Raw genomic sequence first — 114,564 nt, 5'->3', positions numbered from 1 at the left:
AAGTCCGAACCGGAGCCGAGCGCGTGCACCAGGTAGTACGCCACGTCGACGTCCCGCATCGCCTCCGTCAGCGAGTCGGCGTCGGTGACATCGCCGCGCACCACCTCGACCCGGTCCGCCCACGGATAGTCGCGCAGCTTCCGTGGCGTCCGGGCCAGCGCGCGGACCTGGTGGCCGGCGTCGAGCAGCGCGGGCACCAGTCTGCCGCCGATGTAGCCGGTGGCGCCGGTGACCAGGCAGCGCAGCCGGGCCTCGTCGGGGACATCACGTACGTCGGGTTCCTCTGGAAGATCCGTCACCTGTCCGAGTCTCGCACCCGATGGCGTACGACGTCGGGACGAGGACTCCGTACGGCGGAGCGCGCGCTCCCGAAGGCTCAGCGCACCGCTGCCAGCGTCCCGCCCTCGCGCAGCCTGGCCGTCAGCTCCACGGAGGCGTCGCGCGGCGCCCGTACCGCCAGCGTCGGGCCGCCCGCCGTGCCCCGCACCTGGCCGGTGGCCTCGATCCGGTCCACCGCGCGGCTGCCCGCGGCCAGGACGTACCACCGGCCGGATGCGGCCTTCCAGTGCGTGCCGGCCAGGATGTGCTGACCGAACCGGCTGCACAAGGCCGTGTCGTTCCGGTCGGCGACCACCGCGGCCGGTTCGGTGGGGGAGGCGGCGGGCTGGAGGAACTGCACCAGGACCCGGCCGGGGCCGCGCCAGGTGTCGGCGCGGGTGCAGAGCCAGTCGGCCGACGCCCCGTCCTCGGGCAGCCGCTGCTCGGCGAACGCCCAGTTGTTCACCGCCCGGACCCCCGAGCCCGACAGCGTCCGCAGCGAACACGCCGTACGCGCCCAGGCGAGCAGCGCCTCCGGGCCCGTCGCCTCGCGCGGCTGCCGGGCGGGTGCGCCGTCGCCGGGCTTCGGCGTGTACGTCAGATGCGCCGGGGCCAGATCGCCCAGGTCGGTCACCAGGAACGCGTGCTTCTCCACGATGCGTTCGGAGGAGCGCAGCTGGAGCACCGGCCAGGCGTCGCAGCCGCCGCCCGCCGCCGGGCGCTCCACCGCCGCGGTGATCCCGTCCGGGCCCACCTCCAGCGGCCGGCCGGGCGTGTCCGGCGCGAGCAGGTCGCGGGTGGTGGTCTCGGAGATCCAGGGCGCGAGCAGGAACCGCGCCTTCTCGCCCGTACGGCTCATGACCACCGCCGCGCTCGTCGTCACGTCCGCGTCATCGGTCCGGGCGAAGTCGAGCGCCGCCGTGCCGCCGCCCGACAGCGGCTCCGCGTACCGCACGACCCGTACGCCACCGTCGTGGAACAGCACCACGGCCGTCCCGTCGACCTCGCCGGCGAACAGCAGCCGGGGCGGCTGCGCGGGCGGCACGTCGGCCGTGCCCGGAGTGGTCGACACCTTGACGTCCCCCGGCGGCTCGGCCCAGGCCCGCAGCGCCCGCCCGAGCAGCTCGTCGTCGCCCTGCCGGTCACCGCGTACCGGCCAGGCGGTGAAGTCGATGCGCGAGGTGTCCGCCCACTGCTCCGCCGCCGTACGCAGCAGGGCCGCCGGGTCGAGCGCCGGGACCGTCACACCGGCTCCCGGGGCCTCGTCCCGTACGCCCTTCTCGGCGGCCACCGCGAGCGTGCCCGCCACCACGCAGAGCACCGCGGCCAGGCCCACCGCCCGCGTCCGGTGCCTGCGCCGCAGCAGATCGCTCGGCCGGGTCTGCACGGTGCACGGGTCGAACTCCCCGGACCGCAGCAGCACTTGGGCCCCAGCCCGGTCCGGCCTCCCGATCCGGCCCGCCCCGCGCACCGCCCCCGCCGGATCGGCCACCCCCGCTTCGGCGAGCAGCGCCCGTACGCCGGACTCCGGCAGCCCGTCCAGCAACTGGAGCGCGAACGCGGCCCGTACGGCACCCGGCACCGCCGACAGCGCCCGGTCCAGGGCCAGTTCGTCGACGCCCCCCGCCCGGGGGAAGAGCCGCAGCCCCCACACCACCGGCAGCGTCGGCCGCAGCGCGGCGGGCGCCGGGAGCCGCCCGGGCCACCAGCGGGGCCTGCGCTCGTACGCCAGGGCCGTCCGCAGCACCCGCAGCCGCATCGAGGCGTACGGGGCGTTCGCCGGAGCCTTGGCCTGCCCCGCCTCCGGGGAGCGCCGGGACTGCGCGGGCACCTGGGCCGTGCGGGCCGGAGCGGTCCTGGTCATGGGCAGCGCCCGTTGCACGACAGCGTGCGCGGCTACGACCCTGCGGTGCCGGCCCAGTGAGGGCGGCAGCACGACATAGGCGAGCCGGACCAGGCGCGGATAGTGCTCCACGAGCGCGGCCTCGGCCTGCTTCACGGCCAGGGGCTCGCCCGGTGCGGTGGCGGAGCGTTGCGTCGGTTGATGGATCGGCATGAGTGGGGTGCCTTCCGGGGCCGGGGCCAGGAGTGTCATACCGACAAACGAGTCAATCGTGTGACGGTCACATCACCCCTGCCGCTCGCCGCCCCGGACAGCCGCTACGCCAGGCCCAGCAGCTCGTCCAGCACCCCGCCGAACAGCCGCCGCCCGGCCGAGGCCAGCAGCGGATCACCCCAGCGGGGCACCAGCCGCACCCGCAGCTCCTCCACCCACACCACATGGGAACCGGAATGCGTCGGCAGCACGTCGATCGAGGCCCGGCCCAGCACCACCGAGCCGCGCTTCTCCAGCAGGCAGATCCCGGCCCGGCCACCGGCGGGCGGCGTCCAGCGGACGACCTCCATCGGGTCGTCGAAGGCCAGCGGACCTACCCCCGTACGGGCCGTGAACACCGTGCCGACCCTGGTCGGCGGCCCGCCCGCCACCGTGATGGCGGTCAACGGGACACGCTCGGCGTGCCGTTCCCAGTCGGTCACCCGGCGCCAGGCCTCGGCTGCGGGGAGAGGGGAGAAGCGCTCGATCCGGAAGACGGCCATCCCCCGATCGTAGGCGGTGTGCGGCCACCCGAGCGGAATCCGCCCGGCCGCGTCCCAGGGGTCAGCCGGGAGAGACGGTCTCCTCGGGCGACTCGTGCGACCCGCCCGCCACCACCAGGCCCGGCAGGTGCTCGCCGATCTCCTCACGCAGCCCCGGCGCCAGCCCCGCGTCCGTCACGAAGGTGTCCACCTCGTCCAGCGTGGCGAAGGAACTCAGCCCCACCGTGCCCCACTTGGTGTGGTCGGCCACCACCACGACCCGGCGCGCCGACCGGACGAAACGGCGATTGGTCTCCGCCTCGGCCAGGTTCGGCGTCGACAGACCCGCCTCGGCCGAGATGCCGTGCACGCCGAGGAAGAGCAGGTCGAAGTGGAGCGAGTCGATGGCCCGGTCCGCGACCGGCCCCACCAGCGAGTCCGACGGCGTCCGCACCCCGCCCGTCAGCACCACCGTCGCCGTCCCGGGACGCGCCGCCCGGCCGGACGCGGGCCGCTGCGCGTCGTGGAACACATCGGCCACCCGCACCGAGTTGGTCACCACCGTCAGATCCGGTACGTCCAGCAGATGCCGGGCCAGCGCATACGTCGTCGTACCGCCGGAGAGGGCGATCGCGCTGCCGGGCTGGGCCATCGCCGCCGCCGTCCGCGCGATGTCCTCCTTGGCGCTCAGCTCTAGCGCCGACTTCGCCTCGAAACCGGGCTCATGGGTGCTCGCCTCGACCACCGGGACCGCGCCGCCGTGGACCTTCTCGATGACCCCCTGCCGGGCCAGCGCGTCCAGATCCCGACGGATCGTCATGTCGGAGACGTTCAGCCTGCGGGTCAGCTCGTTGACCCTGACTCCGCCGCGCCTGCGCACCTCGTCGAGGATCAGGGCACGTCGCTGCTCCGCGAGCAGGTTCTGATTCTCGCTCAACGCGGTCGCCGGTCCTTCCCTCTGCCGTACGGTCCGCAGCGGTCTGCGAGACACGCTCATCCTGCCACGCAGGCATGTCCGGCGTACCACCTGGGGAGATTCCGTGAGACCGCTCACGCACCCGCCCCGCCTCCGGAATTCTGGGGCCGGGCCGGAGCCCCAGGGGGTGTCCGACAATCCCTGGGCTCCCCGCACACCTTCCGCCCGACCCCTGTCATGTCTTCGCCGGCCCGTGCGGCCGGCGCGCCCGAGAGAGAGTTCCGCCTTGGCTCCTGCCGTCCCGCCCCCGCCGCGACCGCCGCAGAACACCGGGGCAGCACTGGAACTGCTGGTCCACGGGGTCGGAGGCGCCACCCCGCAGGAGATGCTCGGCGATCCCCGCACCGTCCGGGTCACCGGCGACGCGACCGCCGCCGTCTACCGGCGCACCGAGGACGCCGACGGCGAGCAGCACCCCGAGCGCTACCGGGACGAGCCGGTCGCCGAGGCGTACTGCTGGTCCGGGCTCACCTCCGGCAACGGGTCCCGCGCCCTGTGGCTGCTGCTCCTGCCGTTCATGGTCGTCAACCTCGCCCACTGGATGCGCCCCACCGCCACCGGCCGCCGCCGCGCGGTCCGGCTGTACGGCGTGGTGGTGCGGCTCGTCGCGCTCAGCCTCACCGTGCTGCTCACCGCGGCCGCCTGCGAGGTCGCGCTGGACCTGGTGGCCTGGCAGTGCGCGGGCACCTCCGCCTGCTCCGAACGCCGCTCCTGGCTCGGCTTCCTGTCGAGCCATCAGGGCGGCTGGTGGTCCCAGCCCGGACGGCGCCTCGCGCTGGCGGCCGTCGTGCCCGCCGCTCTGGTGGGGCTCCTGTGGTACCTCTCCAACCGGACCTGGAGCGCCTACGAGTCCCAGAGCCCGCTGGACGCCACGGACGCCGACGGGTGCGACCCGGACGGGACCGAGGAGGTCCACGGGCCCGGCGCGCCGGACATCGCCGACGATCCGGAGTCCGCGCGGCCGGTTCCGCCGGCGCTCAGCAGGCCCGGCTTCTGGTACGGCCGCCGGCTCGTGTCCCGGCTCCGCGCCGCGCACACCGCCGCCGGCTTCCTCACCGTCGCGGCCTTCGTCATGAGGGCCGCGGCCCGCCACGACCGGACCGTCGGCAGCTCGGTGCCGCCGGTGTTCGGCCTGGTCATCGAAGCGGCGCTGGTCCTGTGCGCCGTGGTCGTCGTATGGGTCGTCTGCCGCCGGGGCCGCAGCGAGAGCGTCCGGGACACCCGGGTCGACGGCGCCCTCATCACATACCTGCCGGGCTCCGCGCTCGCCCTGCTCGGCCTCGCCGTCGTGCACGCCGGCTGGTCACGCCCGGAGTGGGCCTCCTCCGGCAGCCTGTCCGGCGAGACCGCCTTCCGGCTCCTCGCGCTCGGCCAGGGCCTCCTCGTGGTGATCATGGCCCTGGTCGCCCGCAGCCTCTACCGCCGCGCCCCCGAACCCCGCACCACGCTGTACGGGCTCGGCGGCCCGTCCGTCGCCATGCTCGCCTGCGCGCTCGGCGGCGTGATGACCGGCGGCGTGGCCCAGCGCGTCGCCGACTGGCTGGACGGCCCCGGCACCCCGGGCACGGGACGCGGCTCCATCATCGAGGGCCCGCCCGTCCTGCTCAGCTGGCAGGCCTCCGTCATCCCGGTGCTGCTGCTCCTGCTGCTCGTCCCGGTCGTCTTCCTCGTCGTCCGCACCGCCCGCCGGGCCCGCCGCATGGGCCCGGACATCGAGGCCGAGTACGCCCCCGAGCCGCCCGACCGCGCCCGCACCCGGCGCATCGCCCGTATCCGCGCTACCGCCGGCCTCACCGACTCGGCCCCCTGGATCGTCGGCGTGGTCTCCGCCGCCACGCTGCTCCTCGGTGCGGCGGCCGTCGTCGGCTCCTGGACCAGCGGCGAGGTGCCGGGCCTCGCGACGGACGGCGCCTCGGCGCCCGTCGAATCGCTCGCCGAGGCCGCCCAGTCGACCGGCTCCTGGCTGATCGGCTTCGGCTTCATCCTTTTCGTCGCGAGCGGCCGCCGCGCCTACCGGGACGCCTCCGCCCGGCGCACCATCGGCATCCTCTGGGACGTCGGCACCTTCTGGCCGCGCGCCGCCCACCCCTTCGCGCCACCGTGCTACGCCGAGCGCGCCGTCCCCGACCTGGCCTCCCGGATGAGCGCCTGGACGGCGACCACCCAGGGCCGGCTCATCATCTCGGGCCACTCGCAGGGCAGCGTCCTCGCGGCCGCCGCGGTCTGGCAGCTCCCGGACCCCGCCCGCCGCCGGGTCGGGCTGCTCACCTACGGCTCGCCGATCGAGCGGCTGTACGGTCGCTGGTTCCCGTCCTACTTCGGGCCCGTGCCCCTGCTCGGCCTGAACCGCTCGGTGCACTGCTGGCGCAACCTCTGGCGGGCCACCGACCCGATCGGCGGACCCGTCCGGCTGAGCGCCGACCCCGACCCCGGCGTCGACCGGGGCCCGCTGAAGGACCCGCTGGCGTACGGACGTACGACCGCGCTCCCGCTGCCCGAACCGATCCTCGGCCACTCCGACTACCAGGCCGACCCGGTCTTCGCCACGGCACGCGGAGCCCTCCTCGAAGAGCTCGGCCCGCGACTGCCCCGGCAGGGCGGGGACACGCTGGAGAAGGGTCAGAAGAGCTCGGGGAGGTCCTCCGGGTAGAGCAGGGTCAGGTCGTCCGTGCTCGTCTCGGCGAGCTGGGCGACCCGGCCCGCGTGCCGCTCCACCATCGACTCGAAGGTCTGCCGGGCGGTGCGGCCGTTGCCGAAGGCGGGGCCCTTGGGGAGCGCGGTGAAGTACTTCAGCAGCGCCTCCCCGGTCCCGTCCGCCAGGCTGTACTCGTGCTCCTCGGCCTGCTGTTCGACGATCCGCAGCAGTTCCTCGGGCAGGTAGTCGTGGAAGGTGATGGTCCGCGAGAAGCGGGAGGCCACCCCGGGGTTGACGGTGAGGAACCGCTCCATCTCGTGGGTGTATCCGGCGACGATCACCACCACCGCGTCCCGGTGGTCCTCCATCAGCTTCACCAGCGTGTCGATGGCCTCCCGGCCGAAGTCACGCCCGGAGTCCTCGGGGGAGAGCGCGTACGCCTCGTCCACGAAGAGCACTCCGCCGCGCGCCCGGTCGAACGCCTCCTGGGTCCGGATCGCCGTCGAGCCGATGTGCTCACCGACCAGGTCGACCCGGGACACCTCGACCAGGTGGCCGCGTTCCAGCACGCCGAGCGAGGCCAGGATCTCGCCGTAGAGCCGGGCGACCGTGGTCTTGCCGGTGCCGGGGGAGCCGGTGAAGACGAGGTGGCGGCGGACGGAGGCGGCCTTGAGCCCGGCCTCCGCGCGGCGGCGGCCCACCTCGATCATGTCGGTGAGCGCCCGCACCTCGCGCTTGACGCTCTCCAGCCCCACCAGCGCGTCCAGTTCACCGAGGACCGCCGCCGAGTCCCGGGCGGGCTCGGCGGCCGGGACCACCGGTTCGGGCTCCACGGTCCGCTGTCCGGGCATCGTGTTCAGCAGGCCGGGCGTGGACCGGGTGGCCGTCAGTACGGCGGGGGCCGGAGCCGGTGCCGTACGCAGACCGCTCTCGTCGCTCGTGCAGTCCGTGACCACCGGGCCCGACGTGCCGGAGCCGTCGACGCCTTCGGGGAACTCGTAACCGCCGCGCGCGCACCGCTCGGTGCGGCAGCGGGTCAGCGTGGTGCGGCAGCCGTCCATAACGTGGAAGCCGTACCCCTCGCTGCCCGTCACCCGGCAGCTGTCGAAGGTGCCGCGGCCCTCGGCGGAGACGTAGAACCCGGCCTCGGCGGGGTTGGTGACGGTGCACCGCTCGATCACCGGGTCGGCGCCCTTGGTGACGATCACGCCGGTCTGGGCCGTGTCGATGGTGCAGTTGTTCAGCGTGCCGCCGCTGCCGTGGTCGCGGAACCAGGCGCCGGTGGAGGTCTCCCGGATCCGGCAGTCGTCCAGCTGCGCGGTGGCGCCGTCGCTCACCGAGACGGCGGTGTTGCGGATCTGCGAGAGGTCGCTGTCCACCACGTCGGCGCGCGAGCCCCGGTCCAGGACGAAGAGGGCGTCCGGCACGTCGTGGACCCGGCAGGCGTCCAGTATCACCGTGGCGCCGTCGCTGACCCAGACCGCCGGATAGTCGCCCGTACTGTCATGGATCTCGCACTGGTTGGCGTCCACGCGCGTGCCCGGGTCCCAGACCGAGAGGCCGTTGCGGCCGAAGCGGCGGACCGTGGAACGCGTCAGCGTCAGCACCGAACGCGACCGCAGGTCGATCGCGTTCTCCGGAATGTCGTGGATGTCGCAGTCGGCGAGCGTCAGCACCGCGTCGGTGTCCAGCGTGACGCCGTCGCCCGAGGTGCGGTGCACGGTGCAGTCGGTGAGGTGCGCGGTGGCGCGGGCGGTCACCTGGACGCCGCTGCCCTTGACCTCGTACACCTCGCAGCCGATCGCCTCCAGACCGCTGCCCTCGCCGGTGACGCCGATGCCCGCGCCGGAGGAGTGGTGGATCCGGCAGCGGTCCAGGCGCGGGTGGCCGCCGTCGCGGACCGAGACGCCGGACTGCCCGGCCGAGACGACCTCGCACTCCTCGAAGACCCCGCCGGCGCCGTCCAGGACGGCGATGCCGACCCCGGCCGGATTGTCGACGGTGCAGCGCCGCACGGTGGGCCGGGCCGCTCCCCGTACCTCGATGCCGGCGGCCGAGCGCGTCACGATCCGCAGGTCCGAGAACTCGGGGGTGCCGTCCTCCACCAGCACGGCCGGGGCGGCGGAGTCCTGCCCCTCGATGTGGAGATCCTGGACGATCGCGGAGGCGCGCACCGTGAGCGGTACGCCGTCGACCGGCGCGATCCGCACGGAGCCGACCGACCCATCGGGGCCGCGCAGGGTCACCGCGCGGTGGACGACGAGGTTCTCCCGGTAGGTCCCGGGCGCGACGGTGAGGACGTCACCGTCGGCCGCCGCTTCCAGGGCCGCGGAGAGGGAGGCGTACTCGCCCGTGCGGCGGCGCCATCGCGATGTGCCGGTGTGCGTCACCTGGACCGTGCCCTGTGCCATGGAGTTGCTCTGCCCCCACCTCGTGCTGTGCTGCCTCGGGTCGTGCTGTGAAGCCCTGGGGCCGTGATGGCCCGGGTCCGTCCGTCCGCCCGCCCGCCTGCCGAGGAGGCGGACGCGGTCGGACCACCGTAGCGCGCGGGAGGGGCGGGAGTTGACGACTCGGGCCGCCGGGGTGCTGTCGCCGCCCGCCGTACGTCGTCGAGGTGGCCGCCCTCCGTCAGCTGCCCGTTCCGGCACGGCCCCAGTCCGGGCCCGCGTCGGCCCACTCCCGGTCCAGGAGTGCGTACCGCTGCCGCACCAGGCGCCCTACGATCAGCCGCCTGCCCGCCTCGACGCACCCGGCGGCGAGCAGGAAGACGCCGATCCCGCCGAGCACCGCGTGCGTACGGGCCGCGTCCGCGTCCATCGGCGGTGGTACGGGGAGGCCCGCCGCGTCCGTCCAGACCCGCACCCGGGCCCCCGGCTCCCGGGACTCCGACGTGGTGACCTCGCCCGTGCGCGAAGTGCCGTCCGGCGCCCGCCAGGCCGCCATCACCGAGGTCCGCCCCGACTCGGCACCCGGGTCACCGGCGAACCGACGCGCCTGAGGCACCGGTCCGACCACGGTCGCGGTGACGGGCCGCCGCTCCTCGTGCTGGGCCCGTATCTCCTGCTGGAGCGAGGCGTCGGCGAGCGCACCGCCGGCCCATCCGGCCGCCGGCGCCCCCAGGGCCAGGAGCACCAGCGCGCCGAGCGTCACCCACGCCTCGCGGCGGTCGGTGGCGCGCCACAGCGGACTGTGCCGCCACTTGAGGACTCCCATTCCCATGCTTTCCCCCCGGTCATTCCCATGCTCCCCCGGGCCCCGGTCCCGGTCCCCGTGTCCTCAGTCGAGGATCTTGACGGGGTCCCCGACCCGGATCACCCCGGTCCCGTCCGGAATCAGATTCTGGCCGAAGAGCAGTTGATTGCCGACCCGGCGGTGGCGGGCCAGCGTGAGCAGCGGCTCCTTGCCGCGCTCGGCGGTCCGCTGGTCGGTGGTGGTGATCACGCAGCGGCCGCAGGGCTTCACCACGGAGAAGGGCACATCGCCGATCGCGATCCGCCGCCAGCCGTCCTCGGCCCATGCCTCGGTGGAGCCGACCACGACGTTCGGCCGGAAGCGGTCCATCGGCAACGGCCCCTCGTGCGGCCGGTCGCCCGCCGCGATCAGCGCGTTGAGGGCGTCGAGCGAAGCGGTGGTGGTCAGCAGCAGCGGATAGCCGTCGGCGAAGGAGACCATGTCCCCGGGGCGCGCGTACGCGGGGTCGACGGCTCTGCGGCGCGCCGGATCGTCGAGATGCACGAGCCGGGTCTCCGAGCCGAGGATCTCGCTGAACCAGGCGTGCGCCTCGTCCGAGGCCTCGGCGACCGTGACGGTGTCCCGGTGCAGCTCCACATCGATAAGGCGCTCCGGCACCGGCACCTCCACCCGCAGGAGCGGAGCGCCCGGGGCGGAGAGGGCGATCCCCCCACCGGACAGCGGCACCGCGGAGATCCGCGCCAGAAACGGCTGCTGTCGTTGGGTGATCACCCGCGGCGCCTTGTCGACCAGCATCCAACGGCGGTCGCCGTCGAGTCCCCATGGCTCGACGGCGATCTCGTCGGATGTCTGGGCGCCCAGCGATTTGACCGGATACAGGTGGACGGACCGGAGCACGGGAGAGGCCATAAGCCCCATCCTGCCAGTCACCTATCCATACCTACGCACGGTTTGTTCGCGGAGCCCGCGGCGGTCCGGAGGGTCAGTATCCCCGGCTCTGGTACGGCCGGTTGTACGGGTCCTCGTACGGCGACGGGGCCGGCGCGGGCCGCGGCGAGGCCGGGCGCATCGACTCGTACCCGATGCCGGGCGCGGGGCGCTGCGGCTGGGGCTGCTGCGGGTAGCCCCGGACCGCCGAGGGCTGCTGCGGGATGTACGGCGCCGGGGCGCTCTGCAGCCCGCCGCCGTACATCGGGGCGCTCTGCGCGGGGGCCTGCTGGTACTGCGGCATCGGCTGGTGCTGCTGCGGATAGCCGTAGGAGCCGACGGGCTGCGAGGGGGCAGCGGGCAGGGCCGGCAGCGCCGACGGCAGGGCCGGCAGATAGCTGCTGGACGTGTCGTACGCGGCAGGGACGCGGATCGGAGCGATCTGCGGGGTGCCCCGCTCCGCGACCAGGGAGTCGTAGATCGGAGTGTCGGGGAACGACGCGGCGTAGTAGCCGCCGCCGAAGGCGGAGCGAGGGGAGGTCATGGCACCTAAGTTAAGCCCACGATGTGCCGGTTGGGGAGCCCCCAATCCTGGGGTTATCCGATTTACGCGGGTTCTGTCGACCCGGCCGGACAAAACGTCGCCAAAGCTATCGTGGGGAGCGGGAGCGCTCCTTTCCGAGAGCCGTGGCTCCGCCCTTGCGCGCACGTCCTGTGACGATCGGGATGACCGCGAGGGCGACCACCCCGCCCGCGAGCGCCAGCACGGGGTACCCACTCCGCCCGACGACCAGCCCCGACACCAGGCTCCCCGCCGCACCGGCAATCGCGATGCCCACGTCCACGAGTCCCTCTGTCGTGGCACGCCGGTCCGGATGCAGGGCGTCGGTGACGATTGCCGTGCCGCTGATCAGCCCGAAGTTCCAGCCCAGCCCGAGGAGCACGAGAGCGGTGCTCAGAGCGGGCAGTGAGTCCGCCGGTGCCGTTGCGGAGAGGGTCCCGGCGAGCCGCGGAACACCCCAGGTGGCCGCGACTTCGCCCACCGGCGTCACCAGCATGGGTCCGGCCACGGCGCCCAGGGTGGTGGCGAAGAGGACCGTGCTGACCGCCCGCCCGCGCCGAGCGGGGGAGGCCAGGTCCGCACCGGCGTACCGCGCCATCAGGCCGGTCGCCGTTCCGACCCCGTAGACGAGAAGAGCTGGGAAGAGCAACGCGACGCTGCCCGTCGACGCCGCCGCCACCACACCGATGCTTCCGAGTGCGCCCGTCGCGTATCCGAGCGTCAGCCCGGGGCGGCGGCCCCGGGCCGCACACCAACGGCCGATGCTGACCGCACCGAGTGCGGCGCCGGCGGTGAAGAGTGCGCTCGGCACACCCGCGAACTCCGTCGAACCGAGCATGTGATCGGCGAGCAGCGCCCCGACGGTGACGCCTGCCGTGAGACCGGCGCCGCTCAGTATCTGTGCGAGCACGAGAACGGCCAGAACACGTCTTTGCTCCGGAACCTCGCCCGTGACCGGATGCCTGCCGCGAGTCGGCGAAGTGGCTTTTGGAGGTCTCCCTTTCGAAGGGCCCCGCTCAGACAACGGGGGCGGGTTTCAGATCCGCGATCTCCGTGAGAGAAAGGCCCATCTGCTCGTGGAGGAATCGCACGATGGTCCAGTGGGGCAGCGCTCCCTCGTCGAACGGCCCGAATTCCTGACAGTACAGGGGGATCCATCGTAGTGCCTCCTCCACGGCCTGCTCGCGCCCGGGCTTCTGCTGGTATTCCTCGTACGCGATACTGCGGTGCTCGATGAAACAACGCCCGGGCAGCCGCTCTTCACACAGGATGCGGTACTCGCGGGTCTGCAGGATGAGGTAGTGCCATATTTCGTCGATTTCCTGCTCGACGGGCAGGAAAAGCCCGCCGAGCCGGTCCCGGTGTCGGGAGACGAGGTGGAGATACCGCAGGCACTCGGTGACCTGGCGTTCCACGAAAGTCCGTGGTGCGTCCGGTTTCAGGTCGTGGAAATGCCGTACCACCTCGGTGTGCAGGGTACGGCCGAGAAGGCTCTTCAGGGCGTCGACGGAGACTGTCCGTTCGCTGGCCATGGCACTCCGGTTTCTCTGGGAGGGTGCAGGGCTCGTCAGGCGCGGTGGCCTACGAGCCAGGCGTACTTGCCGGAGCGTCCGACGGGGATGTGGGAGCGGTGCTCGATACGGCAGCGGCGCGCGGTCAGTTCGCCGATGCGTTGCCGCAGTGATGCCGCCTCGGAGTCGTCGACCGGCTCGTCGTTGAACGTCGTGTAGAGCAGCGTTGCGCCCGTGTTGCCGCGGAGCTGGAGTTGGTGGAGGAAGATCTGGGCGGAGCTCTCGCCGACGCACCGGTCGAGGTCTCCCTGGGCCACGGGCCCGTACGGTGTGCTCAGCAACTCCTTCAGCCGACCGCAGAACTGGGTGATCGCTCCGGGGTCCGGTGCGCCGTCCAGGGTGCGTACGCAGTCGCCGGAACGGTAGCGGACGAGCGGCATGTAAGGGTTTCGCACGCTGGTGACGACGAGCTGGTGGATCGAGCTCCCCGGGGCCACCGGCAGGAGCTCGACGCTCATCCTGTCCAGATGCGGCCGGTACCTGCCCTCCCGATCGCTGAAGAAGAGGTAGCCGAGTTCCGTGCTGCCGAACAGGTCGATGACCGGGCAGGCGAAGTGCCGGCCGAGGAAGCGCCGTACGTTCACCGGGGTGTACTCGTAGGCGTGGATGATGCTGGCAGGTGCCGCGAGGGAGCCGAGCAGGCCCCAGCCCTCGGCCTTCCGTACCAGATGCGCCAAGTGGTAGCCGGAGCAGTCGAGGTGGTACTGGTCTTGCGGGTGCGCGCTCCGGGCCCGGTCGATCTCGCCCAGCATCCGTACGACGTCCTCCCGGTCCCACTGCCCGGGATCCAGCCGGAGATTGAGGTAGCAGGTGCGCTCGTCCAGCCAACGGTCGTCCAGTGTGGGGACGGGGCCGGGTTCCACGCCGCGGCGGGCGGCGTTGACCCGCGCGACGTGCTCGGTCGCGAGGACCGTGGTCAGTGAGACACGGCGACACCCCGACTCCCACGTGCCGGCGATGTCCGGATGGGTCCGCCACAACTCGTAGTACGAGTGGAGCAGGAAGTACGGAGGGCGGATGATCTGCATCCGGGCGTGGTTGGTGCCTGTGGACAGGACGAACTCCGCCTCGCCGGATTCCAATGCCGCAGCCAGGCGGGGCGTCATCCAGTTCTGGGGAAAGCCGCGGGCGATCTCCGGCTTGTCCAGCACGGGGAAGTAATGCTGGGCCAATGACTTCTGATAGATGGGTATGTCGCGAATGTGTTCGATGATGTCGGGGGTGGGTTGGCCCATCATTAGTTCCTTCTCATGATGCGCATCACTGGCACGGAAGGTGATATGGGGGAGGTCGGATCCAGGAGGCCCGGTAATTCTCCGAGGTGGGGGAGCAGGCTCACGGAGTCACTTCCGGGCCTCCGGTCACGGTCGGTCAGGAGATGCAGCCGACCTTCGGCGTCGTGCTGATGCAACCGCTCTTGGGTGCGGCGCTGATGCAGCCGGTCTTCGCCGCCGACTGGGCCGAGTTGGCGGCGAGCCAGTTCTCCCAGACGCCGTCCTGTGCCATCTTCTGGATCAGCTCTTCCATGGTGTCCTCCGGTAATCGTACGGAAGGTTCGCCTGTGATGTGCCGACGGGTAATGGGTCCGTCGTGGCGTGCCCGGTGAATGTAAAAGCGCGATTGAGTGACTGTCAATGAATGGCAATGCGGACCCCGCGGAAAGTGGCCCCGACGGCGCGTGGTTGGCGCGATCGCGCCCCTGGACGCCTCGGCGCCGCTCGCGTGCGACGGTGCAGGTGAAAGCCGCGATCGTCGGCTGTGGTCGGGGGTCCGTGCAGTGACGGCCCCTGATTCATGAGAATGCTCTCCTCATGTCCATTCCCTGGTCCGTACCAAGGCAGACTGGTTCGATGCTGTGGCGCAAGGTGGTGCCGGTAGTGGCGAGCTGGGGAATGGGGACGGTGGTGGTGCTGGTCGTATGGTTCTGGCCCGAGCGGAACGTGCCACCCTCCATGGGGCCCGCTGTGGTCGTGCCGGCCCTGCACGGCCCGACGCCCTCGATCGCCGGCTCATCCGGTCCCCGCCGTCTCCCGGTGGCACCACCCCTCGCCACGCCCAGCCCGGTGTGCACCTGCGGCGGCCTGGCCGTGCAGCCTTCTTCCGCACCAGAGGCTGACGACGATGAGGGCGACGTCCGCGACGGGGCCGGAATCAGCGGCGGAGGAGGGGCGTCACGGGCAGTCGACAGCGATGAGGAAGAGGACGACGACGAAGACGACGACGAAGACGACGACGAAGGCGAGGGAGCGTTGCAGGCTCCCGTGGAAGAAGCGAGCCGTGAGGAGGCATCAGGCAGTCCTCGGGAGCAAGCGGAGAACGAGTGGGACGACTGATGCTCAAGCCTTCGGCCAGTGCGCGGTCGCGGATCGTGGGCTGGATGCTCCTGTTGCTCACCGCTGCCCTCGCGGTACCCACCTTCGGGATCACCATCGTCTGGCAATCGGAGTTGAACCGTCAGCTGGACGCACAACTCGTCTCCGAAGCCGATAAACTACGCGCTTTCGCCCGTACGTCACGCGATCCGTACACCGGTGAGCGCTTCACCTCAGGCGCCGCGCTGCTGACGTCCTTCATGACGGTGCACCGCCCTGAGCACGACTCCGTCTTCCTCAGTGTCGTCGACGGGCGCGCAGACCGGCGCAGCCCCGGCCCGGTCCCCGCCCGCCTGGACCGTGACCCGGAGTTCGTGGCCCTGTGGGCACGCACGGGCGACACCCGTATCCGATGGCTGGACTCCCCGGCCGGCAGAGTCCGCTACGGCGTCGTCCCCGTACAGGTGGTGGGTGACCGAGCCGACACGCGACTGGTCCTGTTGTCCTTCCGGGACCGGCAGCTGCGGCAGGAACGCCAGATGGCGCGGATGCTGCTGACATCGGGGCTCTGCGCCCTTGTCGTCGCGGGACTGGCGAGCTGGCTGGTGGCCGGCCGGGTACTGGCTCCGATCCGGCTTGTCCGGAAGACGGCCGAGCGTATCAGCGAGACGGACCTGACCCAGCGGCTGCCGGTCCGAGGCAGCGACGACGTGGCTGCGCTGGCCGAAACGTTCAACCACATGCTCGACCGGCTGTCCCACGCCTTCACCGCGCAACGCCGTTTCCTGGACGAGGTCGCGCACGAATTGCGCACCCCCATCACGGTTCTGCGCGGGCATCTGGAACTGATGGACGGAGACCCCGACAGCGGGCGGCGGCAGACCCGGTCGCTGCTCCTGGACGAACTGCTGCGGATGAACCGGATCGTGGAGGATCTCCTGCTCCTGGCCCGGGCCGAGCGCCCTGACTTCCTCACCCCCGGGCCGACCAGTCTGACCGACCTGGTGGTCGACGTGGCAGCCAAGGCGCAGGCGCTGGGACGCAGGCGATGGACGGTCGCCAGTGTCGCCGATGCCAGTGTGCTGCTGGACGAGCAGCGGATGACCCAGGCTTTGATGCAGCTTGTGTCCAACGCGGTCAGCCACACCGAAGACGGGGACACCATCGAGATCGGGTCGCGCCTGTGGCTCGGCCGGGTGCGGGTGTGGGTGGCGGACACCGGGCCCGGCGTGGCAGTGCAGGACCGCGAGCGGATCTTCGAGTGCTTCTACCAGGCCGGCCCCGCACACACCGGCCGGACCGGAACGGGCATCGGTATCGGGCTCGCCCTCGTCCGTGAGATCGCCCAGGCCCACAACGGCGTCGCCCACGTCGAGGAGGCCCCTGGAGGCGGGGCGCGATTCGTCATCGACCTTCCGGCACTCCACCCCCCAAGGGAAGGAACCCATCGTGAGCAGGATCCTGATAGCCGAGGACGAGGCAAGAATTGCGTCCTTCGTCGAAGCGGGGCTACGTCGTAGCGGGTACGTCACGCGGGTCGTGTCCGACGGAGTCTCCGCCTACGAGTACGGTCGCGGCCGGGACTTCGATCTCCTGATCCTCGACCTCGGACTACCCGGCCACGACGGGCTGACTGTGCTGCGCAAGTTGCGGGAGGCGCGTATCACCCTGCCCGTCGTCATCCTCTCCGCACGCGACAGTGTGCGCGACATCGTGTCCGGCCTGGAGAATGGTGCTGACGACTACATAGTCAAGCCTTTCGCCTTCGACGAGCTCTTAGCACGTGTTCGGCTGCGCCTGCGCCGAGAGGAGCCGGCGGAGAACTTCCTGCTGCGTGTGGGTGATCTCCTCCTTGACCTCCGCACCCGTCGGGCCCAGGCCGGCGAGCGTGTCACCGACCTGTCCGCCCGGGAGTTCGCTCTTGCGGAGATCCTGATGCGCAACCCCGACCGAGTCCTCTCCCGGGAGCAACTGCTCAGTCACGTGTGGGGGTTCGACTACGATCCTGGTTCGAACATCGTCGATGTGTACATCCGCTATCTGCGGCGCAAGATCGGAGCCGACCGAGTCCAGACCGTGCGCGGTGTGGGCTATCGGCTCCGGGTCTGAAAACCCGGCAGGAGACCGATCGCGCGTTTCGGTCCGCTCGACGTGCACGAGGCGTGGCCCCGGCCCGAGCGCGCGGCCGCGCGCTCGGGCCGGGGCCACTCGGCGGCCCTGTGCCGGTGGCGCCGTCAGCGGGCGAACTCCGCGTGCCCGATGAGAACTGTCTCACCACTGTCTCACCGTCAATTCATCGACGGGCACAAGACTTCACCTGACGGGTTATCAGTCGCGTGATGCCCGTGAACGGGGTACGGCTGCCACCGCGCCGACAGCAGGGAAGGGAGCGATCGCTCCGGCTGCCCTGCGGTGCGTCTGTCCACGCCCGTACCGGTGGACCTTCGAGGGACCGGGGCGAGCGAGGCGAGGGCCGGCCCCGTGCGACGAACCACACGCCACCCCTGTACGGAGGTATTCCTGTGCGACGAATGATCGACCACGCCCGCACCTTTCCGTCCCGCTGCGGTGGAGCGGGACGCGATCTCCAGGGCTTTGCGGACGGCCAGCGACCCTCTGTCATGTTCATCACCTGCTCCGACTCCCGGGTGGTGCCCAGTCTGCTGACCGGCTCGGGACCCGGCGAGCTGTTCGAACTGCGCACGGCGGGGAACATCGTCCCGCCCTACGATCCGGAGAACCCCACGAGCGAGATGGCGACGATCGAGTACGCGGTCTGCGTGCTGGAGGTGTCCGACATCGTGCTCTGTGGACACTCCCACTGCGGTGCCGTCGGAGCCATGGCCCGTGGGGAGGACCTGCGAACCCTGCCTGCGGTCCGCGGCTGGCTCCACCGGTCCGACCCCACGGGCAGCGGCCGGGACCGCGGCGACCTCGGCCCCGACGTCGCCGAGCCCGTCCAGCGCCATGCGGTCGCGCAGCTGGGGAAGTTGCGCGACTACCCGTGTGTGCGCCGGGCCGTCGGTGAGGGGCGCCTCGGTCTGCACGCCTGGTACTACGAGGTTCACACCGGCGTCGTGCGGGCCCACCACTCCTCAACCGGAACCTTCGCCTCCCTGTGACATCGGCATGCCGCAAGCGTGCGGGGCGTCCCGTTGCGAACCGGCTGTCACCCCCCCCCCCCAGGAGCTGAAGTCGCCATGTCCTCTCCACAACTCCGATTACGTCCGGATGCCGTGTCCCGCGACATCCTGGCCTCGATCGTCGTGTTCCTCGTCGCCGTGCCCCTGTGTGTCGGTATAGCGGTCGCCTCAGGTGTCCCCGCAGAACTGGGACTGGTCACGGGGATCGTCGGCGGCCTGGTGGTCGGTGCGATGCCCGGCAGCTCGCTGCAGGTCAGCGGCCCGGCCGCAGGACTCACCGTCCTGGTCTACGAGGCAGTGACCACTCATGGCGTCGCTGCGCTCGGCGTTCTCGTCCTCGCTACGGGACTGCTCCAGGTCGGGCTCGGTCTCGTCGGCTTCGGCCGGTGGTTCCGCGCCATCTCGACCGCGGTCGTCCACGGCATGCTCGCCGGTATCGGCCTCGTCCTGATCTGCAGTCAGCTCTACGCCCTGGCCGGGGCCAGCGCGCCCGGGAACGGTCTCGACAACGTGGCAGGGCTACCGGATCTGTTCACTCGCTTATCCGGCGCCACGGCCGTTTCCTCCTGTGTCATCGGCGTCGCCACCATCGCCATCCTGGTCCTGTGGAAACGGCTCCCAGGACGGCTGCCCCGACTGATCCCCGGGCCGCTGGCCGCCGTGGGGCTGGCCACGGTCGCGGTGGCAGTGTTGAACCTGCCCGTCGCCACGATCGAGGTCCGCGGCCTGGTGGACTCGCTGCGGCTGACAGGCCTGGACGACTTCGGTCTCCTGACGAATCCCGCCCTGCTGGGCGCCGTCCTCGCCTTCACGCTCATCGCCTCGGCCGAGTCACTGTTCAGCGCGGCCGCCGTGGACCGGATGCACGACGGCCCGCGCACCCACTACAACAAGGAACTCATCGCACAGGGAGCCGGAAACACCGTGTGTGGCCTCCTGGGCGCATTGCCCATGACCGCCGTCATCGTGCGCAGCGCCGCCAACGTCCAGGCCGGCGCGCGCACCAAGGCGTCACGGATCCTGCACGGGGTGTGGCTGCTGCTGTTCGCGGCGCTCTTCCCCGCCGCACTCGGGCTGATACCGGTGGCCGCTCTCGCGGGTGTGCTCATCCACGCCGGTGCCAAACTCATCCCCGTCACGATGTTCCGCCCGCTCTGGCGCGATCACCGGGGTGAGGCGGTGGTCCTGGTGGTGACCGCGCTGGCGATCATTCTGACGGACTTGTTCATGGGAGTCCTGCTCGGTATCGGGATGGCTGTCGTCAAGACGGCTTGGGAGACCTCCGCCGTACGCCTGGACATCGAGGAGCTCGACGACCGCACCACGGTCGCCCTCACCGGCAGCGCCACCTTCCTGCGTCTGCCCCTGATCCTCGACACCCTGGAGGCGTTGCCCAAAGACCGACCGGTGGAGCTCGACCTTTCACGGCTGCGTCACGTGGATCACGCCTGCCGCACCGCTCTGGAGGCCTGGAGCGCTCACAACAGAGCCGCCGCCCCGTCGATGGACGGTACGCCACGCGAAGCCGCCCTCGCTGCCGCGGCTCCGGACGGTGAGGGACCTCCCCGCCCGACGGCGGGCTAGACAACCTCCGGTATGCCGCGGTCAGAGCGAACCGGTCCTCCACATGACCGACCTCGCAGCAGCCCGCGAACCGGACCGGACGCACCGGCCGAGTCCGCGGGCTGTCGACTGCGGATGGCCGAGCAGTCTTCGTGCCGGTGTGGCGCACCCCGCCGCGGCGGGGGATTAGGTTGTGCGGAAAGGCCTGCGGGCAGCCGGAACCGTGATGGGGGCGAGCATGACCATGCAAAAGGGAACCAACGTTCCGGTGCCTGCGGGCACCGTGCGCGTCGAACTGGGGTGGCGGGCCGCCGCGGGCACCCCTGATGTCGACGGTTCCGCACTCCTGTTGGTGTCGGGCAAGGTACGTGACGACGCCGACTTCGTCTTCTACAATCAGCCGGCCCACGCCTCCGGTGCCGTCCGCCACGAGGGCAAGCGGACCGCCGGTGACGGAGTCACCGACACCCTCCTCGTCGACTTCGGCAGGGTCGAGCCCGCGATCGACCGCATCATCGTCGCGGCCTCGGCGGACGGCGGCACCTTCGGCCGCGTGAGCGGTCTGTACGTACGGGTCGTCGACGCGGCCGGCGGCGCCGAGCTCGCCCGCTTCGACTCCACGGACGCCACGATCGAGACCGCGTTCATTCTCGGTGAGCTGTACCGGCGCCAGGGCGCCTGGAAGTTCCGCGCGGTCGGGCAGGGGTACAGCAGCGGGCTGGAGGGCCTGGCGACGGACTTCGGTATCTCCGTCGACGAACCGCAGCGGGCCGCAGCGCCCGCACCGGCCAGGCCCGCCGCCCCCGCCCCCGTACCGCCCACGCTTCCGGCCCCCGCTCCCGTACAGCCCACGCCTCCGTCCCCCACCCCGACGCTCCACGTCGCCCCACCCGCCCCGCCGGCCCCTCCCGCCCCTGCGCCGCAGCCCGTGCGGCTGTCCAAGGTCACACTGACCAAGGAGGCCCCGTCCGTCTCGCTCGCGAAGCAGGGCGGCACCTCCGGCGCGCTCCGCGTCAACCTCAACTGGGAGGTGCGCAAGCAGTTCAAGGGCTGGGGGGCCAAGCTCGGCCGGGCCGTCGCGATGCACGGCGATCTCGACCTCGACCTCTGCGCGCTGTACGAACTCACCGACGGCCGCAAGGGAGTGGTGCAGGCCCTCGGCAACGCCTTCGGCTCGCTGGCCCAGCCGCCCTTCATCCACCTCGACGGCGACGACCGCACCGGTGCGCTCTCCACCGGCGAGAACATGACCGTCAACCTCGACCGCAAGGACCTGCTCCGCCGCGTCCTGATCTTCGTCACCATCTACGAGGGCGCCCGGAGCTTCGCCGACCTGCACGCCACGGTCACCCTCCAGCCGCAGAACGGCGCGGCGATCGACTTCTCCCTCGACGAGTGCACCGTTCCCTCCACGGTCTGCGCGCTCGCGCTGATCACCAACAACGGCGGCGACCTCACCGTGCAGCGCGAGGCCCGCTACCTCGTGCCCGACCGCGGCGTCAGCCCGCAGCGCACCATCGACGCCGCCTACGGCTGGGGCATGAACTGGACGCCCGGCCGCAAGTGACCGGCGCGCCCGCCCGGCCGGACCTCACGGAGTCACCGGCCGGGCGCGGCGCCCGCCGTCCCGTCCGGATCGGGCCGGGCATAGGTGCGGCCCTTCCACGCGGCCCCGCGACCCCGGTAGTGCCGCACCGCCGAGTCCACCGTCATCAGCAGGTACAGCACCGCCGTCAACGGCAGCAGCGGCCCGAGCCACGGCGACTGCCGGTAGTACGCCAGCATCGGCAGGTACGTCGCCGTCATCACCGCCCACGCCGCGCCACCCGCCCAGGCCGCCACCTCGTCACCCGTCGCCAGACCCGCCACCAGGGTCGCGGGCGGTGCCACGTACACGAGGAGCAGCCCCGGCACGGTCCCGGCCAGCAGCAGCGGACTGTGCCGCAGTTGCGCGTACGCACTCCGCGCCACCATCCGCCACAGGTCCCCCAGCCCCGGATACGGCCGCACGCTGTCCACCCGGTCCGCCAGCCCCAGCCAGATCCGGCCGCCGCCGCGCCGCACCTCCCGCGCCAGCGACACATCGTCGATCACCGCCTGCCGGATCGACTCCGGGATCCGCGCCCGCTCGGCCGCCTCCGTCCGCAGCAGCACACAGCCGCCCGCCGCCGCAGCCGTACGCGACCGGGCCCGGTTCACCCGGCGGAACGGATAGAGCTGCCCGAAGAAGTAGACGAACGCGGGCACCACCAGCCGCTCCCAGAAGCTCTCCACCCGCAGCCGCGCCATCTGCGACACCAGGTCGTAGCCGTCCGGCCCCCCGGTCCCGGCCGCCGCCACCAGGTCCCGCAGGCTGTCCGGCTCGTGCGCGATGTCCGCGTCCGTCAGCAGCAGGAAGTCCGGCTTCTGCAGCCTGGCCAGCGCGATGCCGTGCCGCAGCGCCCAGAGCTTGCCCGTCCACCCGGCCTCCGGCTCCCCGGGCTCCACCACGGTCAGCGGCAGCCCGCCGAAACGTGCCGCGAGCTCGCGTGCCAGCTGCCCGGTGCCGTCGCCGGAGCAGTCGTCGACCAGGATGATCCGCGCCTCGCCCGGATAGTCCTGGACCAGCAGCGACGGCAGGCTCACCGGTAGCATCTCCGCCTCGTCGCGGGCCGGTACGACCACCGCCACCGACGGCCAGCGCACCGGTTCGGTACGCCGGGGCAGCCGCTGGTCGGTCCGCCAGTAGAAGCCCTGCCCGAGCAGCAGCCACACCCACGCGATCAGGGAACCCACGGCGATCCAGGCAACGGCGCTCATTGGCCGCAGTCTGCCCCACGGAGCCCGGTCCGCAAGGGCTGTCGGCTAGGGTGACCGGGTGAAGATCGCGCTCATGGACTCCGGAATCGGCCTGCTGGCGGCAGCGGCCGCCGTTCGCCGGCTGCGGCCCGACGCCGAGCTGGTCGTCTCCTCGGACCCCGGCTCCATGCCCTGGGGCCCGCGCACGCCCGAGGACGTCACCGCCCGCGCGCTGGCGGTGGCCCGCGCCGCCGCCGCCCACCGGCCGGACGCGCTGATCGTCGCCTGCAACACCGCCTCCGTCCACGCCCTGCCCGCGCTCCGCGCCGCGCTGGAGCCCGCGCTGCCGGTCATCGGCACGGTCCCGGCCATCAAGCCTGCCGCGGCGGGCGGCGGCCCGGTCGCCATCTGGGCCACCCCGGCCACCACCGGCAGCCCCTACCAGCGCGGGCTGATCGCCGAGTTCGCCGGAACCGTCGACGTCACCGAGGTCCCGTGCCCGGGACTGGCCGACGCCGTCGAGCACGGCGACGAAGCCGGCATCGACCGCGCGGTCGCCGCGGCTGCCGCCCTCACCCCACCGGGCGTACGGGCCGTGGTCCTCGGCTGCACCCACTACGAGCTGGTCGCCGACCGCATCCGGACCGCCGTCCAGCAGCCCGGCCACCCGCCGCTCGTCCTGCACGGCTCCGCCGGGGCCGTGGCCGCGCAGGCGCTGCGCCGGATCGGCGCCGGACCCGCCCCGTCGGCCGCACCCACCGGCACGCTCACCGTCCTGCTCGCCGGCCGCCCCGGCACCCTGCCGGAGCCCGCCCTGGCCTATGCGGAGGGCCGCGCCCTGAAATCGGTCGCTCCAACCCGCTGACCTGCGGCTTTCCGGCGATTACCGCCGTACGGAACCCCCGTACACCCGGCGTCCGCCCCCGGGCCGGGCGGCTTGATCGTGGGTACGCTGCGGATATGACGGACCACTCCGGGAGCGCGCACCACGGCTCGACGCAGGCACCGTCCACCGTCTGGACCGGCCGCGCGACCAACCGCATCCAGTGGCTCCTGGCCCTGGCGGGCGCGGGCTGCATGGCTCTGGGCATCGAGCTCGCCGTGGTCTCGCCCTGGTCCTCCGGGATCGCCCCGCTGCTGATGTCCGTCGTCGGCTGCCTCGCCGTCGGCCTGCTCATCCTCTTCGGGACGCTCGCCTTCGTCCATGTGGCCGTGAAGGTCGACGGCGACGCCCTGGAGGTCCGCTGCGGCCACGCCGGGCTGCCGCGCCGCCGGATCCTGCTCGACCATGTGGTCGGCGCGGAGTACGTCCCCAAGATCAACCCGCGCCAGTGGGGCGGCTGGGGCTACCGCTGGCGGCCCGAACAGGGCACCGCCGTCGTCGTGCGCAAGGGCGAGGGCATGGCGCTGCGGCTCGGCGACGGCCGCACCTTCACCGTCACGGTGGACGACGCGGAGACCGCCGTACGGTTCATCCGCGCACGCCTCCACCTGGCCGCGGGCGCGGAGCGTGACCGCGGCTGACCCCGGGGGACCCCCACAGGCCGACGCCCCGGGCACACAGCCGCCCACCGTAGACTCCGCCAGGTGAGCGCCACTATGACCCCCGTCGACGACCCGCCGCCCGCGCCGACGCCCCGTACCGCCGGAATCCTCCAGCGGCTCCTGCGCCCGGCCGCCGCCGCCCTCTCCGGGGCGCTGCTCTACGCGAGCTTCCCGCCCCGGCCGCTGTGGTGGCTCGTCCTGCCCGGCTTCGCGCTGCTCGGCTGGGTCCTGCACGGGCGCCGGCTGCGCGCCGCCTTCGGCCTCGGGCTGCTCGCCGGGCTCGGCTTCATGCTCCCGCTGCTGCACTGGACCGGTGAGGACGTCGGCCCGGTGCCGTGGCTCGCCCTCGCCACCGCCGAGGCGCTCTTCATCGCGGTCGGCTGCCTCGGGATCGCCGCCGTGAGCAGGCTCGCGTACTGGCCGGTCTGGGCCGCCGCCGTCTGGACCCTGGACGAGGCGGTCCGCGCCCGGATCCCGTTCGGCGGCTTCCCGTGGGGCAAGATCGCCTTCGGCCAGGCGGAGAGCGCGTTCCTGCCGCTCGCCGCGCTCGGCGGCACGCCGCTGCTCACCTTCGCCGTCGTGCTGTGCGGCTTCGGCCTGTACGAGGCCGTGCGCCACCTCCGTACGTACCGCTCCTCCGGCTCGGTGCGCCGCGCTGCCGCCGCCGGAGCCGCCGCCTGCGTCCTCGTGCCCGTCGTGGCGGCGCTCGCCGCGCTCCCGCTGGTCGACGACTCCGCCGAGGACGGCACCGCCACCGTCGCCGCGATCCAGGGCAACGTGCCGCGCCTCGGCCTGGACTTCAACGCCCAGCGCCGCGCCGTCCTGGACAACCACGCGAGGCGCACCACCCAGCTCGCCGACGAGGTGAAGGCGGGCAAGGCGAAGCAGCCCGACTTCGTCCTCTGGCCGGAGAACTCCTCCGACCTCGACCCGTACCTCAACGCCGACGCGTACGAGGTCATCGACGATGCGGTGAAGGCGATCGGCGTTCCGACCGTCATCGGCTCGGTGGTCGAGAAGGGCTCGGACAGCCTGCGCAACACGCTGATCGAGTGGGACCCGGAGAAGGGCCCCGTCGACACCTACGACAAGCGGTTCATCCAGCCGTTCGGCGAGTACATGCCGATGCGGACCGTAGCCCGCTTCTTCAGCGAGGACGTCGACCGGGTGCAGCGCGAGTTCGTCCCCGGCACGAAGGTCGGCGTCTTCGACCTCGCCGGTACGAAGGTGGGGCTGGTGACCTGTTACGAGGCCGCCTTCGACGACGCCGCCCGCGACACCGTCCTCCACGGCGGCCAGATGATCGCCGTGCCGAGCAACAACGCGACCTTCGGCCGCAGCGAGATGACCTACCAGCAGCTCGCCATGTCCCAGGTCCGGGCCGTCGAACACGGCCGGTCCGTGGTCGTCCCCGTCACCAGCGGGGTCAGCGCGGTCATCCGGCCCGACGGCACGATCGCCGACCGCAGCGGCATGTTCACGCCCGACGCCCTGGTCGCCGAGGTCCCGCTGCGCTCCTCGCTCACCCCGGCCACCCGGATGGGCGCGCTGCCGGAGGGCGTCATCGCGCTGCTGGCCGTGGTCGGCCTGGGCTGGGCCGGTGTGTCGGCGGTACGGGCACGGCGGGGCACCGCGAAGTAGTCCGGAAGCGGCCACGTAGGCTCGGATCCATGGCGACTCCCGACTTCATCCGCACCATCCGCGCCACCGCCGGACACCAGCTCCTGCTGCTGCCCGGGGTGACCGCCATCGTCTTCGACGACGAGGGCCGGGTCCTGCTCGGGCGGCGCGCGGACACCGGTGCGTGGTCGGTGGTCGGCGGCATCTCGGAGCCCGGCGAGGAGCCCGCGCAGACGGCGGAGCGCGAGGTGCTGGAGGAGACCGGCGTGCACTGCGTGGCCGAGCGCCTGGTCCTCACCCAGGCGCTCCAGCCGGTGGAGTACGCCAACGGCGACCGCTGCCAGTACCTCGACATCACCTTCCGCTGCCGGGCGACCGGCGGCGAGGCCCGGGTGAACGACGACGAGTCGCTGGAGGTGGGCTGGTTCCCGCTGGACGGGCTGCCGCCGCTCGCCGAGTTCGCGCTCTTCCGCATCAAGCAGGCGCTCACGCAGGGGCCGGCCTGGTTCCAGCCGACCCCGGTCGACGCCTGACCCCCTACTCGCTACTTGTCCGGCGGCCGCCACAGATGCCGGACCCGCAGCCAGACGTCCCGCGCCTGGCGCCCCGCCGTCGTACGGCTCCGCGCCACGAGCTGCCGGGCCTGCTCGGGCGTCTCCACCATCGGGCCCGAGCCGCGCAGCGGCCGCCCGGCCGTCTCGTGGAGGAAGAACGTGGCCACCAGGCCGATCACCCCGGCCACCATCAGGTAGTACGCGGGCACCATCTCGTCGCCCGTCGCCTCCACCAGAGCCGAGGCGAACAGCGGTGTGGTGCCGCCGAAGAGCGAGACGGAGATGTTGAAGGCGATCGACAGCGCGCCGTACCGCAGCCGGGTCGGGAACAGCGCGGGCAGCGTCGAGGCCGCCGTCCCCGCGAAGCAGACCAGGAGCAGCCCCAGCACCGCGCAGCCGATGGCCGGCAGCAGGATCCCGCCCTGCCGGATCAGCAGGAACGCGGGCGCGGCCAGCACGATCAGTGCCACGCTGCCCGCCATGAACACCGGTCTGCGGCCCCACCGGTCCGAGGTGCGGCCGACCGTCGTGATCATCAGCACCACCAGCAGCATCGTCCCCAGGACCAGCAACTGTGACGTGGTCTCCGGTTCGCCGAGCGTCTGGGACATGTAGGTCGGCAGATACGACGTGACCATGTAGTTGGTGACGTTGTAGAGCAGCACCAGGCCCATGCAGATGAGGACCGCCTGCCAGTGCCGGGTGAAGATCTCCTTGAGCCGGCCCTTCCCGGACTGCCGCGCCTCCTCCACCGGATCGTTCTCCTTGCGCGCCTGCGCCTGCGCCTCCTCCTCGCGCTGGAACGCCGGGGTCTCCTCCAGCTTGAGCCGCATGTAGAGGCCGATCAGGCCCATCGGGCCCGCGACGAAGAACGGGATGCGCCAGCCCCAGTCGGTCATCCCGTCGGTGCCGAGGACGGCGGTGAGCACGGTGACCAGACCGGAGCCGAGCGAGTAGCCGACGAAGGTGCCGAAGTCGAGCCAGCTGCCGAGGAAGCCGCGCCGCTTGTCGGGCGCGTACTCGGCGATGTACGTGGTGGCGCCCGCGTACTCCCCGCCGGTCGAGAACCCCTGCACCAGACGGCAGACCAGCAGCAGGAGCGGGGCGGCGAAGCCGATCGCGGCGTACGTGGGGAGGAAGCCGACGGCGAACGTGCTGGCCGCCATCATGATCATGGTGAGCGCCAGCACCTTCTGCCGGCCCACGCGGTCGCCCAGCGGCCCGAAGACCAGTCCGCCGAGCGGGCGCACCAGGAAGGCGGCGGCGAAGGTCGCGAAGGTGGAGACCACCTGGGCGCCGGGGGAGCTGGAGGGGAAGAACACCTTGCCGAGCGTTCCGGCCAGATAGGCGTAGACGCCGAAGTCGAACCACTCCATGGTGTTGCCGAGGGCGGCGGCCGTGACGGCCCGGCGCACCTTCGGCGGGTCGGTGACGGTCACGTCCTGCTCGCGCAGGGACCTCTTCCGTCGGCGGATGACCGTACGGACCATCCGTTCCACTGCGGCGTTGTCGTTCCCTCGGCGCGGCACCTCCCGATTCTTGGCCCGCCGCCCGCGACCGGCCTCCCGGGCGGCCCGCACGGGTGACCCGGCACCGCCCGTAGGAACGTCCGGTGTGTGACCCGGCGTCTGCCGGGGAGGTGTGCGGCATGCACTCCTGGAACCTCCACGACATGCCCGACCTCTCCGGCAGGACCGCCGTGGTCACCGGCGCCAACAGCGGCATCGGCGCCGTCACCGCGCTCGCCCTCGCCCGCTCCGGCGCCCGCACCCTGCTCGCCTGCCGCGACCCCGAGCGCGGCCGGCGCGCGCTGGAGGCCGTCCGCCGCGCCGCCCCGCGCTCCGACACCCGGCTCGTCCGCCTGGACCTGGCCGATCTGGCCTCCGTCGCCGAGGCGGCCGACACCATCGCCGAGGAGTCCGACGGCCGCCTCGACCTGCTGGTGAACAACGCCGGAGTGATGGCCCTGCCGCCGCTGCGCACGGCGGACGGCTTCGAGATGCAGTTCGGCACCAACCACCTCGGCCACTTCGCCCTGACCCTCCGGCTGCTGCCGGTGCTCGGCGCGGCGGGACCGGCCCGCGTGGTGACGCTCTCCTCGCTCGGCCACCGCATCGGCCGCATCGACCTCGACAACCTCAACGCCGAGTACGGGTACAGCAAATGGGGCGCCTACGCGCAGTCCAAGCTCGCCAACCTGCTCTTCACCGCCGAACTCGACCGGCGCGCCCGCGCCTCGGGCCGCGACCTGCTCGCCCTGGCCGCCCACCCGGGCCTCTCCGCGACGGAGCTGGGACAGGCGGGGCCCAAGCTGGCCGGCCGGAACTGGGCGGCGAAGCTGGAGCGGGCCTCGCGTCTCTACACCCAGCCCGCCTCCGCCGGCGCGCTGCCCGCGCTGTACGCCGCGACGCTGCCGGACGCGCCCGGCGGCTCGTACTACGGCCCCGGGCGCCTGGGGGAGACCCGGGGAGCCCCGGGGCCGGCCCGCAGGTCCGACCGGGCACGGGACATGGACATGGCGCGGGCGCTGTGGGACGCGTCGGCGCGGCTGACCGGACTGGATCCGGACCTCGTCTGAGCGGGAGGCGGTCCAGCGGGAACGGAGATGGCGATGTACGGTCAGCTCAAGGCTCTCACCGGCGGTTATGCGGTCAACGGCCTTGCACGGACAGTGAGTAGAGGAGAGACATGAGCGTCGACGACGTTGAGTTCCGCCGCAGGATCCGCTCCGATGTCCCGCACTCGGCGAGGGTGTGGAACGCCTGGCTGGGTGGCAAGGACAACTACCCCGTGGACCGCGAACTGGCCGACGCGGTGAGCGCCGCCTACCCGCAGATGGTCGACATCGCCCGCGCCTCCCGCGCGTTCCAGGCCCGCGCGATCCGGCACCTCGCCTCGCTGGGCGTCCGCCAGTTCCTGGACGTGGGCACCGGCCTGCCGGTGGCGAACAGCACCCACGAGGTGGCGCAGAGCATCGCGCCCGACGCGCGCATCGTCTACGTCGACAACGACCCCATCGTCCTCGCCCACGCCCACGCGCTGCTGACCAGCGCTCCCGAGGGCCGTACGGAGTACGTGGAGGCCGACCTCTCCGACACGGACACGGTGGTGGACGAGGCCGCGAAGACGCTCGACCTCACCGAGCCCGTGGCCGTCCTCCTGCTCTCGACGCTGGGTCACCTGACCCCGGCCGACGGCATCGAGGTCGTCCAGCGGTACATGGCCCGGATGCCGTCGGGCAGCTACCTGGTGCTCTGCGACACGGTGAAGACGCCGCAGACGCTGGCCGCGCAGGAGGCGTACGACTCCGGTGAGAACCCGCCGTACCTGGTCCGGGAGCCGGAGGAGATCACCGGCTGCGCCGAGGGGCTGGAGATCATCGAGCCGGGCTTCCTGTCGATCGCGCTGTGGCGCCCGGAGGAGGACGACCCGGTCCTGGTCGACCAGTGGGGGCTGGTGGCCCGTAAGCCGTAGGCGGCCGGCGGGACGGTGCGGTGAGCTGAGCGGCGGAGGGCCCGGGGAGGCCTCCGCCGCTCCGTCGTGTTCCGGTGTGACTGAGTGAATACCCCCCAGGGGGTGTACGGCGCCGTTTTCGGAGTAGAAGCCAGAGGCAACCGACACCGCACCACGACGAGAAGGGCCGCCGCCGCCATGATTCCTGAGCCTCGGACCATCGCCGCCCCGAAGGCCATGACGTTCGACCGGCTGCTGGAGAAGATCAGATACGAGGGCGCCTACCCCACCCGGGAACGCGCCGAGGAAGCTCTCCGTAGCGTCCTGGGCGGGCTCGGGGCGCAGATCACCGGCGAGGAGCGGGTCGCGTTCGCCGCCGCGCTCCCCAGGGAGGCCGCCCTGGTCTTCACCACCGAGGCCCCCGGCATCGTCCCGGCCCCCGCCGCCCGCTTCGTCGACGACCTGGCCGTGCGCACCGGCGGCACGGCGGCGACCGCCCGCTGGGACGCGGGCACCGTGCTGGCCGCGGTCGGCACGCTGATGGACCCGGCCCTCGTCACCCGGATCATCGACGACCTGCCGACCGGCTACGCCCTGCTCTTCGGCCGCGCCCAGCTCACCACGGCGGCCTGAGCGCGCCGGCCCGGTCCCAGCCCTCCGCCGGGCGCTCCGGCCGAGGGCGGGGCGACGGCCGCATCGGTGGGCGCCGGGACGGTGTCCTCGGCGCTCACCGCGCGGCCGCCTGAACCGCCGCGCTACCGGCGGATCGTCACCGGATCGGTCTCCGCGTCGTTGTGCCGGCGCGCCCAGTTCTCCAGCGCCACCCGGCAGGCGTGGTCGAGGTGGCGCAGGCCGCTCAGGTCCAGCTCTATGGGCTGGTCCTGCGGCAGTTTCTCCAACTGCTCCAGGATGCGCGGCAGCCGGAGGAAGGTCGCGTTGCCGGTGAGCGTCACCACGACCCGGCCGCCGGTGAGTTCGCGGGTGGAGAGCTGTACGTGGGAGGTCTCCCAGGCCGACTTGACCACGGCCAGCAGCAGACCCAGCACCACACCCTCGAAGAGGTTGGTCACCACGATGGCCAGCGCCGTGACCGCCAACAGCACGGCCTCACCGCGGTGTTCGCGCCAGAGCGGGCCGAACTCCTTCCAGGGCACCAGCTTGCACCCGGCGTGCACCAGGATCCCGGCGAGCGAGGCGAGCGGGATGATGCCGATGGCGGCGGGCAGCAGCGCGGCGAAGAGCAGCAGCCACAGCCCGTGCGCGACCCGGGAGAGCGCGGTCGTGGCCCCGGCCTGGACGTTGGCCACGCTGCGCACGATGACCGCCGTCATCGGCAGTGCCCCGAGCGCCCCGCAGATCGTGTTGCCGACGCCCTGCGCGACGAGCTCCTTGTCGTAGTTCGTACGGGGCCCGTCGTGCATCCGGTCGATGGCCGCCGCGCTGAAGAGGCTCTCGGCCGAGGCGATGAGGGCGAAGGCGAGGACGGTCCCGATGACCGCCACGTTCGTCAGGTTGCCGAACTCCGCCGCACCCGGCAGTTCGATGGCGTGGAGCAGGCCGTTCACATCGGCCACCAGCGGCCGCAGGCCGGCCAGCGCGGCGACGGCGGTGGCCAGGCCGACCGCGGCGAGGGGCGCGGGCACGAGCCGTACGCGTACGGGGAGCTTGGGCCAGATGAGCAGGACGGCCACGGTCCCGGCGCCGAGCCCGAAGGCGGTCAGCGCCTCGTTGTCCGTGGCGATCTCGGCGGCGAGCCCGGGCAGCCCGGCGAGTTTGGCGAGCGCGGTGCCCGGCTGTTCGGTGTCGGCCATGGCGTACAGCTGGCCCAGCACGATGACCAGGCCGATGCCGGCGAGCATGCCCTGCACCACGGAGACGGAGATGGCGCGGAACCAGCGGCCGAAGCGCGCGAAGCCCATCACCACCTGGAGCAGGCCGGCGGCCAGGACGATCGGCCCGAGCGTGCCGAGGCCGAACTCGGTGACCGCCTCGTAGACGAGCACGGTGAGGCCGGCGGCGGGCCCGCTGACCTGGAGCCTGCTGCCCGGCAGCATGCCGACGACGAGGCCGCCGACGATGCCGGTGACCAGGCCGAGTTCGGCCGGTACGCCGGAGGCGACGGCGACGCCGAGGCAGAGCGGGAGGGCGACGAGGAAGACGACGAGTGACGCCAGCAGGTCACGACGTACGACGTGGGGGTTCCTGAGTTCCTTCACGGAGATCACGGGTGACGATTCCCTTGAGGGTCAGATCCGCGCCCGGCCGGTGGCCGGGCGCGGATGGGTGGGGGCGGGAAGCCGTCAGAGGCGGCCGCACGACGGGCCGCTCTCCGGCCGGTGAACGCTGATCGAGCCGGGGTGCACTACGCCGCGGCTCGTACGGAAAGGTCTCGGGGGCCGGGCGTACGTGGGGAGCCCGGCCTCCTTTGCGTTCGCGGCGCCGTGTCCGGGGAAAGTCCGGACGGGTACGGCAAGGGACTTCATGGGTGGCCTGCCTCCTGCATCCGGCGGTGCCGGGGAGCGGTGTGGTCGGGTCGTATTGACGAATGCGCTGATTAAATCCGTATGAATGTTCGGAGAAGGAGGCGTGTTCCACCTCGGGTTTTCGTCGAACATCCGGCCCGTCCGTACGCGCGGCCGACGCCCGGACGTATACGACTACAGCTCAGCATATAGACCAGAACTTTGCTATCGCATTACCTTCTTGTGAAGGAACGCGAATGCGCCATTCTTGTCATTCATTCGGCTTGTTCTTTGTGATTGCGAAAGGCTTGGGGCGGGGGCGTCAGATGCGACGGCCGTGCAGGAAGAGATGCGGCTCCGGTGCGCCTGCCGGGTGATCCGGCGTGAACAGCACGCTGTGCCGCTCCTCCACCGCGAACCCCGCCCCGGCCACCACGGAGGCGAACTCCTCCTCGCCGAAGCTCGACACCACCACCGGCTGCCCCATGAAGACGGCGCGCACGTCCGCCACGTCCACCGGAACGGTGGCCACGGCCAGCCGGCCGCCCGGCTTCACCGCACGCGCCAGTCGGCCCAGCAGCTCCGTCTGCTCACCGCGGGACATCTGCAGCAGCGAGAAGTAGACGCAGACGGCGTCGAACTCCCCGTCCGCCCACGGCAGCTCCCGGACGTCGCCGCACCGGAACTCGGCCTCCGGCACCTGCCGGGCCGCCAGCGCGGTCATCACCGGGGAGACGTCGACGCCCACCACCCGGTGCCCCGCCGCCGCCAGCCGCCGGGCGGTCGGCACCCCCGTACCGCTGCCCACGTCCAGGACCCGGCTGCCCGGCGCGAGGTGCTCCAGCAGCCGGTCCAGCGAGGCGCGGTGGGCGGCCGAACCGGCGAACGCCCGCTCGTACTCGGCCCCCAGCGCGTCGAACACCGCCGCGGCGGGCAGGCCGTGGGCCACGCCCGGGTCGTCATCCGGGCGCTCCGCCGGCTGTCCCTGGCGCTCACTCATCGGCGTGGTCCTTCCGTGGTCCGGCGGCCGACCGGGGCCGCGTCCCCAGCGTCCCCGTACGCGCGTCTGAGTATGCGCGGCCCGCACCGCTGAGTACCTGCCCCGATGTTCCGCCGTCCGCCCGCTGTTCGAATGAGGCCATGGACTCCGCACCGCAGCCCCGCCCCCGCATCCAGCACGTCACCACCGCGGGCACCGCCCTCGCGGTCACGCTGCTCCCGCTGGTGGTCGGTGTGCTGCTGGCCAAGTCCATGGCGGCCGACCCGATGACCTCGGTGAACGCGCTCGTCACCAACGGCGCCCACCGCCCGCGGGTCTCGCCGAAGCAGTGGCGCAGCTGCGGCGGGGACGCCCTGCGGCGCCTGCGCGCCACGGGACGTCCCCGCCTCGTCCGCCGCTGAGCGGGACCCTTCTCAGCCGACCGGCTGCGCCTCGTCCGCCGACGGCCGGTCGAACTGGGTGCGGTACAGCTCCTCGTACCGGCCGCGTGCCGCGAGCAGTTCGCCGTGCGTGCCGCGCTCGACGACCCGGCCCGCCTCGACGACGAGGATTTGGTCGGCCGCCCGCACGGTGGAGAGCCGGTGGGCGATCACCACGGCGGTCCGCCCCTCCAGCGCCTCGCCGAGCGCCTCCTGGACGGCGGCCTCGGAGGTGGAGTCGAGGTGCGCGGTCGCCTCGTCCAGGATGACGACGCGCTGACGGGCCAGCAGCAGCCGCGCGATGGTGAGCCGCTGACGCTCGCCGCCGGAGAGCCGGTAGCCGCGCTCGCCCACCACCGTGTCCAGCCCCTGCGGCAGCGAGGCGATCAGCCCCTCCAGCCGGGAGCGGCGCAGCGCGTCCCAGATGTCGTCCTCGGAGGCGTCGGGCCGGGCGAGCAGCAGATTGGCGCGTACGGACTCGTGGAAGAGGTGCCCGTCCTGGGTCACCATGCCCAGCGTGTCGCGGAGCGAGTCGGCGCTCAGATCGCGTACGTCGACGCCGTTCAGCCGTACGGAACCGGCGTCCACGTCGTACAGCCGCGGCAGCAGCTGCGCGATGGTCGACTTGCCCGCGCCCGACGAGCCCACCAGGGCGATCATCTGGCCCGGTTCGGCCCGGAAGGACACCTCGTGCAGGACCGTGGTGCCGCCCCGGTTGTCCAGCGTCGCGACCTCCTCCAGCGAGGCGAGCGAGACCTTGTCCGCCGACGGGTAGCCGAAGGAGACCTTCTCGAACTCGACCGACACCTGGCCCTCCGGCACCTCGCGGGCGTCCGGCTTCTCGGCGATCAGCGGTTTCAGGTCCAGCACCTCGAAGACCCGCTCGAAGCTGACGAGCGCGCTCATCACCTCGACCCGGGCCCCGGCCAGCGAGGTCAGCGGGGCGTAGAGGCGGGTCAGCAGCAGGGCCAGGGAGACGACGGCACCGGCCTCCAGCGTGCCGCGCAGCGCGTAGTAGCCGCCGAGCCCGTAGACGAGGGCCAGCGCGAGGGCCGAGACCAGGGTGAGGGCGGTGATGAACGCGGACTGGATCATGGCGGAGCGGACGCCGATGTCGCGGACCCGGCGGGCCCGCACGGCGAACTCGGCCGACTCGCGTGACGGACGGCCGAAGAGCTTGACGAGGGTGGCGCCGGGCGCGGAGAAGCGCTCGGTCATCTGCGTACCCATCGAGGCGTTGTGGTTGGCGGCCTCGCGCTCCATTCCGGCCATCCTGGCTCCCATACGGCGGGCCGGGATGACGAAGACGGGCAGCAGGACCAGCGAGAGCACGGTGATCTGCCAGGAGATCGTGAGCATCACGGCGAACGTCAGCAGCAGGGTGACCAGGTTGGACACGACACCGGAGAGCGTGTTGCTGAACGCGCGCTGGGCGCCGATCACGTCGTTGTTGAGCCGGCTGACCAGCGCGCCGGTCCGGGTGCGGGTGAAGAAGGCGACCGGCATCCGCTGCACATGGTCGAAGACCGCGGTCCGCAGATCGAGGATCAGCCCCTCACCGAGGTTGGCCGAAAGCCACCGGGTGAGGAGACCGAGACCGGCCTCGGCGACCGCGATCAGCGCGATCAACAGGGCGAGCCGGGTGACCGTACCCGAGTCCGCTCCCCGCACGATGGCGTCGACGACCCGGCCGGCGAGGATCGGGGTGGCCACCGCCAGCAGCGCGGTGACGACGCTGAGCAGGAGGAACCGGTAGATACGGCTCCGATGGGGCCGGGCGAAGACCAGGATGCGCCGTAACGTCGCTCTGGAGAAGGGCCGCCGGTCGTGCTCGGCGTTCATCGCGCTGTGCAGCGATGTCCAAGCGGTGACTTCCATGTCCATGGGAGAGCTCCGAACTCTGCTGATGTGCCTGTGCGGACTGCTCAGAACGCTAAGCCCTCAAGTTTGGTTGAGGTCAACAGTGCGGTCCGTGCTCCGCCAGGCGCCGGTCATCGGCCGGTGCGAGCCCGCGAGCGAACCGGCGGCCGGTCGGGACGGTCATGCGGGGCTGGCATGATCGAGGGATGAACGAGAGCATCATCGCCGCGTGTGACGGCGCGTCCAAGGGAAATCCCGGACCGGCCGCCTGGGCCTGGGTCGTCGCCGACGCGCAGGGCACCCCTCAGCGCTGGGAGGCGGGCCCGCTGGGCACCGCGACGAACAACGTCGCCGAGCTCACCGCGCTGGCCGAACTGCTGGAGTCCACCGACCCGGCGGCGCGCGTCGAGGTGCGGATGGACTCGCAGTACGCCATGAACGCCGTCACCAAGTGGCTGCCGGGCTGGAAGCGCAACGGCTGGAAGACCTCGGCGGGCAAGCCCGTCGCCAACCGCGAGCTGGTCACCCGCATCGACGCCCTGCTCGCCGCGCGTACGGTGACGTTCCGCTATGTGCCCGCCCACCAGGTGGACGGCGACCCGCTCAACGCGCTCGCCGACCAGGCCGCCAGCGAGGCGGCGGTGGCGCAGCGGCCGGCGGGTACGGCGCACGGAGCGGCGGCCCTGCCCGTACCCGCGCAGGCGCGCTCCACGAAGGGGCGTACGGAGGCGGGGGAGGCGAAGGCGAAGGGCGCGGCCCGGGGCGGGCGGTCCTCCGGCTCCACGATCAAGGCGCGGTTCGCGGGGCGGTGCCACTGCGGAAGGCCGTACGCGGCCAAGGAGCCGATCGCGAAGAACCCGAACGGCTGGGGCCACCCGGAGTGCCGTACCGCCCCTGCCTGATCACACGCGAACCCTCGCCTGATGACGCGCGAGCCCCCGCCTGGTGATCACCTGGGGGAGTCCCGGCCCCTGCTCATGCGGGGAGCATCAGACGTCGGCCCAGACGAGCCGGCCGGCCAGCGCCGCGCGCGTGCCCCAGCGGGCCGCCAGGGCGTCCACCAGCAGGAGGCCCCGGCCGTCCTCGGCCAGGCAGTCGAGCGAATCGTCGCCGTCGGGTCCGTCCGCCGCCGGAGCCGCCGCGACGGGCAGCCCCGACGCGTCGGGCGAGGACGCCGGCCCCGGGATACGGGCCCGGCCGCGGTTCCACACGCAGATCCGCACCCCTTCCGCCGAGCGGAGAAGCCGGCAACGGATCCGGCGGGTGCTGGTGTGCTGCACGGCGTTGGTGACCAGTTCGGTCACTATCAGCGCCGCCGCCTCGATGCGTTCCGCGGGTTCTCCCCACGCGCGCATCGCCTCCTGCACCCGGTGACGGGCCTCGGGAACGCCCCCTGGCAACCGGGGGACCCACCAACTGTGCGCACCTCTGACTCCCCCGCTTTCCGGAGCGCGTTCAGCACTCATGGCTATTTCCGACATGTATGCACTCTCGGTGCAAAACGCGTACTTTGCAAGCGACAGAATGTTCAAGGCTCCGCTCCGGGGCTCGACGAACGAGGTACGAGCATGCGACCCCGCTCCGGCCCCACGGTGCAGCACCGCGTCCTGGCCGCCCGGCTGCGGATCCTGCGGGAGCAGGCGGGCGTCACGCTCCGGGCCGCCGCCGACGCGCTGGACGCGCACCCCGCGACCGTACGGCGGATCGAGCGGGCCGAGACCGGCCTCGACGCCCGGCAGGTCGCCGAGCTGCTGCGCTGCTACGGGGCCCCGCCGCGCGTCGCCGAGCCGATCCTGGCCGGGCTCGGGGCCGCGAACCTGCCCGGCTGGTGGCACCGGTGGCGGGACACGATGGAGAGCTGGCAGCAGGACGTCATCGGCGTCGAGTCCTCGGCCGCCCTGGTCCGCACCTGGCACCCGGCCCTCGTGCCCGAGCTGCTGCGCACCTCCGCCTACGCCGCCGGGCTCTACCGGATCCGCTACCCCGACGACAGCCCCGCCCGGCGCGAGCGCCGCCTGGAGCTGCTGCGGGAGCGGCAGCGCCGGCTGACCGAGCGCGGTACGGCCCTGTGGGCCCTGCTCCCGGCCGCCGCCCTGCACACCCGGGTCGGCGATCCGGCGACGATGGCCGGGCAGCGGCAGGCGCTGGCCGAGGCGATGGAGCGGCAGCACGTCACCGTCCAGGTGGTGCCGCTGGACCACCCGCCGCACCCCATGACCGCCATGCCGCCGCTGCACCTGCTCCGGGTGCCGGCCCCGGAGATCGGTGACCAGGCCGTCCTGGAGATGCCCGGCGTCCGGGTCGACCTCATCGACGACCCGGACGCCGTGATGGCCCACCGCATCCGCCTCGACGCCGCGTGCGCCGCCGCCCCGCCGCCGGGGACCCCGCTGCCGCTCTGAGCGCCCGGGATGCGGTCCGGGCCGGGGCCGTCCAGGGTGGGGGAGTGGTGCGGCAGCGGTGGGCCCAGGGGATTCCGGTCGGGGTCATCGTCCTGGCCGTCGTGATCGACCTGATGACCCCGACCGACACGACGTCCGCGCCCCTGCTGGCGACCGCGCCCGTCGCCGCCGCCGCGCTCCTGCGCCCGCCGGGCATCATCGCGGTCGGCGCCCTCTCGATGGTCGTCCAGGTGATCCTCGGCCGGGTCGACCACACCTTCGGCTGGCACGGAGGCGTCGCCAACCAGCTCACCCTTCTGGCCGTGACCGTGCTCGCCGTCCTCATCAACCGCACCCTTGAGAGCCAGAGCGCACGGACCCGGCGCGCCCGCCAGGTCGCCGCCGTCGCCCAGGCCGCCGTACTGCCCCGGCCTCCGTCACGCCTCGGTGACCTCCGGATCGCCGCCCGGTACGTCCCCGCCGAGGACGAGGCCATGATCGGCGGCGACCTCTACGTCGTGCAGGACACCCCGCACGGGGTGCGCGTCATGGTCGGGGACGTGCGGGGCAAGGGGCTGGGCGCCGTCAGGGCGGTCTGCGCCGACCTGGGGGCCTTCCGGTACGCCGCCGACGAGGCGGAGGACCTGCCGCGCCTGGTGACCGCGCTGGAGGGGGCCCTGCTGCGCGAGGGCGGGCGGCGCGGCGGCCAGGAGCAGGACGAGGGGTTCACCACCGCGCTGATCGTGGAGTTCGCCGCCGGACTCGACGCCGTACGCATCGTCAACCGCGGCCATCCGCCCCCGCTGCTGCTGGACGCCCGCGGCACGGCCACCGTCCTCGAACCGTCCCAGGAGGCGCCCCCGCTCGGCATGGCGGCCCTCGGCACCTGGTGGGCGCCGGTCGACACCTTCCCGTTCCCGCCCGGCTCCACGCTCCTGTGCTACACGGACGGCGTCACCGAGGCCCGCGACGAGGCCGGCGTCTTCTACGACGCGTCCGTGCGGCTGCCCCGCCTCCTGCGCCACCGCTCCCTCGTCGGCGATCCGCCGGCCCCCGCGCAGGTCCTCCAGCTGCTGATCGAGGACGTCGGCCGCCACACCGGTGGCCGCATCCAGGACGACCAGGCTCTCCTGGCCCTGCACCGCCCCGGCCCCGAAGCCGTCCGGTTTCCCCGGCGGCCACGTGTTTGAGGCGCGGATCATCGGTCATCCGGACGTTACGGCCGTACGGCAGGTGCCTACGGCACGCATCCGACACCGGGAGTGAGCAGCATGGAGAACTGGCGCACGCACGCGGCCTGCCGCGAAGAGGACCCGGACCTGTTCTTCCCCATCGGGACGTCCGGCCCCGCCGTCGTCCAGGCCGCGGAGGCCAAGGCGGTCTGCCGGACCTGCCCGGTCCAGGCCCAGTGCCTGGAATGGGCCCTGGAGAACGGCCAGGACTCCGGCGTCTGGGGAGGCCTCGCCGAGGACGAACGACGCGCGCTCAAGCGCAGGAACCGCCGGCGTACCGGGAACACCGCCCGCTGACTTACCCGTAAACGCCGTCAGCGGCGGCCGATCGGGTAGACGATGAGCCATGGACACCACCGTTTGGCTCGTTGTCGCCGCCGTCGCCGCGCTGACCACGCTGGCTCTGGCCGCCGTACTGCTGGTGCGGGTCTTCAAGGCCAGGAAGCTCCTGGTCGACGCCGGGATCCCGCTGCGCAGCAAGGCGCTCGTCTGGGCGGCCGTCGTCTACACCGTCTCCCCGGTCGACCTGCTGCCGGACCCCGTCTACCTCGACGACATCGGCTTCCTGCTGCTCGCCCTGCGCTCCCTCCACCAGGCCGCCGCCTCCGCCGGACTGGGCCGGGCCAAGGGCGCGGGCGCCCCGGTGGAGATCCCGAACCCCGAGAAGACGGCCAGGCCGCGACCGGACGCGGTGCGTTAGGCGTTGCGCGGCTCCGGCTTTCCGTCCTGAGGCTGCGGCGCCGACTGGTTGCCGGGCTGCTGCTCCTGCGGCTGTTCCTGCGGCGGCGGAGCCGGCTGGCTGTCCGGCTGCGGCTCGGGCGGGGTCTCCGGAGGCGCGGGCTCGGTGTCCACCTCGGGCTCCGGCTCGGTCGTCGTCGGCGGCGTGGTCCCACCGTCGTTCGGAGGTGTGGTCCCGCCGTCCCGCGGGGGCGGGTCGTCGCGCGGGGGCGTCACTTCGCCCGGAGGGCAGGAGGCGTCGTCGGACCCCGGCGGACAGGGCGACTCCGACTCGTCCTTCCTCTTGTCCTCGGGCGGATCGGTCTTCCTGTCCCCGCTGCCGGTGTCTCCGGCCGGACGGGTGAACCAGTCACCGTTCTCGGGATCGACCATGACGAACTCGTCCACCGGCTTCGACGCCGGATCCACCACGACCACGTCCTGTGCCCGGTACCCCGGCCAGGCCTTCCCGGTCTGCTTCGGAGTGCTCTCCTGGGCCACCGGCGGCAGCAGCGGGTTGCCGCAGGCGCAGCGGACCCGGGGCACCCCCCGGTCGTCGACGAGCACCGCCGTACCGCCCTGGAGCACCGCCTGATAGGCCGTCGCCTCGCCGTCACGGAAGCCGTGGTTGGTCACCCGGGTGTCCATACGCAGCTGTACGGGGGTGAGGGAGCGCAGATAGTCCGGAACGGCCGACGGCTCGATGTCCTGGACCGAGGCGAACGCCCGGTTCTTGTCCGGAGCCGCCCGCAACGTGCTGATCTGCTTCTCCACATCGCAGCTCGCGACCTTGCGGGTGCCGCCGTAGAGGCCGGGCGCCGCGCCGTCCACCCCGCGTGTCACCTGCGACCCGGTGGCCGAGGAGCTCGGGGCGGCGGACGGGGAGGCGGTCCCCGGCTCGGGGTCGCTCTCGCGCGCCGTGGACTCCGTGAACGGGTCCGGGCCGGAGGAGCCCGCCGCCTGGAGGAACACCTCGCCGCCCGCCTTCGACCCGCCGCCGTCGTCGGGCCGGGTCAGGAACACCACCAGCGCCACGGCCACGACGACGGCCGCCGTGATCGCCGCGATCCTGGGCACGGACCGCCACCAGGGGCGTCCGGGACCGGAGCCGGGAGCGGCACCGGAGCCGCTGCCGTCTCCCGGGCCGCTCCCCGAACCGCCGGAGTCACCCGGACCGCCATGGCCGCCACCTGAGTCCCCGGAGCCGCCATGGCCGCCACCTGAGTCCCCGGAGCCGCCATGGTCCCCGCCGCTCGGCGGACCGGGCGGCGTGCCGGACACCGTGGTGGGCGGCGGAGGCGTGGGGCCGGAGGGGGAGGGGCCCGACAGCGGACCGGAGGGCGGTCCCGTGGGGCGGTCGGAGGACGGCGGCTGGACACTCACGGGCTCTACTCCCCGAGGTTGGGAACCGCTCCGGACTCCTGCTCCCATCTCGGGGGCGTTGCTCATGAATCCGGGCCTTATCGACCTCATTGTGTGTGCGGTTCGCGGGCTCCCCGCAAGCGGAGGGAACGACCGTTTCCTCGGAGAGCGGAGTGCCGGACCACTGCTTAGCGTGGCAGCGTGAACGTCCGGGCGAGCGACGACAGGAACAGCGCGAAGCGCGCACCGCACGGCTGGCGCGACGCCCTCGTGGCGGTGCTGGCCGGAACCCTGGCCATGCTGGTGACGGCCGCCCTCGGCCTGTGGGCCGCCGGTGGGGCCGGGCTGCCCGGTGGTGCCTTCCCCCGTGTGGTCGCCGCCGTCGTCGTGATGGCGGCGGGCGGTTCCGTCGGCCTCGCGGGAGACGCCGGATCCCTCGTGGGAGCGCAGGCCGGACTCGCGGTGCTCCCGCTCTCGGTGACCCTGGCGGGCGTGCTCCCCATCGCGTACGGATTCCTCCGCCCGCTGCGCCACCGGGCCGTCGCCGGAGGCCGGGAGCTGGCGGGCTGGGCGGGCCGCGTCGCCGTCCTCTGGGCCGTGGTGCTGGTCGTCCTCTCGCTCCTGGCCCGGCACACGTTCACCCTCCCGGCCGAGAACCTCACGGGCGAGGGGACGGGCGACGGGACCGGGGACGTCCTCGGAGACGTACTGGGTGACTCGGCGCGCGTCGGGTTCCGGGCCGACATCCCGGTGACCGTGGTCATCGGCCTGCTGTGGCTGGCCGGTGTCCTGGTGCTGGCGCTCCTCGTCTCGCGCGGGGCGCCGCTGCCGGCCCGGCTGGTGCGTTTCCAGGAGTCCGTGCGCCCGGCCGCGTCCGCCATGGTGGCGCTGCTCCTCGGCTCCGTCGCTCTGGGCGTCGTCGCCGGACTCGTCGTGATGGTGGTGCGCGGACACCCGGCCCAGACCTTCGCGGTGATCCTCCTCGGTCTGCCCAACCTGGTCTGGCTCGCGTTCACCGTGGGGCTCGGCGCCTCCTGGGAGGGCAAGGTGCAGGGGCCCTTCGGCCTGCCGATGCCCCAGGTGCTCGACTCCGTACTCCGTACGCCGGACCTCTCCACCGTCAACCTGCGCACCCTCGCCGCCCAGGACGGCCGTGTCTGGTGGCTGCTCGTCGTCTCCGCACTGCTGGTCCTCGGTGCCGCCTTCCTCATGGCGGTCCGGTCGCCGGCCCGGGTGCGGCCCTGGCAGCACGCCCTGCACCTGGCGGTCGCGCTCACCCTGACCGTCCTGCTCATCGGCCTGACCGCGGCGGTCTCCGCCCGGTACGGCCTCTCGCTGCTCGGCATCGGTGACCTCGGCGGCGGCCTCGGCGGCGAGGTCTCGCTGCAGCCGAAGCTGTGGACCGCGCTCGGCATCGCCTTCCTGTGGGGTCTGGCCGCCGGATTCCTCGGCGCACTCGCCGCCTCCCGGGTGCACCGGCACGGCGAGGTCCCTTAGGGGGTTTCCGGGAACATCGGACGGGCCCAGCGCGGGGGCCGGGGCACCGGCTCGGGCGTGGCCGACCAGGAACCGGCCCGCGCGTCCACCCGGGTCGGCGCGTGGTGCCCGGCCGGGACGCCCGACGCCGCCGCACGCAGCGCCGCGATGAACCGCAGGCACGTCTCGTAACGGTCGTCCGGCGACTTGGCCAGCGCCTTCGCCAGTACGCCGTCCACCGCGCCCGGCAGATCGGGCCGCTGCCCGGACGGCGGAGGCGGCGGATCGTACTGGTGGGCCCAGAGCAGGGCCATGTCGTCGTCCCGCTGGAACGGCGGCGCCCCGGTCAGGGTCTCCTGGACGACACACGCCAGGCTGTACACATCGCACCGGCCGTCCGTGGGCTTCCCCGAGATCTGCTCCGGCGCCACGTAGTCGAGCGTCCCGACGAACTGGCCGACCGTGGTGAACCCCGTCAGCGACAGCGACTTCTTCGTCAGCCCGAAGTCCGTCAGGTACACGTGCTCCGGATGGTCGCTGTCGGTCCCCGCCGCCACCAGGATGTTGCCCGGCTTCACATCGCGGTGGACCAGATCGTGGTCGTGCGCCGCGTCCAGCGCGGAGGCGACCTGGCCGCCGATCCGGACGGCGGCGGTGAGGTCGAGCGGCCCGCGCCGGTCGATGAGCACCCGCAGATCGGCGCCCGCCACATAGCGCATGGCGATGTAGAGGAGCCCGTCCGTCTCACCGGCCTCGAACACCGGCACGATGTGCGGGTGGTCGATCGCGGCCGCCACCCGCGACTCATGGGTGAACCGCTGCCGGAAGGTGTCGTTACGGGCCAGCTCCGGAGCGAGCAGCTTGAGCGCGACGACCCGGTCCAGCCGCAGATCCTTGGCCCGGTACACGACCGCCATGCCGCCACGGCCGATCTCGGCCTCGACGAGGTAGCCCGCGATGCGCTTCCCGATCAGCTCGTCGTCGCGGCCGGTCGGAAGTCCGGCATCGTGGGACGGGGGAGGCATGTCCCCTCACCGCCTGCCGTCCGGCGAATCGCCGGGAGTGACGACCTGGGTGGGTTCGGGTCCGTTGGTGGTGACGACCTGGGTGGGCTCGGGCTCGTCGGTGGTGACGACCTGGGTGGGCTCCGGGCCGTCCGCGGCAACCACCCGCGTGGGCTCCGGGCCCGTGGCCCCCGCCCCGCTGAACGTCGTCCCCGACCCCGGCCCCGACTCCGCCGCGTACGTACTGAGCTGTGTCCCGTCGCAGAACACCCACCGCTCGTGCTCGGCGTCATAGAGCCACACCGACTCCCCGTCCACGACCATGCCGACCCGCATCCCGCGCGTCCGCTGCTGGAACCTCTCCGCGTCGCTGCGGCCCTCGGCCAGATCCTGCGCGGCGCGCCGGTACTGGTTCAGGGCCTCCTCCGCCCGGGCCAGCAGCGGGCGCGGGTCCGCCGTGCGGGCGAGCGGCTGGCCAGGGGCCGGAGGAGTGCGGGGTACGGAGACGAGGAGCCGGCCGTCGACCCAGGCGGCCCAGCCGTTGGAGCAGACGACGTACGCCCAGTCGCCGCGCCGCTCCGCCAGCTCCACCGGCAGCAGGGCGTCCAGCGGGTCGGTGGGCCGGGCGGGGTCCGGCGCCTCCCAGGCGGGCAGCCCGTCCGGGGGGACGACATGGGTGGGGCGGAAATTCGGGGCCGGGGCCGGGGCCGGGGCCGGCGCCGGGTCCGGGGTCGCCATGGCACCGCCTCACTTCCGCATGACCGCGGGCTCATGGCGCCGCAACAGCTTCGCGACCAGGTAGCCGAAGAGGGCGGAGAGGACGACCAGCATGCCCATGTTGAGCAGCCAGACCCCCGCCGAGTGCCCGAAGAGCGGGTCGGACGTCAGATCGCCCGGCACGATCCGGGCCAGCTCGACCGTGCCGGCCATCGCGCCCAGCGCCCACCGCGACGGGACGAGCCACGACAGCTGCTCAAGGCCCGGCACGCCGTTCAGCTTCAGCAGGGCCCCGCAGAACACCACTTGGACGATGGCGAGGAGGACGAGCAGCGGCATCGTGACCTCCTCCTTGCGCACCAGGGCGGAGACCAGCAGGCCGAGCATCATCGCGGTGAAGGACAACAGAGCGACGGCCAGCGTGATTTCCACCAGGGGCGGCAGGAACACCCCTTCGCCGCCTGGTGCGTTGAGGTCGACGCCGACCAGTCCCACCAGCGTCAGCACGATGGCCTGGAGGACCGTGATGGTGCCGAGCACCACGATCTTCGACATCAGGTACGCGGATCTGGAGAGGCCGACGGCTCTCTCCCGCTGGTAGATCACCCGCTCCTTGACCAACTCCCGTACGGCATTGGCGGCTCCGGTCAGCACACCGCCCACACACAGGATGAGCAGCGCGTTCATCGCCGTCTCCTGGGTGAGCCTGCTGCCGGCCAGGGCGCGGGCCATCGCGCCCATGACGAACGGCAGCGCGATCATGATGATGAGGAACGTGCGGTCGGCGGCGAGCGCGGAGGCGTACCGGCGGACCAGAGTGCCCAGCTGCGCACCCCAGTTACGGGTCTTCGGCGGCGGGGCGACGGACGGCCCCGGTGAGGCCGGCGGCAGTTGGGGCTGCGCGGAGGCGTTGACGATGTACTGCCGGTGGAAGGGGGAGTCGGCGTAGGTGGCCGCCCAGTCCCGGTCCCGGTCGTTCTCGAAGGCTTCGAACGCCTCGGGCCACTCGGTGAAGCCGAAGAAGGCCAGAGCGTCCTCGGGCGGTCCGTAGTAGGCGATGCGGCCGCCGGGCGCGAGGACAAGAAGGCGGTCGCAGACCTCCAGGCTCAGCACGCTGTGCGTGACGACGATGACCGTACGGCCGTCGTCGGCGAGGCCGCGCAGCATGTGCATGACGGACCGGTCCATGCCCGGGTCGAGCCCCGAGGTCGGCTCGTCCAGGAAGAGCAGCGAGGGCTTCGTCAGGAGCTCCAAGGCCACGCTCACGCGCTTGCGCTGGCCGCCGGAGAGGCTGTGGATGGGCTGGTCGGCCCGTTGTTCCAGGCCGAGTTCACGGATGACCTCGGTGACCCGCGCCTGCCGCTCCGCCTTTGCCGTGTCCTGCGGGAAGCGGAGCTCGGCGGCGTACCCGAGGGCCTTCCGTACGGTCAGCTGCGAGTGGAGGATGTCGTCCTGCGGGACGAGGCCGATGCGCTGGCGCAGCTCGGCGAAGTCGCGGTAGAGGTCGCGGCCGTCGTAGAGGACGGTGCCGGAGTCGGCCGGGCGCAGTCCGGTCAGCGCGTTGAGCAGCGTCGACTTGCCCGCGCCGCTGGGGCCGACGACGCCGAGCAGGCACTTCTCGCCGACCGGGAAGGAGACGCCGTCCAGCAGGGCTTTTCCGCCCTTGCCCGCCTTGCCGACGGTGACCTCCAGATCCTGGACGTCCAGCGAGACCTCACCGGTGTCCACGAACTCCTGGAGCACATCGCCGACCAGGCTGAACGCCGAGTGGCCGATGCCGACGATGTCCCCGGCGCCGACGGCCGCCCGGGCGACCGGCTGGCCGTTGAGGAATGTGCCGTTGTGGCTGCCGAGGTCGACGATCTCGTGCCGGCCGTCGGGGAGCGACCGCAGCTCGGCGTGGTGGCGGGAGACGACGAGATCGTCGATGACGAGGTCGTTGCCGCTGTCGCGCCCGATGCGCACGGTCTTCGCGGGCAGCGGCCGTACGGTGGTGGGCTGCCGGAAGGTGCCGGTGGCGGCGGGTATCGAGACGGCGGAGGGGCGGTCCGCGGTGGCCGGGCGGGCGGGAGGTTCGCGGCCGAGCAGGACGGCGCGGGGGCCGTCGCCCGGGTTGCCGAAGTGGATGATGCTGCCGACGCCGACGTCCGACTCGTGGATGCGGTGACCACCGGTGTACGTGCCGTTGGTGCTGTCCTCGTCCTGGAGCGTCCAGTGACCGGCCTCGGGATGGAGCACCGCGTGGTGCCAGGAGACCCGGGCGTCGTCGATGACGATGTCGCTCTCGGGGTCGCGCCCGACATGGTAGTCCCGGCTCGGACTCATCACCGTGGAGCCGATGTCGGTCTCCAGGACGAGCTCGGGCGCTGTCGGCGCTGCGGGCCGCTCTCCCATGTCCGAATTCTATCGATACGTCACGATCGGCGCCCGTCGCGGCCGGGGTTGACCGCGGAGCAGGGTGCCGGGGTGCCGGCGTGCTGGGATGCCGGCGTCTGGCGGAGGGGTCTCGTCGTCAGCGGAGCACGGTGGCGAGGATGACCTTGCCGCCGTCCGGCGACTCGCGGACCGTGACCTCCTGGGACAGCCGCTGGACCATCGGCCAGCCGAAGCCGCCGGTGCGGCCCGTCAGGTCGGGCGTCCGGTCCTGCGGGTGCGCCGGGCTGGGGTCGGTGACCCGGACGTGGACGCCGGTGCGGTCCGCGGTCAGCCAGAGCGCGGTGACGGATCCGGCGTGCCGGACGGCGTTGGTGACCAGCTCCGTCACGAGGAGCAGCAGGTTCTGCACCACGTGCGAGGCCGGCGCGGGATGCAGCCGGGAGAGGAAGCTGGTGACCGCGTCCCGGGCGTCGGCGGCCTTCTCCGGCCGGCAGACGTAATCGGTGCGGGTCTCCCCGTCCGGCGAAAGTGTCATCAGCATGCGGTCGTTCATGGCGGTCACCCCGTCGCGTGAGCTTTCTGGCTGAAGTCCGGATACCCCCGTATCGGCGTTTCATGGAAATCGGCCGCGAGAACGGGTGATCCCGGTCCTCTCGCGGCCTTCTCACGGCACCCTCACGGCCCCCTCGCGCCTCAGCTTCGTGCCTCAGCTCTCGCCGCTGAGCCGGTCGCGCTGGATGCGGTGGGCAAGGGTGCGGCGTACGGACGCGGACCCGGTGCCTGCCACGTTCGCCGGGACGTCGAGGCCGCGGCTGATGGCGTCGTATGCCGTCCGGTAGCCGCCGGGAAGCTCGGTCCGGTGCAGGCGCAGATCCTCCTCGACCAGGCGCCGCAGGGCGTCCACGTTGGCGGGCGTGAGGCGCTTGCGGCCCCGGCCGACGGCATCGACGAACCGCGAGCAGCGGGCGTCGTGGTGGAGGGCCTCGGAGATCTCCTCGGCCAGGCCCCACAGGCGCCCTTCGAGCCAGGGCGTGTCGTCCTGGTCGAGCGCGAGCTCCGGCGGCGGAGGAGGACTGCCCGGCCCGTGCCGGGTCACCTGCTTGGAGACGGCCGGCTGGCTCATCCCGGAGAGCCGGGCGATCCGCTCCTGGGGCCAGCCCGCTCCGGCGAACAGCGCGATCATCTCGCTCCGCAGCTGCCGCATCTCCTCGCCCGCGCGGATGACCTCGTTCATGTCGGCGAACATCCTCCCGGCCTGTTCCTCGCTCAGGAATCCGGAGGGCGGGCGGCGGTCGTCCTCGTCTGTCATAGCTCGGTTATACCGCAACGGATACGCGGTTCATAACCTGGTTGTACAACCAGGTTATGAACTCCATGATGGTGGCCATGACCTCCTTCGTGGCACCAGACGGAACCCTCCTTGCCTATCGCGAGCTCGAGGGCGATCGCGACGAGGGCGACGGCGACGGCGGGGGTGGCGGTGGCCACGGCGATCCGGTGATCTGTCTCCCGGGCGGCCCGGCCGACTCCCGCTACCTCGGCGATCTCGGCGGTCTCTCCGCGTACCGCCGGCTCATCCTGCTCGACCTGCGCGGCACCGGCCTCTCCGCGCTGCCCGAAGACCCCACCTCCTACCGCTGCGACCGCCAGGTGGCGGACGTCGAAGCCCTGCGGGAGCACCTCGGGCTCGCCAGGGCCGATGTGCTGGCGCACTCCGGCGGTGCGAACCTCGCGATGCGGTACGCCGCCCGCCATCCGTCGCGCGTCGGCAGGCTCGCGCTGATCGCGCCGGGCGTCCGGGCGGTGGGCGTGGACATCGACGGGCCGATGCGCCGCGCACTCGCGCTGCGCCGGAAGGACGAGCCGTGGTTCCCGGCCGCCTTTGCCGGGCTGCAGGCGATCACCGGGGGAACCGGCACCGACAGCGACTGGGAGGCCATCGCGCCCTTCCTCCGGGGCCGTTGGGACGCCCAGGCCCGGCTCCACCACGCGGCCGGCCGGCCGGTGAACGGCGAGGCCGTCGCGCACTTCGCGGCCGAAGGGGCTTTCGATCCCGAGGCCACCCGTGCGGCACTCGCCGTCTTCGGGAGCTCCGTACTGCTGCTGGCCGGCGAGTTCGATCTGAACAGCCCGCCCGGCGCGGTGGCGGAATGTGCGGGGCTGTTCCCCCGGGCCACGTTCGTCGAGCAGCCGGGGGCCGGGCACTACCCGTGGATGGATGACCCCGGCCGGTTCGCGGCGACCGTGTCGGCCTTTCTGGAGTAGGGCCGCGCCGAGCGTCGGGGTGCGTGCGGTCACGCCGTACCGCACGTTTCTATCGTTGAAAATTCTCGGTGCACGACCGTTGTGCCGTGTTTGGTGTTGTGGCTCAATGTTCGACTATGTGCAGTGCCTCGCCGGTTCGAGGTACTCCCGGCTCTTCGACGAGGATGACGCCTTGACACGACAACACCCGCGCCCCCGTGCCCTGTTCAGGGCCCTCACCTGCGCCGCGGCGCTCCTGATACCGGTCGGCGCCACCCTGGTGCCGACGGCCGCCGCCGCACCCGCCACCTCCGCAGCGGCCACCTCCGCACCGGCCTCCGCGCCCGCCTTCACCGCCGACGACCCGGTCACCGATGTACGCGGGCTGAAGGGCGAGTACTTCAGCATGTCCGCGCCCGGCGCCCGGGACTTCGCGGAGCTCGGCGCCACCTCCCTGGACCCCGAGATCAACTTCCCCGGTCTCACCGGTACGTTCGAGTCGGCGACCGGCAAGACCGAGCACACCACCGCCCGGTGGACCGGACAGCTCGAAGCGCCCGAGACCGGCTCGTACACCTTTTCCGCCATCGGTGACAACGGCTTCCGGCTCTTCCTCGACGGCAACGTTGTCATCGACCACTGGCAGCCGGACTGGGACAACGAGCAGCACAGCGCGCCGATCACGTTGAAGGCGGGCGAGAAGCACGACTTCAAGCTGGAGATGTTCCAGGACATCGGCGGCGCCAGCATGTTCCTGCGCTGGCAGAGCGACACGCTGAAGAAGCAGATCGTGCCCGAGTCCGCCTTCACTCCGCCCGCCGACTTCGAGGTCTACCCGGTCGCCCTGACCGTCGCCGAGAACGGCAAGCGCCTCCAGGCCACCTTCAAGGACCGGGTCGCGAACCACGGCAAGGTGAAGGACCACCTCAAGATCGAGGTCGACACCTCGCCGATGCCGGTGAAGAAGGTGAGCCGCGCCTCCGGCAACCCCCGGGCGCTGATCATCGACCTCGCCGCTCCCGTTCTGAAGGACCAGCGGGTCAAGGTCGTCTACGACGGCAAGGGCGGGCTGACGTCCGGGACCGAGACCGTCCCGGAGATCGGCCGGACGGCGAAGAACCTCTCCACGCACCGCCTCACCACCACCTGGGGCGACAAGCTGGACAAGAACAACCCGCTCCCCGAGTACCCGCGCCCGCAGCAGGTCCGCGACCGGTGGAAGAACCTCAACGGTCCGTGGGAGTTCGCCGGAGCCACCGAAGGTGAGAAGCCGGTGTTCGGCAAGAAGCTCGGTGAGCGGATCATCGTGCCGTTCCCGGTGGAGTCCCAGCTCTCCGGCCTGGAGCGCGACGAGGACCACATGTTCTACCGCAAGCTCGTGACCGTGCCGAAGAACTGGTCGGTCGGCAAGGGCGGTTCCGGCAAGGGCCAGCGGCTGAAGCTCAACTTCGACGCCGTCGACTACCGGTCCACGGTCTGGGTCAACGGGACCAAGGTCGCCGAACACACCGGTGGATACACCGGGTTCAGCGCCGACATCACGGACGCGCTCAAGGGCAGCGGCCCGCAGGAGATCGTCGTCGCCGTCACCGACAAGACCGGCCCGAACCAGCCCAAGGGCAAGCAGTCCACCCGTCCCGGCGGCATCGTCTACACGCCGACCTCCGGCATCTGGCAGACCGTGTGGATGGAGCCGGTCGCGCCCGCCGCCATCGACTCCCTGACCACGACCCCGGACATCGACACCGGCCGTCTCGCGGTCACCGTCAACTCGGCGGAGGCGTCGGCCGGTTCCCGTATCACCGCCGTCGCCCGCGACCACAAGGGCAAGGTCGTCGGTACGGTCTCCGGACCCGCCAACCGCAAGCTCAGCCTCCAGCTCAAGAACCCGCGCCTCTGGTCGCCGGACGACCCCTACCTGTACGACTTCGACGTGTCGCTCACCGACGGCCGGTCCAAGGACAGCGTCGAAAGCTACTTCGGTATGCGCCAGTTGAAGGTCGACAAGGTCGGCGGCTACCAGAAGCTCGTCCTCAACGGCAAGCCGTTCTTCTCCCTCGCCATGCTCGACCAGGGCTTCTGGCCGGACGGGCTGTACACCCAGCCCAGCGACGCGGCGCTCACCTTCGACCTGAAGGCGCAGAAGGACCTCGGCTTCAACGCCGTACGCAAGCACATCAAGGTGGAGTCGCCGCGCTGGTACTACCACGCGGACCGGCTCGGGCTGCTGGTGTGGCAGGACTTCGTCAACGCCGACATCGACAACGACGCCGGAAAGAACGCCTTCCTCACGCAAGGCAAGGAGTTGATGAAGCAGTTCCACAACTACCCCTCGATCAGCGGCTGGATCGTCTTCAACGAGGGCTGGGGCGAGTGGGACCGGACGGTGACCGGTGAGATCGCCGAAGAGGTCAAGGCGCTGGACCCGTCGCGTGTGGTCAACGCGCACAGCGGCGTCAACTGCTGTGCCTCCAAGGGTGATTCCGGCAAGGGCGAGATCATCGACCACCACGACTACGTGAACGACGACCCGGCCTTCCCGGACGACCGCCGCGCGGCGATGGACGGCGAGCACGGCGGCTTCACGCTCCGGACGCCGGGTCACATGTGGCCGGGTGCGCCGGCCAACATCTACTCCGGCGTGGCGGACAAGGCCGCCCTCACCGCGAAGTACGTCGACAACACCCGTACGTACTACCTCGCGGCCGCCGGCGCCGAGCTGTCCGGCTCCGTCTACACGCAGGTCAGCGACCTGGAGAACGAGCTCAACGGGCTCTGGACGTACGACCGTCGGGAGATCAAGGTCGACCCGAAGAAGGTCCGCGAGATCAACCGCCAGGTCATCGCGGCCGGTGCCAACGCCGGTCAGCGCGACGAGCTGAAGGGCGGCGGCTCCTGGTCGCTCGACGAGAACCAGGGCGCCACGGCCCGCGACAGCGGCCCCAACAAGGCCCATCTCGCCCTGGAGGGCGGCACGTCCTGGGCTCCGGGCGTCACGGGCTCGGCGCTGAAGTTCAACGGCGAGGGCCAGTACGCGCAGAGCACCGGCCCCGTCGTGGACACCACGAAGGACTACACGGTCTCCGCGTGGGCCTCACTGGACGCCCTGCCCGGCAACTACGCCACCGTCGTCAGCCAGGACGGCCGGCGCACCGAGAACCCCTTCTATCTCCAGTACGGGCAGGGCGCGTTCGCCTTCTCCACCCCGGGCGGCAAACGCGCCCGCCTGGAGATCACACCGGAGACCGGGAAGTGGTACCACCTGGTCGGCGTCCGGCAGGGCGGCGAGGTGAAGCTGTACGTCGACGGGAAGCTCGCCGCCACCACCGAGGCCGGACCCGTCGATGTGAGCACCGGTCCGCTCTCCGTCGGCCGGGCCCAGTACGGCGGCGCGAAGACCGACTACTGGCACGGGTCGGTCGACGAGGTCGGGGTGTACGACAAGGCCCTGACCGCCGATGAGGTGACCGCCCTGTACGGCAGCCGCAAGCCGTAGCAGGCAGCCGGCCCGGCAGCGGACGGGACGTTCTCCGCCGCTGCCGGGCCGGCCAGCCGGTCACCGCTCCTGAGGGATCACGGAGCCCAGGGAGCATCCACCGCCCACGTCGTGTCCTCCGTGAACAGGGCCGGGCTGTCGAAGGGCCGCCCGCCGCCCGGTGTGGCCAGCCAGACCTCGGAGCCGATGTGGCGGAGATAGCTGCCCGGCAGGTTGGCGCTGGTGAACCGCACTCCGCCGGTGCCCGCGACCGCGCACCAGGTCGCATCCGCCTTGAACAGCGCGGAGTTGTCGTCGGCATCGCGGTGGACTCGGAAGTCCCGGCGGCGGAGGAACTGGCCCGGGTAGTTGCGGGACTCGAAGGAGTAGCAGTTGCTGTTGGCGAGGCCGGTGACGATCTTCCAGGTGGCGTCGGCCTTGAGCACCGCCGAACTCCCGCTGTTCACCACCTCGGTGAAGGCCTGCGCGTTGTAGTGACGCAGGTGCTTGGTGGTGTGTCCCGGCGTCGTGACCCGGAGGGACCTGTACTGCCCGGTGGGCAGCGTCACCGGCGGAGCGGGGGTGCGGGACGCCTGGATGAGGGCCTGGTTGGCGGCCTTCACCCGGGCGGTGTCGACCTTGACGACCTGGCGGTCGTAGGTCAGCAGCCCGTTCACCTCGTTCTCGACGTCCGTGATCTCCGTGTAGACCGACGCGGAGAGCCCGGCGGGGAGCTGGCCGATCCGGATGGCGTCGAGCAGGCCGACGAACCGGTTGTTGAGCGCCGCGACGCTCGGCTGGTCCTCGTAGCTGAACCCGCCACCCGGGTACCACTCGTGGCCGGGAACCTTGTAGCCGAGCCCGCCGAACTCGCCGAGCACGGCGGCCCTGGTGGCGGTCGGAGCCGTGTTGCCGGGGCCGACGTAGATGTGGTTGTCGACCACGTCACCGTTGCCGCCGTCGACCGAGCCGCAGCAGTTGACCCCGCTCATGTTGTTGACGAGGCGCGACGGGTCCTGCGCCTTGACCTCGTCGGCGATCCGGGCCTGATCGTACTGGCCCCAGCCCTCGTTCTGGTTCACCCACATCACCACCGACGGCGAACTGCGGTGCTGGTCGATGATCGCCCGGTACTCCGCCTCCCACTGCGTGCGCGCCGGCCCGTCCGGAACCTTGCCGGTGTCCATCGACGGCATGTCCTGCCAGACCAGCAGCCCCAGCCGGTCCGCCCAGTAGAACCACCGCTGCGGCTCCACCTTGATGTGCTTGCGGACCATGTTGAAGCCGAGGTCCTTGTGCGCCTGGAGGTCGTACCTCAGCGCCTCGTCGGTCGGCGCGGTGTAGATGCCGTCCGGCCAGTACCCCTGGTCCAGCGTGCCCGTCTGGAACACGAACTTCCCGTTGAGCACCGGCCGCAGGATGTTGCCGACCTTCGCCAGCCCCACCGACCGCATACCGGTGTAGCTGCCCACGGTGTCCGTGACCGCCGAGCCGTCGAGGAGGTCGGCCCGCACATCGTAGAGGAACGGGTCCTCCGGGCTCCACAGCCGCGGGTTCGGCACGGGTACGGAGATCTCCCCGCTCACCGCCCCGGTCGCCGAGCCCACCACCGTACCGCCGCTGGAGACGGTGATCCGGGCGCTGCGGCCCGCCGCGCCCGCCGTCTGGACCCGGACCCGGAGCGTGCTGTTGCCGAGGTTCGGTGTCATGTCGAGGCGGGTGATGTGGGCGGAGGCGACCGGTTCCAGCCAGACCGTCTGCCAGATGCCGGAAGCGGCGGTGTAGAAGATCCCGCCGCCCGGGCGCGGCTTCACGTCGTTGATGCGCTGCTTGCCGACCGCCTGGCCGCCGGTCTGGCTCGGGTCGTAGACGGAGACCACGACCGTGTTCCCACCGCCGTTGAGCTGGGGCGTGATGTCGTACGCGAACGAGTCGAAGCCGCCCTTGTGCGCGCCGACCTGGGTGCCGTTGACCCAGACCGTGGTCTGCCAGTCGGAGGCCCCGAAGTGCAGCTTGATCCGGCGGTTGTTCCAGTCGGCCGGGACGGTGAAGGTCCGCTTGTACCAGAGCTTGTCGTTCTCGGTGATCCGGCGCTGGATGCCGGAGAGCGCGGACTCGGCGACGAACGGGACGCGGATCTGCTCCGGGAAGGCGGCGGGCTGACCCGCGTCACGGCCGGTGACCGCGAAGTCCCAGATGCCGTTGAGGTTCGTCCAGTCCGGGCGGGTCAGCTGCGGGCGCGGATACTCCGGCAGCGGCTTGTCGACCGGGACCTGATTGGTCCACGGCGTCGTCATGGGCGCCGGCTTCGGCGTCCAGGCGGCGGGCGCGGCGGCGGCCGGGGAGGTGCCGCTGCCGACGAGGGCGGTGGTCACCAGGGCGAGGAGCCCGGTGGTGGCCGTTAACCTCCGCCACCAGGTGCGGGGTGCTGGGTGCATGGTTTGTCCGTCCTTCTCTCGGTTGTACGGGGAGGAGTGAGCGGCGACGTCAGAGCAGCCGCCACAGGTGGTCGGCCGTTCCGTTGTCGTCGTACTGGACGACATGGGCGCTGTCTGCCAGGGACATCCCGTCCACGCCGAGCACCTTGTCCGAGTTCCGGTTGCGGACGCGGTACCAGCCGCCTCCGTCCGGAACGAGCTGCCAGAGGTGGTCGGCGGTGTCGTTGTCGTCGAACTGCACGACGTGCGCGCTGTTCGCGGTGGACATCAGGTCGACGCCCAGCACCTTGCCGGAGTGGCGGTTGCGGATCCGGTACCAGCCGTCTCCGTTGGCCACCAGCCGCCACAGGTGGTCCGCCGTCCCGGTGTCGCCGAACTGGACGACGTGGGCGCTGTTGGCCGTGGACATGCCGTCCACGCCGAGCACCTTGCCGGAGTGGCGGTTGGCGAACCGGTACCAGCGGTCCGCCAACCACGGTTCCGCTTCCGGGGCCGCCGTGGGGAACGACGTGATCCGCAGGCGGGCCGCGCCCATCGGGACGAGCGTGACCTCCTCGACCGGCTCGGTGGAGCGCGCCGGGCTCGGCTGGAGGGGTGCGACCACGCGCTCGTCGTCCGCTGTCCACTCCGGGATGCGGCGGGCGCGGGCGGTCATGGTGAGCGGGTTTCCGGCATGGGTGAACGGGTTGTCGCCAGGGGCGCGGCCCGTCGAGCGGTGACGCAGGTCGGCGGTGGGGCGGGCGGGGTCCAGGACGAGGCCGTAGTTCCAGGGACTCGTGGCGCGGACCGCGTACTCCGGGAACGTATCGCTGCCGCCGATCCGTTCGTACCGCTCACCGATCCGGAGCGAGTACGTGAGCGGCCCGTGGTCCACGCTGACGGAACGGTGGTTCTCCGTCCAGGTCCGTACGGTGGTGCGCTGCGGCAGCCGCAGAGTGACCCGGTCGCCGCTCGCCCAGGTGCGGTCGATGCGGGTGAAGGCCGGGCCGGCGGGGGCGGTGACCCGTTGGCCGTTGACCCGGATGTCCGGGTCCGCGCACCAGGCGGGGACGCGCAGGACGAGAGGGAAGCGCAGAGGTTTCGGTGCGGTGAGGGAGAGGGTGACCGTGTCGGTGAAGGGGTAGCCGGTCTCCTCGGTGAACGTCACCTCCGTGCCGTCGGCGACTTTCGCCGTCACCTGGCTCGGCGCGTACATCGCCGCCGCGAGCCCGCCGTCCGGCGTGGCGAGCCACAGCTCCTCGGTGAAGTAGGGCCAGCCCATACCGTAGTTGTGCGGGCAGCAGCGGTACTGGTCCACGCCCGGCAGATACGCCAGCATCGCGAACGGGTTCTGGAACTGGCGGTCGCGCTTGGGCTCGTCGTCCAGGTCCACGCTGTTGGCGCAGGTGATGTAGTGCACCGCCTTGCCCGACGGATCGAGCGACGCGGGGAGCGAGTTGAACGCCAGCTCCTCGCAGCGGTCCGCCCACAGCGGGTCCCCGGTGATCCGGGTGAGCAGCTGGTGGCTGGCCATGAACTCGACGATCCCGCAGGTCTCGAACCCCTGGCGCGGATCGCCGTGGCCGGGCCGGGCGTTCTCGTCGCCGGCGAACCCGCCGCCGGGGAACTGGCCGTAGGCGTCCATGGCCTTGGCATAGGTGCCGTAGGTGTTACGGGTGTCGGTCGCCGAGCCGCTGCGCAGCGCGAACTGGGCCGGTTCGCGGAAACCCTGGGCGATGTTGACGTTGTGCGGGTTGACCAGGTTGTTGCCCCAGTTCGCCCCGTAGCGATGGATCTTGTCGACCAGGTCCATGAGGAAGGCGTCGCCGGTGCGGTTGTAGAGCCACATGACGCTGTCCAGGCCGTCGCCCCAACGCAGAGCGATCCAGCTGGTGTTGAAGGCGCCGGGGCCCTGTGCGTTCATGAAGCGGAAGAAGCGGCTGAGGAACGGGACGATCCTGGTGTCGCCGCTGTACTCCTGCCAGGAACGCAGCGCCTGGATCAGCGGCAGGAACGGCCAGAAGTCCGGGCCGCCGTTGAGCGAGGTCCGCAGCGCCTTCGGGCCGAAGAAGCCGTCGCTCTGCCCGGTGGCGAGGATCGCGTCCATCCAGCGGCGGGTGGTGGCCAGCGCGGTGGCGTCGCCGGTGACGATGGCCAGGTCGGCGTATCCCCTGAGCCAGTACGGGACTTCCTCCCAGCCGCCACGGTCGGGCCGGATCCATCCGGTGGCCGTGAAGTCCAGGAAGTGCGAGAACTCCTCGTACCGGCCGCACAGGCCTTCCAGCTGGAGCCTGAGCTGACCGGCGAGCCAGCCGCGTGCCTTCACCTTGCCCGGTGGGAGCTTGAGGAAGGCGGTGGGGTGGAGGGGTGCGGCGTTGGGGGAGTAGTGGCCGCCTGGTGCGGCCGCCACCTGGTGGCGGGCCGGTGTCGCGGCGGTGGCCCACCGGCTGGAGGTGCCGGTGGCGACGGCGGTGGCCACGGCGGTCGTGATGAGCTGCCTGCGGTTCAGCGGCATGGGTGCGGCTCCCGCTCTGAGCCGGGTCCGCCTGAGCTGCGGTCGGCTCGGTGGGGGTGGTGGCCACGCGCGATGCGTGCGCGGGCCCGGTGCAGGGCGTGGTGCGGGACGCCGTGGTGCGGTGCGTGATGCGGTGCGTGGTGCGCGAGCCTGGTGCGGAGGCCGCCCGGCCGGGGGAGCGGCGGGGCGGCCGTTCGTGGGCGTGCCGAAGGTCGCCGTCGCGCGGGCGGCCCGGCGTACGGCATCCGTTCTTGCAACGTTGGAAATGCGGCGTCCGGCGGTATGACAGCACGGCGCCGGGCGGCTGTCCAGAGGGTGCGCAGGAGCCGTTGCCGTACGGCGCATCGCTTCCCGTCCGCGGCCCGTTCGGGCGCTCGGCCGGGTGGCCGACACATTTTGGAAACGCATCGACTCCGCTCTTGCCGCCCGTGCCGCACCGCATATATAACGTTGTAAACCGAGCCGCCGACAGCCCCAGCAGGCTCTCGCGACCGCTGTTCCCGCACGTCGGAGCAGGGTCGCGAGGAGTGCAGTGGCACCCGCCGCCGCGCGGCCGATGCCTCGTCCCGCCCTGCCCGACCGCACGCCGCCGCGCGTGCCGTCAACCCGCCAAGGAGCGTTCCGCGCATGATGATCCAGCGTCGACCCCGTACCCTCGCCGTGGCCTGCCTCCTCGCCGCCACCGCCACGCTGGCCGCCGCCGGCTGCGCCAAGTCGGAGACCTCGAACACCGCGGGCGGCGACAGCAGCCAGGGCGCCCAGGAAGCCAAGTCCCCCGACTCCGCCTCCGGTTCGGGCTGCACGCTGGAGACCTACGGCGCGCCGAAGCTGGACCTGAAGGACGCCGTGGTGGGCTTCTCCCAGTCGGAGAAGGAGGCCAACCCGTTCCGGATCGCCGAGACCCAGTCCATCAAGGACGAGGCGAAGAAGGTCGGCGTCAAGAAGCTCCTCACCACCAACGCCCAGTCCCAGCTGTCCAAGCAGATCAGTGACATCCAGGACATGCTGTCGCAGGGCGCGCAGTTCCTCATCGTCGCGCCGCTCAACTCCGACGGTCTGGAGCCCGCGTTGAAGGCGGCGGCGGCCAAGAAGGTGCCGGTCCTCACCATCGACCGCAAGGTCAACTCGACCGCCTGCAAGGACTATGTGGCCTTCCTCGGCTCCGACTTCGTGGAGCAGGGCAAGCGCGCCGCCGACGCGATGATCAAGGTGACCGGCGGCAAGGGCAAGGTCGCGATCCTGCTCGGCACCTCCGGCAACAACGTCACCACCGACCGCACCAAGGGCTTCGTCGACCAGGTGAAGGCCGAGGCGCCGGGCCTGGAGATCGTGGCCCAGCAGACCGGCGAGTTCGCCCGCGACAAGGGCCAGCAGGTCATGGAGCAGCTCATCCAGTCCAAGCCCGACATCACCGCCGTCTACGCGGAGAACGACGAGATGGGCCTCGGTGCGCTCACCGCGATCAAGGCCGCCGGCAAGAAGCCCGGCAAGGACGTCAAGATCGTCTCGGTCGACGGCACCCGCAACGCCGTCCAGGCCCTGGTCAACGGCGAGTACAACGCGGTCATCGAGTCCAACCCGCGCTTCGGCCCGCTCGCCTTCGCCACCGCGCAGAAGTTCTACGCCGGCGAGGAGATCCCGGAGAACGTGATCATCACCGACCGCGAGTACGACGAGGCCAACGCCAAGGACTCGCTCGGCGGGGCCTACTGACCCGACCGGCCGGCCGGCCGCCGCGACGCCCCGCGCGTTCACGGTGGCCCGGCCCCGTTCCCGTACCACCGGTAGGCCGCCATCGCCGGCCTCCCGCAGCACCGGAAGGCCGCTCTCCCCGGCCTCCCGTAACACCGGAAGTAACACCGGAAGGCCAGGATCCATGGCACCCACCGAAGCGACACCCCGGCACGCGGAGACCGCCGTCGCGGACCCCGTGCTCGAAGCCCGCTCGGTCAGCAAGCGGTTCCCCGGCGTCGTCGCCCTCGACGACGTCTCCTTCTCGCTGCGCGCCGGCGAGACCCACGCGCTCGTCGGCGAGAACGGAGCCGGCAAGTCCACCCTCATCAAGGTGCTGACCGGCGTCTACCAGAGCGACGACGGCGAGGTACGGGTCGCCGGCGCGCCCGTCCGCTTCGCGAAGCCCTTCGAGGCGCAGCAGGCCGGGATCTCCACCATCTACCAGGAGGTGAATCTCGTCCCGCTGATGAGCGTGGCGCGCAACATCTTCCTGGGCCGCGAGCCGAAGAACCGTTTCGGCCTCATCGACTTCGCCCGGATGAACCGTGAGACCACCGAACTCCTCGACGGCTTCGGCGTCCGCGTCGACCCCAAGCGCCCGCTGCACACCCTCGGCATCGGCACCCAGCAGATGGTGGCCCTCGCCCGCGCCGTCTCCGTACAGGCGCAGGTCGTCATCATGGACGAACCCACCTCCTCGCTGGAGCCCCGCGAGGTCGAGACCCTCTTCCGGGTCATCGAGAACCTGCGCGGCCAGGGCATCGCCGTCCTCTACGTCAGCCACCGCATGGACGAGCTCTACCGCATCTGCGACCGGGTCACCGTCCTGCGCGACGGCCGCCACATCCACACCGGCGACCTCGCCGAACTGGACCGGATGCGGCTCGTGTCGATGATGCTCGGCCGCGACCTGGCCGAAGTGCGCCGCGAGGGCCTCACCAGCTTCGACGCCGCAGGACACGACGTGGCCCGTACGCCCGTCCTCACCGCCACCGGCCTCGACCGGCGCCACCAACTGCACGACATATCAATCCAGTTGTACGGAGGTGAGGTGCTGGGCCTCGGCGGGCTGCTGGGCTCCGGGCGCAGCGAGACCGCCAAGGCGCTGACCGGCGCGCTGCCGCTGGACGGCGGCGAGATCACCGTCGACGGCAAGCGCATCGGCCGGCCCACCCCGGCCGCCGCCATCCGCGCCGGCATCAGCATGCTCCCCGAGGACCGCAAGGCGGAGGGGATCATCCCGCAGCTCTCCGTACGCGAGAACATCGTGCTCGCCGCCATGCCCCGGCTCTCCCGGGCCGGGATCGTCTCCCGCGAGAAGCAGGACCGGGTCGTCGACATCTTCATGGAGCGGCTGCGGATCAAGGCATCCAGCCCCGAACAGAAGGTCGGCGAACTCTCCGGCGGCAACCAGCAGAAGGTGCTCCTCGCCCGCTGGCTCTGCCTGGAGCCCAAGGTGCTGCTCCTGGACGAGCCGACCCGGGGCATCGACGTCGGCGCCAAGGCCGAGGTGCAGAGCCTCATCGACGACCTCGCCCGCGAAGGCCTCGCCGTCCTGCTGATCTCCTCCGACATCGAGGAGCTGATCGAGGGGGCGGACCGCATCGTCGTCCTGCGCGGCGGCGCGGTCGCCGGTGAGCTCGCCGGGGACGAGGTGGAGGAGAGCCGCCTGCTCGAAGTGCTCGCCGACCACACGCCCCCCGGTGCGGACTCCGCCTCCGCCGACCACACGCCCGCCGCCAAGCCTGCCGACCAGACGCCCGAAACCGGCCGGAAGGCCCCGGCGGCCGGCCAGGAGGACCCCCGATGACCACCCAGGCCACCCTGCCCCGCCCCGCGAAGCCCCTGGCCCGGCTCCGCGACCCCGCCTGGTACCAGGAGTACGGCGTGTACGCGGCCGTCGCCGTCGTCCTGCTCTTCAACGCCCTGTTCACCGAGCACTTCCTGACGGCCGACAACCTGCGCACCCAACTCGTCCAGGTCGCCCCGATCGTGATCGTCGCGCTCGGCATGGCCCTGGTCATCGGCACCGAGGGCATCGACCTCTCCGTCGGCTCCACCATGGCGCTCGCCGCCGCCCTCCTGCCGCTCTACCTCGGTTACGGTCTGGTGCCCGCGCTCCTGATCGCGCTGCTGGCCGGAGCGGTCGTCGGCGCCATCAACGGGACGCTCGTCTCGCTCGTCGGGCTGCAACCCATCGTGGCCACGCTCGCGCTGTTCGTCGGCGGCCGGGGACTCGCGCTGGTGATGGCGGACGGCCAGCTCAAGCAGATCGTCAACCCGGACATCCTCGCGCTCGGCACCGGCTCCTTCCTCGGCATCCCGCTCGTCGTCCTCATCGCGGGAGTGCTCGCGCTGGCCGTCGCGTTCCTGGTGCAGCGCACCACCTTCGGCCGCCAGATCGTCGCCATCGGCGGCAACCGCCCGGCCGCCGCCCTGTCCGGACTGCCCGTCAAGCGCGTCCTGATCGGCGTCTACATCCTCTGCGGCACGATGGCCGCACTCGCCGGGATCCTCGCCACCGCCCGGCTCACCGCCAGCGACCCGTCCTCGCTCGGCACCCTCATGGAGCTCTCCGCCATCACGGCCGTCGTCGTCGGCGGCACCCCGCTCAACGGCGGCTCCATCCGGGTGCTCGGCACCGTCGCGGGCGCCCTGCTGATGCAGCTGCTGCGCGCCACCCTCGTCAAGCACGACCTGCCCGACTCCACCGCACAGATCGCCCAGGCGGCCATCATCATCGCCGCCGTCTACGTCGCCCGGGAGCGTCGGTCCCGATGAAGAACACCACCCCCGCCGCCCCGGCCCCTCAGGTGCCGGCGCCGCTCAAGAACGCCCCGTCCCGTCCCGAACCGCGTCCCGAACGCTCCACCGGCTCCCGGATCGGCGAACTCGTCCAGCGCCAGGGCGTCCTCGCGGTCCTGCTGACCGTGATCCTCATCGCCTCGTTCGTCTACCCGACCTTCGCCAGCGTCGACAACGCCCGGGGCGTCACCGTCCAGGCGTCGTTCCTCGCGATCGTCGCGCTCGGCATGACGCTCGTCATCATCACCGGCGGCATCGACCTCTCCGTCGGCTCCGTCTTCGCCCTCGGCGGCGTCCTGGCGGCCTGGGCCTCGCAGTGGGGCTTCCTCGCCGCGCTGCTCGTCCCGCTCGTGGTCTGCTCCGCGATCGGCCTGGTCAACGGCCTCCTCATCGCCCGCGCGAACATGGCGCCCTTCATCGTCACGCTCGCCACGCTCCTCGCCGCGCGCGGCATGCTCCTCGCCTTCACCGACGAGGGCGCCACCACCTACCTGGTCCCGAAGGACTCCGCCTTCGCCGAACTCGGCCAGGGCAGCGTCTGGGGCTTCGGCTATCCGATCCTCATCGCGCTCGTCCTCTTCGGCGCCGGCGGACTGCTGCTCCAGCGGACCTCGTTCGGCCAGACCCTGTTCGCCGTCGGCGGCAGCAGCGACGCGGCCACCCTGATGGGCCTGCCCGTCGCCCGGACGAAGATCCTCGTCTACACGCTCAGCGGACTGCTCGCCGGACTCGCCGGGGCGCTGAACGCCGCCCGCCTCTCCTCCGGCGTCACCATCGTCGGCGTCGGCATGGAACTGGACGCGATCTCCGCCGTCGTCATCGGCGGCACGCTCCTCATCGGCGGCGCCGGATCGATCAGCGGCACCCTCTGGGGCGTCCTGCTGCTCGCCGTGATCCAGAACCTCATCAACCAGATCGGCTCGCTCAACTCCTCGTACCAGTCGGTGGTCAGCGGCGGCTTCCTTATCGTTGTCGTGGTGGCGCAGCGTTACCTCGCGCGCAGCCGGAGAACCACCTGAACCGGACGGGACCGTACGGACCGGGCCAGGAACGAGTCGAACCGAGTACAAGGAGTGCCGTGGGCGTCAGCCTCAAGGACGTAGCTCAACGGGCGGGCGTGTCCATCAAGACCGTGTCGAACGTGGTCAACAACTACCAGCACGTCACCCCGAAGATGCGCGCCAAGGTGCAGCAGGCCATCGACGAGCTCGGCTACCGGCCGAACCTCACCGCCCGCCATCTGCGCAAGGGCCGCACCGGCATCATCGCGCTGGCCGTGCCCGAGTTCGGCAACCCGTACTTCGCGGAGCTCGCCGGTGAGGTCGTCGACGCCGCCGCCCGGCACGACTACACGGTCCTGGTCGACCACACCGGCGGCCTGCGCGAGAAGGAGCTGCTGGTCAGCCAGGGGTTCCGGTCCCATGTCATCGACGGGCTCATCCTCAGCCCCATCCACCTGGAGACCGAGGACCTTATGGCCCGGACGGAGACGGCACCGCTGGTGCTGCTGGGGGAGCGGGAGTACGAGGCGCCGTACGACCACATCGCCATCGACAACGTGGCCGCCGCCCGCGAGGCCGTCGCCCACCTCATCGGCCTCGGCCACCGCAGGATCGCCTTCCTCGGCTCCCGTACCGGCCAGGAACGCCAGCCCGCCCACCTCCGGCTGCGCGGCTGGCGCGAGGAGCTGGCCGCCTCCGGCATCGAACCCGACGAGAACCTCGTCGTCGTCACCGACGGCTACGGCAGGGAGGACGGCGCCGCCGCCATGGCCTCGCTCCTGGACCGGGGCGAGCGGCCCGACGCCGTGTTCGCGTACAACGACCTGATCGCCATCGGCGCCATGCGCACCATCACCGAGCGCGGCCTGACCATCCCGGGCGACATCGCCGTCGTCGGCTTCGACGACATCGAGGAGAGCCGGTACGGGACCACCACCCTCACCACCATCGCCCCGGACAAGGCGGCCATCGCCCGGCTCGCCGTCGACAGCCTCGTCGAACGCCTCGCCGGCACCCCGGTCGCCGAACCCCGGCGCCCCCGTCCCGGCTACCGCCTCGTCGTCCGCGAATCCACCGGCCCCCGTGAGGCCCCCGGCCCCTCCTGAGGCCCTTCTCCCAAGGAACCCCCATGCCCACCGTGCACCGCAAGTCCTTCGGCCATGCCCACGGGCGGACGGAGGTCGACCTCTGGACCCTCGAATCGGGCACCGGGGTACGGGCCGAGATCCTCACCTACGGCGGCATCCTGCACAGCCTCACCGTGCCGGACACCGCCGGAACCCCGGGCCCCGTCGTCCGCTCGCTGCCCGCCCTCGACGACTACACCGACAAGAACCCCTACTTCGGGGCGATCGTCGGCCGGTACGCCAACCGCATCGCCCACGGCCGCTTCACGCTCGACGGCACCACGCACCACATCCCCGCCAACGACCGGGGCCACGCCCTGCACGGCGGCCCGGACGGCTTCCACACCCGGATCTGGCAGGCGGAGGGCGACCGTACGGACTCCGCCGCCGTCCTCCGCCTCACCCTGCACAGCCCCGACGGCGACATGGGCTTCCCCGGAGCGCTCGACGTCACCGCCACCTACACCCTGGACACCGCCGGAACCCTCGCCCTGGAGTACACGGCCGTCACCGACCGCCCCACCGTCGTCAACCTCACCCACCACGCCTACCTCAACCTCGGCGCCGACGACATCCTCGGCCACACCCTCCACCTCGACGCCGACCACTACCTCCCGGTCGACGCCGACTCCATCCCCGAAGGCCCCCCGGCCCCGGTGACCGGCACCCCGTTCGACCTCACCCACCCGCAGCCGCTGCGGGACCACCTCACCCGCTCGCACCCCCAACTCGCCCTGGCCGGCGGCTTCGACCACTGCTGGGTGCTGCGCGACCCGGACTCCGCGGCCCTCCGCCGCGCCGCCCGCCTCACCGCACCCGGCGACCGCCGCACGCTGGAGCTCTGGACCACCGAACCAGGCGTCCAGGTCTACACCGCCAACCAGCTCGACGGCGCCTTCACCGACGGCACCGGCCGCCGCCACGAACGCCACGGCTCGCTCTGCCTGGAGACCCAGCACCTGCCCGACTCACCCAACCGCCCCGCCTATCCCAGCACGGTGCTGCGCCCCGGCGAGACTCTGCGCAGCCGTACCGAATGGCGCTTCCCGCATCTGGACACGGAGCGCCCGCGACCCGCCGCACCGTGATGAGGAGGCACGGCGGATCGCGGGATGAGCCGCGCCGCTCGGGGTACGGGCGCTACTTCAGATACGGGCCCGCCGTGCCGATCCTCCCCGGCGCGGCGTTCTTCCCGCCGAGGTCCAGGACGTACACGCGCAGGTTCCCCTTCCCGGGCGCCGGGACCGTGAGTGTGCCGCCGCTCACCACCTTGGTGTCACCCGTCACGGCGTCCTTGTACGTGCCGTTCGGGATGCCGGTGTACGTGGCGCTCCCGGAGACCGTCACCAGCGCGAAGCTGTCGGTGCCGCTCGCCGCGTCGGTGTAGCGCCGCTTGTACGCCATGGAGCCGCTGATGCCCTCCGTGGAGTACTGGCCCATCTGCAGCGCCGGCACCGCGCGCCGGATCTCGTTGAGCCGCTGGAGGTGCCGGGCCAGCGGCGCGGCCAGTGTCTCCGCGACCTTGCCGGTGGCCGAGGACACCGTGCCGAAGCCGGACGCCGTCACCTCACCGGTCAGATGGTCCCCGAAGTAGGCCCGTCCGGTCGAGGCCAGCGGGCAGCGCGGCCCGCAGTCGATCTGCTTGCCCTTCTGGAACTCGATCTCGGAGCCGTAGTAGAGCGTCGGGATCCCCCGGAACGTCCACATCAGCGACATGTTCTCCGCCCACGCGTCCGTGCCGCCCGTGTACCGCTCGCTGCTCTTGTTGGGCCCGTAGTCGTGGCTGTCGACGTACACCACGTTGTAGGTGGCGTCGTTGTAGCTGTCGTCGGAGTCCTTGCCGTTGTGGAAGGCGTTGTTCGCGTCACCGAAGTTCATGTGCATCCGCATGTCGATGACGTTCATCCCGGAGAACCGGCTGCGGTCCGGTGCGTGGTAGGCGTTGCCCTTGAGGAACGCGTTGTCGGAGACGGGCTGGGCTCCCGTGCCCTGCTGCTGCTCGTAGTCGTACATCTCCAGGGCGGCCTTCTCGTCGTCCGCGCTGTACTCCTTGCGCTCCTTCCAGGTGAAGAACTGCGCGGAGTGGTTGACCGAGCCGCGGTTCCACTTGTCGTTGACGAAGGCGGCGACCTCGCCGAAGACGAAGAAGTTCTTCGCGGCCTCGGCGCCGAACCTGGCTGTGACCCGTTCCTGGATCGCGGGCAGGAAGCGGCGGTTCCAGGTGGTGCGGGGGATGTGCACCGCCGTGTCGAGCCGGAAGCCGTCGACGCCCATGTCGATGTACTTGTTGTACGCGCCGATCAGATAGTTCTGGACCTGGGCGTTCTCGGTGTTGAAGTCGGCGAGGTCGTCGTGCAGCCAGCAGGAGCGGGAGTCCTCGCCCTCCCAGTTGCCGATCCAGCAGTTGTGGTAGAGCGCCTTCGGGAACATGCCCGAAGTGGGGCTCGGCCACTGGCAGTTGTAGATCCGGTAGCCCTCCGGCGAGGTGTGCCCGGTGGGCGTGCCCCAGCCCACGCAGGTGTTGCCTGCCGGTTCGGCCGTGGACCACAGGTCGCCGTTGTAGTACGACTTCCCGGACTTCGGTTCGACGGTGAGGCCGTCGTACGCGAAGCCGTCGTTCCTCTCGTCGTAGAACCAGCTCCACTGCGTGTCGCGGACGCCGTACGCCTTCGGCGTGAACAGGCCCTTGGCCCCCCACCGCGAGGAGTGGTTGTGGATGACGTCCTGGTAGATCTTCATGCCCTTGGCGTGGGCCGCGTTGATGAGGTCCTGGTAGGAGGCGCCGGCCGACTCCAGCCGTGGGTCGACCTTGTAGAAGTCGTAACCGTGATAGCCGTGGTAGTCGTAGTCCGAGCGGTTGAGGACGACCGGCGTGACCCAGATCGCCGAGAAGCCGAGCCCCTTGATGTAGTCGAGCTTCTGCACCAGCCCCTTGAAGTCCCCTCGGGACATGGGGTCGTTGTTGGCCGCGTTGCCGGACTTCTCGTGCTGGCTGCCGCCCCGGTTGTTCGTCGTGTCGCCGTCGTTGAAGCGCGCGGTCAGCACGAAGTAGATCGGGTCCTTGCGCGGATCGGTGCCCAGCGGTGTGCCGGTCGCCGGGGCGGTCGGCTTCTCGCCGGTGGTGGCGGTGGCCGCCGCGGACGCGGCCGATACGTTCCCGGCGGCGTCGACGGCCCGCACGGTGTAGCGGTAGGCGGTCTTCGCCTCAAGTCCGGTGTCGGCGAAGACGGTGGAGCCTACATCGGTGACGAAGGTGCCCTTCGTGCCGCCCGTCCGCGTCACCTGGTACTTCGTCACTCCTCGGTCGTCGGTGGCGGGTTCCCAGGTCACCAGGACGGACACGCCGTCGGCCACGGCCTTCACGTCTCCGGGCGCGGAAGGCGCCTCGGTGTCCGGCTCCTCGGCGGCGCACGGGTCCTTGGCCGTGGCGGTCACCTTGCGGTCCTTCACCGTGGTGAGCCCGGCCGGGAGGGTGTAGTCGCCGCCGTTGTTGTTGTCCCAGACGCCGTTGCCGTTGTTGAACGCGGCCTGGAGCCCGGTGGCGCTGCCCAGGTCCACGGTCCGCCGCACCCAGCCGGTGCAGGCTGCCTCCATCCCGACACCCGGGACCGTCGTCCAGGCTCCGCCGTGCGGGCGGTAGTGCAGGTTGACGGTGGACCAGCCGACGGTGGAGGTCGCGTAGTAGACGGATGCGGTGTTCGGCCCGCCGGGATCCGGCACCTCCGGGCCCGTACCCGTACAGGGGTCGCTGTGCGCCACGACCCCGTCCTTGACGGTGATGCTGCCGGTGCCCAGGTCGTAGTTCCTGCCGGCGTTGTTGTCCCAGGTGCCCGAGCCGTCGGTGAAGGTGGCCTTGAGCCCGGCCGCGCCGCCGAGGGGCACGGTCAGCTTGACCCAGTCGGTGCAGGCGGAGGCCATGCGGGTGCCGGGCACGGTGGTCCAGGAGCCGCCGTCGGGGGCGTAATGCAGGTGGTACGCAGACCAGTTCCGGGTCTTCGTGGAGTAGAAGACGGTCGCCGTGGTGTCGGCGGCGGCCGTAGCGGCGACGGGTGCGGTGGCCGGAGCGGCGGTCGGTGGGGGAGTGGCTTCCGGTACGGCGGTGAGGAGGCCCAGCAGTCCGGCTGCCGCCACGGCCGCCGCGAGCGGGCGGCCGGACAGTCGGCGGGAGGTGCGTCTCATACGTGTCTCCAAGGGAGGGGAGAACCGGGAGAACCCTGACGCGCCTCGGGGTTCGGAGAAAGGGAACGGCAAGGGGAACACCATCCGGCGGCAAACTCTGCCGGAATGTTGCTGCAATCTCTTGCGCGGTGGAAGTTACCGGTGCATGACAGGCTCGTAAAGGGGTCCGGCAGAGCCGTGAAGGGTGCGGCAGGACCGGCCCACCGGAATGGATCACCGGGCGCGGGCGTTCGCATGGTCATGACCTTCTCCGTCGATGTGACCGTGCGCGGCTACGAGCTCGATACCCAGGGCCACCTGAACCAGGCCGTCTACCTCCAGTACGCGGAGCACACGCGCTGGGAGCTGCTGCGGGCCGCCGGGCTTCCTCAGGAGAAGCTGCTGGCCGGCGGCATCGGCCCGGTCCAGCTGGAGGTCACCGTCAAGTACCGCCGCGAGCTGCGGGGCGGCGAGCGCGTACGGGTCACCTGCCGGTTCGACTACGGCACGGGCAAGACGTTCACGCTGGCGCAGGAGGTCATCAAGGAGGACGGCACGGTGGCCGCCGAGATCACCGGAGTGGCCGGCGTCCTCGACCTGACCGAACGCCGCCTGGTCCCGGACCCGCAGGGCCGCCTGGCCGCACTGGCGGGCAACCCGGACCTGCTGACGGGCTGAGCCGCCAGAAGGTGTGGACGCCCCTAAGGGGCGTCCACGGTTCATCGGGGGCCGGGCGGTCAGACGGGCGTGCCGACGACCAGGTGGTCGCCGGGGATGCCGGCCTTGCCGGGTGCGTAGTAGTCCTTGATCCCGGCGACCCACGTCTCCACCCGGATCCGTTCCCCGTCGGTCGGTTCGAAGGCGTCGAAGAGCGCGTCGATGTTGGCCGGCTCGAACCCGATCGCCGTCATCAGCGCCATGAACAGCGGCCGCTCGATCAGGCCGTCGCCGTCCGGGTCGCCGAGCGCGGCGAGCGCCTCGGCGAACACGGCGATCGTCGCGTCGAACCGCTCCGGCGACAGCACACAGGCGGTGAACTCCTCGAAGCTGATCTCGCCGTCGCCGTTCTCGTCCAGCTCGGTGAGCAGGGTCGTCCAGTACCGCCGGAACGCTCCGCGCATCGCGTCCTTCGCCGCCTGGTCCGAGGCGTGCGCCTCGCGTACGACGCGGTCGGCCATGAGCTCGAAGTCGTCGGCCTCCAGGACCCCGTTGGCGTTGGCATCGAACAGGGAGAAGACGAGCGCGACCCGCCGGTTGGCCTCAGTGGTCATGAATCCGTCACCTTTCGCCGTACGGTCCCGCCGACCGGGGCCCGGTCGGCCCACCCACTGTCCGGCCGGAGCGCGACGGGCACGGTGAAAGCCGCAGCCCTTTCACCTGAAGGACGTAACCACCCCGGCGTAAACGTCGAGTTGAGGCAGATGGCCGGGCCCGGTGGCCCCGCACGCCCCGGTACGAGCCGTCGGCGGTCGCGTGGTACCGGGGGAGCGGCGGAACCCGGTTCCGCGTCCACCTTCTAGGCTGGGCGGATGCCAGTGATGCCCACCGCCGGGGAGGTCGGACCGTCCACGACCCGGGAGACCCGGTCGCTGCCCGCGCACGCGCCCGGATCGGTCGAGACGCCCTTCGTCATCCAGGCCTACGACGAGGTCGTCTCCCACGACACCGACTGGGACGCCCACTCCCACCCCTTCCCCGAGCTGCTCTGGAACGAGCGGGGCGCCTCCTGCGCGGTGGTCGGCGAACGCATCTGGACGATCACTCCCGCCCTCGGCCTGTGGATGCCGGCCGGGACCCTGCACTCCGGATCGGCGACGGCGGGTACCTGGTTCCGGGCGAGCTTCTTCGGCTTCCGTACGACGTCGTCGATCTCCGACACCCCGGTCGCCGTCGAGATCACGCCGCTGCTCCGCCTCCTCCTGGAACGGCTCGGCGAACCCGGCCTCGCCCCCTCCTCCCGGGCCGCGACCGAGGCGCTGGTGCTCGACGTCCTCGTACCGGTCGCCCCGCGAGCTGCTCGTACAGGTTCCGACCTCCGACCTGCTGCGCCCCATCGCGGACGCGGTCCGTGAGGATCCGGGCGACCAGCGGACACTGGAGGACTGGGCCTCCCAGCTGCGCGTGAGCACGCGGACGGTCACGCGCGCGTTCAGCGCCGAGACGGGCACGAGCTTCGTACGGTGGGTCGCGGCCGTCCGGGCCCAGCACGCCATCGACCTGCTGACCCGGGGCTGGGACGTCGAGTCGGTGGCCGAACAGGTCGGCTACCGCTCGGCCAGCGCCTTCGGCGTGGCCTTCCGCCGAACCACCGGGCTGACCCCGGGGACCTTCCGGCCCGGGTGAGCCGCTTCCGGGTCCCGCACGGCCTCCTGGATTCACGCCAGGAGCAGGCGCAGGCCCAGATCCGCCGCGTCCAGACCGGCCAGATCCGCGTTCCGCTCGGCCCACCGGCCCGAGGCCAGGTCGTCGCCGAGGCTGCGCACCGCACGCCCCTCCGCCTCGGGCCCGACCCTCGTCCACACCGACATCGCGCGGCGCACCCGGTCCTCCAGGTACGCCTCCGGCCGGCGCCAGTACGCCTCGAACAGGCCGTCGGCGCAGTCCCACGGGACCGGCACCGGCTCGGCGCGCCCGCCGATCGCGTCGGCCATCCCGGCGAGTGAAGGGAACTTCGCGAGTACGCCGGTGAACTCGGGCAGATAGTCGCGGGTCAGCCAGAACCGGTCCGGCCACCCGGGCTCGTCGGTGTCGAAGGTGAGCACCACCACGCGGCGGGCCACCCGCCGCATCTCGCGCAGCCCCGCCGACGGATCGCTCCAGTGGTGAACGGTGGAGACGGCCATCGCCACATCGAAGGAGCGGTCCGCGAACGGCAGGCTCTCCGCTGCCGCGGCCACGCACGGCGCCGAGCCCGGCGGCCGCTGCGCCCGCATGACCGCCGACGGCTCCACCGCGGTCACCTCGCGGTCCACCGGCTCGTAGGAGCCCGTACCGGCCCCGACGTTCAGCACCGTCCGCGCCTCTCCGAGCGCGTCCCAGATCTGCGCGGCGATCCTGGGATCGGTACGGCGCGTCGCGGTGTAGGCGCTGCCGATCGCGTCGTACAGCCGCGCGCCGAGCATCCCCAGCTGCTCCTCCGGTGTCACCCTGACCCCCTTCGCCCGTGCCGCCAGTTCTCTGTCGATGGCCGCCACCATCGTGTCGGTGCGCGCCCGCCGCTCCAGCAGCAGACCGCGCTGCCGGTGCAGGTGCGCCACCGCGTCGGCCGACGGATCGTCGACCAGCTCCGCGATCTCCCGCAGCCCGAAGCCCAGCCTCCGGTAGGCCAGCACCTCCCGGAGGCGCTCCACGTCGGAGGCCGCGTAGGCGCGGTATCCGGCCCCGGTCCGAGCCGAGGGCCGGACCAGCTCGATCTCGTCGTAGTGATGCAGCGTGCGGACGCTCACGCCGGCCAGCTCGGCGACGCGCCCCACGGTCCAGTGATCTTCCACGGCACCGACTATGCGGCCTGACGTCACGTGAGGGTCAAGAGCCTTGTGCACCGCCGCCCTGGATGTCCTCATCGCTACAACGTCTGTCTCAAACAGTTGATTGCGACAGCGGTACCTCCTCTCATAAAGTGCGAAGGCAAGCCTTACCTAAGCCGCTGCGCCCCCGCATCGCACCCCTCCACGACGGCAGCCCACGCCCGGACGTGCGGGAAGCGGCACCCCGACCCTCCGGAAAGCCGGGTACTCACCCATGTCCTCACACCGCCTCCGCCTGCTCGCCGTGGCAGCCGCCCTCGTCTCCGTCGCCGCCTGCGGCGGGAACGGAAGCGGCGCCGCCGAGACCAAGAAGGACGAGGCGGGCGCCGCCGGCTCCTTCCCGCTGACGGTCGAGCACGCCCTGGGCAAGACCACCATCCCCGCCAAGCCGAAGCGTGTCGCCACGGTCAACTGGGCCAACCACGAAGTGCCGCTGGCGCTCGGTGTCGTGCCGGTCGGCATGGCCTCCGCCAACTTCGGCGACGACGACGGCGACGGAGTGCTGCCCTGGGTCGAGGAGCGGCTGAAGGAGCTCAAGGCCAAGACGCCGGTGCTGTTCGACGAGACCGACGGCATCGACTTCGAAGCCGTCGCCGACACGAAGCCCGACGTCATCCTGGCCGCGTACTCCGGACTGACCAAGAAGGACTACGAGACCCTCAGCGAGATCGCCCCGGTCGTCGCCTACCCGGACGCCGCCTGGGCGACCCCGTGGCGCGAGATCATCCGTACCAACAGCGAGGCGATCGGCCTCGCCGACGAGGGCGAGAAGCTGATCACGAAGCTCGACGGCGACATAGCGAAGACCGCCGCCAAGTACCCGCAGCTCAAGGGCAAGTCGGCGATGTTCATGACGCACGTCGACCCCAACGACGTCAGCGAGATCGGCTTCTACACCGAACACGACACCCGGACCCAGTTCTTCAAGGACCTGGGCATGACGACCCCGGGCAGCATCGAGAAGGCGTCCGAGGGCACGGACAAGTTCGCCCTCACCAAGAGCGCCGAGCAGATCGACGCGTTCGACGACGTCGACATCATCACCGGCTACGGCGACGACACCGGCGACCTGCTCAAGGCGATCACCAAGGACCCGCTGCTCTCCAAGATCCCCGCCGTGAAGCGCGGCTCGACGTACCTCCTGCCCGGCAGCTCGCCGCTGGCCACCGCCGCCAACCCGACGCCCCTGTCGATCAGTTACGTGCTCGACGACTACGCCGCCGCTCTCGCCGAGGCCGCGGACAAGGTCAAGTGACCGCTTCCACCGACCGGCGCCCGTCGGACGCCACCATGGCCCGGCGTCCGGCGGGCGTCCGCACGCTCTGGCTCCACGCCGCCGCCCTCGTCCTGGCCGCCGTCATGGTGGCGTCGATCGCCTTCGGCTCGCGCGATGTGCCGTGGGCCGACGTCCAGGCGGCGCTCGGCGGCGCCGACGGGACCCTCGGCCAGGCGGCGGCCACGAAGCGGATCCCCCGTACGGTCCTCGCGGTCGTCATCGGCGCGGCGCTGGGCCTCGCCGGTGGGGTGATGCAGGGTGTGACCCGTAACCCTCTCGCCGACCCGGGCATCCTCGGCGTCAACATGGGTGCCTCGCTCGCCGTCGTCACCGCCGTCGCGTTCTTCGGGCTCTCCTCGCCGACCGGCTACATCTGGGTCGCCATCGCGGGCGCCGCCCTGTCGGCCCTGTTCGTCTACACCGTCGGGACGCTCGGCAGAGGAGGCGCCACACCGCTCAAGCTGGCGCTCGCCGGGGCCGCCACCTCGGCGGCCTTCGCCTCGCTGGTGAGCGCCGTCATCCTGCCGCGTAACGACATCGCCGGATCCTTCAAGCTCTGGCAGATCGGCGGCGTCGGCGGCGCCTCCTTCGAGCGCATCGGACAGGTGGCGCCGTTCCTCGCGGTCGGCTTCGCCATCTGTCTGCTCTCCGCGCGCGCTCTCAACTCGCTCGCTCTGGGTGACGAGTTGGCGGCGGGTCTCGGTGAACGCGTCGCCGTCGCCCGGGCGGTGGCCGCGCTCGGCGCCGTCCTGCTCTGCGGAGCCGCGACCGCCGTCGCCGGGCCCATCGGCTTCGTCGGCCTCGTCGTCCCGCACACCTGCCGGCTGCTCGTCGGCGTCGACCACCGCTGGCTGCTGCCGCTCTCCGCGCTGCTCGGCGCGGTCCTGCTCACCGCCGCCGACGTGGCCGGCCGGATCGTCGCGCGGCCCGCGGAGATCGACGTGGGCATCGTGACCGCGCTGATCGGCGCCCCCTTCTTCATCTACATCGTCCGCCGACAGAAGGTGCGTGCCCTGTGAGCGCCCCCGCCCTCACCCGGCCGGCCCCGCGCGAGGCGGCCCCCGCGTCCGTCGCGGCCGCCACCCGCCGCCGGATCCGCGGCGCGTCGCGTAGGCGCCGAGTGATCCTGGTCCTGGCCGTCCTCGTCGTCGCCGCGTTCGCCGTGACGCTGATGGCGGGCCGTACGTTCTATCCGCCCGGCGACGTCCTGCGGGTGATCCTCGGCGAGCAGGTGTCCGGCGCCTCCTTCACCGTCGGGCGGCTCCGGCTGCCGCGCGCGGTCCTCGCCGTGGTCGCCGGATTCAGCTTCGGGCTCGCCGGTGTCACCTTCCAGACGATGCTCCGCAACCCGCTCGCCAGCCCCGACATCATCGGCATCAGCTCCGGGGCGAGCGCGGCGGCGGCCATCGCGATCGTCACGCTCTCGCTCGGCGAGGTGCAGGTCTCCGTCCTCGCCATCGCCGCCGGACTCGGCGTCGCGCTGCTCGTCTACTCGCTGGCGTTCCGGGGCGGAGTCGTCGGCACCCGGCTCATCCTCATCGGCATCGGGATCTCCGCGATGCTCGACAGCGTCACCTCCTACGTCCTGTCCCAGGCCGCCGAATGGGACCTCCAGGAGGCGATGCGCTGGCTGACCGGCAGCCTCAACGGCGCCACCTGGGACCAGGTCGTCCCCGCCCTCGCCGCGGCCGCCGTCCTCACCCCGCTCCTCCTCGGCCAGGCCCGCAGCCTCTCCGCGATGCAGCTCGGCGACGACACCGCTTCCGCTCTCGGCGTACGGGTCGAACGCACCCGGATCACCGTGATCGTGGCCGCCGTCGGGCTCATCGCCTTCGCCACGGCCGCCGCCGGACCCATCGCGTTCGTCGCGTTCCTCTCCGGGCCCATCGCCGCCCGGATCGTCGGCGCGGGCGGCTCGCTGCTGGTGCCCGCCGGGCTCGTCGGCGCGCTGCTGGTCCTCGTCGCGGACTTCACCGGCCAGTTCGCCTTCGGCGAGCGCTACCCCGTGGGCGTCGTCACCGGCGTCCTCGGCGCCCCGTACCTCGTCTACCTGATCATCCGCACCAACCGGGCGGGAGGCTCGCTATGACCACCGACCACCAACTGACCGCCGAACACCTCACCCTCGGCTACGGAGACCGTACGGTCGTCTCCGCGCTCGACCTGGTGGTGCCGCCCGGCGCGGTCACCGTCATCGTCGGCGCCAACGCCTGCGGCAAGTCGACCCTGCTGCGTTCCATGTCCCGCCTCCTCGCACCCCGCGAGGGCCGGGTCGTCCTGGACGGCAAGGAGGTGCACCGCCTCCCCGCCAAGGAACTGGCCCGTACGCTCGGTCTGCTGCCGCAGTCCCCGGTCGCGCCCGAAGGCATCACGGTCTCCGACCTCGTGGGCCGGGGCCGCCACCCGCACCAGTCGATGTTCTCCCGCTGGAACGAGAAGGACGACGCCGCCGTCGCCTCGGCCCTGGAGGCGACCGCCACCGAAACGCTCGCCGACCGCGCGGTCGACGAACTCTCCGGCGGCCAGCGCCAGCGCGTCTGGATCGCCATGGCGCTGGCCCAGCAGACCGATCTGCTCCTCCTGGACGAGCCCACCACGTTCCTGGACGCCAGCCACCAGATCGAGGTCCTGGACCTCCTCACCGACCTGAACCGGTCACGCGGTACGACGATCGTGATGGTCCTCCACGACCTCAACCTCGCCGCCCGGTACGCCGACCACCTCATCGCCCTCGCCGACGGCAAGCTGCACTCCTTCGGCACTCCGGCCGAGGTGCTCACCGAGGAAACCGTCCGCGCGGTCTTCGGTCTGGAGAGCCGCGTCATCGAGGACCCCGTCTCCGGCCGGCCGCTGATGCTGCCGATCGGCCGCCACCACGTGCGGGAGAGGCCGGGCCCTCAGGAGCCGAGCAGCGCGGAGCCGTACCAGTCCGATGCGTCCGCCACCCCCGGCAGCGTGAGGAAGTAGCCGCCGCCCGTCGTGGTGCTGAAGTCGGCGAACCGCTCGCCCTCCAGCCGCTTCTGCACGGTCGCGAACTGCCGGGCGATGTCCCGCTGGTAGCAGCAGAAGACCAGCCCCACATCGAGCGTGCCGTCGGGCGCGAGGCCCCGGTCGATGTTGTAGCTCCGGCGCAGCAGCACCGAGTCCTCGCTTCCAGGGGTCCGCGGATTGGCCCGGCGGATGTGCGAGTCCAGCGGGGTGACCCGGCCCTCCGGGTCCCGCCCGTAGTCCGGCAGATCGCTCTCCTTCCGTCCGTCGAGCGGCGCCCCGGTCGACTTGCGGCGCCCGAAGATCCGCTCCTGCTCACCGAGCGGGACCCGGTCCCACGCCTCGGCCCGCAACCGGATCGTGCGCAGCACCTGGTAGCTCCCGCCGCGCGCCCACCCCGGCGCCTCCGACCCGACCCAGACCAGCCGGTCCATCTCCCGCGCCGACGCCGTGTCCGGGTGCGCGGTGCCGTCCTTGAAGCCGACGAACGACCGCGGGGAGCCTTCGGGGCGCGGCGGGTTGAGGAATCCGTCGGCCCGCCACCGCGTCCGCAGCAGCCCTGTGGTCTCCCGCGCCAGATCCCGTACGACATGGAGGACGGCGTCCGGGTTCTGCGCGCAGACCTGCACCGAGAGATCGCCGTGAGAGCTTCCCGGGTCGAGCCGGTCGCCGGGGAACTCCGGCATCGGGACGAGTCCGGGCGGCACCGCGTCCGCCAGCCCGTACCGTCCGTCGAAGAGCGAGGCACCGACCCCGACGGTGATGGTCAGCCGGTCCTCCGGGCCCCGCACCGCCGCCACGTCCGGATCCAGCGGGGTGACCCCGGCCGTCAGGATGCGGCACCGTACGGTCAGCTTCTTCAGGAGCGCCGCCAGCTCGGCCCGGTCACGCGCGAGCACGTCGAAGGCGGCGAAACCGCCGAACCGCTGCTGCCGGGTGAGGATCCCCGCCTGGTGCGCCCCGTGGAACGGCACCCGGCCGTCGCCGGAACCGGCCGCCGGCGCGGCGGAGGCCGTCCCCACCGCCACCGTGCCGGTCAGCCCCACAGCCCCCACGACACTCGCGGCTCCTCGTACGAAAACCCGTCGGCCGGGACGCGTATCCCGGCGCTGGTCACTTTCCGTCATGGTCGTTCTCCTTCCGGGATCTTGGCGGTCCGCTCCGTCTCCTCGGCGCCACCGCACGGAACGCCAGCTCAGCACGGTTTCCTCGGGCAGGACGGGTCGCTTGGGCCGGGCGGCTGAGCGCCGGGGCGTGCGCCCCCCTGATCGGCTGACTGCGGAGCGTGAGTGACATGTTTCCCGGCACGACGGGGGACACAGGGGAGGTCTGTTCCCGGGCCCGGAGCCGGGACGGCCTCGAACCCGAACCGGTCATTGGGAGAAACCTCGGTGGAGAACACCTCGGTGCAGCACGCCTCCGTGCAGGACAAGGAAACCGTACGGAGCTGTCCGTTCGACTTCGCACAGCAACTGGAATTCGACCCCCAGCTCAAGGAACTGCTCACCGAGGAGCCCGTCTCCCGTATCCGTATGGCGTACGGCGAGGGCGAGGCATGGCTCGTCACCCGGTACGAGGACGTCCGGACGGTCACCACCGACCGGCGCTTCAGCCGTGGCGCCGTCCTCGGCCGCGACTTCCCCCGGATGACCCCGGAACCGATCGTCCAGGCCGAATCCATCAACCTCATGGACCCGCCCGCCAGCAGCCGGCTGCGCAGCCTGGTCGCCAAGAGCTTCACCCCGCGCCGCGTCGAGCAGATGCGGGAGGGGACCCAGCGGGTGGTGGACCGGCTGCTGGACGGGATGGCGGACGAGGGCGCACCCGCCGACTTCTTCGCCCGGGTCGCCGCGCCGCTGCCGCTGATCACCATCTGCGAGGCGCTCGACATCCCCGAGGCCGACCGCCCCTGGCTCCGGGCCCACGCCATGACGATGATGAACGTCGGCGCGGCGGGCAAGGAGGACGCGGTACGGGCCAAGGCCGAACTGCGCGGCTACTTCACCGAACTGACCGCCGAGCGCCGCCGCTCCCCGGGCGAGGACCTCATCTCCACCCTGGCCACCGCCCGGGACGGCGACGAACTCCTCGACGACAAAGAACTCGCCGTCATGGCTATGGTCCTGCTCATCACCGGCCAGGACACCACGACGTACCAGCTCGGCAACATCGCCTACACCCTGCTCACCCGGCCCCAGCTGCTGAAGACGCTCCAGGCCGAACCCGAGCGGCTGCCCCGCACGCTGGAGGAGCTGCTGCGGTACATCCCCTTCCGCAAGGGCGTCGGCATCCCGCGGATCGCCCTGGAGGACGTGGAGCTCGGCGGGACCGTCATCAAGGCGGGCGACGTGGTCCACGTGTCGTATCTGACGGCCAACCGCGACCCCGCCAAGTTCGACCGCCCCGACGAGCTGGACCCCGACCGGCCGTCCATCCCGCACATGACCTTCGGCTGGGGCGCCCACCACTGCCTGGGCGCGCCGCTCGCCACCATGGAGCTGGAGGTGGCCTTCGCCACGCTCCTGGCCCGCTTCCCGGCCCTGCGTCTCGACGCGGAGCCCGAGGACATCCGGTGGAACACGACGTCCATCTGGCGTTACCCACTGGCTCTGCCCGTCACCTGGTGACGAGAGCCTCCGCTCCCAGATACGAGGAGAACCCATGGCGACCCTGTGCCGTCCGGCCATCGCTGTGCCCGAACACGTCATCACGATGCAGCAGACCCTGGAGCTGGCCCGGGAGACCCACCACGGGCACCCCCAGCGCGACCTCGTCCTGAGGCTCATCCGGAACACCGGCGTCCAGACCCGGCACCTGGTGCAGCCGATCGAGGAGACCCTCAGGCACCCCGGCTTCGAGCTCCGCAACCAGGTGTACGAGGCCGAGGCCAAGACCCGGGTCCCCGAAGTGGTGCGGCAGGCCCTCGCCAACGCCGACACCGAACCGGACGACATCGACCTGATCGTCTACGTCTCCTGCACGGGCTTCATGATGCCCTCGCTGACCGCCTGGCTCATCAACACCATGGGGTTCAGACCCGAGACCAGACAGCTTCCGATCGCCCAGCTCGGCTGCGCGGCAGGCGGCGCGGCGATCAACCGGGCGCACGACTTCTGCCGGGCCTACCCCGAATCCAACGTCCTCATCGTCTCCTGCGAGTTCTGCTCGCTCTGCTACCAGCCCACCGACATCGGCGTCGGGTCCTTGCTCTCCAACGGACTCTTCGGGGACGCCGTTTCCGCCGCCGTCGTCCGGGGGCAGGGCGGCACCGGCATGAAGCTGGAGCGCAACGGCTCCCACCTCGTGCCCGACACCGAGGACTGGATCTCCTACGCCGTCCGGGACACCGGATTCCACTTCCTGCTGGACAAGCGGGTGCCCGGCACCATGGAGATGCTCGCGCCGGTCCTGAAGGACCTGGTCGACCTGCACGGCTGGTCGGTGCCCGCCATGGACTTCTTCATCGTCCACGCCGGCGGCCCGCGCATCCTGGACGACCTCTGCCACTTCCTCGATCTGCCGATGGAGATGTTCCGCTACAGCCGGGCCACCCTCACCGAACGCGGCAACATCGCCAGCTCCGTCGTCTTCGACGCACTGGCCCGTCTCTTCGACGGCGGCGGTGCGGCCGAGTCCGCACAGGGCCTGATCGCCGGATTCGGGCCCGGCATCACCGCCGAGATCGCGGTGGGCAGCTGGGCGCACCACGGTCCGGCGGCCGACCCGGACCGGGAACTGGCCGACCTGGAGCTCAAGGCGGGCGTTGCGCTGTCCGGCTGAACCCGTGTTAAGGCGCCGTACGGGCGGGGACGAAGGACCGGGTATTCGCGCTTCGCGGTCGCACACCCGCACCGCGGACGTAACCCCACCCAAGGAGACCTGCATGCGCCTGCGCGCCCGATGGGCCCCGGCAGCCCTGCTGCTGATCGCGCCGTTGATCGGCACCACCACCCCGGCCGCCGCCGACACCGGACCGGAAGGGGTCCCGGTGGAGCGGTCCGCCCGGGCCGTCCCCGGGCAGTACATCGTCACCCTGGAGCCCGAACTCTCTCCGGACACCGTCCTGAAGGAGTTCGGGCTCCGCCCGTTGTTCACGTACGGGAACGTCCTGCACGGGTTCGCCGTCACGCTCACCGCCACCGAGCTGGAGGCCGTCCGGTCCGTCCCCGGCGTGCTCGCCGTCGAGGAGAACGCCGAGGTGGCCGTGGACACGCCCGGGACGGGCGGCCTCTTCCGGGCTCCGGCCGCCACCTGGGGCACCGACCGGATCGACCAGCGCGCCCTGCCGCTGGACGACACGTTCACCACCACCGCCACGGGTGACGGCGTGAAGGTGTACGTCGTCGACACCGGGATCGAGTCCGGTCACGCCGAGTTCGGCAGCCGGGTCGTCAGCGGCTACGACGCGGTCGGCGACGGCCGTGACGGGCAGGACTGCAACGGCCACGGCACCCATGTCGCCGGGACCGTCGGCGGCGGAACCTCCGGAGTGGCGAAGGACACGTCCCTGGTTAGCGTGCGGGTCCTGAACTGCCAGGGCCGGGGCACCTGGGCCGGCATCATCGCCGGGTTCGACTGGGTGGCCAAGGACGCGGCGGCCGGCTCCACCCCGGCCGTGCTGAACGCCTCGCTCGGCGGGGCCCGTTCGCGTGCCGTCGACGCGGCGGTCGAAGCCGTCGCGGACGCGGGCGTCGTGCCGGTCGTGGCGGCGGGCAACGAGGACAGTGACGCCTGCGACGTCTCTCCGGCCGCGGCCGACGGCGTGGTCACGGTGGGTGCGAGCGACCGGCAGGACCGGGAGACCGCGTTCAGCAACTGGGGCTCCTGCGTCTCGCTCTACGCCCCCGGCGCCGACATCGTCTCCGCGAAGCTCGGCGGCGGCACCACCTCCCTGAACGGCACCTCCATGGCCAGCCCGCACGTCGCGGGCGTCGCCGCCCTCTACAAGGAGGAGAACCCCTCGGCCACGCCCGCCGCCGTCGCGAACTGGCTGACCGACACCGCCACCCCGGACGTGCTCTCCGGGCTCGGCCAGGGCTCGCCGGATCTGCTGCTGTACACCGGCGGCCTCTGACACACCGCCAGGTGGGGCCGGTGAGCGGCGGGCGACACGCCCTCCGCCCACCGGCCTCCGCCATGTCCGGCTGTTGCCGGAACAGTGGACGGCCTCTCATTTCTCTGCAACTCTCTGACCGCACAACGCAAAACTGAGCCGTAGTGCGTGCAGAATCGCGTGTTTCCTGACTACGGATCCAGAGCCGCGCCCTCGTCGCGCCGTGCGCCGAGGCCGAAGATCGGGGAGCTATGAGAGCCCAACGCTGGAGATGGCGGGCGATATCCGCTGTGGTCGCGACCAGTCTTCTGATGATCGGCGTGCCGACGCTCGCCGCCTCGGCGGCCGACGGCCCCAACCTCGCCGCGGGCCGGGCCGCGGCGGCCAGCAGTGCCCATGCCGAGTACCCGGCCCCCAACGTCACCGACGGCAACGCGTCGACGTACTGGGAGAGCGCGGGCGGCAACCTGCCCCAGTGGGTGCAGACCGACCTCGGCACCTCCGCCCGGGTCGACGAGGTGACCCTGAAGCTCCCGCCGTCCTGGGAGAGCCGCTCGCAGACCCTGTCGCTCCAGGGCAGCGCGGACGGCACCAGCTTCGCGACGCTGAAGAGCTCGGCCGCGTACTCCTTCACCCCGGGCGCCGCCAACACGGTGAAGGTGTCCTTCCCGGCCACGCTGACCCGCTTCGTCCGGGTGCACATCACCGCCAACACCGGCTGGCAGGCCGCGCAGCTCTCCGAGCTGGAGGTGCGGGCGGCAGCCGCCTCCTCTGGGAACCTCGCCGCCGGCAAGGCCCTCAAGGCCAGTAGCAGCAACGGAAGTTACGTCGCCGCCAACGCCAACGACGGCAACCGGGCCAGCCATTGGGCGAGCCGGGAGAACGCCTTCCCGCAGTGGATCGAGGCCGACCTCGGAGCCTCGGTCCGCGTGGACCGGGTCGTCCTGCGGCTGCCCGACGGCTGGGCCGCCCGGAGCCAGACGCTGAAGCTCCAGGCCTCCACCAACGGCACGGAGTTCACCGACCTGACCACCTCCAGGGACTACCGCTTCGACGCGGCGGGCGGGCAGTCGGCGACGATCCCCTTCGACCCCACGACCACCCGGTACGTCCGCGTCCTGGTCACCGCCAACACCGGCAGCCCGTCAGCCCAGTTGGCCGAACTGGAGGTCTACGGACCCGCCACCGGCGACACCCAGGCGCCGACCGCACCGGCCGACCTGGCGTTCACCGAGCCCGCCACCGGCCAGATCCGGCTGACCTGGAAGGCGTCCACGGACAACACCGGCGTCACCGGCTACGACGTCTACGCCGACAACACGCTGCTGGCCTCCGTCGCGGGCAACGTCACGACGTATACCGACACCCGCCCGGCCGGGCAGACCGTCTCGTACCACGTACGCGCCAAGGACGCGGCGGGCAACGTCTCGGCCAACAGCAACACCGTCACCCGCACCGGCGACACCGGCGACACCCAGGCACCCACCGCCCCGACCGCGCTCGCGTTCACCGAACCGGCCGCCGGGCAGATCCGGCTCACCTGGCAGGCCTCCACCGACAACAAGGGCGTCACCGGCTACGACGTCTACGCCAACAACGTGCTGCGCGGCTCCGTCGCGGGCAACGTCCTGACGTACACCGACACCCAGCCGGTCACCACCACCGTCAGCTACTTCGTCCGGGCCAAGGACGCGGCGGGCAACGTCTCCACCAACAGCAACACCGTGACCCGCAACGGCTCCACGGGCGCCGCCTCCAACCTCGCGGTCAACAAGCCGATCACGGCCTCCTCGGTGGTGCACACCTTCGTCGCCACCAACGCCAACGACAACAACACCGCCACCTACTGGGAAGGCGCGGGCGGCAGTTACCCGAACACCCTCACCGTCCAGCTCGGCTCCAACGCCGACACCCAGAACGTCGTCGTCAAGCTCAACCCGGACAGCAGTTGGGGTCCGCGCACCCAGCGGATCGAGGTCCTGGGCCGCGAGCAGAACTCCTCGTCCCTCAACTCCCTTGTCGCTGCCAAGGATTACGCTTTCAGCCCGGCGAGCGGCAACACGGTGACCATCCCGGTGACCGCCCGCGTCGCCGATGTCCAGCTGAAGTTCACCGCCAACAGCGGCTCCGGCGCCGGTCAGGTCGCCGAGTTCCAGGTGCTGGGCGCTCCGGCCGCCAACCCCGACCTCCAGGTCACCGCCATCACCGCGTCGCCCGCCACCCCGGTGGAGTCCGACGCCATCACGCTGACCGCCACCGTCCGCAACGCGGGCGCGCTCGCCGCACCGGCGAGCAAGTTCGACTTCCGGCTCGGCGGCTCCAAGGTCGCCACCGGCAACGTCGGTGCTCTGGCCGCCGGTGCCTCCACCCAGGTCAGTGCCGCCATCGGCGCACGGGGCGCGGGCAGTTACGTCCTGAGCGCGGTCGCCGACCCGGGGAACGAGGTCATCGAGCAGAACGAGACCAACAACACCTACACGGCCGCCTCCCCGCTGGTCGTGCGGCCGGTCTCCAGCTCCGACCTGGTCGCCGCGTCCGTCACCACCTCGCCCTCCGCCCCGGCGGCGGGCGACACCGTCACCTTCTCCGTCGCCATCAAGAACCAGGGCACCATCGCCTCCGCAGGTGGCAGCCACGGCATCACGCTCACGCTGCTCAACTCCCAGGGCGCCACGGTGAAGACCTTCACCGGCGCGCACACCGGAGCCATCGCGGCCGGCGCCACCACCGCACCGGTCTCCCTCGGCACCTGGCCCGCCGCCAACGGCTCGTACACCCTGCGCACGGTCCTCGCCGCCGACGCCAACGAGCTCCCGGTCAAGCGCGAGAACAACACCTCCACCGAGTCCCTCTTCGTCGGACGCGGCGCCAACCTGCCGTACGACATGTACGAGGCGGAGGACGGCACCACCGGCGGCGGTGCCCAGGTCGTCGGCCCGAACAGGACCGTCGGCGACATCGCGGGCGAGGCCTCCGGACGCAAGGCCGTCACGCTCAACAACACCGGCAACTACGTGGAGTTCACCACCAGGAAGTCCACCAACACGCTGGTCACCCGGTTCTCCATCCCCGACTCCGCCGGCGGCGGCGGGATCAACTCCACGCTCAACATCTACGTCGACGGCACCTTCCTCAAGGCCATCGACCTCACCTCCAAGTACGCCTGGCTGTACGGCAACGAGGCCGCACCCGGCAACTCCCCGAGCGCCGGAGCGCCCCGCCACATCTATGACGAGGCCAACGTCATGCTGGGCCGGACGGTCCCGGCCGGAGCCAAGATCCGGCTCCAGAAGGACGCCGCCAACTCCTCCACGTACGCGATCGACTTCGTCAGCCTGGAGCAGGTCGCACCGGTCGCCAACCCGAACCCCGCGACGTACACCGTGCCGACCGGGTTCACCCACCAGGACGTCCAGAACGCCCTGGACCGGGTCCGCATGGACACCACCGGAAACCTGGTCGGCGTCTACCTGCCGGCGGGGGAGTACAGCACGGCGAGCAAGTTCCAGGTGTACGGCAAGGCGGTCAAGGTGGTCGGCGCCGGGCCCTGGTACACCCGGTTCAACGCACCGGCCACACAGGACAACACCGACATCGGCTTCCGGGCCGAGGCCAGCGCCAAGGGCTCCTTGTTCGCGAACTTCGCCTACTTCGGCAACTACACCTCCCGTATCGACGGGCCCGGCAAGGTGTTCGACTTCGCCAACGTGTCGGACATCGTCATCGACAACATCTGGAACGAGCACATGGTGTGCCTCTACTGGGGCGCCAACACCGACAACATCACCATCAAGAACTCCCGGATCCGCAACATGTTCGCCGACGGCATCAACATGACCAACGGGTCCACCGACAACCTCGTCACCAACAACGAGGCCCGCGCCACCGGTGACGACAGCTTCGCGCTCTTCTCGGCGATCGACGCCGGGGGAGCCGACATGAAGAACAACATCTACGAGAACCTGACCTCGATCCTCACCTGGCGCGCGGCGGGCGTGGCCGTCTACGGCGGCTACGACAACACCTTCCGCAACATCCACATCGCCGACACCCTGGTCTACTCCGGGATCACGGTCAGCTCGCTGGACTTCGGCTACCCGATGAACGGCTTCGGGACCCAGCCGACGAAGATCGAGAACATCTCGATCGTCCGGTCCGGCGGCCACTTCTGGGGATCGCAGACCTTCCCCGGGATCTGGCTCTTCTCGGCGTCCAAGGTGTTCCAGGGCATCCGGATCTCCAACGTGGACATCGTCGATCCGACGTACAGCGGCATTATGTTCCAGACGAACTACGTCGGCGGACAGCCGCAGTTCCCGATCAAGGACACCGTGCTCACCGACATCTCCATCTCCGGTGCGCGCAAGAGCGGTGACGCCTTCGACGCCAAGTCCGGCTTCGGGCTCTGGGCCAACGAGCTGCCGGAGGCGGGGCAGGGCCCGGCGGTCGGTGAGGTCACCTTCAACGGCCTGAGGCTCAGCAACAACGCCCAGGACATCCGGAACACGACGTCCACCTTCAAGATCAACATCAATCCGTAGCGAGGAACCGGAAGATCGCATGGAGGGGTGCTTCCCGTTGGCCGGGAAGTGCCCCTTCCGCGTACATTCCTTGCATCGAGAAGTCGGATAATTGCAGTGCTTACGTTAGCCTTGCGGCCATGACGCGACGACTTGCTCAGGTAGCCAAGAAGGTTGGGGTCAGCGAGGCCACGGTGAGCCGGGTGCTCAACGGCAAGCCCGGGGTCTCCCGCGCCACCCGGCAGTCCGTGCTCACGGCGCTGGACGTCCTCGGCTACGAGCGGCCCACCCAGCTGCGCGGCGAGCGGGCCCGGCTGGTCGGCCTCGTCCTGCCGGAGCTCCAGAACCCGATCTTCCCGGCCTTCGCCGAGGTCATCGGCGGCGCCCTCGCGCAGCAAGGGCTCACGCCGGTCCTCTGCACGCAGACCAAGGGCGGCGTCTCGGAGGCGGATTACGTGGACCTCCTGCTCCAGCAGCAGGTCTCCGGCGTGGTCTTCGCCGGCGGCCTCTTCGCACAGGCCGACGAGGCGCACGAGCACTACCACCGGCTCGCCGAGCGACGCATCCCCGTCGTGCTGATCAACGCCCCTATAGAGGGCCTCGACTTCCCGTGTGTCTCCTGCGACGACGCGGTCGCCATCGAGCGCGCCTGGCGCCATCTGGCCTCCCTCGGCCACGAGCGCATCGGCGTGGTGATCGGCCCGTCCGACCATGTGCCCTCCCGCCGCAAGCTGGCGGCGGCGCGCGCGGTCGCGGAGGCCACCGGCGGCCGGCTCGCGGAGGAGGACGTCGAGCGCTCGATGTTCTCGCTGGAGGGCGGCCAGGCGGCCGCCTCGCGGCTGCTGGAACGAGGTGTCACCGGCATCATCTGCGCCAGCGACCCGCTGGCGCTCGGCGCGGTCCGGGCGGCCCGCAGGCGCGGTCTCGGAGTGCCGTCGGACGTGTCGGTCGTGGGCTTCGACGACTCGGCCTTCATGAGCTGCACCGAACCGCCGCTCACCACCATCCGCCAGCCCATCGAAGCCATGGGCCGAGCGGCCGTGGAGCTGCTCTGCGCGGGCATCCAGGGCGGCGCGGTGCCGCCCGGGGAGCTGTTGTTCGAACCGGAGCTGGTGGTGCGCGGCTCGACGGCGAAGGCGCCCCGCTGAGGTGTCACCTGAACGGGACCGCCGACTTATGCGTACAGCTATCCGAAAATTGCGAAACGCGAAGGGAATTCTGAGGATACTCGGCGAGTGCCTTCCAGCTCCGTGATCCGTCCGTCCATCCGCCCGGCCGCCCATCCGCCCGGCCGCCCGGTGCCCGGTTCCCCGTATCCGGCAGGATCGCGGGGCGCCGGGCGCTGCGGCAGAGTGGGCACCATGGACGACCTCAACGCACTCGCCGATGAGCACCTGACCGCCGCCCGCGCCTCCGTGCACGGCCGCAGCGCGCACCTCCTCATCCAGGAGCCGCCCCTGCGCCAGACGGTGATCGCCCTCACCTCCGGTTCGGCGCTCGACGAGCACAACGCGCCGCCCGCCGCCTCCCTCCTGGTGCTGCGCGGCACGGTCCGCCTCACCGCCGGCTCCGGCGACGCCGAACTCCCGGCCGGCACACTCCACCCGATCCCGCAGGAGCGCCACGGGCTGCTGGCCCTCGACGACGCGGTGGTCCTGCTCACGGCCGTAAACGACTGACCTCCGCCGACGGCTGACCTCCGCCGACGGCTGACCTGCGCCGACGACGGACCTCTGCCGACGGCTCGCAGCGCATCCGGAAGCCGTACGGCCCGGGCAGGTGTGTCCGGGCCAGGACGTGGCAGGAGAGGATCGAGGGAAGCCGGGACGTCCGACGGACGAGCACCCCGCCCCGCCGCGTCCGACCACGTCCCCGGAGAACCAGCTTGACCACCCAGACCGCCGCAGCCGCGGAACCCGCCGCACCCGCCGCCGGACGCCCCCGCACGCCGCGCAGCTGGCTCACCGCCCTGCGCCGCACGCCCCTCTCGCTGTGGAACGACGACATCACCGACTGGGCCGCCGCCCTCACCTACTACGCCATCCTCGCGCTGCTCCCGGCCCTCCTCGTCACCGTCTCCGTGATCGGCCTCGCCAACCCCGATGCGACCACCGCCCTCATCGCCGACATCACCGCCTTCGCCCCGGCCGAGTCCGGGGAGGCGCTGCGCCGCCCGCTGGAGGCGGCCACCGAGCAGCGCTCCGCCGTCTGGCTGCTCGTCGGCACCGGTTCCGTGAGCGCCGTCTGGTCGGCGTGCAGCTACCTCGCGGTCTTCCGCCGCGCGCTGCACGCCATGCACGGCGTGAGCGACCACCGCCCGCCGCTGCGGCAGGCGCACATCATCGTCGTCTCCGCGATCGGCCTGCTCGTCCTCCTGATGACCAGTGCCTTCGCCCTCGTCCTCACCGGCCCGCTGGCCCGCTGGCTCGGCCGCCGCGTCGGCCTGCCGCACGAGGGCGAGACGTTGTGGGCGGCGCTGAAGTGGCCGCTGCTGGTCTGCCTCGTCGCCTGCCTGATCATGGTCCTCTTCAGTACCGGCCCCCGCTCTGGGCGCGGCATCCGCCGAGGCCTGCCCGGCGGGGTGCTGGCCGCGTTCCTCTGGCTCACCGCGTCGGCTCTCTTCGCCCTGTACGCGACCCAGGTCGGCAGCTACAGCAGGCTCTACGGCTCCCTCGCCGGGCTCGTCGTCTTCCTGATCTGGGTCTGGTTCGCCAACCTCTCGCTGCTCGCCGGAGCCCAGTTCAACGTGGAGCTGGCCCGCCCGGAGCGGGAGAAGGAGTCCAAGAGCGAGCCTGAGAAGGATCCGGTGGACGAGCCGGAGGGGAAGCCGGTGGACGAGCCTGAAAAGGAGCCCGAGGAGGGGCCGACGGACGAGCTGGAGAAGAAGCCCGGTGAGGAGCCCGCTAAGGCCGCAGGATGAGGCGCACCGGGTCGCCCTCCTTGGTCTCCATCCGTCGCACCGCCACCGCCGCCTCCTCCAGCGGCAGTACGCCGGTGACCGACCGGGAGAAGTCCAGCCGCCCGCCCTCGGCGAGCCGGACGAGCTGCGCCACATGGTGCTCCTCGGAGCCGTAGTGCCCGAGGATCCGGTGCTGGAGATAGCTGAACCGGGTGGAGCGGTCGACCGTCAGCGGCTGGTCGCTCAGCCCCACCAGCACCAGCCGCCCCTTCGGCGCCAGCACGCTCAACGCCTGCTCCCGGACATCCGGCACGCCCGCGAAGTCGAACGCCGCCTCCAGGCCGGCGCCGCCCGTCGCGCCGAGCACCCGCTCGCGTAGGCGCGGGTCGCCGGAGTCCAGCGCCAGGTCGGCCCCGAAGTGCAGGGCCCGGTCGCGGGCGGCGGGGGCCGGGTCCACCGCGATCACCGGGTACGCGCCCACCGCCCGCAGCAGCTGCACCGCGTGCGCCCCGAGACCGCCAGCGCCCCAGACCCCGACGGCCTGCGCCGGGCGTACGTCACCGGTGACGGTCACCGCCGCCCACGGGGTCGAGACCGCGTCCGGGATGATCGCCGCCTGGTCGAACGGGAGGGCGAGGGGCAGGGCGACGAGGGTGGTGGCGGAGGCCACGGCGTACTCGGCCCAGCCACCGTCGTAATCGACACCTCTTGTGTGCGTCCGGCCGCCGCGCCGCTCGCCGGCCTGGAGGACCACCCGCTGCCCGGCCGTCCAGCCGCCGACCCCGGGCCCGAGCGTCTCGACCGTCCCGGCCACCTCGTGGCCCAGAGTGACCGTTTCTGCGTCCAGATACAGCGGCGTGAGCGTGCCGTCGACAAGATGCACATCGGAGAGGCAGACCCCGGCCGCCGCCACCTTCACCAGCACCTCACCAGGTCCCGGTACCGGCTTCGGCACCTCCTCGACGGAGAGCGTGCGGGTGGGCAGGTGCAGGCGCACGGCGCGCATGCGGTCCATGGCGGGGTCCTTGTCGTGACGGCGTGAAGGCGGGACGGCGTGAGGCCTGACGGCGTGACGGTACGCCCCGGTCACGGGCCACGGGACCCGGCCGGTCAGGCCTTCGAACGGTATCCGGCCACGATCGGCATCGTCTCGCGCAGCACCCGCACACTGTCGTTCGACGCGTCCCCGAGCCGGTGGCCCTTCCAGAGCCCCTCGGCGCTGGAGAACCGGCTGATCCGCTTGCACCCCGTGCCGCACGAGGCGCGGTAGGCCATGATCGTGTAGTACCGCCGGTTCTCGGTGATCCAGCCGGTGTTGTACGGGCGGGTGCGGCTCACGTTCATCGCCCCGCCGGTGTCCGACGCCAGTGTCGTACGGTCATGGGCCAGGCCCAGGTTGTGCCCGATCTCGTGGCTCGCCGAGTCCAGCTCGATGCCGTCGACCTCGACGACCGCGTACGCGTACTCGTCGGTGGAGCTGTCGAGTGCGGGGGTGTAGTCCGCCGTGCCGCCGCCGCGCTCGGTCCGCTCGACGACGAGCGTCACCAGATCGGCGCCGTACCGCGCGCGCTGCTCGTGCACCTGGCGGCCGAGCCCCGAGGTGTGGTCCTTCAGTACGGCGTACGCGGCGCGGAACTCCTCCGAACCGTCGTACCCCTTCGCCGTGTACGGGTGGACGACCCGGATGATCCCGCAGAGCCCGTCCGCCGCGAGCGAGCGGTTCATCCGGGTCGCGATCCGCTGGGCCGAGGCCGGGACCCGGTGTTCGCCGCCGAGCCGCTGCGCGGCCTTGGGCGTGTGGACCACCAGCACATCGACGACGGGACAGCCCGCCGCTCGCGCCGCCGCTCCCGCCGGAGCGCTCGCGGACCGGTCGGCGAAGAACGGGGCGACACAGAGGGAGGCGGCGACGCCGAAGGCGAGAGTCGCTTTCACAAGGGGTGCGCGCATGGGGAGTTGGCTCCATCCGGAGAGGGCGGGCGGAGAGGACTACTCGGAGTGACCGAGTGCGGATCCTTTCTAACACTCGGTGAACTTCCCCGCCCGTCGCGCCGGATACCGGGCGGTACGAAGGTCGAGGCCGGGTGGAGGGATGTGGCGGTGAGCAGGTGGGCAGGTACACGTGTACGAACTCGCACAAGCGGTACGGCAGTCGGTGGCAGAGGGGCGTGTGTGACGTGACGGAACAGAGCGAATGGCGGTTCTCCGACGACCGGGGGCAGCTGTCGACGGCGGTCCGGCGGCCCGAGCGGGTGCTCGCCTATGTCCAGGCCGGAGCGACGCTGTGGGGTCTCGGGATCCGGCCGCAGGCGATCTTCGGCTCCGACCATGACGGCCCCGAGCCCGACCGCGCCAAGACCGGGACGCTTCCGCTGGGCGAGGTGGCGTACGCCGGTGCGGGCAGCGGGCTGGACGTGGAGCGGCTGCTGAGCGGCCGGCCCGATCTGGTGGTCGCGGTGAGCTACGGCAACGGCCATGTGTACGGGCTGGCGCCGGAGACCGCCAAGCCGCTGGAGGAGCGGGTCCCGGTCGTCGTCATCGATGTGAGTCAGGCCCGTACGTTCGCGGAGATCGGCGACCGGTTCGCCGAGCTGGCCCGCTCGCTCGGGGCCGAGCACCGCGCGGAGGCGGACGCCGATCTGGACGCCGCCCGGGAGCGGCTGCGGACGATCGCCGCCGCGGGCGGGGCCGACGGCCCCCGCGTGGTCGCCCTCTCCCCGGCCGGACCCGACCAGGCCCACGTCGCGCGCCCCACGATGTGGCCCGAACTACGCGTCCTCACCGACCTCGGCGTCCACCTGGTGGAGCCGGCGCCGGGCCCCGGCGCCAACTGGTCCACGCTCGGCCGGGCGGACACCTTCGCGCTCCGCCCGGACGTGATCCTCACCGACATCCGCGCCCACGCCGCCCCGCTCGACGAGCTGGGCCTGGACGGCGGGGAGCCGGTCGTGCCGTGGAACCCGGAGCCGCTGTACGGCCCCCGCGACCACGCCCGCTTCCTGGGCCTGGTCGCGGACGCGCTGGAGGGGTAGGCGACGGACGCGCTGGAGGGGTAGGGCGTCTCCGGGGGCGGCGCCTACTCCGTCGGGACCAGCCCGTCGGCCACCAGCCCGGCGAGGACCGCCTCGCTGAGCGCGTGCACGGCGGACTGGGGGCGGACCATCACGGTGAACTCCTTGATCCGCCCGTCCTCGGCGAGGTGGACCAGGTCGATGCCGTGGATCTCCTTGCCGTTCACGGTCGCCCGGAAGAGCAGGACCGCCGCCGGGGCCTCGGACCCGTCCACGCTGGTCTCCGCCGTGCCGGCGAACTCTCCGACGTACCGGAAGTCCTCGAAAGTGCGCAGCAGCACCCCGAAGAGTCCCAGCACCATCGGCCGGCCCTCGAACGGCGTGAACTTCACCGGGCTGTAGAACCGGATGTCCTCGGTGAAGAGGTCGTCCAGGGCGCTGAGGTCGCGGGTGTCGACGGCGGCGCGGAAGCGGTCCACTGCGGTGGTCATGGCGTCTCCTCGAAGGGTGATGGTCAAGAAAGTGACTAGTCATGAATATGAGTAGTCACTTTCTTGACTATCATGGGCCATGTGCTCCTGGACAGGGGTGCGGGGGAGCGAGTGGGGAGAGGGAGGCGGCCCGATGGCCCTGCGTCATGCCGTACTGGCGGCGCTGCTCGACGAGGAGCTGAGCGGATACCAGCTGGCCAAGGCGTTCGGCATGGGCGTCGCGAACTTCTGGCACGCGCTGCCGCAGCAGCTGTACGCCGAGCTCGCCAAGCTGGAGAAGGAGGGCCTGGTCGCCGGACGCGAGGTCGTGCAGGACGCGCGGCCCAACAAGCGCCTGTTCCAGGTCACCGACGACGGCCTCGCCGAGCTGGAGCGGTTCGCGGCGGTCGCCGCCAAGCCGTCGTTCATCCGGGACGACCTGCTGGTCAAGGTCCAGGCGGCGGACCATCTCGACGCCGCCGAGCTGATCGCGCGGCTCACCGAGCGGGCGGAGTTCGCCGAGGCCAGGGCCGCGCAGTTCGAGGCGCTGCTGGAAGGGATGCGCGGCGAGCGGCCGGAGGAGGAGTTCCTGCGGTACGGGGAGCGGATCGGGCCCTATCTGACCTGCCGGCGCGGGCTCGCCTTCGAGCGGGCCAACCGGGACTGGTGCCGGGAGGTCATCGACGTTCTGCGGGCGCGGTCCACCGCCTGACGGCATGGCCGCAACTCTCCAAAAAATATTCTGCAAAAATACTTTGGGAAAGTGGCCGGGCCGTTCTACGCTGCTGCCATGACCAGCGAACCGACCCGCCGCGTCCTCGATCCCGAACGCGACGGAGCCGCCTTCAAGGCCCTCACCCACCCCCTGCGGATCGAGCTGCTCGGCCTGCTCCGGCAGCACGGTCCGGCCACCGCCAGCGAGCTGGCCGCGCGGACGGGCGAGTCCTCGGCCTCCACCAGCTACCACCTGCGGGTCCTCGCCAAGTACGCGTTCGTCGCCGAGGCCGACCACCGCGACAGCCGTGAACGCCGCTGGAAGGCCGTGCACTCCGTCACCTCGTGGAGCAACGAGGCCATGCACCGCGCGCCCGGCGGCCGCGCCGCGCTCAGCGCGCTCCGCCGCCGCCAGCTCGCACACCTGGAGCGCTCGCTGGCCCGCCACGAGGCCGACCTGGAGAGCGGCCGGCTCGACAGCGCCTGGCAGGAGCCGTCGGGGCTGAGTGACAGCCTGCCCCGGCTGACCCCGGAGTCGCTGGCCGAGCTGTGGGAGACGCTCGCGGCGAAGACGGCCGAACTGGCCGCCCGCGACGTGTCCGACCCCCGGGCCGAACAGGTCGTGGTCTTCACGGCCGGACTTCCGCTGGCGCCGGAGCCCGCTCCCGACGCGGAGGAGAACACCTCGTGAGCGCCGGAACCGGCAACCTCCGGCCCGGCGACGACGCGTCGATACCGCCCCCGCCCGCTCCCACCGGACGCGGCCTCGACCCGCTGACCGCGCGCCGCCGGTTCGCCACGGTCTCCTTCCTCTTCTGGCTCCCCATCGGCATGTCCATCGCGACCGGGGTGCTCCTCTACACCGAGCGCGGCATGGGCCTCGCCGCCATCGCGGGCTTCTTCGCCGTGCACTCCCTCACCGCCGCCGCGATGGAGCTGCCCACCGGCGGACTCTCCGACGTCATCGGCCGCCGCGCCGTCCTGGCCACCGCCGGGCTCCTCAACGCCACGGCCTTCACGCTCATCGGCCTGTCCGCGACCGCCTGGGCCATCACGCTCGGCATGGTCCTGATGGGCTGCGCCCGCGCCCTGTCCAGCGGGCCCGCCGAGGCCTGGTACGTCGACACCGTCCACGCCCACGCGGGCCCCGGCGCCGACCTCCGTACGGGACTGGCGCGCGGCACCTCCGCCATGTCCGCCTCCCTCGCGCTCGGCACCCTGCTCGGCGGCGGGCTGCCCTGGTTGCTCGGCCTCGGCCCCGGCGTCGCGGAGTGGCTGACCGACGCGACCGGCGGGCTCGTCATCCCGCTCTCCGTGCCCGCCCTCCTCGGCGTGCTCGTCGAGATCGCCTTCGTGCTGTACGTGGTGAGCGCCCTGCCCGAACCGCCCCGCCCCCGGGCCACCCTGCGCGGAGTCGTCGGCGGTGTGCCCGCCGCCATCGGTGCCGGGATCCGGCTCGGCGGCCAGGACACCGTGATCCGGCGCCTCCTGCTGACCGCGAGCACCACCGGGGCCGCCCTCGCGGCGGTCGAACTGCTCACCCCGCGCCGGGCCGCCGCTCTCATGGGGACGGCCGAGTCCGGGGCGCTGCTCTTCGCCGGACTCGCCTGTGCCGGGTTCGTGTGCTCCGCCCTCGGCAGCCAACTCGGCCCGCTCGCCGCTCGGTTGACCCGCAGCAGCGGGCGCGCGGTGCTGACGGGCCGCGGAGTGGTGGTGCTCGGTCTCGCGCTGCTCGGCCTCACCACCGGCTCGACGAGCACCCTGGCCACGACGGTCGCCGTCACCGGCTTCGGACTCGTGTATCTGGGGCTCGGCGTCGCGGCGCCCAACGCCAACGACCTGCTGCACCGCCGGGTCGACGCCTCGGGCCGGGCCACCGCGCTCTCCGTCCAGTCGCTCGCCCTGCAACTGGTGGCCGCCGGTGCGGGACTGGCCGTCGGGACCCTGCCGCTCGGCCCGCTGCCCTGGCTGCTGGCCGCCGCCGTCGTGCTGGCCGGAGCCCTGCTCTGGGTACGCAGGACCGACGGGAGCCCGCAGAAGCCGGCCCCTGCGCTGACCGTTCCGGCCGTATCGCCGTCCGAACGGTGACCGGTCGATACCCGATGCCCGCGGTGGCTTCCGTCCCCGGGGCCGGATCGGGCTGAATGGGTGCGGAGGACCTGAGGACACCCATGTCACAGCAGCTGAGGAGATCCACCCCGATGCCCGACCACACCGACCTGCTGGTCGTCGGCGAATGCGTCGCCGACATCGTCCGGCTGCCGGACCAGGAAGACAGGGTCCACCCCGGCGGCAGCCCCGCCAACGTCGCCTACGGCCTCGCCCGCCTCGGCCACCCCGCCACGCTCCTCACCCAGCTCGGCCCCGACCCGAACGGGCGGCTCATCCGGGACCACCTGGCCTCCGCCGGCGTCACCGTCCGTACCGACGGCTCCACGGCCGCCACTCCGTCGGCCGTCGTCACGCTGGACGAAGCCGGGCAGGCCTCGTACGCGTTCGACATCGCCTGGACCCTCGCACCGGTCGCCGTCGAACCCGCACCGGGCCATGTGCACACCGGGTCGATCGGCGCGGTGGTGGAGCCGGGGTCGGCCACGGTCCTGGACATCGTCCGCGCCGCCAGGCCCACCGCGACCGTCAGCTACGACCCCAACGTGCGGCCCGCGCTCATGGGCGACCACGCGGCCGCCGTGGCCCGGGTCGAGGAGTGCGTCGCGCTGAGCGACCTGGTCAAGGCCAGCGACGAGGACCTGGAGTGGCTGTATCCGGGGGAGGAGCCGGAGAAGGTCGCCGCGCGCTGGCTGGAGCGCGGGCCCGCCGTCGTCCTGGTGACCCGGGGCGGTGACGGGGCCCTGGCCGTGCTGCCCGGCGGCCGGATCACGGTGGCGGCCGCGCCGGTCGACGTCGTGGACACCGTGGGCGCGGGCGACGCGTTCATGTCGGGCACGCTCCACGCGCTGTCCGCGCACGGTCTCCTCGGCCCCGGCGCGCGGCAGCGGCTGCGCGCCGTGGACCGCGACACCGTCACCGACGTCCTGCGCCACGCGGTCGCCTCCGCCGCCGTCACCGTCTCCCGGGCCGGCGCCAACCCGCCCGATGCGCAGGAGCTCCGGGAGGCGCTCACCCGTGACGGGGCTCAGGGGGCTTCCGGAGGCGCTCGTACGTAACTGACAAGCCGTCATGACCCGTTCGGCCCAGTCGAACGCACCCTCGCCAGGCGTCCCGCCGTTCGTCAACCGTTCGCAGTATGACAACGGGATCGGGGCAGCGGGTGGCGAGCGGACGGGCAGTGGACAGCGGTGCGGGTCGGCGGGAGCGGGCGTTAGCGGAGGGTGGCGCGCGTACGGCGGTGCTGGAGGGTGTGGCGGGCTGGGTGCCGGGCGAGCCGGTCCCCAACGACCTGCTCCCGGCCGGGTGGGGTGTCGACGACGCCTGGGTCCGCCGCCGTACGGGGATCGGCAGTCGGCACCGCGCCGGACCCGGGGTCGCCACCGGTGACCTCGCCTACGCGGCGGCCTCCCGGCTGCTCGCGGCCTCCCCGGCGGCGGGCCCGGTCGACGCGGTGGTCCTCGCCACCGCCACGCCCGACCACCTCTGCCCCGGCACCGCGCCCGCCCTCGCCTCCCGGCTCGGGCTCGGCACCGTACCGGCGCTGGACATCGCCGCCGTGTGCAGCGGCTTCGTCTACGGGCTCGCCCTGAGCCACGGCCTGGTCGCCTCCGGGCTGTACGCGCGCATCCTGCTGGTCGGCGCCGACGTCTACTCGACCTGGCTGGACCCGGAGGACCGCTCGGCCGGCGTCGTCTTCGGTGACGGGGCTGGCGCGGCCCTGGTGGCGGCCGGGCGGACCGGTGACCCCGGTGAGCTGCTCGCCTTCGACCTGGGCAGCGACGGCACCGGCCATGACCTGATCACCGTCCCTGGTGGCGGCGCCCGGGCCCGCGCGGACGGGAAACCGCCCGCGCTCTCGGACGCGTACTTCCGGATGCAGGGCCGGACCGTCTACCAGCACGCCGTGGAGCGGATGACCGGCTCCTGCCGGACGCTCCTGGAGCGGGTGGGCTGGGACCCGGCCGAGGTCGACCACTTCGTGCCGCACCAGGCCAACGCCCGGATCCTGCACGCCGTCGCGGACCGGGTCGGCATCGCGCCGCAGCGGTGCGTCACCCATCTGGAGCGGGTCGGCAACACCGGCGCCGCCTCCATCCCCCTCGCCCTGGCCGACGCGGCGGGGCGCGGGGTGCTCCGGCGCGGGGACCGGGTGCTGCTCACCGCGTTCGGGGGCGGATTGACCTGGGGTTCGGCGGCACTTCGCTGGCCGGGGACCCCGCAGACCAACTCGACGATTTCTACGGAAGGAACACAGCATGTCGCAGTCCGCTGATCAGGGCCCCGGAGCCGCCACCGGCACCGCCATCGCGGTGACGGGGGTCGGCCTGGTGACACCCGCAGGGGCTGACGAGCACAGCTTCTGGGAGGGGCTGTGCTCCGGGCACTCCACCGCCCGCCGATGCGAGGAACTGGCCGGTCTCCCGGTCGACTTCGCCTGCCCGGTCGACGCCGTCGACCTGGACGAGGCGGTCGGTGGCCGCTCGGTGTGGCGGATGGCCCGGTTCGTGAAACTGGCCGTCGTCGCCGCCCGGCAGGCCGTCGCCGACGCCGGTCTCGACCCGGCGGTGTGGGACGGCGGCCGGGTCGGCGTCGTGCTGGGCGTCGGCGTCGGAGGCGTCTCCGTCCTGGTGGACAACGCCGCCAAGCTGGCCGCCTCGGGACCGGAGGCGGTCTCGCCGCTGCTCGTCCCGATGATGATCCCCAACGCGGCGGCCGGTGAGGTCGCCATCGCCCTCAAGGCGGGCGGCCCGAGCCTCGCGCCCGCGACCGCCTGCGCCTCCGGGGCCACCGCGATCGCCGTCGCCCGCGATCTGCTGCTCGGCGGCAGCTGTGACGTGGTGGTGGCCGGAGGTGCCGAGTCGGTGCTGACGCCGCTGGTGGTGACCGCGTTCGCGCGGATGGGCGCGCTCTCCACCCGTACCGGCGATCCGGCGGGCGCGTCGCGGCCGTTCGCCGCCGACCGGGACGGCTTCGTGATCGGTGAGGGCGCCGCCATGCTGGTCCTGGAGCGCGAGGAGGCGGCCCGCACCCGGGGCGGCCGGGCCCGCGCGCTGCTCGCCGGGGCCGGTTCCAGCACCGACGCCCACCACCCCACCGCCCCGGCCCCCGACGGACGCGGCGCCGAGCGCGCGGTTCAGGCGGCGCTCGACCAGGCGGGCTGGACGCCCGGCGAGGTCGACCACATCAACGCCCACGGCACCTCCACCCCCCTCAACGACGCCATGGAGACCACCCTCATCTCCCGGCTCTTCCCGCACCGCCCGCCGGTCACCGCACCCAAGGGCGTCATCGGGCACTCCCTCGCGGCGGCGGGCGCGATCGAGGCGGTCGCCACCGTCCTGACGCTGGAACGTTCCCTCATCCCGCCGATCGCCAACCTGGACGCCCTTCCCGACGGCTTCCCGCTCGACTGCGTGGTGAAGGAGCCCCGCCACCAACGGGTCGAGCGCGCGGTGAGCCACTCCTTCGGCTTCGGCGGACACAACGTGGCGCTCGCCTTCCAACGCGCCTGACCCCACAGGGCCGTTCGGGAACGGCGAGGGGTGTCCTCGCCGTTCCTTGATCGTTACTCTGTCGTGACCGTATCCACGCATAAACCACAACAGCCCTCCACGAACGATCTGCTCACCCGGGTGCTCTACGGCGACAACTTCCGCCAGGAACACGGGTTCTGGCGACGGCTGCTCACAACAGAACCGTTTCGTCGCTCCGGTGGCGGCACCCCCGACGAACGGCTCGCCCTCTCCTACCACCGGCTCCGCATCCTCAACGACGCACTGGACAGCGGCGCGAGGCTCGCCGCCGACCCGCGCGCCCTGGCCGCGCTGCACGAATGGCTCGGCCCGGTCGACCCGGCGCTGACCACCGTCGCGGGCATCCACTACAACCTCTTCCTCGGCTCCCTCCTGGACCACGACCCGGGCACGCTCCGCGACCTCTCGGACTTCCTGGAGCTGCGGTCCATCGGCACCTTCCTCTGTACGGAGGTGGCGCACGGCAACGACGCGGCGGCCGTCGAGACCACCGCGACGTACGACCGCGACCGCGACGGCTTCGTCCTGCACACCCCGAACTCCGGCGCCCAGAAGTTCATGCCCAACACCAGCCCCGCAGGCGGCCCCAAGACCGGCGTGGTCGCCGCCCGGCTCCTCGTGGACGGCACCGACCACGGCGTCTTCCTCTTCCTCGCGCCCCTCACCGACGCCGTCAGCGCCCTGCCCGGCGTACGGGTCCGGCGGCTGCCCGCCCGGATGGGCTCGCCGGTCGACCACTGCCTCACCTCCTTCGACCGGTACTTCGTCCCGCGCGATGCGCTGCTCGCCGGGGGGCAGGGGCGGATCGGCGAGGACGGGCGGTTCACCAGCGAACTGGCCAACCGCAGAAGGCGGTTCCTCCTCTCCATCGGCCGCGTCACCCCCGGCAAGCTCTCCATGAGCGCCTGCGCCGTCGGCTCCGCCCGGGTCACGCTCGCTCTCGCGATCCGGTACGCCGGCCACCGCCTGGTCTCCGGATCGCGTGGCTCGCGGCGCGTGCCCGTCTACGCGCACCGCACCCACCACGGCCCGCTCGCCGGCGCGATGGCCACCGTCTTCGCGATGAGCCTCCTGCACCGCAGGGCCCTGGACCGCTGGGAGTCCGCTCCGGCCGCCGACCGGGACGAGGCGGAACGCCTGGTCGCCGTCGCCAAGGGCTGGATCACCTGGCAGGCGCGCGGTGTCATCGTCGAGTGCCGGGAGCGGTGCGGGGCGCAGGGGCTGCTGGAGAACAACGGCATGACCGAACTCTTCACCGGCATCGAGGGCGCCATCACCGCCGAGGGCGACAACCTCGCCGTCCACGCCAAGGCCGCCGCCGAGATGCTGTTCAGCGTCACGGTCCGGGACGAGGAGGAGGCGGAGGGCCCCGGCGAGCTGGACGACCCGCGCTTCCTGGGCCGGCTGCTCGCGGCGGTGGAGGACGGCTGGTTCGACCGCGCCCGGGAGCGGATCAGCGCCGCTCCGCCCGGCGACCCGCTCGGCCGGTGGAACGCGGCCTCGGGAGCGGCGCTGCGCGGAGTGGAGGCGTACGGCTACCGGCAGGCGGGCGAGGCGTACGAGCAGGCGGCGGCCACCCTGCCGCCGGGCCCGGCCCGCGAGCGGCTGACCGAGCTGCACCGCCTCTTCGCGCTCCAGTGGATCGCCCGCAACAGCGGTGACCTGCTGGCGGCCGGACGGCTGACCGCCGAACAGGTGTCCGCGCTGCCTGACGCGGTGGAGCGGCTCGTCGCGACCGTGGCCCTCCACGCGCCCGAGCTGGTGGGGTCGTTCGCGCTGCCGGAGCGGCTGATGTCGGACTGGCCGATCGCCGGACCCGGTTACGCGGACGCCTACGACGACCCGGAGGGGTCCTGGCACCGGGGCCGCGGGCCGAGGGGAGCGGCGGGGCGCAGCGTGGCCGGGGCCGGGCGCCGCACGGCGGAGTTCCGGCGGCCCGCCTGCGGCAGCAAGCGGCGGCGGCCGCTGCGCGAGAAGGTGGCGGCGCTCGGGACGCGCGGTGTGCTGCTGGCGTACTGGGGAACCACGTCGATGCTCTCCCGATGGTTCGAGAAGCCGCAGGTGAGCGTAGACGAATCGGTTCGCCCCAGGGCGTAACCGGAGGGTCGTCCTCCAGTTATTTCGGCGGTGGGCCGGTGCGTACCGCCACCCCCGCCGTATCAGAGGCCGCCGATGAGAGGAAACACCGTGAAGAGCCAGACCATCCACCCGAAGATCACCGAGGTGCTGACCGAGACGTTCAAGGTGCCCGCGGCCGAAGTCCTGCCGGAGTCCACGATGGACAGCCTGGAGATGGACTCCCTGGCGGTCGCCGAGTTCGCCGTCATCATCAAGGAGACCCTCGGAGTCAGCGCCGACTCCGAGAAGCTCTACAAGGACGCCACGCTGGCCGACATCTCCGCGTTCATCGACGCGGCCGTCGGCGGCGAGGCGGAAGGCAGTGCGGTGCCGGTGAGCAACACCCGATGAACCGACCCGCCATCGCCGTCACCGGACTGGGGATGATCACCCCGGCCGGCCACACCACCGACACCACCTGGGACGGGGTCCGCCGCGGCGCGTCCTTCGCGCGCACCGTCCCCGAACTGCACGGCTGCGCCGTCGACTTCGCCTGTACGGTCTCCGGCATCGACCTGGACGAGGCGGTCGGCGGCCGGACCGCCTTCCGCATGGGCCGGTACGTCAAGTTCGCCGTCCTCGCCGCACGGGAGGCGGTGACCGACGCCGGGCTCGACCCCGCCCACTGGGACGGCGCCCGCGTCGCCGTCGTCGTCGGCACCAGCAGCGGCGGCTCCGCCGGACTGACCGAACAGGCCGTCGCCCTGGAGCGGCGCGGCCCCGAGGCCACTTCACCCTCGGGCATCCTGCTCACCATCCCGAGCATGCCCGCGGCGGAGATCGCCATCCAGATGAAGGCCACCGGCCCGAGCCTGGCCCCGTGCACGGCCTGCTCCTCCGGAGTGACCGCCCTCTCCGTGGCCCGCGACATGCTGGCGCTCGGTCAGTGCGACATCGCGATCGCCGGAGCCACCGAGTCGATCGTCTTCCCGGTCGCCATGACCGGCTTCGCCCGCTCGGGCGCGGCGGCGCTGCGGGACGGTGACGGGGACCCCGCCCGTCTCTGCCGTCCCTTCGCCGCCGACCGGGCCGGGCTCGTCATGGGCGAAGGCGCCGCGATCATGGTCCTGGAACGGGCCGAGGACGCCCGGGCCAGAGGGGCGGCCCCCCGAGCGCTGCTCGCCGGCACCGGCGCCACGACCGACGCCCACCACCCGACCTCCCCGCACCCCTCCGGTGCGGTCGCCGAGGCCGCCGTCGACGCGGCGCTGAGGGACGCGGGCTGGCGCGCCGAGGACGTCGACCACGTCAACGCGCACGGCACCTCGACCCCGCTGAACGACGCGACGGAAGCCGCTCTCATCGGCCGGGCCTACCCGCACCGGCCGCCCGTCACGGCCCCCAAGGGCGTCCTGGGCCACTGCATGGGAGCGGCCGGAGCCATCGAGGCGGGACTGACCGTCCTGACGCTCCAGCACGGCATCGTCCCGCCGATCGCCAACCTGGACGCCCCCGACCGCGGGTTCGCCATCGACTGCGTCACCAAGGCACCGCGTGAGGTGCCCGTACGACGGGCCGTCAGCCACTCCTTCGGCTTCGGCGGACAGAACGCGGTGATCGCGCTGCAAGCGCCGTAAGGGCCGGCCGGGCCGGTGCGGCGGGACGATCCCGCGCCGCACCGGCCCGACCGATGAAGCGGTCCCGCACCGGCTCTGAGCTGCGCGAAGACCCGTGATAGCTTGCCGGGGCCAGTCGAACCCCAGCGACGGGGTCAGGGAATCCGGTGCGAGACCGGAACTGACGCGCAGCGGTGAGGGGGACGGGCGAGGCCACGGCCACTGGAGCACCCACGCTCCGGGAAGGCGTCCCGCCCGGACGAACCCGAGTCCGAAGACCTGCTGGCACCCGTGCTCCGCACCCGGGGTACGGGACCGTACGACGGGCTCCGCGGCTGGGCCCAGAGACACCGAGGTCCTCCGTGCTGCCCAAGGCCACCCCCGCCCCGATACGCACCGCCGCCCTCCTCGCGGCCGGCGTCGTCCTGCTCACCGCCTGCGGCGGCGGGTCCACCTCCGCCGCCGGCGGTGGCGACAAGACCAGCGCCGAAGGCTTCCCGCTCACCCTCAAGAACTGCGGGCGCACCGTCACCGTGAAGGCGCCGCCGCAGCAGGCCGTCTCGGTCGACCAGGGATCGACGGAGATCCTCCTCTCGCTCGGCCTCGCCGACCGGCTCGCGGGTACCGCCACCTGGAGCGACCCGGTCATGAAGGGCCTGGAGAAGGCCAACGCGGGCGTCGAGCGCATATCGGAGAACCGGCCCTCGTCCGAGAAGGTCCTCGACAAGGAGCCCGACTTCCTCTCCGCCTCCTTCGCCTCCACCCTCGCCAAGGGCGGCGTCGCCCCGCGCGAACAGTTCGAGAAGCTCGGCGTCCCCACCTACATCTCGCCCGCCGACTGCACCGGCAAGGACAACAGCGGCGGCGGTGACGGAGCCCGTACCGCACCCCTCACCATGGACAGCGTCTACACCGAAGTCCGTGAGCTCTCCCAGGTGTTCGGCGTCCCCGAGCGCGGCGACGCCCTGGTGAAGAAGCTCCAGGGCCGGGTGGCGAAGGCCACCGACGGCATCGACGGTTCCAAGGCCTCTCTCCTCTACTGGTTCTCCGACTCCAAGGCCCCCTACCTGGCCGGCTGCTGCGGCGCCCCCGGTGTCATCACCCGGGAGCTCGGCGCGAAGAACGTCTTCGACGACACCCACGACGAATGGCCCCAGATCAGCTGGGAGACCGTCGCCGACCGCAACCCCGACGTCCTGGTCATCGGCGACCTGAGCCGCACCATGCAGACCGCCGAGAGCGCCGAGAAGAAGATCGAGTTCCTGGAGTCCAACCCGGTCACCAAGACCATGGACGCCGTCAAGAACCGCCGGTACGTGCTGCTCAGCGGCCAGGCCATGAACCCCACCATCCGGACGGTCGAGGGGCTGGAGCGCGTCGCCGCCGGGCTGCGCGACTTCGGGCTCGCGGGGTGAGCGGCGGGCATCCGACGGTGAAGGCGCGTGGGGTGAGCAGCGGCAGCCCGACGGTGGAGCGGCCCGCTGACGTACGGCGGGTCGGCGCGCCGGTGCAGGCGCTGATCTGGACCGGCGGACTCCTGCTCCTGCTGCTCTCCATAGCCGTCGCCGTCACGATCGGGCCGGCCCGGATCTCCGTCCCCGACGTCTGGTCCGCCGTCGCCTCCCATCTGGGCTTCGGCGGATCGGAGCTGAGCCCGATCCGGGACGGCATCATCTGGAACCTGCGCATGCCCCGTACCCTGCTCGCCGCCGTGTGCGGGGCCGGGCTCGCGGTGTGCGGCACGGTGATGCAGTCGCTGCTGCGCAACCCGCTCGCCGACCCGTTCGTCCTCGGCGTCTCCTCCGGAGCCTCCACCGGGGCGGTCGTGGTGGTGGTCCTCGGTGTCGGCGGGGGAGCGGTGTCGCTGTCGGCCGGTGCGTTCGTCGGGGCCATCTGCTCGTTCGCCCTGGTTCTGCTGCTCAGCCATACGCTCGGCTCCACGACCGACCGGGTGGTGCTCTCCGGTGTCGCGGCGATGCAGCTCTTCTCCGCCCTGACCTCGTTCGTCGTGATGACCTCGGCCGACGCCGAGCAGACCCGCGGAGTGCTGTTCTGGCTGCTCGGCTCGCTCAGCGGCGTCGGCTGGGGCGAGGTGGCGCTCTGCACCGCCGTTCTCGCCCTCTGCCTGGTGATCTGCCTGGCCCACGCCCGTACGCTCGACGCCTTCGCCTTCGGGCAGGACGCCGCCGCCGCGCTCGGCGTGAACGTCGCCCGTACCCGGATCGTGCTGCTCTGCACCACCGCCCTGCTGACCGCGGCCCTGGTCAGCTCGGCCGGGGCGATCGGCTTCGTCGGTCTGGTCCTCCCGCACGCGGCCCGCGCGCTCACCGGCTCCGGGCACCGCAGGCTCCTGCCGGTCACCGCGCTCGCCGGAGCGATCTTCCTGGTCTGGGTCGACACGCTCGCCCGTACGGTCCTCGACCCGCAGGAGGTGCCGGTCGGCGTCGTCACCGCGCTGATCGGCGTCCCCGCCTTCGTCGCCGTCCTGTACCGCACCCGGAGCACGTCATGAGTGCTTCCCCAGGCCTTCGCGCCGAGCGGGTCGGCCGGGAGGCCGGCGGCCGGCTCATCCTCGACGGGGTCGACATCGCCCCACCGCCCGGCGCCACCGTCGGCCTCCTCGGCCCCAACGGCTCCGGCAAGTCCACGCTGCTGCGGATCCTCGCGGGCCTCCTCGCCCCGGACACCGGCACCGTCACCCTGGACGGCGACCCCCTCGCCGTCCTCGGCCGCCGCACCGTGGCCCGCCGGATCGCCGTGGTCGACCAGCACGCCGTCACCCAGGTCGACCTCAGCGTCCTGGACGTCGTCCGCCTCGGCCGCATCCCGCACCGCCGCGCCTGGTCCGCCCCGGACCGTACCGACGAGGAAGCCGTCACCGACGCCCTGCTCCGCACCGGCCTCACCGACCGGGCCACCCAGTCCTGGCACACCCTCTCCGGCGGCGAACGCCAGCCCGTCCAGATCGCCCGGGCCCTCGCCCAGCAGCCCCGCGAACTCCTCCTGGACGAGCCGACGAACCACCTGGACATCCAGCACCAGCTGGACCTGCTCGCCCTGGTCGCCGCACTGCCCCTCACCAGCGTCATCGCCCTGCACGACCTCAACCTGGCGGCGATGTTCTGCGACCGGATCACCGTGATGAAGGCGGGCCGGGTGATCGCGGGCGGCACCCCGGCCGAGGTCATCACGGAGGAGCTGATCGAGGACGTGTACGGCGTCCGGGCGGTCGTCACCGCGGACGGGCCGGACGGGCGTCCTTCGGTACGGTTCCTGCCGCGCCGCTGAGCAGCGGGCTGAGGACAGCCCTCCGGGCGGACCCGTTCGCACGGGCCCGCCCGGAGGCCGAGGACATGGGAGCGGCCTTCCGGCCGCCGGAGGGGATGCGCCGTCAGCGGCGGCGTCCCTGGCCGAACTCGCCACCGGTGTCCTTGCCGGTGTCCATGTCCTTGCCGTCGCCGTAGTCGATCTTCTCCTTGCGGACCTCGGCGGAGACTTCCTTCTGCTCGGTGACCCGTTCGGTCTCCAGGCGGACCCGCTCCACCGGGACGGCCTCCTTGCGGACCGTGGCGCGCTCCGCGTGCAGGGTGACCTCCACGTCCTGCTCGCCGAAGTCCGTGGTCCCGGTCACCTTCTCACCGGGCCGCAGCGGCTCGCGGACCACCCGCACCTCCTCGTGGGAGACGGGCACGGACCGGGTGACCTCCTCGGTCACCACGTACTTGTGCAGCCTCGCCCGGCCGCTCTCGTACTCCTCCGTACCGACGTGCAGCTGCTCCTCGGAGCGGATCATCTCCTCCTTGCCGCTCATGTCGGCGGCCCGGGTGCCCGCTCCGGCGCCCGCCAGCGGACGGGAGGTGGCGGACATGTCCGTGTCGCGGTGCTTGCCGGTCCCGGCCATGCCGGCCGCTCCGGTCGTGCCCGCGGCTCCGGCGCCCGTGGTGGTGGTCCTGCCGGTCGCCTTGGCGCTCGGCGGCGTGCCCGTGCCACGGCCCGCGCCCGCCGCACCCGCTCCGGCCGCGCCCATGGCGCCGGTTCCGGCGACGGTCCGGGCGTCGGCACCGGTCCCGGTGCCCTTGCCGGTGTCACCGAGGTTGCCGGACTTCCTGGTCAGGCCGTAGTGCCGGTACAGCTCCTCCTCCTCGGCGACGGACAGGTGGGCGTCCGCGTCGACGCGAGGCGCCTCCTTGACCGTGTCCTTGGAGTGCGAGACATGGAGGTCGGAGCCCACTCGACGGGCACCGGCGAGCGGTACGAAGCTCTCCTTCATGCCGAACATGCCGGTCTTGACCGTGACCCAGTCGGGCTTGCCGGTGTCGTCGTCGACGTACACCCGGCCCACGCTGCCGACCTTCTCGCCTTCGTTGTCGTACACGGTCAGACCGTCGAGCTCTCCGGAATCCGTGAAACCGTCAGCGGCTCCCATAACCGAACCCTCCTCGTCGGGCGCGCCCTGTGGGTGGCTCCACCAGTTGGAGGCACGTCCGGGTTCCATCGCGCCCCACCCGCCTGGACGCTGCAACCGCCCGGCCACCCGGCCGCAGGGACTTCGGCGGCCCGCCGGTGCCTGCTGGCCCCGTACGAGCGCGCCGAGCGGCCCCCGCACCAGTTAGGCCAATCGGGTGAGCGGGTGCGGGCCCGCATAGGATTCGGCGGAGCACGGCGGCCCCGACAGGGCGGGCCGGAGCCGGTCCCGCCGAGCCACCAGGGGTGCGCCATCGATTCCGTACGCGTCCAGCTGCCCGCACAACGCGGGGAACAGCGCGGTGAGCTCCGTGACCGGCACGAGGACGGCCACCACCTCCACCACCTCGTGTGGCGGCTGGGGTCCGGCGTGCGGGTGTGCAGCAGCGCGGTGCTCGGCGGCGGCATCGGGCCCCGCGCCTGGATCCTCAACGCCCAGGTCCCCGGCGGCTACCCGCGCCTCGACCCGGACCGCCACCTCGCCGAGATCGCCGCCTCCGAAGGGCTCACCGGCCCCGGCGCCGGGCTGATGACCGCCGCCGACGTCGCCGCGTACACGACCGGCCACGACGGCGGTGTCACCGCGACCGTCACCGCGGGCCTCGGCGTACGGGGCTGGGCGGCGGCCCCCGACCTGGAGGCCGCCACCCCGCACGGCCCCGGCACGGTCAACATCGTCGTCATACTCCCCGCCGCACTCTCCGACGCCGCCCTCGTCAACGCCGTCGCCACCGCCACCGAGGCCAAGGTGCAGGCCCTCCTGGACGCCGGACTCGACTGCTCCGGCACCCCCACGGACGCCGTCTGCGTCGCCGCCCCCGAGCCGGGGCCCGACGGCGGGGAACCCTTCGCCGGACCCCGCTCCCTCTGGGGCGCGTGCATCGCCCGTGCCGTGCACACCGCCGTACGGGCCGGAGCCCGCCTCAGCTGACCGTCACCGGGTGCCGCACCACCGCGTCGAAGAGATACCCCTGCGTGTTGTGCGCGGTCGCCTTCGGCTGCGTACGGCCCGACCGGTCCGTGGCCCGCGCCAGCAGCTCCGTCGCACCCTTGCTCGTCGGCACCCAGTCCACCGACCACCGCACCCAGCTCCCGGCCCGCGGCGCGTCGTGCAGCCGGGCCCGCCGCCAGCGCCGGCCGCCGTCGGTGCTGACCTCCACCGACCGCACCGGTGCCCCGCCCGACCAGGAGCGGCCGGTGAGCACCGTACGGCGACGAGCCGGGAACGTGGCGCCCTGCGCCAGCTCGAACGCGCTCTTCAGCGTCTGCCGGGTCAGCGGAGCGCTGCCCTCCGGCGGATGTCCGGGGCCGAAGAGCCGGTAGAGGCCGGTGTTCCACGGCGTGAGCAGCGGCTCGGCGCTCACCTCGATGTCGCCGACCCACTTGATGTTGGCGATGCCCACCCACGACGGCGCGATGACGCGGACCGGATACCCGTGGTCCGGCGGCAGCGGCTCGCCGTTCATCTCGTACGCGATCAGCACGTCGTCCAGCGCCTTCGCCACCGGCAGCGGCCGCCGCACCCGCCCCAGGTTCACGCCGTCCGTGACGACCTCCGCGTCCAGCCCGCGCGGCAGCACGTCCACCGCGTGGCGCCCGATCCCGGCCCGCCGCAGCACGTCCCCGAGCCGCACCCCGCGCCAGCGGGCCGTGCCGATCGCCCCGAGCGTCCACGCCGTACCGCTGACCGCCTGCCCCTGCTGCGACGCGAAGAAGCTGCGCCTGTTGCCCGCGCACTCCACGAACCCGGTACGGCTCACCGACGGCAGCCGCAGCAGATCCGCGTACGTGAAGTCCACCGGGCCGCCCTTCAGCCCGTCGCCCCAGACCGTCAGTTTCCAGGTGTCCCGGTCGATGTGCGGGGTGGCGGTGTGGTTGCGGACGAAGAACCGGTCGGCGGGCGTGAGGAGGCCGGTGCCCTTCAGCGCGGCGAAGTTGGTCTCCGCGTTGGTGCCGCGCAGTGTGAACAGCTCCGGCGGCAGCGGCTTGACCACACCGGGCAGGCCGACGGCCGCCGGGGCGGTCGCCGCGTGCGCCGGGGCGGCGGCGACGGAAGCCAGCGGTACGGCCGCCGAGGCGGCGGCGACGAGCTTCAGCAGATCGCGGCGGTCGATCCCGGCCGAGCGCGCCGCTCCGGCGGACCACTGCCGCAGCCGTATCCGGTCGTAGACATCCTCGGACGGTGGAGAAAGCGGGCTCATGGAAGCTCCTTGGTGAGGACGGGGGAGGGGAGGGGCGTGGGGGTCGGTGGGAGCAACTCCCTTACGAGCGCGCCCACCTGTCCGGTCTCGATGAGGAAACCGTCATGGCCGTACGGAGAGTTGACGACGCGCAGGGCATCCGCGCCCGGCAGCAGCTCCGCCAACTCCTGCTGCTGGTACAGCGGATAGAGCCGGTCCGAGTCGACGCCCGCCACCAGCGCGGGCATCTCCGCCCGGCGCAGCGCCCGTTCGATCCCGCCCCGGCCACGGCCGACGTCGTGGCCGTTCATCGCCTCGGTGAGCGCCACATAGCTGCCCGCGTCGAACCGGCGCACCAACTTGCCCGCGTGGTGGTCGAGATAGGACTCCACCTGATAGCGCCCGCCGCGCCCCGGCTCCTCGCCCGGCTGCGGCGCACCGCCGAACCGGGAGGCGAGTTCGGGCTCGGTGCGGTACGTGAGGTGGGCGATGCGGCGCGCCTGGCCGAGGCCCCGGTGCGGACCGCCGCCGGGCGGAGCGCCGTGATAGTCGCCGCCCCGCCACTTCGGGTCGGAGCGGATCGCGCCGATCTGCACCGAACCCCAGGCGATCTGGTCGGCGGACGCGGCGGCCGGAGCGGCGAGCACGAAGAGCGAACCGGTGCGCTCCGGCCTGCTCACCGCCCACTCCAGGGCTCGCATGCCGCCCATGGAACCGCCGATCACGGCCGCCCACCGCCCGATGCCCAGCGCGTCGGCGAGCGCTGCCTCGGCGGCCACCTGGTCCCGTACCGTCAGATACGGGAACCGGGAGCCCCAGGGCGCGTTGCCGGGTCCCGGGGAAGAGGGGCCCGTACTGCCCTGGCAGCCGCCGAGCACGTTCGGTGCGACGACGAATCACCGGTCGGTGTCGAGCGCCCGGCCCGGTCCGACCAGCGCGTCCCACCAGCCGGGCGTGGGATGGCCGGGGCCGGCCGGTCCGGCCACATGGCTGTCACCCGTCAGCGCGTGCAGGACCAGCACGGCGTTGGAACCGTCCGCCGCCCGCTGCCCCCAGGTCTCGTACGCCAGGCGGACCCCCGGTAGCCGGACGCCGGACTCCAGGGGCGGCGGGTCCTCGATCGTCACCCAGCGGCGACGACCGGGCGGGTCCCCCTCCCGCAGGCCGCCGGAGGCCGGCGGGAGGGGAAGTGCGGCGGGCGCGGCGCCACGGTTCAGGACGCCGCCTTCGCGGCCCGGAACCCGGCCTCCAGGTCGGCCTTCAGGTCGTCCACGTTCTCCAGCCCGACCGAGAGCCGCACCAGGCCCGGCGTGGCGCCGGTGGCGACGAGCTGCTCCTCGGTGAGCTGGCTGTGCGTGGTGGAGGCCGGATGGATGATCAGGCTCCGTACATCACCGATGTTGGCGAGGTGGCTGAACAGCTCGACCGCGTCCACGAACTGCTTGCCCGCCCCGGCCCCGCCCTTCAGCTCGAAGGCCAGGACCGCTCCCGCTCCGCGCGGCAGATAGCGCTGCCCGGCCTCGTACCAGCGGCTGGACGGCAGGCCCGCGTAGTGCACGGTCTCCACCTCGTCGCGCCGCTCCAGCCAGCGGGCCAGCTCCAGCGCGTTGGAGGTGTGCCGCTCCAGCCGCAGGCTCAGCGTCTCCACACCCTGGAGCAGCAGGAACGCGGAGTGCGGCGAGAGCGCGGGTCCCAGGTCGCGGAGCAGCTGGACGCGGAGCTTGATGGCGAAGGCGCCCGGGCCGAGCGCCGGCCAGTACCGGAGTCCGTGGTAGCTCGGGTCGGGCTCGTGGAAGTCGGGGAAGCGCTCGGCGTGCGCGCCGAAGTCGAAGGTGCCCGCGTCCACGACGACCCCGCCGATGGTGGTGCCGTGGCCGCCGAGGAACTTGGTCGCCGAGTGGACGACGATGTCCGCGCCGTGCTCGATCGGCCGCAGCAGGTACGGCGTCGGCACGGTGTTGTCCACGATCAGCGGCACTCCGGCGGCGTGCGCGGTGTCGGCCACCGCCCGGATGTCCAGCACGTCACCGCGCGGATTGCCGAGCGTCTCCGCGAAGAACGCTTTCGTGTTGGGCCGCACGGCCGCCTGCCAGGCGTCCAGGTCCTCGGGGTCCTCGACGAACGTCACCTCGATGCCGAACCGGGGCAGCGTGTGGCGGAAGAGGTTGTAGGTGCCGCCGTAGAGCGAGGGCGAGGAGACGATGTGGTCACCCGCTCCGGCGAGCGTCAGCAGCGCCAGGGTCTCGGCCGCCTGGCCGGAGGCGAGCGCCACGGCGGCGACCCCGCCCTCCAGCGCGGCGATGCGCTGCTCCAGGACGTCCTGCGTGGGGTTGTGGATGCGGGTGTAGATGTTGCCGGGCTCGGCGAGGGAGAACACGTCGGCGGCGTGCTGGGTGTCGCGGAAGACGAACGACGACGTCTGGTAGATCGGCACCGCGCGGGCGCCCGTCGCCGGGTCCGGCTCGGCTCCTGAGTGGATCTGCTTGGTCTCGAACGACCAGGAGGCGCCGGGCTCCTGCCGGTTGACGTCCTCGGGGGTGTGGCCTGCGGTGACGGAGTCGAGGGGCTGGCTCATGGTTTCCTCGCACATGGTTCGGTCGCCGTACGGCGGCGTACGTCCGCCGGTCGGCGGAAGCCCGGGTGGCGACGGGGCTGATTACGGACCGTAGGACGTGCCGGCCCGGCCCGGAAGCGTGTCGCCCGCTTGGCCACGAACCTGCAATACGGCGGCAACGCAAAGGGCCGGCCCGTGGTCCGGACCGGCCCTGCGCGTCGCTGCGGATCAGCGCGGCGCCGGGACCTCCGCGATGGAGCGTCCCGCCCACTCCGGCGCCTCTTCGACGAGACCGTCCAGCCGTTCCCGTACGGCATCCGGGAACGGCACCGCGCGGCCCGCCTGTTGGTCCACATGGAGGGCCAACAGCTCGCTGGTCGCCACCGGTTCGGCCGTCGTGTCCGGTACGTCGTCGGGTGCGCCGGTCACGTACATCTCGTGCACGAAGCGCACCTTCTTGGCATCGGCGCCCAACAGGCCGGTGCGGACGGCGAGATGGGCGTCTACGGGCACATCGCGGAGGTAGCGGAGGTGCGATTCGACGGTGTAGAGCGAGCAGCCGGTGGACTCCCGGTAGCCGGCGTGCAGACCGGTCCCGATCATCATCGCGTCGGTGGCGTATCCGAAGACCAGGACGTAGAACGCCTCGCTCATATGGCCGTTGTAGTCGATCCACTCGGGCCGTACGGTCGCGCGGAAGAGCGGGAGGCCGGAGGTCGTGTCGTTCCCGGTCATCGGGCGGCCTCCTCGGTGGAGGCGGAATCCGGCAGCCGACCGGTCGCCCGCAGCACGTCGATCACGCCCCGGTCGCGCTCCGCGACCAGATCCGCGATGCTCCGGCCCTCCGCCGCCTCGTCGCAGCCCGCCACCACCGCCTCGTACAGCGCGCGGTCCAGCTCGGGTGCCTCCAGCCGGGTCCAGGGAGACTTCAGCGACGGGCCGAAGTGGTCGAGCATATGGGCCATGCCGCCCTCGCCGCCCGCCAGCGCGAACGTCAGCATCGGCCCCATCACCGCCCACCGCAGCCCGGGACCCTCGGTGATCGACGCGTCTATCTCCCGTACGGTGGCCTCACCGTTGGCCACCATGTGCAGGGCCTCGCGCCACAGGGCCTCCTGGAGCCGGTTGGCGATGAAACCGGGCACCTCGCGGTCCATGGTGATGACGGACTTGCCCGCCACCTCGTAGAAGCGTGCGGCCCACGCCACCGCGTCCGGCGCGGTCAGCTCGCCGCCGACCACCTCCACCAGCGGGATCAGGTAGGGCGGGTTGAAGGGGTGGCCGACCACGAGCCGTGCGGCGCCGGCGGTCGCCGTCTGCATGTCGGTCATCGGATAGCCGGAGGTCGAGGAGGCGATCACCGTACCGGCCGGAGTGGCCGCGTCCAGCCGGGCCAGCAGGTCGCGCTTCAGGTCGAGCTTCTCCGGCGCGCTCTCCTGGACGAACTCGGCACCGGCGACCGCCTCTTCGAGGCTCCCGGCCACGGTCAGCCGGTCCGGCGAGGCGCCTTCGGCCGGCCCGAGCTGTTCGAGCGCGGGCCAGGCCGCCGCGACCAGCCGGCGCAGCCGGGTCTCGGCGTCGGGGGCCGGGTCCCAGGCGGTGACGTCGTAGCCGCGGGCGAGGAAGTGGGCCACCCACCCGCCGCCGATCACACCGGCTCCGACGCACGCGACACGGCGTACGTCCTCCGGGGCGCAGGGCGCGGGGGCAGGGGCAGGGGTGGAAGGGGATGCGGATGGCACGGGCTGCGCTCCAGAGGGAGAGGAGAGGGCGGTCATATGCGGGGGCGGAGGCCGAGCTGCTGCCGCGCCTCGTCGGGAGAGGCGACCCGGGAGCCCAGAGCCTCGGTGATCCGTACGGCGCGCTCCACCAGCTGGCCGTTGGTCGCCTTGACGCCCTTGCCCAGGTAGAGGTTGTCCTCCAGGCCGACCCGGACGTGACCGCCGAGGAGGATCGACTGCGCGACCCAGGGCATCTGCATCCGGCCGAGCGCGAAGCTGGCCCAACGGGCGCCCTCGGGCAGCATGTTGACCATCGCCTGGAGCACACCGGGATCGGCGGGCGCGCCCCACGGAATGCCCATGCAGAGCTGGAAGACCGTCGGGTCGTCGAGCAGTCCTTCGGCGAGGAGCTGCTTGGCGAACCAGAGCTGGCCGGTGTCGAAGATCTCCAGCTCGGGCCGGACCCCGAGCTCCTGGATGCGCTTCGCGCCGGTGCGCAGCATGTCGGGGGTCGAGACGTAGAGGTTGCTGCCGTCGCCGAAGTTCAGCGAACCGCAGTCCAGCGTGCAGATGTCGGGCAGCAGATCCTCCACGTGCGGCAGCCGCTCCAGGCCACCGACCAGATCGGTGCCGGGCAGCTGCTGGAGCGGGGCCTCCGGGTCGATGACCAGGTCGCCGCCCATTCCGGCGGTCAGATTGATGACGACATCGGTGCCGGTCTCCCGGATCCGCTCCACGACCTCGCGGTAGAGCCGGGGGTCGCGGGAGGGTGCGCCGGTCTCCGGGTCGCGGACATGGATGTGCACCACGGCCGCACCGGCTCCGGCGGCCTCCACGGCGGAGGCGGCGATCTGCTCGGGCGTCACGGGGACATGAGGACTTCTGCCGACGGTGTCACCGGCTCCGGTGAGGGCGCAGGTGATGATGACGTCCTGGTTCACGGGCATGCGGGGGTGTCTCCTCGGGGTGGGGGAGTGGGGGTACGGAATGGGGGGTGGCACACCGCTGACGTGATCGTGCACGGGGGCGCTGACCGGAGCCGCTCGGCGTACGGTCAGGCGGCCGGCGTAGTCAGGCAGGTGTCCACGTGGGCGATCAGGGCGTCGTGCATGGCCTCGGCACCCGTGCCCGAGCCGGGGCTGTCGGGCGCGGTGGCCAGGACCTGGGAGGCCAGTCCGTCGATCAGGGCGGTGAGGGTGAGGGCCGCGTTGTCCGGGTCGACGGGACGGAAGACGCGTTGCTCGACGCCGCGGCGGATCACCTCGGCAACGGTCGTCCGCCACTGGCGGTAGTACTCGCGGTGGAGCTGTCCCACGGTGGTGGAGCGGGCCGCCTCGGCCCAGAGGTCGAGCCAGACACACCACTGGCGGCGCTGCTGCTCGGTGCGGGGCGTCTGGAGGTCGAGCAGGAGGCGCAGCTCGTCACCGGCGTGGACGGTTCCTTCGGTGGCCGCTGCCCGGCGACGGGTGTCCTCGTCCATGCACCACCGCACCGCCGCCTCGAGCAGCTCGTCGCGGCCGGGGAAGTGGTAGTGGATCGCGGCGGTGCTGGTGCGGCAGGCGGTGGCGATGTCCGCGACCCGGACGGCGTGGAACCCGCGTTCGGCGATCAGCCGGACGGTCTCCCGCACGATCTGCAAGGGTCTGCCGCCCTCGGGCAC

95 protein-coding genes, 2 pseudogenes and 1 riboswitch (2 of these 98 running past the window's edge) are annotated in these 114,564 nt (G+C 72.1%); of the genes and pseudogenes, 56 read left to right on the top strand and 41 right to left on the bottom strand.

Translation table 11 applies throughout. The annotated features are described in order from the left end of the window. The 4 genes from ACQP09_RS01825 to ACQP09_RS01810 all read right to left on the bottom strand — a co-directional run. Positions 1–299: the start of an SDR family oxidoreductase gene (locus ACQP09_RS01825; protein WP_433395404.1), read on the bottom strand. Its footprint begins 1,306 nt before the window's first position; the window shows 299 of its 1,605 coding nt (coding positions 1–299); its start codon is at positions 297–299; its stop codon lies beyond the left edge, outside the window. A gap of 77 nt (positions 300–376) precedes the next feature. After that, positions 377–2,374 carry a hypothetical protein gene (locus ACQP09_RS01820; protein WP_433395402.1) on the bottom strand — a complete coding sequence of 666 codons (1,998 nt, stop codon included), beginning with the start codon at positions 2,372–2,374 and terminating at the stop codon, positions 377–379. A gap of 104 nt (positions 2,375–2,478) precedes the next feature. Next, entirely contained in the window at positions 2,479–2,916 is a 438-nt protein-coding gene (locus tag ACQP09_RS01815; protein ID WP_433395400.1) for an SRPBCC family protein, read from the bottom strand. 61 nt (positions 2,917–2,977) lie between these two features. Beyond that, positions 2,978–3,832: a DeoR/GlpR family DNA-binding transcription regulator gene (locus ACQP09_RS01810; RefSeq protein ID WP_433395398.1), complete on the bottom strand. Its 855-nt coding sequence runs from the start codon at positions 3,830–3,832 to the stop codon at positions 2,978–2,980. A gap of 265 nt (positions 3,833–4,097) precedes the next feature. Here ACQP09_RS01810 and ACQP09_RS01805 point away from each other — a divergent pair, with 265 nt between their 5' ends. Beyond that, positions 4,098–6,521, top strand: a complete 2,424-nt coding sequence (locus ACQP09_RS01805) for a hypothetical protein (protein WP_433395396.1) — start codon at positions 4,098–4,100, stop codon at positions 6,519–6,521. On the opposite strand, the gene ACQP09_RS01800 is transcribed toward ACQP09_RS01805, so the two are convergent. The 8 genes from ACQP09_RS01800 to ACQP09_RS01765 form a co-directional block, all read right to left on the bottom strand. Further along, positions 6,491–8,917, bottom strand: a complete 2,427-nt coding sequence (locus tag ACQP09_RS01800; RefSeq protein WP_433395394.1) for a right-handed parallel beta-helix repeat-containing protein — start codon at positions 8,915–8,917, stop codon at positions 6,491–6,493. The genes ACQP09_RS01805 and ACQP09_RS01800 overlap by 31 nt on opposite strands. Before the next feature lie 217 nt (positions 8,918–9,134). Next, positions 9,135–9,725, bottom strand: a complete 591-nt coding sequence (locus ACQP09_RS01795) for an Rv1733c family protein (protein ID WP_433395392.1) — start codon at positions 9,723–9,725, stop codon at positions 9,135–9,137. A gap of 57 nt (positions 9,726–9,782) precedes the next feature. Then, positions 9,783–10,607, bottom strand: a complete 825-nt coding sequence (locus ACQP09_RS01790; protein ID WP_433395391.1) for an MOSC domain-containing protein — start codon at positions 10,605–10,607, stop codon at positions 9,783–9,785. Between the two features lie 73 nt (positions 10,608–10,680). After that, positions 10,681–11,169, bottom strand: a complete 489-nt coding sequence (locus tag ACQP09_RS01785) for a DUF6643 family protein (RefSeq protein WP_433395389.1) — start codon at positions 11,167–11,169, stop codon at positions 10,681–10,683. 106 nt (positions 11,170–11,275) lie between these two features. After that, positions 11,276–12,109, bottom strand: a complete 834-nt coding sequence (locus ACQP09_RS01780; protein ID WP_433406464.1) for an MFS transporter — start codon at positions 12,107–12,109, stop codon at positions 11,276–11,278. 94 nt (positions 12,110–12,203) lie between these two features. Next, positions 12,204–12,719 carry a hypothetical protein gene (locus ACQP09_RS01775; RefSeq protein WP_433395387.1) on the bottom strand — a complete coding sequence of 172 codons (516 nt, stop codon included), beginning with the start codon at positions 12,717–12,719 and terminating at the stop codon, positions 12,204–12,206. Positions 12,720–12,754: 35 nt separating this feature from the next. Further along, on the bottom strand, positions 12,755–13,996 hold the full coding sequence (locus tag ACQP09_RS01770) for a hypothetical protein (RefSeq protein WP_433395385.1): 1,242 nt from the start codon (positions 13,994–13,996) through the stop codon (positions 12,755–12,757). Between the two features lie 133 nt (positions 13,997–14,129). Continuing rightward, on the bottom strand, positions 14,130–14,285 hold the full coding sequence (locus ACQP09_RS01765; protein ID WP_433395384.1) for a hypothetical protein: 156 nt from the start codon (positions 14,283–14,285) through the stop codon (positions 14,130–14,132). 323 nt (positions 14,286–14,608) lie between these two features. Here ACQP09_RS01765 and ACQP09_RS01760 point away from each other — a divergent pair, with 323 nt between their 5' ends. The 6 genes from ACQP09_RS01760 (at position 14,609) to ACQP09_RS01735 (ending at position 21,343) form a co-directional block, all read left to right on the top strand. Continuing rightward, positions 14,609–15,091 carry a hypothetical protein gene (locus tag ACQP09_RS01760; protein ID WP_433395382.1) on the top strand — a complete coding sequence of 161 codons (483 nt, stop codon included), beginning with the start codon at positions 14,609–14,611 and terminating at the stop codon, positions 15,089–15,091. Beyond that, the gene (locus ACQP09_RS01755; protein WP_433395380.1) at positions 15,091–16,590 is read left to right on the top strand and encodes a sensor histidine kinase; all 1,500 of its coding nucleotides are present in this window, start codon (positions 15,091–15,093) and stop codon (positions 16,588–16,590) included. The genes ACQP09_RS01760 and ACQP09_RS01755 overlap by 1 nt, the downstream gene beginning before the upstream one ends. Then, positions 16,520–17,179 (top strand): response regulator transcription factor, encoded by a 660-nt coding sequence (locus ACQP09_RS01750; protein ID WP_433395378.1) that lies wholly within the window; start codon positions 16,520–16,522, stop codon positions 17,177–17,179. The genes ACQP09_RS01755 and ACQP09_RS01750 overlap by 71 nt, the downstream gene beginning before the upstream one ends. 413 nt (positions 17,180–17,592) lie before the next feature. Then, positions 17,593–18,192: a carbonic anhydrase gene (locus ACQP09_RS01745; RefSeq protein WP_359219402.1), complete on the top strand. Its 600-nt coding sequence runs from the start codon at positions 17,593–17,595 to the stop codon at positions 18,190–18,192. Between the two features lie 78 nt (positions 18,193–18,270). Next, positions 18,271–19,797: a SulP family inorganic anion transporter gene (locus ACQP09_RS01740; protein ID WP_433395376.1), complete on the top strand. Its 1,527-nt coding sequence runs from the start codon at positions 18,271–18,273 to the stop codon at positions 19,795–19,797. A 205-nt stretch (positions 19,798–20,002) separates the two neighbouring features. Continuing rightward, positions 20,003–21,343 carry a TerD family protein gene (locus ACQP09_RS01735; RefSeq protein ID WP_433395375.1) on the top strand — a complete coding sequence of 447 codons (1,341 nt, stop codon included), beginning with the start codon at positions 20,003–20,005 and terminating at the stop codon, positions 21,341–21,343. A 32-nt stretch (positions 21,344–21,375) separates the two neighbouring features. On the opposite strand, the gene ACQP09_RS01730 is transcribed toward ACQP09_RS01735, so the two are convergent. Further along, on the bottom strand, positions 21,376–22,575 hold the full coding sequence (locus ACQP09_RS01730; RefSeq protein WP_433395373.1) for a glycosyltransferase: 1,200 nt from the start codon (positions 22,573–22,575) through the stop codon (positions 21,376–21,378). 58 nt (positions 22,576–22,633) lie between these two features. Here ACQP09_RS01730 and ACQP09_RS01725 point away from each other — a divergent pair, with 58 nt between their 5' ends. From ACQP09_RS01725 to ACQP09_RS01710, 4 genes are all read left to right on the top strand, one after another. Further along, positions 22,634–23,419, top strand: coding sequence for a glutamate racemase (locus tag ACQP09_RS01725; RefSeq protein WP_433395372.1), 786 nt, complete (start codon positions 22,634–22,636; stop codon positions 23,417–23,419). A 95-nt stretch (positions 23,420–23,514) separates the two neighbouring features. Then, entirely contained in the window at positions 23,515–24,078 is a 564-nt protein-coding gene (locus ACQP09_RS01720) for a hypothetical protein (RefSeq protein WP_433395370.1), read from the top strand. A gap of 75 nt (positions 24,079–24,153) precedes the next feature. Beyond that, on the top strand, positions 24,154–25,740 hold the full coding sequence (gene lnt, locus ACQP09_RS01715; RefSeq protein WP_433406463.1) for an apolipoprotein N-acyltransferase: 1,587 nt from the start codon (positions 24,154–24,156) through the stop codon (positions 25,738–25,740). 29 nt (positions 25,741–25,769) lie between these two features. After that, positions 25,770–26,252: an NUDIX hydrolase gene (locus tag ACQP09_RS01710; protein ID WP_433395368.1), complete on the top strand. Its 483-nt coding sequence runs from the start codon at positions 25,770–25,772 to the stop codon at positions 26,250–26,252. 11 nt (positions 26,253–26,263) lie between these two features. Here ACQP09_RS01710 and proP read toward each other — a convergent pair whose 3' ends face one another. After that, positions 26,264–27,763 carry a glycine betaine/L-proline transporter ProP gene (proP, locus tag ACQP09_RS01705; protein ID WP_433406462.1) on the bottom strand — a complete coding sequence of 500 codons (1,500 nt, stop codon included), beginning with the start codon at positions 27,761–27,763 and terminating at the stop codon, positions 26,264–26,266. 158 nt (positions 27,764–27,921) lie between these two features. Here proP and ACQP09_RS01700 point away from each other — a divergent pair, with 158 nt between their 5' ends. The 3 genes from ACQP09_RS01700 (at position 27,922) to ACQP09_RS01690 (ending at position 30,359) form a co-directional block, all read left to right on the top strand. Continuing rightward, the gene (locus ACQP09_RS01700) at positions 27,922–28,851 is read left to right on the top strand and encodes an oxidoreductase (protein WP_433395366.1); all 930 of its coding nucleotides are present in this window, start codon (positions 27,922–27,924) and stop codon (positions 28,849–28,851) included. A 110-nt stretch (positions 28,852–28,961) separates the two neighbouring features. Then, positions 28,962–29,747 carry an SAM-dependent methyltransferase gene (locus tag ACQP09_RS01695; RefSeq protein ID WP_432150139.1) on the top strand — a complete coding sequence of 262 codons (786 nt, stop codon included), beginning with the start codon at positions 28,962–28,964 and terminating at the stop codon, positions 29,745–29,747. A 177-nt stretch (positions 29,748–29,924) separates the two neighbouring features. Then, positions 29,925–30,359, top strand: a complete 435-nt coding sequence (locus ACQP09_RS01690; protein ID WP_433395364.1) for a DUF2267 domain-containing protein — start codon at positions 29,925–29,927, stop codon at positions 30,357–30,359. A 122-nt stretch (positions 30,360–30,481) separates the two neighbouring features. Here the strand turns inward: ACQP09_RS01690 and ACQP09_RS01685 are convergent, their stop codons facing one another. Both ACQP09_RS01685 and ACQP09_RS01680 read right to left on the bottom strand, forming a co-directional pair. Then, entirely contained in the window at positions 30,482–31,951 is a 1,470-nt protein-coding gene (locus ACQP09_RS01685) for a SulP family inorganic anion transporter (RefSeq protein WP_433395362.1), read from the bottom strand. 559 nt (positions 31,952–32,510) lie between these two features. Next, complete coding sequence (locus ACQP09_RS01680) at positions 32,511–33,188, bottom strand: class I SAM-dependent methyltransferase (protein WP_433395361.1); 678 nt, start codon at positions 33,186–33,188, stop codon at positions 32,511–32,513. A gap of 140 nt (positions 33,189–33,328) precedes the next feature. On the opposite strand from ACQP09_RS01680, the gene ACQP09_RS01675 reads away from it, so the two are divergent. Further along, positions 33,329–33,589, top strand: a complete 261-nt coding sequence (locus tag ACQP09_RS01675; protein ID WP_433395359.1) for a hypothetical protein — start codon at positions 33,329–33,331, stop codon at positions 33,587–33,589. Positions 33,590–33,601: 12 nt separating this feature from the next. Here the strand turns inward: ACQP09_RS01675 and ACQP09_RS01670 are convergent, their stop codons facing one another. Beyond that, positions 33,602–35,491: an ABC transporter ATP-binding protein gene (locus tag ACQP09_RS01670; protein ID WP_433395357.1), complete on the bottom strand. Its 1,890-nt coding sequence runs from the start codon at positions 35,489–35,491 to the stop codon at positions 33,602–33,604. Positions 35,492–35,673: 182 nt separating this feature from the next. Between ACQP09_RS01670 and ACQP09_RS01665 the strand changes: the two genes are divergently transcribed. Continuing rightward, a complete protein-coding gene (locus ACQP09_RS01665) occupies positions 35,674–36,369 on the top strand; it encodes a ribonuclease H family protein (protein WP_433395355.1) in 696 nt (231 codons plus the stop codon). An 87-nt stretch (positions 36,370–36,456) separates the two neighbouring features. Here ACQP09_RS01665 and ACQP09_RS01660 read toward each other — a convergent pair whose 3' ends face one another. After that, on the bottom strand, positions 36,457–36,867 hold the full coding sequence (locus ACQP09_RS01660) for an ATP-binding protein (RefSeq protein ID WP_404066429.1): 411 nt from the start codon (positions 36,865–36,867) through the stop codon (positions 36,457–36,459). Between the two features lie 168 nt (positions 36,868–37,035). On the opposite strand from ACQP09_RS01660, the gene ACQP09_RS01655 reads away from it, so the two are divergent. The 4 genes from ACQP09_RS01655 (at position 37,036) to ACQP09_RS01640 (ending at position 39,780) form a co-directional block, all read left to right on the top strand. Further along, entirely contained in the window at positions 37,036–37,869 is an 834-nt protein-coding gene (locus ACQP09_RS01655) for a Scr1 family TA system antitoxin-like transcriptional regulator (protein WP_433395352.1), read from the top strand. Between the two features lie 44 nt (positions 37,870–37,913). Continuing rightward, the gene (locus tag ACQP09_RS01650; protein ID WP_433395351.1) at positions 37,914–39,038 is read left to right on the top strand and encodes a PP2C family protein-serine/threonine phosphatase; all 1,125 of its coding nucleotides are present in this window, start codon (positions 37,914–37,916) and stop codon (positions 39,036–39,038) included. Between the two features lie 81 nt (positions 39,039–39,119). Then, entirely contained in the window at positions 39,120–39,377 is a 258-nt protein-coding gene (locus ACQP09_RS01645; RefSeq protein WP_317824076.1) for a WhiB family transcriptional regulator, read from the top strand. Between the two features lie 49 nt (positions 39,378–39,426). Then, the gene (locus tag ACQP09_RS01640) at positions 39,427–39,780 is read left to right on the top strand and encodes a YkvA family protein (protein ID WP_433395349.1); all 354 of its coding nucleotides are present in this window, start codon (positions 39,427–39,429) and stop codon (positions 39,778–39,780) included. Here ACQP09_RS01640 and ACQP09_RS01635 read toward each other — a convergent pair. Further along, complete coding sequence (locus ACQP09_RS01635; RefSeq protein ID WP_433395347.1) at positions 39,777–41,180, bottom strand: DUF6777 domain-containing protein; 1,404 nt, start codon at positions 41,178–41,180, stop codon at positions 39,777–39,779. The genes ACQP09_RS01640 and ACQP09_RS01635 overlap by 4 nt on opposite strands. A gap of 180 nt (positions 41,181–41,360) precedes the next feature. Between ACQP09_RS01635 and ACQP09_RS01630 the strand changes: the two genes are divergently transcribed. Then, positions 41,361–42,656, top strand: a complete 1,296-nt coding sequence (locus ACQP09_RS01630) for a streptophobe family protein (RefSeq protein ID WP_433395345.1) — start codon at positions 41,361–41,363, stop codon at positions 42,654–42,656. Here ACQP09_RS01630 and ACQP09_RS01625 read toward each other — a convergent pair. From ACQP09_RS01625 to ACQP09_RS01605, 5 genes are all read right to left on the bottom strand, one after another. Next, positions 42,653–43,660, bottom strand: a complete 1,008-nt coding sequence (locus ACQP09_RS01625) for a serine/threonine-protein kinase (RefSeq protein WP_433395344.1) — start codon at positions 43,658–43,660, stop codon at positions 42,653–42,655. The two genes, ACQP09_RS01630 and ACQP09_RS01625, sit on opposite strands and share 4 nt — an antisense overlap. Positions 43,661–43,666: 6 nt before the next feature. Further along, positions 43,667–44,377, bottom strand: a complete 711-nt coding sequence (locus tag ACQP09_RS01620; RefSeq protein WP_433395342.1) for a hypothetical protein — start codon at positions 44,375–44,377, stop codon at positions 43,667–43,669. A 9-nt stretch (positions 44,378–44,386) separates the two neighbouring features. Then, positions 44,387–46,750 carry an FHA domain-containing protein gene (locus ACQP09_RS01615; RefSeq protein ID WP_433395340.1) on the bottom strand — a complete coding sequence of 788 codons (2,364 nt, stop codon included), beginning with the start codon at positions 46,748–46,750 and terminating at the stop codon, positions 44,387–44,389. A gap of 118 nt (positions 46,751–46,868) precedes the next feature. Then, on the bottom strand, positions 46,869–47,285 hold the full coding sequence (locus tag ACQP09_RS01610) for an ATP-binding protein (RefSeq protein WP_432150127.1): 417 nt from the start codon (positions 47,283–47,285) through the stop codon (positions 46,869–46,871). Positions 47,286–47,438: 153 nt separating this feature from the next. Further along, positions 47,439–48,041: a sigma-70 family RNA polymerase sigma factor gene (locus ACQP09_RS01605; RefSeq protein WP_433395339.1), complete on the bottom strand. Its 603-nt coding sequence runs from the start codon at positions 48,039–48,041 to the stop codon at positions 47,439–47,441. A gap of 77 nt (positions 48,042–48,118) precedes the next feature. Here ACQP09_RS01605 and ACQP09_RS01600 point away from each other — a divergent pair, with 77 nt between their 5' ends. Next, positions 48,119–48,997, top strand: a complete 879-nt coding sequence (locus ACQP09_RS01600) for an alpha/beta fold hydrolase (RefSeq protein WP_433406461.1) — start codon at positions 48,119–48,121, stop codon at positions 48,995–48,997. Between the two features lie 106 nt (positions 48,998–49,103). Further along, positions 49,104–52,472, top strand: a complete 3,369-nt coding sequence (locus tag ACQP09_RS01595) for a LamG-like jellyroll fold domain-containing protein (protein WP_433395337.1) — start codon at positions 49,104–49,106, stop codon at positions 52,470–52,472. A gap of 77 nt (positions 52,473–52,549) precedes the next feature. On the opposite strand, the gene ACQP09_RS01590 is transcribed toward ACQP09_RS01595, so the two are convergent. Continuing rightward, entirely contained in the window at positions 52,550–54,889 is a 2,340-nt protein-coding gene (locus tag ACQP09_RS01590) for an AbfB domain-containing protein (protein WP_433395335.1), read from the bottom strand. A gap of 49 nt (positions 54,890–54,938) precedes the next feature. Next, positions 54,939–57,383, bottom strand: coding sequence for an RICIN domain-containing protein (locus ACQP09_RS01585; protein ID WP_433395334.1), 2,445 nt, complete (start codon positions 57,381–57,383; stop codon positions 54,939–54,941). A 627-nt stretch (positions 57,384–58,010) separates the two neighbouring features. Between ACQP09_RS01585 and ACQP09_RS01580 the strand changes: the two genes are divergently transcribed. The 6 genes from ACQP09_RS01580 to ACQP09_RS01555 all read left to right on the top strand — a co-directional run bounded on the left by ACQP09_RS01580 (position 58,011) and on the right by ACQP09_RS01555 (position 65,138). Next, positions 58,011–59,096 carry an ABC transporter substrate-binding protein gene (locus tag ACQP09_RS01580; protein ID WP_433395332.1) on the top strand — a complete coding sequence of 362 codons (1,086 nt, stop codon included), beginning with the start codon at positions 58,011–58,013 and terminating at the stop codon, positions 59,094–59,096. 163 nt (positions 59,097–59,259) lie between these two features. Beyond that, positions 59,260–60,927 carry a sugar ABC transporter ATP-binding protein gene (locus ACQP09_RS01575; protein WP_433395330.1) on the top strand — a complete coding sequence of 556 codons (1,668 nt, stop codon included), beginning with the start codon at positions 59,260–59,262 and terminating at the stop codon, positions 60,925–60,927. After that, the gene (locus ACQP09_RS01570) at positions 60,924–61,898 is read left to right on the top strand and encodes an ABC transporter permease (RefSeq protein ID WP_128852351.1); all 975 of its coding nucleotides are present in this window, start codon (positions 60,924–60,926) and stop codon (positions 61,896–61,898) included. Before ACQP09_RS01575 ends, ACQP09_RS01570 begins: the two co-directional genes overlap by 4 nt. Beyond that, positions 61,895–62,941, top strand: coding sequence for an ABC transporter permease (locus ACQP09_RS01565; RefSeq protein ID WP_433395328.1), 1,047 nt, complete (start codon positions 61,895–61,897; stop codon positions 62,939–62,941). The genes ACQP09_RS01570 and ACQP09_RS01565 overlap by 4 nt, the downstream gene beginning before the upstream one ends. Positions 62,942–63,000: 59 nt before the next feature. Beyond that, the gene (locus tag ACQP09_RS01560; protein WP_433395326.1) at positions 63,001–64,029 is read left to right on the top strand and encodes a LacI family DNA-binding transcriptional regulator; all 1,029 of its coding nucleotides are present in this window, start codon (positions 63,001–63,003) and stop codon (positions 64,027–64,029) included. Between the two features lie 23 nt (positions 64,030–64,052). Continuing rightward, complete coding sequence (locus ACQP09_RS01555; RefSeq protein WP_433395324.1) at positions 64,053–65,138, top strand: aldose epimerase family protein; 1,086 nt, start codon at positions 64,053–64,055, stop codon at positions 65,136–65,138. A 52-nt stretch (positions 65,139–65,190) separates the two neighbouring features. On the opposite strand, the gene ACQP09_RS01550 is transcribed toward ACQP09_RS01555, so the two are convergent. Beyond that, positions 65,191–68,229: a carbohydrate binding domain-containing protein gene (locus ACQP09_RS01550; RefSeq protein WP_433395322.1), complete on the bottom strand. Its 3,039-nt coding sequence runs from the start codon at positions 68,227–68,229 to the stop codon at positions 65,191–65,193. 240 nt (positions 68,230–68,469) lie between these two features. Here ACQP09_RS01550 and ACQP09_RS01545 point away from each other — a divergent pair, with 240 nt between their 5' ends. Continuing rightward, entirely contained in the window at positions 68,470–68,886 is a 417-nt protein-coding gene (locus ACQP09_RS01545; protein ID WP_433406460.1) for an acyl-CoA thioesterase, read from the top strand. Positions 68,887–68,945: 59 nt separating this feature from the next. Here the strand turns inward: ACQP09_RS01545 and ACQP09_RS01540 are convergent, their stop codons facing one another. Next, complete coding sequence (locus tag ACQP09_RS01540; protein WP_433395320.1) at positions 68,946–69,479, bottom strand: EF-hand domain-containing protein; 534 nt, start codon at positions 69,477–69,479, stop codon at positions 68,946–68,948. Between the two features lie 258 nt (positions 69,480–69,737). On the opposite strand from ACQP09_RS01540, the pseudogene ACQP09_RS01535 reads away from it, so the two are divergent. Then, a pseudogene (locus ACQP09_RS01535) lies at positions 69,738–70,551 on the top strand (helix-turn-helix domain-containing protein). Between the two features lie 32 nt (positions 70,552–70,583). On the opposite strand, the gene ACQP09_RS01530 reads toward ACQP09_RS01535, so the two are convergent. Then, complete coding sequence (locus ACQP09_RS01530; RefSeq protein WP_433406459.1) at positions 70,584–71,681, bottom strand: MerR family transcriptional regulator; 1,098 nt, start codon at positions 71,679–71,681, stop codon at positions 70,584–70,586. 268 nt (positions 71,682–71,949) lie between these two features. On the opposite strand from ACQP09_RS01530, the gene ACQP09_RS01525 reads away from it, so the two are divergent. The 4 genes from ACQP09_RS01525 to ACQP09_RS01510 are packed head-to-tail and all read left to right on the top strand — an operon-like array spanning position 71,950 to position 75,978. Further along, on the top strand, positions 71,950–72,990 hold the full coding sequence (locus ACQP09_RS01525; RefSeq protein WP_433395318.1) for an iron-siderophore ABC transporter substrate-binding protein: 1,041 nt from the start codon (positions 71,950–71,952) through the stop codon (positions 72,988–72,990). Positions 72,991–73,025: 35 nt separating this feature from the next. Then, positions 73,026–74,030, top strand: coding sequence for a FecCD family ABC transporter permease (locus tag ACQP09_RS01520; RefSeq protein ID WP_433406458.1), 1,005 nt, complete (start codon positions 73,026–73,028; stop codon positions 74,028–74,030). Continuing rightward, entirely contained in the window at positions 74,027–75,100 is a 1,074-nt protein-coding gene (locus tag ACQP09_RS01515; protein WP_433395316.1) for a FecCD family ABC transporter permease, read from the top strand. Before ACQP09_RS01520 ends, ACQP09_RS01515 begins: the two co-directional genes overlap by 4 nt. Then, positions 75,097–75,978, top strand: a complete 882-nt coding sequence (locus ACQP09_RS01510) for an ABC transporter ATP-binding protein (protein WP_433395315.1) — start codon at positions 75,097–75,099, stop codon at positions 75,976–75,978. Before ACQP09_RS01515 ends, ACQP09_RS01510 begins: the two co-directional genes overlap by 4 nt. Here ACQP09_RS01510 and ACQP09_RS01505 read toward each other — a convergent pair. Continuing rightward, positions 75,909–77,054 (bottom strand): Dyp-type peroxidase, encoded by a 1,146-nt coding sequence (locus ACQP09_RS01505; RefSeq protein WP_433395313.1) that lies wholly within the window; start codon positions 77,052–77,054, stop codon positions 75,909–75,911. The two genes, ACQP09_RS01510 and ACQP09_RS01505, sit on opposite strands and share 70 nt — an antisense overlap. 336 nt (positions 77,055–77,390) lie before the next feature. On the opposite strand from ACQP09_RS01505, the gene ACQP09_RS01500 reads away from it, so the two are divergent. From ACQP09_RS01500 to ACQP09_RS01470, 7 genes are all read left to right on the top strand, one after another. Continuing rightward, complete coding sequence (locus ACQP09_RS01500; RefSeq protein WP_433395311.1) at positions 77,391–78,626, top strand: cytochrome P450; 1,236 nt, start codon at positions 77,391–77,393, stop codon at positions 78,624–78,626. Between the two features lie 19 nt (positions 78,627–78,645). Further along, positions 78,646–79,779 carry a type III polyketide synthase gene (locus ACQP09_RS01495; RefSeq protein WP_433406457.1) on the top strand — a complete coding sequence of 378 codons (1,134 nt, stop codon included), beginning with the start codon at positions 78,646–78,648 and terminating at the stop codon, positions 79,777–79,779. Positions 79,780–79,882: 103 nt separating this feature from the next. Beyond that, a complete protein-coding gene (locus ACQP09_RS01490) occupies positions 79,883–81,073 on the top strand; it encodes a S8 family peptidase (RefSeq protein ID WP_433395309.1) in 1,191 nt (396 codons plus the stop codon). Positions 81,074–81,303: 230 nt separating this feature from the next. Then, a complete protein-coding gene (locus ACQP09_RS01485; protein WP_433395307.1) occupies positions 81,304–85,593 on the top strand; it encodes a discoidin domain-containing protein in 4,290 nt (1,429 codons plus the stop codon). A gap of 119 nt (positions 85,594–85,712) precedes the next feature. Then, on the top strand, positions 85,713–86,720 hold the full coding sequence (locus tag ACQP09_RS01480; RefSeq protein ID WP_404066370.1) for a LacI family DNA-binding transcriptional regulator: 1,008 nt from the start codon (positions 85,713–85,715) through the stop codon (positions 86,718–86,720). A 213-nt stretch (positions 86,721–86,933) separates the two neighbouring features. Continuing rightward, entirely contained in the window at positions 86,934–87,251 is a 318-nt protein-coding gene (locus ACQP09_RS01475; protein ID WP_433395305.1) for a cupin, read from the top strand. A 206-nt stretch (positions 87,252–87,457) separates the two neighbouring features. Then, positions 87,458–88,492 (top strand): YihY/virulence factor BrkB family protein, encoded by a 1,035-nt coding sequence (locus tag ACQP09_RS01470; protein WP_433395304.1) that lies wholly within the window; start codon positions 87,458–87,460, stop codon positions 88,490–88,492. On the opposite strand, the gene ACQP09_RS01465 is transcribed toward ACQP09_RS01470, so the two are convergent. Beyond that, on the bottom strand, positions 88,476–89,486 hold the full coding sequence (locus ACQP09_RS01465; protein WP_433395302.1) for a zinc-binding dehydrogenase: 1,011 nt from the start codon (positions 89,484–89,486) through the stop codon (positions 88,476–88,478). The genes ACQP09_RS01470 and ACQP09_RS01465 overlap by 17 nt on opposite strands. A 95-nt stretch (positions 89,487–89,581) precedes the next feature. After that, entirely contained in the window at positions 89,582–90,421 is an 840-nt protein-coding gene (locus ACQP09_RS01460) for a M12 family metallo-peptidase (protein WP_433395300.1), read from the bottom strand. Positions 90,422–90,648: 227 nt separating this feature from the next. Here ACQP09_RS01460 and ACQP09_RS01455 point away from each other — a divergent pair, with 227 nt between their 5' ends. After that, positions 90,649–91,503: an ABC transporter substrate-binding protein gene (locus ACQP09_RS01455; RefSeq protein WP_433395299.1), complete on the top strand. Its 855-nt coding sequence runs from the start codon at positions 90,649–90,651 to the stop codon at positions 91,501–91,503. 44 nt (positions 91,504–91,547) lie between these two features. Here the strand turns inward: ACQP09_RS01455 and ACQP09_RS01450 are convergent, their stop codons facing one another. Continuing rightward, on the bottom strand, positions 91,548–91,973 hold the full coding sequence (locus ACQP09_RS01450) for a nuclear transport factor 2 family protein (protein WP_433395297.1): 426 nt from the start codon (positions 91,971–91,973) through the stop codon (positions 91,548–91,550). 133 nt (positions 91,974–92,106) lie between these two features. On the opposite strand from ACQP09_RS01450, the gene ACQP09_RS01445 reads away from it, so the two are divergent. The 12 genes from ACQP09_RS01445 (at position 92,107) to ACQP09_RS01390 (ending at position 105,273) form a co-directional block, all read left to right on the top strand. Beyond that, entirely contained in the window at positions 92,107–92,664 is a 558-nt protein-coding gene (locus ACQP09_RS01445; RefSeq protein WP_433395295.1) for a PadR family transcriptional regulator, read from the top strand. 78 nt (positions 92,665–92,742) lie between these two features. After that, positions 92,743–93,357 (top strand): helix-turn-helix domain-containing protein, encoded by a 615-nt coding sequence (locus ACQP09_RS01440; protein ID WP_433395293.1) that lies wholly within the window; start codon positions 92,743–92,745, stop codon positions 93,355–93,357. Continuing rightward, positions 93,354–94,754 (top strand): MFS transporter, encoded by a 1,401-nt coding sequence (locus ACQP09_RS01435; protein ID WP_433395291.1) that lies wholly within the window; start codon positions 93,354–93,356, stop codon positions 94,752–94,754. Before ACQP09_RS01440 ends, ACQP09_RS01435 begins: the two co-directional genes overlap by 4 nt. 113 nt (positions 94,755–94,867) lie before the next feature. After that, positions 94,868–95,833 carry a carbohydrate kinase family protein gene (locus ACQP09_RS01430; RefSeq protein ID WP_433395289.1) on the top strand — a complete coding sequence of 322 codons (966 nt, stop codon included), beginning with the start codon at positions 94,868–94,870 and terminating at the stop codon, positions 95,831–95,833. Positions 95,834–96,015: 182 nt separating this feature from the next. Further along, positions 96,016–97,050: a beta-ketoacyl-ACP synthase 3 gene (locus tag ACQP09_RS01425; protein ID WP_433406455.1), complete on the top strand. Its 1,035-nt coding sequence runs from the start codon at positions 96,016–96,018 to the stop codon at positions 97,048–97,050. Continuing rightward, on the top strand, positions 97,034–98,290 hold the full coding sequence (locus ACQP09_RS01420; RefSeq protein ID WP_433395287.1) for a beta-ketoacyl-[acyl-carrier-protein] synthase family protein: 1,257 nt from the start codon (positions 97,034–97,036) through the stop codon (positions 98,288–98,290). The genes ACQP09_RS01425 and ACQP09_RS01420 overlap by 17 nt, the downstream gene beginning before the upstream one ends. 63 nt (positions 98,291–98,353) lie before the next feature. Continuing rightward, positions 98,354–100,408 (top strand): acyl-CoA dehydrogenase family protein, encoded by a 2,055-nt coding sequence (locus ACQP09_RS01415; protein WP_433395285.1) that lies wholly within the window; start codon positions 98,354–98,356, stop codon positions 100,406–100,408. Positions 100,409–100,498: 90 nt separating this feature from the next. Continuing rightward, positions 100,499–100,780, top strand: a complete 282-nt coding sequence (locus ACQP09_RS01410; RefSeq protein WP_432150094.1) for an acyl carrier protein — start codon at positions 100,499–100,501, stop codon at positions 100,778–100,780. After that, entirely contained in the window at positions 100,777–102,006 is a 1,230-nt protein-coding gene (locus ACQP09_RS01405) for a beta-ketoacyl-[acyl-carrier-protein] synthase family protein (protein ID WP_433395282.1), read from the top strand. Before ACQP09_RS01410 ends, ACQP09_RS01405 begins: the two co-directional genes overlap by 4 nt. 95 nt (positions 102,007–102,101) lie before the next feature. After that, positions 102,102–102,286: riboswitch (cobalamin riboswitch) on the top strand. 61 nt (positions 102,287–102,347) lie between these two features. Then, positions 102,348–103,400 carry an ABC transporter substrate-binding protein gene (locus ACQP09_RS01400; protein ID WP_433395280.1) on the top strand — a complete coding sequence of 351 codons (1,053 nt, stop codon included), beginning with the start codon at positions 102,348–102,350 and terminating at the stop codon, positions 103,398–103,400. Between the two features lie 53 nt (positions 103,401–103,453). Next, on the top strand, positions 103,454–104,497 hold the full coding sequence (locus ACQP09_RS01395) for a FecCD family ABC transporter permease (RefSeq protein ID WP_433406454.1): 1,044 nt from the start codon (positions 103,454–103,456) through the stop codon (positions 104,495–104,497). Further along, positions 104,494–105,273: an ABC transporter ATP-binding protein gene (locus tag ACQP09_RS01390; RefSeq protein WP_433395278.1), complete on the top strand. Its 780-nt coding sequence runs from the start codon at positions 104,494–104,496 to the stop codon at positions 105,271–105,273. Before ACQP09_RS01395 ends, ACQP09_RS01390 begins: the two co-directional genes overlap by 4 nt. Positions 105,274–105,376: 103 nt before the next feature. Here the strand turns inward: ACQP09_RS01390 and ACQP09_RS01385 are convergent, their stop codons facing one another. Continuing rightward, positions 105,377–106,411, bottom strand: a complete 1,035-nt coding sequence (locus ACQP09_RS01385) for a PRC and DUF2382 domain-containing protein (protein ID WP_433395276.1) — start codon at positions 106,409–106,411, stop codon at positions 105,377–105,379. Between the two features lie 312 nt (positions 106,412–106,723). On the opposite strand from ACQP09_RS01385, the gene ACQP09_RS01380 reads away from it, so the two are divergent. Continuing rightward, positions 106,724–107,380, top strand: coding sequence for an adenosylcobinamide amidohydrolase (locus tag ACQP09_RS01380; protein WP_433406453.1), 657 nt, complete (start codon positions 106,724–106,726; stop codon positions 107,378–107,380). On the opposite strand, the gene ACQP09_RS01375 is transcribed toward ACQP09_RS01380, so the two are convergent. The 7 genes and pseudogenes from ACQP09_RS01375 to ACQP09_RS01345 all read right to left on the bottom strand — a co-directional run. Then, a complete protein-coding gene (locus ACQP09_RS01375) occupies positions 107,373–108,650 on the bottom strand; it encodes a sulfite oxidase (protein ID WP_433395274.1) in 1,278 nt (425 codons plus the stop codon). The genes ACQP09_RS01380 and ACQP09_RS01375 overlap by 8 nt on opposite strands. Beyond that, positions 108,647–109,846 (bottom strand): annotated as a pseudogene (gene metX, locus ACQP09_RS01370) (homoserine O-acetyltransferase MetX). The gene ACQP09_RS01375 and the pseudogene metX overlap by 4 nt, the downstream one beginning before the upstream one ends. Continuing rightward, complete coding sequence (locus ACQP09_RS01365) at positions 109,843–111,204, bottom strand: bifunctional o-acetylhomoserine/o-acetylserine sulfhydrylase (protein WP_433395272.1); 1,362 nt, start codon at positions 111,202–111,204, stop codon at positions 109,843–109,845. The pseudogene metX and the gene ACQP09_RS01365 overlap by 4 nt, the downstream one beginning before the upstream one ends. 207 nt (positions 111,205–111,411) lie before the next feature. Next, positions 111,412–111,918, bottom strand: coding sequence for a thioesterase family protein (locus ACQP09_RS01360; protein WP_433395270.1), 507 nt, complete (start codon positions 111,916–111,918; stop codon positions 111,412–111,414). Then, positions 111,915–112,961: a 3-hydroxyacyl-CoA dehydrogenase NAD-binding domain-containing protein gene (locus ACQP09_RS01355; protein WP_433395268.1), complete on the bottom strand. Its 1,047-nt coding sequence runs from the start codon at positions 112,959–112,961 to the stop codon at positions 111,915–111,917. Before ACQP09_RS01355 ends, ACQP09_RS01360 begins: the two co-directional genes overlap by 4 nt. Next, positions 112,958–113,851, bottom strand: coding sequence for a 3-keto-5-aminohexanoate cleavage protein (locus tag ACQP09_RS01350; RefSeq protein ID WP_433395267.1), 894 nt, complete (start codon positions 113,849–113,851; stop codon positions 112,958–112,960). Before ACQP09_RS01350 ends, ACQP09_RS01355 begins: the two co-directional genes overlap by 4 nt. A 107-nt stretch (positions 113,852–113,958) precedes the next feature. Continuing rightward, on the bottom strand, positions 113,959–114,564 hold the 3' portion of the coding sequence (locus tag ACQP09_RS01345) for a TetR family transcriptional regulator C-terminal domain-containing protein (RefSeq protein WP_433395265.1). It continues 267 nt past the right edge of the window; only the last 606 of its 873 coding nucleotides appear in the window; the start codon falls outside the window, past its right edge; the stop codon is at positions 113,959–113,961.

It is taken from the genome of Streptomyces sp. CA-146814 (genome assembly GCF_050942385.1).
In the GTDB taxonomy this organism is placed as follows: domain Bacteria; phylum Actinomycetota; class Actinomycetes; order Streptomycetales; family Streptomycetaceae; genus Streptomyces.
Note: the sequence above shows the minus strand (reverse complement) of the source record. Positions and strands in the feature narration are given on the sequence as shown.

What these genes read in the sequence shown, in the direction of transcription:
- ACQP09_RS01585 (WP_433395334.1), bottom strand. Translation starts at nt 57,383, where the DNA reads ATGCCGCTGAACCGCAGGCAGCTCATCACGACCGCCGTGGCCACCGCC.
- ACQP09_RS01700 (WP_433395366.1), top strand. Translation starts at nt 27,922, where the DNA reads ATGCACTCCTGGAACCTCCACGACATGCCCGACCTCTCCGGCAGGACC.
- ACQP09_RS01450 (WP_433395297.1), bottom strand. Translation starts at nt 91,973, where the DNA reads ATGACCACCGCAGTGGACCGCTTCCGCGCCGCCGTCGACACCCGCGAC.
- ACQP09_RS01600 (WP_433406461.1), top strand. Translation starts at nt 48,119, where the DNA reads ATGACCTCCTTCGTGGCACCAGACGGAACCCTCCTTGCCTATCGCGAG.
- ACQP09_RS01710 (WP_433395368.1), top strand. Translation starts at nt 25,770, where the DNA reads ATGGCGACTCCCGACTTCATCCGCACCATCCGCGCCACCGCCGGACAC.
- ACQP09_RS01405 (WP_433395282.1), top strand. Translation starts at nt 100,777, where the DNA reads ATGAACCGACCCGCCATCGCCGTCACCGGACTGGGGATGATCACCCCG.
- ACQP09_RS01350 (WP_433395267.1), bottom strand. Translation starts at nt 113,851, where the DNA reads ATGCCCGTGAACCAGGACGTCATCATCACCTGCGCCCTCACCGGAGCC.
- ACQP09_RS01565 (WP_433395328.1), top strand. Translation starts at nt 61,895, where the DNA reads ATGAAGAACACCACCCCCGCCGCCCCGGCCCCTCAGGTGCCGGCGCCG.
- ACQP09_RS01820 (WP_433395402.1), bottom strand. Translation starts at nt 2,374, where the DNA reads ATGCCGATCCATCAACCGACGCAACGCTCCGCCACCGCACCGGGCGAG.
- ACQP09_RS01765 (WP_433395384.1), bottom strand. Translation starts at nt 14,285, where the DNA reads ATGGAAGAGCTGATCCAGAAGATGGCACAGGACGGCGTCTGGGAGAAC.
- ACQP09_RS01730 (WP_433395373.1), bottom strand. Translation starts at nt 22,575, where the DNA reads ATGAGCGCCGTTGCCTGGATCGCCGTGGGTTCCCTGATCGCGTGGGTG.
- ACQP09_RS01610 (WP_432150127.1), bottom strand. Translation starts at nt 47,285, where the DNA reads ATGAACGACCGCATGCTGATGACACTTTCGCCGGACGGGGAGACCCGC.
- ACQP09_RS01525 (WP_433395318.1), top strand. Translation starts at nt 71,950, where the DNA reads ATGTCCTCACACCGCCTCCGCCTGCTCGCCGTGGCAGCCGCCCTCGTC.
- ACQP09_RS01815 (WP_433395400.1), bottom strand. Translation starts at nt 2,916, where the DNA reads ATGGCCGTCTTCCGGATCGAGCGCTTCTCCCCTCTCCCCGCAGCCGAG.
- ACQP09_RS01680 (WP_433395361.1), bottom strand. Translation starts at nt 33,188, where the DNA reads ATGAGTGAGCGCCAGGGACAGCCGGCGGAGCGCCCGGATGACGACCCG.
- ACQP09_RS01785 (WP_433395389.1), bottom strand. Translation starts at nt 11,169, where the DNA reads ATGACCTCCCCTCGCTCCGCCTTCGGCGGCGGCTACTACGCCGCGTCG.
- ACQP09_RS01755 (WP_433395380.1), top strand. Translation starts at nt 15,091, where the DNA reads ATGCTCAAGCCTTCGGCCAGTGCGCGGTCGCGGATCGTGGGCTGGATG.
- ACQP09_RS01655 (WP_433395352.1), top strand. Translation starts at nt 37,036, where the DNA reads ATGCGACCCCGCTCCGGCCCCACGGTGCAGCACCGCGTCCTGGCCGCC.
- ACQP09_RS01645 (WP_317824076.1), top strand. Translation starts at nt 39,120, where the DNA reads ATGGAGAACTGGCGCACGCACGCGGCCTGCCGCGAAGAGGACCCGGAC.
- ACQP09_RS01475 (WP_433395305.1), top strand. Translation starts at nt 86,934, where the DNA reads ATGGACGACCTCAACGCACTCGCCGATGAGCACCTGACCGCCGCCCGC.
- ACQP09_RS01375 (WP_433395274.1), bottom strand. Translation starts at nt 108,650, where the DNA reads ATGAGCCCGCTTTCTCCACCGTCCGAGGATGTCTACGACCGGATACGG.
- ACQP09_RS01695 (WP_432150139.1), top strand. Translation starts at nt 28,962, where the DNA reads ATGAGCGTCGACGACGTTGAGTTCCGCCGCAGGATCCGCTCCGATGTC.
- ACQP09_RS01360 (WP_433395270.1), bottom strand. Translation starts at nt 111,918, where the DNA reads ATGACCGGGAACGACACGACCTCCGGCCTCCCGCTCTTCCGCGCGACC.
- ACQP09_RS01735 (WP_433395375.1), top strand. Translation starts at nt 20,003, where the DNA reads ATGGGGGCGAGCATGACCATGCAAAAGGGAACCAACGTTCCGGTGCCT.
- ACQP09_RS01620 (WP_433395342.1), bottom strand. Translation starts at nt 44,377, where the DNA reads ATGGCGACCCCGGACCCGGCGCCGGCCCCGGCCCCGGCCCCGGCCCCG.
- ACQP09_RS01555 (WP_433395324.1), top strand. Translation starts at nt 64,053, where the DNA reads ATGCCCACCGTGCACCGCAAGTCCTTCGGCCATGCCCACGGGCGGACG.
- ACQP09_RS01580 (WP_433395332.1), top strand. Translation starts at nt 58,011, where the DNA reads ATGATGATCCAGCGTCGACCCCGTACCCTCGCCGTGGCCTGCCTCCTC.
- ACQP09_RS01420 (WP_433395287.1), top strand. Translation starts at nt 97,034, where the DNA reads ATGTCGCAGTCCGCTGATCAGGGCCCCGGAGCCGCCACCGGCACCGCC.
- ACQP09_RS01390 (WP_433395278.1), top strand. Translation starts at nt 104,494, where the DNA reads ATGAGTGCTTCCCCAGGCCTTCGCGCCGAGCGGGTCGGCCGGGAGGCC.
- ACQP09_RS01640 (WP_433395349.1), top strand. Translation starts at nt 39,427, where the DNA reads ATGGACACCACCGTTTGGCTCGTTGTCGCCGCCGTCGCCGCGCTGACC.
- ACQP09_RS01445 (WP_433395295.1), top strand. Translation starts at nt 92,107, where the DNA reads ATGGCCCTGCGTCATGCCGTACTGGCGGCGCTGCTCGACGAGGAGCTG.
- ACQP09_RS01540 (WP_433395320.1), bottom strand. Translation starts at nt 69,479, where the DNA reads ATGACCACTGAGGCCAACCGGCGGGTCGCGCTCGTCTTCTCCCTGTTC.
- ACQP09_RS01460 (WP_433395300.1), bottom strand. Translation starts at nt 90,421, where the DNA reads ATGCGCGCACCCCTTGTGAAAGCGACTCTCGCCTTCGGCGTCGCCGCC.
- ACQP09_RS01510 (WP_433395315.1), top strand. Translation starts at nt 75,097, where the DNA reads ATGACCACCGACCACCAACTGACCGCCGAACACCTCACCCTCGGCTAC.
- ACQP09_RS01440 (WP_433395293.1), top strand. Translation starts at nt 92,743, where the DNA reads ATGACCAGCGAACCGACCCGCCGCGTCCTCGATCCCGAACGCGACGGA.
- ACQP09_RS01670 (WP_433395357.1), bottom strand. Translation starts at nt 35,491, where the DNA reads ATGGACATGGAAGTCACCGCTTGGACATCGCTGCACAGCGCGATGAAC.
- lnt (WP_433406463.1), top strand. Translation starts at nt 24,154, where the DNA reads ATGACCCCCGTCGACGACCCGCCGCCCGCGCCGACGCCCCGTACCGCC.
- ACQP09_RS01570 (WP_128852351.1), top strand. Translation starts at nt 60,924, where the DNA reads ATGACCACCCAGGCCACCCTGCCCCGCCCCGCGAAGCCCCTGGCCCGG.
- ACQP09_RS01365 (WP_433395272.1), bottom strand. Translation starts at nt 111,204, where the DNA reads ATGAGCCAGCCCCTCGACTCCGTCACCGCAGGCCACACCCCCGAGGAC.
- ACQP09_RS01800 (WP_433395394.1), bottom strand. Translation starts at nt 8,917, where the DNA reads ATGGCACAGGGCACGGTCCAGGTGACGCACACCGGCACATCGCGATGG.
- ACQP09_RS01615 (WP_433395340.1), bottom strand. Translation starts at nt 46,750, where the DNA reads ATGGGAGAGCGGCCCGCAGCGCCGACAGCGCCCGAGCTCGTCCTGGAG.
- ACQP09_RS01690 (WP_433395364.1), top strand. Translation starts at nt 29,925, where the DNA reads ATGATTCCTGAGCCTCGGACCATCGCCGCCCCGAAGGCCATGACGTTC.
- ACQP09_RS01790 (WP_433395391.1), bottom strand. Translation starts at nt 10,607, where the DNA reads ATGGCCTCTCCCGTGCTCCGGTCCGTCCACCTGTATCCGGTCAAATCG.
- ACQP09_RS01520 (WP_433406458.1), top strand. Translation starts at nt 73,026, where the DNA reads ATGGCCCGGCGTCCGGCGGGCGTCCGCACGCTCTGGCTCCACGCCGCC.
- ACQP09_RS01740 (WP_433395376.1), top strand. Translation starts at nt 18,271, where the DNA reads ATGTCCTCTCCACAACTCCGATTACGTCCGGATGCCGTGTCCCGCGAC.
- ACQP09_RS01770 (WP_433395385.1), bottom strand. Translation starts at nt 13,996, where the DNA reads ATGATGGGCCAACCCACCCCCGACATCATCGAACACATTCGCGACATA.
- ACQP09_RS01485 (WP_433395307.1), top strand. Translation starts at nt 81,304, where the DNA reads ATGAGAGCCCAACGCTGGAGATGGCGGGCGATATCCGCTGTGGTCGCG.
- ACQP09_RS01480 (WP_404066370.1), top strand. Translation starts at nt 85,713, where the DNA reads ATGACGCGACGACTTGCTCAGGTAGCCAAGAAGGTTGGGGTCAGCGAG.
- ACQP09_RS01385 (WP_433395276.1), bottom strand. Translation starts at nt 106,411, where the DNA reads ATGGGAGCCGCTGACGGTTTCACGGATTCCGGAGAGCTCGACGGTCTG.
- ACQP09_RS01665 (WP_433395355.1), top strand. Translation starts at nt 35,674, where the DNA reads ATGAACGAGAGCATCATCGCCGCGTGTGACGGCGCGTCCAAGGGAAAT.
- ACQP09_RS01490 (WP_433395309.1), top strand. Translation starts at nt 79,883, where the DNA reads ATGCGCCTGCGCGCCCGATGGGCCCCGGCAGCCCTGCTGCTGATCGCG.
- ACQP09_RS01590 (WP_433395335.1), bottom strand. Translation starts at nt 54,889, where the DNA reads ATGCACCCAGCACCCCGCACCTGGTGGCGGAGGTTAACGGCCACCACC.
- ACQP09_RS01775 (WP_433395387.1), bottom strand. Translation starts at nt 12,719, where the DNA reads ATGGCCAGCGAACGGACAGTCTCCGTCGACGCCCTGAAGAGCCTTCTC.
- ACQP09_RS01625 (WP_433395344.1), bottom strand. Translation starts at nt 43,660, where the DNA reads ATGCCTCCCCCGTCCCACGATGCCGGACTTCCGACCGGCCGCGACGAC.
- ACQP09_RS01605 (WP_433395339.1), bottom strand. Translation starts at nt 48,041, where the DNA reads ATGACAGACGAGGACGACCGCCGCCCGCCCTCCGGATTCCTGAGCGAG.
- ACQP09_RS01675 (WP_433395359.1), top strand. Translation starts at nt 33,329, where the DNA reads ATGGACTCCGCACCGCAGCCCCGCCCCCGCATCCAGCACGTCACCACC.
- ACQP09_RS01465 (WP_433395302.1), bottom strand. Translation starts at nt 89,486, where the DNA reads ATGGACCGCATGCGCGCCGTGCGCCTGCACCTGCCCACCCGCACGCTC.
- ACQP09_RS01595 (WP_433395337.1), top strand. Translation starts at nt 49,104, where the DNA reads ATGTTCGACTATGTGCAGTGCCTCGCCGGTTCGAGGTACTCCCGGCTC.
- ACQP09_RS01795 (WP_433395392.1), bottom strand. Translation starts at nt 9,725, where the DNA reads ATGGGAATGGGAGTCCTCAAGTGGCGGCACAGTCCGCTGTGGCGCGCC.
- ACQP09_RS01760 (WP_433395382.1), top strand. Translation starts at nt 14,609, where the DNA reads ATGCTGTGGCGCAAGGTGGTGCCGGTAGTGGCGAGCTGGGGAATGGGG.
- ACQP09_RS01355 (WP_433395268.1), bottom strand. Translation starts at nt 112,961, where the DNA reads ATGACCGCCCTCTCCTCTCCCTCTGGAGCGCAGCCCGTGCCATCCGCA.
- ACQP09_RS01550 (WP_433395322.1), bottom strand. Translation starts at nt 68,229, where the DNA reads ATGAGACGCACCTCCCGCCGACTGTCCGGCCGCCCGCTCGCGGCGGCC.
- ACQP09_RS01720 (WP_433395370.1), top strand. Translation starts at nt 23,515, where the DNA reads ATGACGGACCACTCCGGGAGCGCGCACCACGGCTCGACGCAGGCACCG.
- proP (WP_433406462.1), bottom strand. Translation starts at nt 27,763, where the DNA reads ATGGTCCGTACGGTCATCCGCCGACGGAAGAGGTCCCTGCGCGAGCAG.
- ACQP09_RS01545 (WP_433406460.1), top strand. Translation starts at nt 68,470, where the DNA reads ATGACCTTCTCCGTCGATGTGACCGTGCGCGGCTACGAGCTCGATACC.
- ACQP09_RS01430 (WP_433395289.1), top strand. Translation starts at nt 94,868, where the DNA reads ATGCCCGACCACACCGACCTGCTGGTCGTCGGCGAATGCGTCGCCGAC.
- ACQP09_RS01575 (WP_433395330.1), top strand. Translation starts at nt 59,260, where the DNA reads ATGGCACCCACCGAAGCGACACCCCGGCACGCGGAGACCGCCGTCGCG.